This is a genomic window from Rhabdochlamydiaceae symbiont of Dictyostelium giganteum (assembly GCF_964291045.1).
Lineage (GTDB): Bacteria > Chlamydiota > Chlamydiia > Chlamydiales > Rhabdochlamydiaceae > PALSA-1444.
On the sequence record NZ_OZ197277.1, the window covers coordinates 461,373 to 576,715 of the forward strand.

A 115,343-nucleotide genomic window follows, 5' to 3' on the forward strand; every position below is an offset into this window, starting at 1 on the left:
TCGACAAGCCATTGAACAAGATGACAAATACCCTGAAGCGTTCTTTCATCTGGCTTCTATAGTAAAACCTTACAAATCTTTTTTGATTTCAGGTAAGGAATACTTAAAAAAACAACTCCTATGTGAAGCAATTAAAAGGGGATTTGTAGAGAGTAGAGTGTATGTCATGCTAGCTGATCTGTTGCAAAAAGATGAAACGGCTTCCTTGCATAAACCCATGACAAAAAAAGAACTTTATCTTGAAGCGGTACGGCGCAATCCTCACGACTCTGCTGCCTATGTTGGCATTGGCTCTTGCTTAGAGGCTGGAGAAAAGGAAGTTCTTTTAAAAAATAGTACCCAGAGTTTTTCTTCCTTTGAGCTATATAAAGAGGCTATACGGATCAATCCTAAAGAACCAAGAGCCTATGTTGCGATTGGAAAGACGTTAGGAGAAAAGGGTCAATTTGAAATCGAGAAGGAAAAATATTCAAGGGAAGAGTTATATCAATACGCCATTGATTTGGACCCCTCTTATGCAGATCCTTATCTTGAACTTGCGTTTCAGTTAGGTGAGAAAGGAAGTGTTGTCTTAGAAAACAGAGAGTTAAATAAACAAGATCTTTTATGCAAAACCTTAGAGTGTAATCCTTACCAACCTTCTGTGTATTTACAGTTAGCTCAAATGATTCCAGATTATGAAAAGGTCATCATCGGTGATAAAATGTTTTCTAAGAAGGAGCTCTATGTTAAGGCAATTAAATTAGGAAGCAGGCATAGTCAGCCTTACTTTGAGTTAGCAGAGCTCTTAGTCCCTGATGAAGCGGTTATGTTATCAGGAAATGCATTAGCGCAAAAAGATCTCTATCTTAAAGTGATTCATCTGAATCGTCATAAAAGTAGTGCTTATCTACGTTTAGCACATCTTTTAGTTGAAAATGAAACGGTCACTATAAGAGGGAATCCATGGAACCAGGATCATCTGGAGAGGGCAGCAGAAGTCGTCTATCTGATGGAAAAATATATTCAAGAAGTTGAAAGGGCTGTTAATAAAAAAGAGGCGTACCTGAATCTTGCTGATAAGATTGAACCAGGTAATCTTGTTGAGTTAATCAATGGGGAGAAAATCGATAAAAAAGGGCTCTATCTTAAATGCATTGATATAGATCCAACAGATGGCAAACTCTATATCGAGGCTACCTCTTTTCTTAAAAAAGGGGAGTCATTAATGTTAATCAATAAAAAAAGGATGTCTAAAGAAGAGCTGTATTATAAAGGAATAGAGCTTCTTCCTAAGACCGCTGCAAATTACCATTGGATAGCCTCTACCCTTTCCTCTGACGAGGAATTAACATGGACCATTGAAGGCAAAATGCCTGAAATTGTCACGATTTCACGTAAGGAGTTATACGTTAGGGCTATTAAGCTAGATCCGGTTAATGCAGACTCTTACTGCTATCTTGCTGATCATATCAAACCTGGCCAGGTCCAGGTATTTGGTAGAGAGAGATTATTTCAGCCAGAGTTATATTTGAGAGCTATTATGCTTAATCCAAAAAAGAGTCATCCTCATCTGGGATTAGCCATGCTTCTTGAGAAAAATGGAGTAAGAATGGTGGGAAGGGAAATACTTTCTAAAAGGCAACTTTGTCTGAAAGCTCTTGAGCATATACGTAATAACAATTTACAAGATCAAGAGAAAAAGTGTCACGCGTATTACCATTTGGCAAGCACATTAGATAAAAAAGAAGATCAGGTGACAATTAATGGAGAAACAATTTCTCAAGAAAAACTCTATTGTAAAGTGATTGAACTCAATAGAGAATATCACAAAGCATATGAAAAGCTTTTAGAAATGGAACCTCCACTTGCTTCTGTTACACTGATGGGTGGAGAGATTTTATCGAGAAAGGATATGGAGCAAAAGGTTAAATAATCCCAAATGGAAGAGATTCTGTAATAGGCTAAGATCTATTTTACATCTAAGAGGAGTAAAAAATCCTTTTTACTACTCTTTTTTTAGACAAGAAATGAGCCCAAGCTCAAAGCAGTTTTTAGGAAAACTTAGGATGAAACTTTTCAAAAGCCGTGTGCAAATGCTTACGGCTCACATGCGTATAACGGTCTGTTGTTGCAATATGCGCATGTCCTAAAAGCTCTTGGATAATCCGTAAATCAGCCCCATTTTCTAGAAGATGAGTGGCAAAGGAGTGACGGAGTGTATGAGGGGATATGGGTTTTAAGAGACAAGTTTTTTTCGCATAGTATTGTACGCGATCCCAGACGCCTCCCCGGCTGATACGGGCCCCTTTTTGGGTGGTAAATAAAGGGCCATCTCCTTCTGTTCGAAAATGCTTAAGGAAGTGATCAATCCACTCCATTGCAATAGGAGCTATAGGCACAATTCTCTCTTTATTCCCTTTCCCATAAACTTTAACATGATCGTCATAAAGATCGTTAATATTGAGCTGACATGTTTCAGAGACTCTAAGACCTGCTGCATACATCAGATAAAAAAGAGCTCTGTCTCTAGCACCTACAAAATCCTCAGGAGAAGAGGCGTTTAAAAAAAGTGTGACCTCTTCTGAGGTCATCACCTCAGGAATGAGTTGCCATGCTTGAACTTTTTCTAGGAAAAGAGCAGGGTTATCTTTAATTTTTCTCTCTTTTTTAAGAAAGCGAAAAAAGCTTTTTGTGGAGGCGAGATATCTTGCTAAAGAGCTTGAGGCAATGTTCTGTTTTTTGAGAGTCTCAAAATAGGTTACAAGGTCTTCAGACGTCAGCTCTATGAAACACTTCGTCCCAAAAAAAAGAGCCATTTTGTTTAAGTCTCTTTGATAAGCCTCAAGAGTGTGAGGACTCACCACTTTTTCAGAACTGAGATAGATGAGAAAATGGTGAACTAAATCTTCCATAATAGGGCTAAGTTAACAGTTAAAAAGAAAATGGCATTCCAGGAAGCATGGCAGAGCTTTGATCTTTGATTTGTTTAAGGGCATCACTGTAGGCTGCCTCAATTAAGTCTTGAAGTCCTTCAATGTCATTTGGATCTATGCAGCTAGGCTTAATGGCAATTTTTTTCATGGAGTAATCACCGCAGAGGGTAATAGAAACGAGGCCTGCGCCAGAAGTGCCTGTCACTTCTTGAAGTTTTAGCTCCTCTTGCATCTTGCTATATTGAGCTTCCATTTGTTTGGCTTGTTTTTTGATTTTAGAAAATCCGTGGCCCATACTTGTTTTAGTCCTTTTTTAGTATCCCTTCGAGCTCAACAGCTGCAAATCGAAGGATTGTATCGTATTTACTTTTATGAAAAACAGGGGAAGAGGGGGCTGTTTCAGAAGGAGCTGCGACCCTTTCTTGAGCGTCTTCTAAAGGGAGCTTTTGAGGAGAAATGACAGGAATGTCTTCTCTTACTTCTGAAACGATTTCTTCTGTTTTTACTATTGTGTGAATAGAAAGAGCTTCAGCTTCTTCTAAAAGAGTTCCTTGAGGTAAAGAAGAGAAAGAGCTTAGTTCTTGAGTTACGAAAGAAGACTCTAATGTCACTTGAAGTGTACTTTCTTGAGAATGAGGCTCTTGCTTAAATGTTTCTTGAGAAAAAGAAGTAAGAGGTGAGATCGGTTCTTGATTTAAGAATTTTTCTACAGAAGGCGCCTGAGAAGATAGATCTTTAAGAGTATCTTGCAAGAGCTCTTCTCTTATTAAAATAGACTGAGAAAAGGGGTCTGCAGTCTCTTTAGGTAAAGAGGAAGGCTTTTCCCGAGGAGGTGAAAGCTCTTCTTGAGTTAAGTGTTTTTCTACAGAAGGTGCAGGGGAAGAGATGTCTCTAAGAGTACCTTGCTCCATTTTGTCTGTATTTAAAATAGGTTGAGAAGAAAAAGCTCCGCTTTCTTTAGGTAAAGAGGGAGGCTTTTCTTGAAGAGGTGCAAGCTCTTCTTGAGTGAAGTACTTTTCTACAGAAGGTGCTGGGGAAGAGATCTCAGAGAGAGATTGCAAAGGCTCTTCTTGAGGAGAGCGTTTTTCCAATATAGCCTGAGGAGCTGGGGGCTCTTCTTGCTGTAAAGGTGTTTGAATGGTATCTGGGGTGTTAGCTAAAGAGGCTGATTCTTGATGAGAGAGCTCTTCTAAACGGCGGACAAGAGAGGGAAGAGATAGCCTAAAGTGACTTTGAATGAGGTGAAGAAAAATCATTTCTAGAGTCACCCGTTTTAAGGTGATTTTTCCCAGTTCTTTAATCCAGCCCATCAAGTAGTTCACGATGTAGAGAAGATGGTCTTGGGTATAAAAAGAGGCAAATGTTTGATAGTGAGCCTTTTCTTGGGGGTGCAAAAAGGTATCAGAGGGGAGCTTGAGAAGATTTAAAAGATGGAGCCTAAAGTGACTCAGTAACCCTTCGAGAAAATCATGCATCTCTTGTCCTGTAGAAAAGAGCTTTTGCGCCAGGAGAAAAGCAGAAGAGAGTTCATAGCTTTTAATCGCCTCATCCAGATCAAAGTAGAGCTGTCTTGAAGGGATGCCTAAAAACTCTCTAATCGTTTGATAGGAAATGGCTCCTGTTTCAAAACAGAGTAGCTGATCAAAAATAGATTCTGCATCTCTAAGCCCCCCTTCTGCTGTATGAGCAATGAGCTCAAACGCTTCTTGTTCAACAGTTAAAGAGAGATCATGGGCAATACGCTCTAATTTACCTACGATCTCTTGAGAAGAGAGCCTCTTTAAATCAAACCGTTGACATCTACTCATAATGGTAGGAAGGACTTTTTGAGGTTCGGTGGTTGCAAAGAGGAACTTAACATTAGAGGGAGGCTCTTCAAGGGTTTTGAGAAGGGCATTAAATGCCTCTTTTGTGAGCATGTGCACTTCATCGATGATATACACTTTATACTGACCGCTTAAGACTGAATAGCCAACGGTTTCATTGAGTTTTCGAATATCATCAATACCGCGGTTAGATGCCCCGTCAATCTCAATGACAGATAGAGATTTCCCTTGAGAGATCTCAAGACAACAAGAACATGTATTACACGGCTCAGTAGAAGAGAGGAGCTGTGTGCAGTTAAGGGTTTTGGCAAAAAGTCTTGCTAATGTTGTTTTTCCCGTTCCTCTAGATCCACAAAAAATATAGGCAGGCGCCACCTTTTGCAGGCGGACAGCATTTTTTAAAGTGGTCACGATAGGAGAGTGCCCAACGAGGGCTTCAAAGGTTTGGGGTCTATATTTACGCGAAAGATTTTGATGCATAAATAGTAGTATACCGGCTTACCCTAACAGATGCAAGTTGCTGATTAATTCCGTTTCAATCATGATTGTATGAGATCATGCAGTTCCGTAAGCAAAATATTGATTTGATGAGAGGTTAAAATGAGCTCTGATCCAGTCAAACAGTTTTTATCGAAATGGCAAACCGGCTTTTCCCTAGGATGGGAATGGTTTAGCCGTGTATTTTTTGTTGTGATCTTCACGTTATCTATTGCCTGTTTCTTCCATTTTCGCCAAGTGAGGATCGAGCAACTAGAACTGGGGAGCATTGCAAGTAAATACGTGTTAGCTCAAGTGGGTTTTGATTTTGCCGATGTGGAAACGACGCGGGTCTTTAAAGAAGAGTCACTCAGAGAAATTGGGCCTATTTTTTACTTTTCTGATGAAGAGATTAGTAAAGCAGAGCACTGCATCCAAACAGAGCTCATCAATGACCCTTATTGGAGAGAGTGGTTTCCCTCTGCTACTTTTGAAGAGATGATGCACACTTCAGATACTATCCGCACATTTCTTACAAAAGCGAAGTTTTCTGATCCAAGAACCATTCAAAAACTCGAGCAAACAGGGTTTAATTTAGCTAACTACCTTAACTGCGCTCTTAATGAACCTTTTGTGGATCCTCTTCTTTGTGTATGGGAAAAAATTAGTCAGCAAGTGTTTGATTCTCCGATTCCTGCTTCTGACTTTATTTTAGAAAAATATTGGAAATACTCTTGGTCTTTACAAGAAGATTTTAATTTAAGACATCTCTTAAGAGCCCGCATTAAAGAGACCATACCGCTTAAAACCGTGCATGTTGAAGCAGGAAGCCGGATCATTAATGCCGGGGAAAAAGTGACAAGACGGCATATGGATATGCTAAAAGAGATGAAAAAGGTGATTCATGATAAAGAGAATCTCTTAAAGCCTGTCACCATTTTAGGAAGTGTCGTTCTAGCTGTTGCAATGCTCTACCTCGCCTGGATCTATTTTAAAACGTTTCATCCTCTCATCACAAAGTCGTTTAAAAAGATGGCCCTCATTGCAACAGTTGCTGTGTTAACCCTCTTTTTAGCCAAGTTTGTTGATTACTATATTTTATATAAGATGGGATACCTCAGCGACTATTTCCGGCTTCCGATTTTTCTTCTCTTTCCCACACTCACCCTCTCCATTTTAATCGATAAGCATGTCGCGATGATGGTGGCGATTTTTATTGCCTCGATTTTAGAGATTAATCTAGGCATTGAGTCGTATGAGTTTTTAGTTGTGAACTTATCGATTGCGCTTATGGCCATTATTTTGACGAAAGAGGTACGTAAGCGAAAAGAAATCTTTGGTATTTGCTCTAAGATAGCGCTTCTCATCCTTCCGATGATTATCGCTATGAGGCTTTTGAATAATCAGCTAGGAGATCGGCAAATGGTCATTGATGTGATCACGGTTGTAATCTCTATTTTCCTCTCCGCCGCTCTTGTTGTGCTTATTCTTCCTCTTTTAGAGTCAAGCTTTGGAGTGGTGACAGATATGGCGCTTTTAGAAGCAGGCGATCCGAACCACCCTCTCTTACGAAGACTGAGCCTTGAATCTCCTGGAACGTATCAACACTCCTTAAGTGTTGCCTCTCTTGCAGAAGAGGCTGCCTTAGCGATTGGAGCTAACGCTTTGCAGTGTAGAGTGAGCGCTCTTTATCACGATATTGGGAAAGTGGCTCAGCCGCACTACTTCACGGAAAATCAATTTTCAGGCTTTAATATGCACCAGCTCTTAACGCCTTTTGAATCTGCGCAAGTGATTATTCAGCACGTGACTGAAGGGGTCAAGTTAGCAGAATCTTATGAGCTTCCGGTTCCTATTATTGATGCGATTCAAGAGCATCACGGCACCTCTCTTGTCTACTATTTTTATCATGCGCAGGTAGAAAGATGCCGGGCTAAATGTATTGAAGTGGAAGAGGGATTTTTCAGATATCCAGGCCCCACACCGCAATCAAGAGAATCAGCTGTAATTATGCTTGCAGACTCCATTGAAGCAGCTTACAGATGTCAAGATCAACCCGATGAAAAAGCCATCATTGATCTCATTGAAGGGATTGTCAGTGATAAAATCCGGGACCATCAGTTAGATAGCTCTCACTTAACCTTTGATGATTTAGAAGCGATCAAAAAAGCAATTTTTAGATCACTTGTAGCACTTAGTCACGGACGGATTAAATACCCTGCTAAAAATAATACCGTGAAGGTGTCTTCCGCCTCACAAGCACTCGTATAAAACCAGGGTATCATGATCTCTAGAGAAGCCTATATTTTTCATTTACAATCTCTCAAGTAGATTGAAAATTTCAAGAAGATGTAATACGAAAAAGCTGATCAATTTGAACTTGCGCTCTATATAAATCTATCCCTTCATCGATATATCTTTTGATAAAGGCATCATAATCATATACCACGTTATTATATAGAACAGGGTGATCTGGCTTATCTTGAAGGTAAGGGCAGCACTCTGTAGATGATAATACTTTATCTACGGCAGGAAGTTGTTCCCAGGTGATAACGGACATGCGTCTTTGGTACCGTTTCCAAGGATCCCAGGTAGATAAAAAGGCTTCAAATGCAGCTTCAGTCATCTCTTGTAAAACCGCTCTTCCAATAGAATCGATTTGCTCATTTGCGATAGCTACACACCTCCTAAAGAGCATATTTTTCATATGGACAGGGAGATTTAACATTTCTTGTAACCTAGTATGAAACGCCATGTAAACTTCTACTTCATCAACAAAATGAAGTGTCTTGATATATGTTTTGATCTTTTTGTTTAGCTCTTCAATGCAGAAAAAACCTTTTCCTGTCATTTTTAACTCTTCAGCTGTCACCGAGGGTTGCTCAAGCTTACGTAGCGTTTGATAAATAGCCATATCATTTAAAGTTGTCATTACACGATCATCACAGGAAGAGAGCCCCTGATGAATAATCAAAGCTGCATGATGGCACGCCTCTTGATCTTCACTCATCATTTGAATCATCTGGAGTATCTGCCTTGCAAGAGAGGGCCTAGTCGCACTGTTATAATAATCTGCAGTTCCTGTCAAACGAGTGAGGAATGTTAAAAGATTTTGATGATCTCGTACTTCAATGAGCCTATGATGGAGCCTAAGACTCAGTTCTTCAATATTGATAAAAGGCTTTTCTTCTATTTGCTCTTGCCAAAACTCAAGAGCCGGAAAAAGTGCTGTAAAATCTGTGATATATTCTTCTGAAGCTTGGTGAGAAAAGTAAAACTGTATCCCTTGAGCATTGCGAGTAGCTTCTTGTAATCTAGAAAGAATAGCAGGAGAGAGCCTAGCTCCTTCGAGGGTTACGATACGCTGGGACCGATTGGAACGGGAGCCTAACATAGCTACCCAGTTAGGTAAGGATGTGAGACTGCGGCAGTCCGTTAAGTCCAAATTACCTCCAAGTATCAGATTATTAGGTAATGCAGTTAGAGCTGTACATTTAAAGAGATTAAGATCTCCTCCTACCTGAAGTCTTTCAGGAAGAGAGGTAAGATGTGTACAATGAGAGAGATTAAGATTTCCTTCTACCTGAAGTCTTTCAGGAAGAGAGGTAAGATGTGTACAATGAGAGAGATTAAGATTTCCTTCTACCTGAAGTCCTTCAGGAAGAGAGGTAAGATTTGTACATCGAGAGAGATCAAGATTTTCTCCTACTTGAAGTCCTTCAGGAAGAGAGGTAAGATTTGTACATCGAGAGAGATCAAGATTTCCTTTTATCTGAAGTCCTTCAGGAAGACGGGTAAGATGTGTACATTCAGAGAGATTAAGATTTCTTCCTACCCGAAGCCCTTCAGGAAGCGAGGTAAGATTTGTACAATGAGAGAGATTAAGATCTCCTCCTAGCTGAAGCCCTGTAGGAAGAGAGGTAAGATTTGTACATCGAGAGAGATCAAGATTTTCTCCTACTTGAAGTCCTTCAGGAAGCGAGGTAAGATTTGTACATCGAGAGAGATGAAGATTTCCTTTTATCTGAAGTCCTTCAGGAAGACAGGTAAGATGTGTACATTCAGAGAGATTAAGATTTCTTCCTACCCGAAGCCCTTCAGGAAGCGAGGTAAGATTTGTACAATGAGAGAGATTAAGATCTCCTCCTAGCTGAAGCCCTGTAGGAAGAGAAGTAAGATTTGTACAATGAGAGAGATTAAGATTTCCTCTTAGCTGAAGCTCTGTAGGAAGAGAAGTAAGATTTGTACAGTGAGAGAGATTAAGAATTTGTCCTACTTGAAGCCCTGCAGGAAGCGAGGTAAAATTTGTACAGTGAGAGAGATTAAGATCTCCTCCTAGCTGAAGCCCTATAGGAAGAGAAGTAAGATTTGTACAACGAGAGAGATTAAGATTTCCTCTTAGCTGAAGCCCTGTAGGAAGAGAAGTAAGATTTGTACATCGAGAGAGATGAAGATTTCCTTTTATCTGAAGTCCTTCAGGAAGACGGGTAAGATGTGTACATTCAGAGAGATTAAGATCTCCTCCTACCTGAAGTCCTTCAGGAAGATAAGTAAGATGTGTGCACCTAGAGAGATTAAGATGTCCTCCTACCTGAAGTCCTTCAGGAAGACGGGTAAGATGTGTACATTCAGAGAGATCAAGATCTCCTTTTATCTGAAGTCCTTCATGAAGAGAGGTAAGACTTGTACAATGAGGGAGATCAAGGTCTCCTTCTACCTGAAGCCCTTCAGGAAGACGGGTAAGATGTGTACATTCAGAGAGATTAAGATTTCCTTTTATCTGAAGCCCTTCAGGAAGATGTGTAAGATTTGTACAATGAGAGAGAGAAAGAGGGTGCTTTACTATAAGCCCTTCGGGAAGCGAAGTAAGCGCTATGCAATGAGAAAGATTGAAATGCCTTTTTACTGTAAGATTTTTTGGTAGATTCGTAAGAGCTGCGCAATAGGAGAGATCAAGATGTCCTTCTCCCTGCAATTCTTCAGGAAGCGAGGTAAGCGCTGTGCAATGAGAGAGATTAAGATCTCTTTCTACCTGAAGCCCTTCAGGAAGAGACGTAAGGGCTGTGCAATGGGAAAGATCAAGATTTTTTCCTACCCGAAGTCCTTCAGGAAGAGATGTAAGGCCTGTGCAATAAGAGAGATTAAGATCTCTTTCTACCTGAAGCCCTTCAGGAAGAGACGTAAGGGCTGTGCAATGGGAAAGATCAAGATTTTTTCCTACCCGAAGTCCTTCAGGAAGAGATGTAAGGCCTGTGCAATAAGAGAGATTAAGATCTCCTCCTAGCTGAAGCCCTGTAGGAAGCGAGGTAAGATTTGTACAGCGAGAGAGATCAAGATCTCCTCCTAGCTGAAGCCCTGTAGGAAGAGAAGTAAGATTTCTACAATGAGAGAGATCAAGATTTCTTCCTACCCGAAGTCCTTCAGGAAGAGATGTAAGGCCTGTGCAATAAGAGAGATAAAGATTTCTTCCTACCTGAAGCCCTGTAGGAAGCGAGGTAAGATTTGTACAGCGATAGAGATCAAGATCTCCTCCTAGCTGAAGCCCTGTAGGAAGAGAATTAAGATTTCTACAATCAGAGAGATCAAGATTTCTTCCTACCCGAAGCCCTTCAGGAAGCGAGGTAAGATTTGTACAGTGAGAGAGATTAAGATCTCCTCCTAGCTGAAGCCCTGTAGGAAGAGAAGTAAGATTTCTACAACGAGAGAGATTAAGATTTTGTCCTACTTGAAGCCCTGCAGGAAGCGAGGTAAGCGCTGTACAATGAGAGAGATTAAGATCTCCTCCTAGCTGAAGCCCTGTAGGAAGAGAAGTAAGGTTTGTACAATGAGAGAGATCAAGATTACGTCCTATCCGAAGCCCTGCAGGAAGAGATGTAAGGCCTGTGCAATAAGAGAGATAAAGACGGCCTTCAACTTCTAAGTCTTGAGGAAGAGAGGTGAGATGTTTGCAACCAGAGAGGATAAGGGAGTCATACACTTTAAGCCCCCTTGGTAAAGCCGTAAGAGCTGTGCAATCAGTCAGGTCAAGAGAGAATCCTACTGTAAAATTTTCAGGTAGATGTGTCAAAGCTGTACAACCGGAGAGATCAATAGATCTTTCTACTTTAAGATCATGAGGAAGAGATGTAAGACTGATGCAGTTTCTGGCATCAAGATCTCTATTTACTTTAAGTCCTTTAGGAAGAGATATAAGGTTTGTACAGCTAGAGAGTTTTAAAGCTTCTTTTACATTAAGATCTTCAGGAAGAGAGGTAAGATTTGTGCAGTTAAAGAGTATAATACTACCTTTTACGGTCAGGACTTTGGGTAAAACAATAGGTTTTCTACAATCTGTAATAGATAGGTCTCCCTCAACCTCCAATATATCAGGTAAAGAGAAAGGGGTATTTAAGCGGCTAAAACATACGTCACCCGTAACTGTGAGTTTTTGGAGTAAAAAATAAAATATCTCTTCTTGAGCTTGCTTTTTATCTGCAAGTTTTGAACAGTTAAGCGATCCTTCTATTTTAACGTCTTTATATCTTAAAAGGGCCAAAGAGCGAATAGTAGAAGAATCAATTTCTACAGAACCTTTAATAAGAATTTGATGAGGTAATTCTTCCAAATCTGTTAAGTGAGATAACTCTTCTACTGAAATCACTTTACAAGACTCTGTATGCTGAAGATTAGAAGGTTGTGTAAGATCATAAGCTGAGTTCAGATTAACAGTTGGAATATGCATGAAAATCCTGAATAATATTTTTTTACAAATAAATTTTATTGAGAATTGAGCTTATCAGGGTTGTTTTTTTAATTCCAGTTAAAATAAACTTAATTTTTTTATTAATATATATTTTTTTAATTTCTAAGGTCTGTAATTTTGAGCTCAATTGATAGATTTTGAAATGGTCTTGGATATTTAAGAGATTTCTCATAAAGGAAGTTATAAAAAGCTATCACCTTTTCATGCAAAAATTCAAATTCTTTATTCAATCACACTTTAATCAAAAATTCCTGAGGTAAAGGTAGAGGCTTTTCTAGGTTGATTAATAATAAAAATATCTTAATGAAACTCAAGTAAGCGTTGATTGATTAACGGGTTCTCTCTTTTTCAATATGCGCAAACGGAACTAAGGGAGCCTCAGCATTGATTCCTTCGCACCTTTTGGATGCCTCTTCCCAATGAGCTAAAGATTCTAAGTTTTCATTCCACCAAGGAAATGTTTTGCACTGCTTAGGGCGGGCTGGATAAATTTGGCACCGATTATTTTTCAAAAATACACAGTCGTAGTTTCTGCGATCTTCATTAAGAGAAACCCTTCCAAAGACCGATCTTGTGTAGGTTTTAAGGAACTCTTCTTCTGAAATTTGAAGATAATTTGCCATATCTTGAATTTCTTGAGGGGAAATCCAGACGTAACCTGGCTCTTTTGAGCAGCACCCTCCGCACCCTGTGCATTCAAAACGGAGTCCTTTTTTATACCATGTCATATGTTTCTCTTAAGTTGCCTAGCCACTGGCTAGAGTTCCATGTGTAATGTTGAATGGTGATGGATGAGGGGTAAAGATCAATGAGGCTCCATCCGCTTTTTTTTGCCTGAGTGGTAGACCCTGAGTCAAGCACTAAGGGAAGGCTCTCATCCCTTAAATCCGTTAAAGAGGCGTGATGTGTATGACCATGACAGTATAGCTGAATACGGGGTTGTTCTTTAAGGATTTGTTGAAGAGTCTCTATATGCTTTAGCCCTCTTCTAGAAGGCTCTTTTTGAGTGAGAGGAAAGTGATTGATCATCATCACTTTGTCTTGAAGGGGTATCTCTTCTAAGGCGCGTTTTAAAGCAAGATTTGTTTGAGCTTTAAAACGGCCTGTCGATTGAAATAGGGGAGTAGGCTCTGTTGTATCTAAGCCAATAATCCACCATCTGGGGCACAACTTCTTCAAGCTAAGCCCATCTTGAATGAGAGAATAGGAAAGCTTTTCATCCCAACAGGCATCAAAGAATTGATAAAAGAGAGAGTTCGTATAAGCTTTTTTTGTGTAGCAGTCGTGATTGCCGGGGACTAAGTAGACAGCTATGCCTTTTTGCTTCAATTGATCACGGTACTGTTTTGCAAAGGTAAATTCTTCTTCTGCAGAAGTTGTAGAAACATCTCCTGTGATGATCACTGCATTAACCCCTAGAGATTGCAAAAGAGAGGGAAGGCCTCTTAGCCTTGAATAATCAAAGCATCTTCCTCTATTTATGAGGGCATTTAGCTTTCCCAGTAAGCTTTTACAAGAGAGGTTAGAGAAGGTAAATTTGTCTTCTATAAAATGGAGATCAGAGAGATGAGCGATTCTAAATATGGGTTTAATCTCAGATAAAATAGGAGAATGCAAGGGTGTTTTCATGATGGATGGGTGAGCAGTTTATTTTTTTAACTCTCTTACTATAGCAAGTGACTCCCTTTTTTGAAACGGCAGAATCGAAAGAGGCTCTAGATGATTTAAAGAGTTAGATAGAGGGTGAAAAAACATCTCTATCAGGGATAAAACCCCATTCTACCCTTATCAATGATTTGCTTTTTCTTAAATCGAGACGCTAAGACTGCTAATATATGCGATCATAGAGCGTGCATATTCAATATGATCGCATCAGTTTTGTTTTCTTTAGTAGGGATCAAAAGATGCATATCTTCAAAGAGTTGATAGATCTAGTGCAAGGTAATTTTTTTACTTTCCCTGATTCATTAGGAATAGATACTCCTCATTCTTCCCATTTTGCTATAATATGTTTAATGGCATTATCTCACAGGATTTTTCCCAATAGAAACTCCCACTTGTTTTTTTGCCTTTTAGGATCTTGATAACGATTTTAAGCTTAAATTCAACTCAATAAGCTCATCATTTGTTAAATGTTTTACATCCTTAAAAATTCTAAAAAATGGTCTTAATTCTCTATGTAATTATAAATTTATTTTTTATTTACACTCCATTTTAAATCAAAATTTTGATAACATGCTTTCCATATATGCGCTGTTATATGAAGTAGATCTATATACTTTTATTAAAAGCTGAATTAAAAAAATATAATTTAAGAGGTGTGCTATGACAATTAGACCTTATACTTCAATAACAGCTCCATCAGAAACTTCTCATGAGGATGAAAATACATTAGTTGCTTTAGGAGAAGATAGAGATGAAAAACTCTCTAAAAAAATTGCATTAGAGACTTCAAAAACAGAACAAGTAGCTAGTACTATTTTAGAGACAAATCTAAATACAACTGTTAATACGGAATCAAGTCTTTCCAATACTTATGAGAATATCAAGCCGCTAAGTCGTCAATCTGCTACAAAAAAAGAGCCTTGGATTCAGGCAATTCACTCCAATTCTAAAGATGGGAACGCTTACTATCATCTTGCGACTCTTTTAAAAAATGATGAAACAATCCAGCTGTTAAGTGGAAAACTTTATACAAAAAAAGAGCTCTATCTTAAAGCGATTGATATCAATCCTAGGGATGAAGCTTCTCTTTATAATCTTGGAGGCCTTTTAGAAGATGATGAGACAGTAGAATTTGGTGGGGAATCTTATACACTCAAAAAATTGTATCTTAAGCTCATTGAATTAAATCCTAAAAATGCGCACAGCTATGTTAATCTTGCGGATCTTTTAGAAGAGGGTGAAACGGTCCAACTTTTTAATACAGAAATCTGTACAGCAAAAGAGCTCTATCTTAAGGGGATTGATATCTATCCTGAAGGTGAACATTTTTATCATAATCTTGCAACCCTTTTAAAAAATGATGAAACAATCCAGCTGTTAAATGGAAAATTTCATACAAAAAAAGAGCTTTATCTTAAGCTCATTGAGTTAAATCCTAAAAATACCTTTGCGTATTACAATCTTGCAGGCCTTTTAGAAGATGATGAGACAGTAGAATATGGTAGGGAAATTTATACACCCAAAAAACTGTATCTTAAGGTTATTGAATTAAATCCTAAAAATGCGTACAGCTATTTTAATCTTGCGATTTTGTTAGAAAAAGATGAAAAAGCCCAGCTTTTAAATGGAGAAATCTGTACACAAAAAGAGCTCTATCTTAAAGCGATTGATATCTATCCTCAAAATGAAGATTTTTATAACAATCTTGCAGATCTTCTCCAAACTCATGAAACAGTCCAGCTTTTCAATGGAGAAACCTATACACAAAAAGAGCTCTATCTTAAATCTATTGATATCAATCCTGAACAGATTCATTTATACCATATTCTTGCAGACAGTCTAAACAACAATGAAAAGATTCAGTTTTTAAATGGAGAAACCTGTACAAACAAAGATCTTTATCTAAAGATCATTGCGTTAGATCCTCAAGATGCCAATTCTTATTATGAACTTGCGAATCTTTTAAAAAATGATGAAATAGTCCAGTTTTTAAATGGAGAAACCTACACGAAGAAAAAACTTTGTCTTGAAGCTATTGATATCAATTCTGAATCTAGAAAATATTATTATAAGCTTGTTTCTCTTTTAGAATATGGAGAAATCGTAGAGCTGTTCAATGGGGAAGTCTATACAAAAGAACAGCTTCTTGAGAAGGCTAAAGAGATGTAATCAACTCTATTGCTCAACCCCTACTTAAAAAAAGCTTTTTAGATATCTATACTGTATACAAAATAGTTTGTTTTTCAATTTTCTTATCATTTCCCTATACACAAGTGAGTGTATAGGGAAATGACCTAGCTCTTAAAAATCAGAGCATTGATTAAAGATGGCTTATTAGTAGTAAGAATTTTCTTGGGGAAATTCCATGATACAATATAAAATATTTTTTATTTTGCTAACCTATCGAAAAACACCTTTGAGTACAGCAAAACCCATATTCTGTACCCTCTCTGCAAGGTGAGATCAATTTTTGATGATTTTCTATTTGATGAAAAAAATAGACTCTCAAGGATTTGCATTCAACATGACTTATAGAAGATTTTTTACATCTTAGGAATTAATACGCCTAAGCAAAGTAAAGCCAAAGCTTTGCAGCAAGCAGTTTTGATGGTAATGAAAATGGATCGAAATAAACCCAGGCAATGGGGAGCCTTTTTCTTATCAGGATTACCCAGATAAGATGACAAGCAGGTGGCATGTATTTTTAAGAGAAGTTGTTAATATAATTTTATTTATCTAATAAAAAATTATAGATTGTTTGTGCTTGTTCAGAATTTTTTTCTAGAAAGTGATATCCATCAAAAAAATTGCCCCTTTATGATTAGGTTATATTTCCTCACATATGGACAACAGGTTAGGCATTCTGTTACCATGATTTGCATCATTTAGAAGAGGGGGCGAGTTAGTCTTAAATCTATTTGAAGATAAACCCATTTTATATCCCTCAAAAAATACCATTAAAAGCATGGAGTCTAAGAGTGTTTAAGCTAAAAAATTATGAAGAGTTTATCCCCCAAACATTTACAGCGCTTAAAGACTACTGCTTTGCGATCTTTAAAAAAGATCTTTTAGCGGGTATCACTGTAGGAGCTGTCGCTCTTCCTCTTGCCATGGCGTTTGCTATGGCCTCTGGTGTAGAACCTGAACGAGGGCTTTTTACCTCTATTATTGCAGGGTTTATCATCTCCTTTTTAGGGGGAAGCTTAGTCCAAATTGGAGGTCCAACAGGCGCTTTTGTGGTTGTGATCTATGCTACTCTTCAAAGACATGGATATGAAGGGCTTGTCGTTGCCACATTTTTAGCTGGGATATTCTTAGTTGTAATGGGCGCTTTAAGGCTAGGTAACCTAATCAAATTGATCCCTTACTCTTTAGTTGTCGGATTTACAACAGGTATTGCAGTCATTGTATTTTCTTCTCAAGTAAAAGATCTTTTAGGTCTTGATATGGAGACAGTACCAGCTTACTTTACCCAAAAGTGGCAGGCGTATTTTAAGGCACTTCCTACAATCGATAGATGGACATCATTTGTCGGTATTGGAGTGATTGGACTAATCTCTGCATTAAAACGGTGGGCCTCTTCTCTTCCTTGGGGCATTATCAGTATTATTGTAGCATCTCTTATATGCGCTCTTTTTAACCTTCCTGTTGATACCCTATCTTCTCGGTTTGGAGCGCTTCCGACTCATCTTCCATTACCTTCCTTTAGCTTTGACTGGTCAAGGACATTAGAGGTTTTACCAGATGCCATTACGATTGCCCTTCTAGCTGGCGTAGAATCGCTTCTTTGCGCTGTATTAGCAGATAGTGTGATTGGGGGAAGGCATAGACCTAACATAGAGCTAATTGCTCAGGGACTGGCGAATATGGGCTCTGCGATCTTTGGGGGTATTCCCGCCACAGCTGCGATTGCAAGAACAGCTACCAACATTAAAACAGGGGCTAAGACCCCAGTTGCGGGTATGATTCACGCCCTGATTGTTTTATGTTTACTCTGGACATGCGCGCCTCTTGTCGGTAAGATCCCGCTTGCTGCTCTCTCAGGTATTTTAGTGGTGATTGCTTGGCAGATGAGCGATCTAAAGAACTTCTTTCGGCTGATGCGTACGTCATGGAGTGATGTCATGATTTTACTCACCTCTTTTTTCCTCACCGTTTTACTGGATCTTACCGTAGCTGTTCAAGTGGGAATGGTGATGGCGGCTTTTTTCCTCATGAAACAGATGAGTGATATCCCTGTTATGAGTATTCAAGAAGGGGAGTTAGGAGATGATCAAGATGTGTATCACATCCAAGGGCCCTTCTTTTTTGGGGTGGCAGATCAACTTAAAACAACGCTCATGTTAAAGAAAGAATTTAATAAAAATATTGTACTCAATATGGATAGAGTTCCTTTATTAGATGCAACAGGATTACAAGCGTTAAAAGAGATGAGAGATTACTGCAAAGAAAGGGGCTCTAGACTCAGTTTACTCTATGTAAAAAAAGAGCTCATTCCCTTCATCGAAAACTATGATTTAGGCTCTTTACTTCATCAAAAAGATCAGGTAGCTACGTTAAATCAAGCTACGCAAGAGCCTCTTACCCTCTCTTCCTAGAAGAGAGCGGGTTTTACTCAATATGGACAGCGTGGTAGACATCTCTTTTAGGAATACCTTGGATATCTGCCACAATTTTAATAGAGTCTGAAAGAGAGAGTTTAAACAGCTCTTGAATGTAGCTCACATGCTCTATCAAAGAGAGCTCTTGATAGTTCCAGTTTAAGGATTCAACAGCCATCACACACTCACCTCTTGGAGTATTAGCTTCATAATATTGAATCAACTCTTCTACTGACCCTAGCCTATGCTCTTCATATAGCTTGGAGAGTTCCCTAAAGACACACACCTTCATAAAAGAGGGAAGCATTTTAAGCGTATCTACAACTCGCTGAGGGGATTCATAAAAAAGCGTTGTGCCTCTATACAAAAGGGATTGAGCGAGTTCTTTTTTTCTCTCTTCTATTTTTTTAGGCAAAAATCCTAAGAACTGCACTCTTTCTTTAGAAAACGGCGTTAAGGATAGAGCCGTTGCAAAAGCACACGCTCCTGGTAAAGAGGTAAGGGGTATGTTTTCTTGATAACACCGTTTCACAAGAGATTCTCCTGGATCGCAGATGCCGGGTGTTCCTGCGTCAGAAACAAGTCCAACTGTCATCCCTTGTTTTAAATCCTGGATGATTTTATCTTCAGATTTTTTTTCATTAAATTGATGGAAACTATAAAGAGGGACTTTAATTTGATACTCTTTAAGAAGAAAGATGGTGTGCCGTGTATCTTCACAAAGGATATAGTCGCACTTTTTAAGAGTCTCGAGAGCGCGAAGCGTGATATCTTGTAAATTTCCAATCGGAGTTGAAATGAGGTATAACATAAAGGTGGCACTCGGAATCGAACCGAGGATGGAAGCTTTGCAGGCTTCTGCCTTACCGCTTGGCGATGCCACCAGAGTGAAAGGGGGGTAGCAAGGGTTGTTTTTTCAAGCAAACCTAGCTCATCTTTCTTAAGAAAAAAGCGATTGTACTCAATTTAAGATATCTGGTCAACAAAGGATTTCATAGGAGAAGAGGTTAAATTTGAAGAAGTAGACTTTTTAGTTTTTCTGGATTTTAAGGGGTAAAGACCTCTTTTTTGAGGGGAGAGCGGAGTAAAACTTTCTTAGCTTAAGATTTTTGTAAGTGATTAATTTGCTTTTAAACAAGAAGTTATTTACGATCAAAGTCATTAATTCAAATGGAGGTTCCTATGATTAATCAAAAAATTTTAAAAAGTGGTCTCGTTGGTGGGTTAATTGTATTTGTCTGGGGAATGTTTTCCTGGATTGTCTTGCCGTTTAACCGGGCGCAATATAAACCTTTTATTAATGAAAAGGCCGTTTGTGCAAAAATTCAAGAAAATGCTCCTGAAAGCGGGCTGTATATGCTTCCTTATATGAACTGCCAAGGGGAAAAAGAGGTTCAAGCTGTACAACAACAAATGAAAGAGGGACCCGTCATTATCATGACAGTTGCAAAAGCTGGAGAGGTAACAGGGATGGTGGGGACTTTGACTGCTGGACTGATTGTGAATATCGCTGCTGCTACTCTAGTCGCTTGGGTGATTGCGTATACCAGGTTAACAATTCTACCAGAAGTGATGCCGTTTGTACTTGTATTAGCTGTTTTAATGGGATGGATGTCAGGAATGCCGCTTGTGCTCTGGTACCACTTCCCTATTTCATTTGCTTTACTTGGCATTGTTGATTCTATCATAGGATGGAGTATGGCCGGTTGGGCGATGACAAAAATGATGAAACCGTAAGGAAGTCATCTTAAAGAGCTGAAAAATTTTTTTCAGCTCTTTATTTAAGTTCTCTTTCTTGATTTAATGAATCGCTAAAGGAGATATTCTTTCTCCTACAAGTGTTTGATGACTAAAGCCTGTCACTTTGACCTGTTGTAAAGATCCAATCAAGTGTCTAGGTCCTTCAAAAATGACCTTCTTCCAACATCTTGTCCTTCCTTTTAAATGTGTCTCATCTTTTGTTACAGCCTCTACTAGTACTTCTACATGCTTTCCTAGCATCTGTTTGCTTTCTTCAAGAGAGAACTCTTGATGAAGAGAGAGGAGCCTATGAAGACGTTCATCTTTCACTTCTTCAGAAATATCATCTTTCCATCTAAAAGCAGGAGTTCCTTTACGGGCGCTATAGGCGTAGATAAAGGCAACGGAATAACCCACTTCTTTAACCCATTTATAAGTCTCTTCAAACTCCGCATCAGTTTCTGTAGGAAAGCCCACAATGATATCTGTTCCAAGAGACACGCCGGGGACAATTTGCTTAAGAAGCGCAACTTTTTCAAGGTACTCTTCAATGGTATAAATGCGGTGCATTTTCTTTAATATGCGGTTAGATCCAGCTTGCATGGGAAAATGCACAAACTCACAAACAGAGGGAAGATCCCGTATGGCTTGCATCAAATCCACTGTGATATCGACAGGATGAGATGTCATGAACCGAATACGAGAGAGTCCTGGAATTTTATCGAGATGGTAGAGAAGATCGTGAAATCTGTGGTTCCAGGTGGGTTCATCCTTACCGTAGCTATTGACATTTTGCCCAAGAAGCGTGATCTCTTTATATCCTTGAGAAACAAGGAGTTTACACTCTTCTACAATGCTCTCTAAAGGTCTTGACACCTCTTGTCCTCTCGTATAAGGGACAACACAGTAAGTGCAAAATTTATCGCATCCTCTAATGATAGAGACATACGCTTTATAAGGGTCATCTCGTTTAGCGACAAGATAATCAAGATTTTCTTCAAATTGATTATCAGTCCGGATGGTTTGACGGCCTGTTTCTAACACTTCATCTAAGACAAGATTAAGTTCTGAGATGTTATTAGTTCCTAAGATGAAATCAATATGGGGAAGCTTTCTAAAGAGCGTCTCTTTTTTAGCCATCGCCATGCAGCCTGTGACTCCAATTAACGCTTTTTTTTCTTTTGAGCTGATTTTCCCAATTTTGCCCATAACTTTTCTTTCAGCCAGATCCCGAATAGAGCAGGTATTAAAGAGAAGAAGATCTGCACTCTCTTCTTCCATCACCCGTTTAAGACCCCGTTTTTCTAAAAGACCTACCATAATTTCTGAATCAAGCTCATTCATTTGACAGCCGTATGTGCGCATAAAAAAAGTGTTAAGCGGTCTTTTCATGATGACTCCATTAAATTTTCAATAGGGCACTATCTTAGGAAAATAAGAGATCTTTTTCAACAGAGCTTTTATTTCTAAAGGGGATCTCTTTAACAGCCCTAAAGGAAGAGAGCGGGGACATCTCTAGAAAAGCCTTTAAAAAAATATTCTTAGCTTGTAACATTTTCTACATAAAATTGTAGAGAAAAGAAGGTAAGGAGGGATTTTTCTATCTTTCTACTTCTTTTAAATAACCTTTGAAATAAAATCACTCGTATTTAATTTCAGTTTTATTTAGAATTTTCTTTATTTTAAAAAAGGTGTGTTTTGATTATGAAAGTTTCCCTCTATTGTTCTTTTGTATGCCAAGGTCCTTCTGTTATTACAGTGCAAGGGAAAGAAACAGTCAAAAACCTTAAGAAAGTTGCAAGAATTTGGGAGCAGCTGAACACACAGATTGTGCGCCATACAAAAGGGTGCTTTTTAGGAGCTACACTAGCCTCTTTGACATGGATTTTGCTCAATCAGAAAAATGCCCCTTCAAAATGGGTTAATACTGCTTTTATTTGTACAGCAGCCTTTGTGTTTAGCGCAGCTTTTCTCATGTACCGTCAGGGTCAAATCAGTCAAAGCTACGCTGCGCTTCAAGATAAAATCCAAGATAGAGTATTAAATCCCAAAATACAAGAATACATTCATTCCAATAAAGATGGGTCTAATCAGAAAGTGGATTCCCATGAGAAAACCTCCAAAGAGCCCCCTTCTTCAAAAAAGGCATAAAGCCTATTTACATGCATGAAATGAGCTTCTGAGGGAAAATATTTTTCTCCAAGAGGCTCATGCTTATCTTCGCATCTTAATTTTCACCTCATCATCTTTATTAAAGGAGAGGGGAAGCATTTTTAAATAGCGTTTTCTAAGGAGAAAAAATACACCTATACGCTTCATACAAAATGCATGGATTTTTTAACTCAAAGACTCTCTTTCCTACCTTGTTTTCATTTCCTCTTCATATATTAAGGTTTTTTTAGGAACACTTTTTTGATAAAATCTAACGAGGAAATAGCTGTGTTTTTATGTTCCTCATATCAAGAAAGTGTAAGTTTTTCGATAAACAGTGTCGCATAAAAAACACAAGCGTGGTATTGTTCTCTCTAGTTCAATGAATTCCTTCTGCGCAAAGCTGAAGGAGTGGTAATAGGACTAGAACGAATAATCCAGGTTTTAGAGGGTTCTTTTTTATTCTTTTTGAAGGAAAGATTGGAAAAAAAACGGCTAAAATTGTATGCTATTTCATATTGATTTAGGACAAACTCAATGAAAAAAACAAATCAAACCAGACTCCTTACAAAGCAAGAAGCAATTGCTGATAGAAAGTGGTTCATTTTAGATGCAACAGGAAAGACTTTAGGTCGATTTGCCTCTCATGTAGCTAAAATTTTACGAGGAAGACATAAAGTTACTTTTACTCCGCATGTTGATTGTGGTGACGGTGTGGTAATCATTAATGCTGATAAGATTAAGGTGACTGGTGCTAAAGAAGCTCAAAAGATCTACCGTTATTATACAGGATCTATGAGCGGATTACGTGAAATTCCTTTCCGTATTATGAAAGCTCGTCAACCAGGATATGTTCTTCAGCACGCCATTGCAGGAATGCTTCCTAAAAGCCGCTTAGCACGTCAGCAACTGAAAAAACTTCGAGTATTTGCTGGTGACAAGCACGATATGCAAGCTCAAAACCCTATTGCTTTAGAAGAATAATTTATGAAAAAAGAATTTATTGGTACTGGTCGTCGTAAAAGCGCTGTTGCTTCAGTTAGAATGAGAGAAGGCTCAGGACTTGTGATTGTTAATGATCGCCCTTTTGAAGTTTACTTTCCTCTTGCGATTCAAAGAGACACTATCTTAAGCCCACTGAAAAAAGTGAGTGAGCCAGGAAAATACGATGTATTAGTTCGTGTTAAAGGCGGCGGTATTGAGGCTCAAGTGATTGCAATTCGTCTTGGAATGTCAAGAGCTTTGATCATTGAAGATGAAACACGCAAAGTAGAACTGAAGCCTGTTGGATATCTAACACGCGATCCTCGTCGTAAAGAACGTAAGAAATATGGACTACGTAAAGCACGTAAACGTTCACAGTTCTCAAAACGTTAATCGTTTTTTATTTCTCTACTTAATGAAAACCCTAAAAGGAAAACTTTTAGGGTTTTTTTTTGTCCTCATAAAATGATTCTAGATAAAAAAAGGGCTCTTTTTTTATACCAGGGTTATGGAAGCAAAAAAAGTGATTCACTCCGCGATCGAAGATCACACCACAACGGTTTTCCCTAACGACCTCAATAATTACGGCACACTATTTGGTGGAAAAGTGCTAGAGATAGGTGACCGTCTAGCAGCGATTGTCGCTAAAAGACATTCTGGCTCTTCTTGTGTTACGCTTGGCATTGATTCGGTAAGATTTTTAGCTCCAGCTCACCAAGGAGATGTTTTGATTTTTCAAGCTTCTGTTAATAGAGCATGGAATAGCTCCATGGAGATTGGTCTCAAAGTGTATAAAGAAGACTTAAAGACACTTAGAAGAATCCATATCGTGTCTGCTTACTTTACCTTTGTTGCGATCAATGAAGCAGGAGAGCCTACTCAAGTCCCTTTATTACTCCCTGAGACAGAAGCAGAAAAAAGAAGATATCAAGAAGCAGATATTCGTAAACATCTTCGAATGAAAAACATGCATACTAGGATTCCGCCCTTCTCTATAAGGTGAGATCAATTTTTTGATGGTAAAATAGACTGTAAGAGCTTGTATTTAACATGTATAGTTGAATTCTTTTTGTATTTCTCATGTATGTTCATAGGGATGAGAAAAGAGGATGAATAGAGAAGTAAAAATTGTAACTCTTCAGATACATTCCTATTCTTGATAAAAAGGGGCTATTCAACTTGGAAATAGGTTACAATTTTAGGTGAACTATCTACATCCTTTGCATTTTATTCCTAACAAAAGAGTCTGCCAAATCATCTAGCCCCGCATTTTGCAGCTTTGATATAGAGTTGTTTCTTTGTATAGGACTTCTTATTTAAAAGCTGGGCTATTTCACCCTCTTTTAAGCAGTTTGCTAGAGAGTAATATAAATCTCCATCATAGGGATCACAAAGTAGACCCTGGATATAGAGTTGTTTTTTTGTATAGGACTTCTTACTTAAAAGCTGGATTGTTTCACCCTCCTTTAAACAGTTCGCTAGAGAGTAATATAATAGTCCATCATCAGAATATAGCTCTTCGCAATCAGAATCCCCGCAGATGGCTTTGATATAGAGTTGTTTTTTGGTATAGGATTTTCCATTTAAAAGCTGGGCTGTTTCATCATCCTTTAGGCAGCTTGCTAAAAAGTAATATAAACTTAAATTATAAGGACTGATATTTATAATTTTAATATAAAGTTGTTTTTTTGTACAGGATTCCCCATTTAAAAGCTGAGCTGTTTCGTCATCCTTTAGACATACCGCTAAATCCCAATAGGATCTTTCATCATTAGGACTAAGATCTATAGCCTTAATATAGAGTTGTTTTCTTGTATAGGATTCACCGTTTAAAAGCTGGATTGTTTCATGATTATTTGTATACCGTCCTAGATGGTAATAGGAATCTCCATGGTTGGGATTAACACCTAGCTGATTGATATATAGCGTTTTTAGGGGATGTGTATCCGGAGGGGTATTTATCTGATCTGCCATTTTATAGAGTTGCTTCTTTGTATATGATTTTTTACCATATAAAAATGTGATTGTCTCATGGTCTTTTAGACAATCTGCTAAAGAATAATATAAATTTACATTTGAAGCGTTAAGAGAAATTGCCTTAATGTATAGTTGTTTCTTTGTATAAATGTTGCCACTTAAAAGCTGTACTATCTCATCATCTTTTAGGGATTCAGCAAGCCTGCAGCAAGAAGTGGAATCTTTAGGGTTTAGATGAATGGCTTGAATCAAAAGATTTTTTTCTATATCAGATTGATCATTTAGCGGATTGATGATTTGATTAGCGCTTAAAATGATAGAGCTAGTATCTACGTGATGAGGTTGAGTTGTTTCTAAAATAACATTTGAGATATTTTGGGATAGCTGAGTCTCTATTTTATAAGAAGATAAGGAATCTGTTCGGAGTTGTTTAAAGCATCTTTCAGTTCCCTCTTCTTTTAATACAGTTGATGCATTTTCTTCATGAGAAGGATGATTTTGAGGAGGCTGTGATTGAGCTTCCATAAAAGAATGCGATCTAATAACCATAATTTACATCCTACTCGATTTTTTTGATCTAAATTAATACTTAGATTTTTTAGTTTGTCTCATTCTAAAAAAAGACTAAGTTTATAGCAATCTAAGATATTTGATTTCCAGAAGGTAGAATAATATAAAAAATTCTTCAAAATGCTTTCGTATAGCATTAAAGAACATTCTTCTTCAAGAGAGAGGATCTGAAATAGTTGCCCTAGATCTTTTAAAAGGCGTAAATGGCTTGATATTTCTTAGTTAAGTAGCCCGTAAAAGCCGCTTCACTAAGCGGATTCTTAGAGATGTTAAAGATCAGCTCATCTGGAGAAAACTGCCTTCCATATTGATAGATATGTTTTTCTAGCCACGTGTGTAAAAGAGAAAAATTTCCTTGAGAGAGCTGCTTTGACCACTCCGGATTTGTCTCAAGAAAAGAGTTAAACATTTGAGAGGCATAGAGATTACCAAGCGCGTAGGTGGGAAAATAGCCAAAATACCCAAGAGACCAGTGGATATCTTGAAGCGCGCCTAAGGTATCACTAGGAGGAGAGATGCCTAAGAGCTCTTCCATTTTTTCTCTCCATACGCGGGGGACATCTTTCACAAGGAGAGCTCCAGAAATCAGATCTCTTTCTATTTCAAACCGGAGTATGATGTGTAGGCAGTAAGTTACCTCATCAGCTTCTACCCGGATGAAAGAAGGAGTGACATGGTTAATACCTTGATAAAATGCAGAAAGAGATAGGCCTTGAAGAGGGGGAAGAGCTTCTTGAAGAAGCGGTAGAGCGTACTCCCAAAAGGCATACGATCTTCCTATCCTAGTTTCCCATAAACGGGATTGACTCTCATCAATACTCATTGATGCTTGCTCTCCAAGAGGCGTTCCATAATGAGCTAAAGGAAGCCCTCTAGCATATAGGCCATGCCCTCCTTCATGTAAAACCGAATAGATATTTGAGATAAAATTATTCTTATCAATCCGTGTTGTCATGCGAATATCAGAGGGGTAAAAGCCGCTACAAGAGGGGTGATGCGCGTGATCTAACCGAGAGGCAGCAGGATCAAATCCGATGATAGAAAGGAGCTTTTTTCCCCAGGCAAACTGCAGATCAGGATCGCATTCTCGTTGAAGAAAAGCAGAATCAACTGAAGGGGCTGCTTGAATTTGTTTAAGAAGAGCACAGAGGTTCTCTTTAAGAGCGTTAAATAAAGGGGTGAGCTTTGCAACGGTGCAGCCTGGTTCATACTCTTCTAGTAAAGCGTCATAAGGGTGGTCTTGATAGGAGAGATGTTTGCATTTTTCTTGGCTTAAACGAACGATTTTTTCAAGGTAAGGCTCAAAGAGAGCAAAAGAGTTTTGATTTCTAGCTTCAATCCACACCGAGACCGCATTCAATGTGAGAGTGGTAAACTCACTTATAAAAGAAGAAGGTATTTTCTTCTGATGGAGGTAATCTTTTCGCCACAGGAGAAGAGCTTTTTGCTCCTCAGAAGAGAGAGAGGAGTCTAATACATCACCTGTTGTTAAATTAATCACTTGAGAAAGAAGGCGTTTAAACTGAGGGCTTATTTCACATTGATGAAGCTTAACTGCAATAAGAGCGTTTTGATAGGCTCTAAAAGTTGCTCCCTTTTCTGGCATATAAATCTCTTGGTCCCAGTGTAAAAGGTCAGCCACTGTTTTCCAAGCATGCCGCTCTTTAGAGAGCTCACATAATTTATGATAAGGTGTTTTCTGTTTCAAAGTTTATCACTCCTTCTCGCTTAAAAAGTATTTTTTCCATCCAATCCATGATTCTGACTCCAAGAGGCGTATACAGGAAAAGAGATGTAAAGAAAAGAGCTATCGAGAAACTTCCGACCGCAATATCAGAAAACCAGTGAGCTCCTACAATTAAACGAGGAAGAATACGGAATATAACATAGCCCCAAGCAGCAAGAGAGAGTTTTTTTGTAGCAAAAGCAGAGTAGAGAAGCCCAAAGATCAGTAAAAGCGTTGCGTGATCTCCTGGAAAGCTCACCGTTGTGGAATCTTTTAAAAGCTGCCAAGGAAGTATTTCTGTAATACGGATACAAGGAGTAAGGGTTAAAGAGGGGCTCTCTCTTGGAAAGATGGCATACGATCTAAAAAACAGCTTATTGATAAAGAAAATAATACACGCCCCTAAGACAATAGAGAAAATATAGTGCACAGTTTTTTGAGATCTTAAGTGAGGAGCTGTTTTTTGAATGCTCAGAATAAAAAAGAGGAGAAAAATTCCATCTTCTACAAAGTCCATGTATTTATGATTAACAAGAGCCCAAAAATATTGCAGTAGCCCGTACTTTAAAAAATAGGTGTTTAAGAATCTAAACACTTCTTGATCTAACGCATCCCATAATAGACGAGTTGTAGGCATCAGAAACGAGGCGTATAAGAAGAGGACAATAAAGAGGGAGAGCGTGAACTGTTTACTTTTCATACAACATCTCTTTTCAGGCGGTAAGTAGCCAAAAGTGTGAGGAGCATAAAGGGAAGAAAAAGTGCAATGGAAGGGGGAAGAAGCGCATGATCACTCATAATCGCTAAAGCATCAAGCAGCATATAAAAGGCAAATAACGTAAATAAAGCAAGAGAGTAAAGGGAAAATAGAGACCTATGCCTTGAAAAAATGAGGCAATAAGGAGCTACAAGAGCCACTGCTAAAGGGGAGAGCAAGGGAATCATGAGTTTAAAAGAAAAAAGGGTTTTAATTTTGATTTTTTCATAGGAAGTCACAGTCACATCTTGGATGAGGTGATACAGTTTTGATACGCTTTGATAATCTAGATCCAGTAAATCGTTATGCATCATTGCAGGGTGCCATTTTAACCCATGTAAAATGATGAGAGGGTAAGACTCTTTTTTCTCAAGGACCCCTTCTCTATTACGGACAAGATGATCTGCATAATAGGCAACAGGATTGAGAGGATCTTCATTTAAATATTTGATCTTCCACATTTCATCACTTCCTTTGATCCATAACACATCAAAAAATTGCTGCTTTTGAGGAAGGTAAGATTGATAAATCAGCTTAGATCCTCCTGGAAGAGGAACTGTATGAAGAGATTTGTGCTCAGCTGTGAGAGAAGAAGTGCGGGGTGTGTAGAGCTGAATGGCATCAATCTGTTTTAAAGCAGAAGGGAGAAAATACTCAAAATTGATCCAGAGAAAAGACGAGCAAAGAAGAGCTAAAATAAAAAACGGTTTCAGTAACGCTCTACTTGAGAGACCAGCTAGTTGTAAGACCGTCCACTCATTGCGGCTATTTAAGGATGTGAGGACATGAATCACAGAGAGTAAAAGCGAGAGGGGAACCACAAACTCAGCGCGTTTTAAAAATTGATTAATGTAATAAAGAGCGATGTCTTTAGTTCCAAAGGGACTATTTTTTAAAAAGCTATTAATACGGGTTGCATACTCAATCAAAGAGTAGAGGAGAAAAGAGCAGAGAAGAAAAAAAAGAAACGTTTTAAAGAGTTCTTTAAAAAGATACGTTTTCCACAGCTTCATGTTTCACCTTGAGAAATACGGGTTAAGCTTCTCAGAGAAAAAACAACAAGAAGTGAGAGGGGGATGACATAACAAAGCCATGTGGCAAGAGGCATATTTTTAAGATTTTTTGCAGAGGTAAATGCAGATAAATTAAAAATGACAAGCAAAATAGTCCACATGAGCCCTTTTTGAGAAGGGACTCTACCTACCTGCATGCCAAATGCTGCCCCTAGAAGAGAAAAAGCTACCGGGGTTAGAGCAAGAGCACATCTTCGCACAAGTTCAAGGGTGTAGGGGTTTGTCCAGGGATGATCCTCTTCAAGAGATATTCCAATAAGAAGGGTTTTAAGGGGGAGATATTCCGGTTTATGAGACCACTCTTGATCTTGAAATAGATGCGATAAAGCGTTAGCTTTTGTCGTCATCTTGGCCTCATTTTCAATCACAAGGTGATCAAACCCCTCTACTTTTGAGCTAGGAGCTGAAGAGATAATAGAGATACGCTCACCGATCAATTGATCTTTACTGAGCTGAAGTTTTTTGGCCGTCATCACGCTCAGCCGTTTAGAAGAGGGGTGAGTAAACACAAAGAGAACATCTTTCCCCTCTTTTCCTCCTCGCATCAATCCCACATCCATGTAGGCGTTTGAGAGCTTGGTCTCTGTCATTTTATTCAAAATAGCAAACGGATTACTCGATGTGACATGATAGGTAAGCTGTTTTGACCATAAACGAGATCTTGGTCCAATTTCTCCTACAACAATAAAACTTACAAGAGAGAGAAAAGAGGCTCCAAGTAAAATGGGAGCAAGAAGCTGACGGAGGCTAAATCCACAAGCTCTTAAAGCATGAAGCTCATGATAGTCGCTTAGCTTTTGGAAAAGAAGTGTTGCAGCAATCACAGAGGCAATAGGAATAATCAGAGGGAGAATATAGGGGAGTTGATACAGCCCAAAGAGCGTGATGGACCAAGGATCAGAACTCATCGCTGCAAACTCTGCAATATCTTTAAACCGCATGACAAAGACAGCCGCAATGAAGCTAACTAGGGAGAGGCAAAAAGCTTGGAAGTAATTTTTCAGTAAAAATCGCCATAAAATGGGCATAGAAGGTGATTTTATCGTAATGAAAGGGTATTACGCTATCTTTAAAATGGATTTTTTCCTCATTTAGAGAGGTTAAAGATCTCCGCTTTAAAAGCTGGACTTTTGAGATAGAGGCTCTCTCTTTAAAACAGCCTCTCTCAATTGTGATATCAAGACTTTAAGGAAACTCTTTTGACATAAGAGATGAAATTTTTTAAATCCATGACGCGGTGAGAGTCAAGTTCAAAGGCCCGGATAAAGAGATCTCCTCTTGAAAGAAGGGTTTTCTCATCAAAAAGAGCAATACCTTCTTTATCCCCCATTAAAAGGGCAGCTAAATGATACGCCTCAGCCTTGTATATGCCTAACTGAATAGATCTCATCAAGAGTTGTTTAGAGGATAAAATTACACCATTTAAAAGCTGAATAGTCTCTATCTTTTGATTAAAGAGCTCTTTGCCTAAAAGGAAGTAAGGTAAACTATATTCCGGGTTAATAGCGATAGCTTTTAAATAAAGGGATTCTTTTGATGGATAATTTTTTTCATGAATCATTAAGGGATCTTGAAAGCTTGTTGCAAGAGCTACATAAGCTTCTTCACAGGCAGGTAAATAGTTTAATAACTCCAGTAAAAACTGTTGTTTTTTTGCAAAGTACAGATCTTCATTGATATCCCTATCTTCTAGATCTTTGGATGTATACGGACTGTTTAAAGATTTATGATGCTCTTTAATGGAAGTAGTTATTTTTTTATTTGTAAGGTTTTTATAGCTTTCTAAACACTCTTCAAAAATCAAGAGATATTTGTAACTTAATTTTTTGAAGGTGTCTTGAGAAAGAATGCGAGCTAAGGTGATATAAGATTCCCAATGCTCTTGCCAATTCGTATAAGCATATTTTAAGGCATTAGAGATTAGCTCCTCTTGTTTTAAGTAATCATAAGGATAAAGAGATTCTGCTTGCCTTAAGAAAAAAGCACTATCTTCATGATGACTAACTTTTGCATAACAGGTTCTTTTGTCATAAAGTTGATCATTGAGTAGGACACGTTCCTCAGGATGAAGGGCATCCCCAATTTTTATTAAAAGAGACTGAAGGGGGCTTTTTTGGTAGGCATACACATAAGCCATTAATGGGGTGAATTTCACGCCATCTTGCAATGAGATAGGCTTTATCGAAGAGAGGTAGTGACCCACTTCTTGATCTCCTCTTCGTTTTAAATAAGATGAGGGAAGATAAGAAAGTGCATGGTGATAGATGTCTTTTGTAGAAAGGACCTTATGACTTTTTAATGCGATAGAAGTGCCTTCCTTTAAGAGCACCTCTCTCATCGTTAGGTCTTCAGTTGTAATTTTTGTATTAAGATTATTAAGGATAGATACTGTTTTACGGTGGAGTAAAGAACCCATAGAAAAAAAGGCAGGGGCAAATTGCGCGCTAAAAGCGCGGAATGGGTCTAAATCAATGGCCTTTCTAAAAAGAGATTCCATAAAGGTGTTTTTTGGGTTTGTTCTAAGCTCTTCTATCTTCCCTGAATAAGGTGTGTTATGTTTTATAACCGTGATTAAATCGAAATAGTTTTCTATATTTTGGGGATTCTCCTCAATTTCCTGGATGTAAATTTGTTTTAAAGATTCCTTAGCGTCTTCCACAAAGGGATGGGTTAAATCTTCACCGATTGCTTTTAAAAAGAGTTCTTTTTTTGTAAAAAACTCTCCATTTAAAAATTGGATTTTTTCAGTTTTTTTGAGAAGTTTAGCCAGTAGGCAATAAGCATCTGTATTTTCAGGGTCAAGGTCAAGTACTTTCAAATAAAAATCTCTAACTGTACATGACTTCCCATTTAAGAGCTGTAGGGTTTCATCTTCTCTCAATAGAGTTGCAAGGTAGTAGTAAGCATCTTTACATTGAGGATCGAGGTCAATGACTTTCAGATAAAGGTCAATAGCTGTGTATAGTTCATTATTTAAAAATTGTATAGATTCCTCTTGCTCAAGAAGCGTAGCAAGGTTAAAATACGCATTGCAATATTCAGGATCAAGGTTAATAACCTGAACATATAGCTCTTTACTTGTATACATTTTCCCATTTAAGAGCTCTATGCTTTCATCGTCTTCAAACAGCATTGCAAGGTAATAGTAAGCATTTTTATATTGAGAATCGAGATCAATGGCTTTTAGGCAAAGGTCTATAGCTGTGCATCGTTCATGATTTAAAAGTTGTATTCTTTCTCCTTTTTTAAGAAGAAGCGCAAGGCTATAGTAAGAATCTTTATCTTTTGGATTGAGATCAATCAACTTAATATAAAGAGTTCTCTTTGTATAAATTTCTCCATTTAAGAGCTGTATAGTTTCATTTTTCTCCATAAGAGATGCAAGATTATAGTAAGAATGTTCATCTTTCGAATTGAGGCCAATCGCCTTAATATAAAGAGCTCTCTCTGTATAAATTTCTCCATTTAAGAGCTGTATAGTTTCATTTTCCCCAATAAGATCTGTAAGACACCCGTAAAAATATCCCTGGTTAGGATCGAGATCGATTGCTTTAATATAAAGCGCTCTCTTTGTATAAGTCTCCCCATTTAAAAGCTTGATCATTTCATTATCTTTCAAGCATCTAGCAAGCTTGCTATAGGCATTAGCATCTCTAGGATCTAGATGAATAGCATGAATAGATATGATCATGCATTTTTTATATGCCTCAGATTTACTTCCTAAAAGAGCTCGGTTGGGATCCACATGATTTTGATCTACTCTTAAAATAGCCTCAGCTATTTGTTCTATTTTTAAAGATTGATCTAGCTGAGGCAGGGGCGCCTCTTTTTGATCAGAAGAAAACGCCTCTACTCGAAGCTGTTTAGAGGGCCTTTCATGACTCAGTGTTTCTAAAGAAGAGGATAAATTGTCTTCCTGGTGAGGAGTTATTAGAGCTTGTTGAGATGGAGCTTCTATAGAAGAGTAGGGTCTAATCGTCATGATTTACCGTCCATTGTATTTTCTTAAGGTGAATTAATATTTATTTTGCCGTAGTTTAGAAGTAATACCCATTTTCAGCAATATATGAGGTTCATTTTTTTAAGGTTTAGTTAACACAATGATGATACACTTGAAAGCTTCAAGGATACAATGAAGATATGCATTTAACCCTGGTTCTTTAAGAGAAGTTCATGACACGTTCACTTTCTCAGTTCATTAAAAAATTCTTAAGAGAAAACTTAAAAAGCTCTCAGCCTGTCATTGTGGCCTATTCTGGAGGGGCAGATTCTAAGGCTCTTTTATATCTTCTTAAAGCGTGTATGAAGCATTTTCCCTTAAACCTGCATGTCGTTCATGTGGATCACGGATGGAGGGAGGAGAGTCATCAAGAATTGCTTCTTATTGAAAAAGAAATAAAGGAACTTGGACTTCCCTTTTATGGCTATGTGATCCAAGATCCTCTAAAAAAAGAGCATGCGGCAAGAGAGCATAGGTACGCTTTATTTAAAGAGCTTTTTAGGACTCTTGACGCACAAGCAGTCATACTGGGGCATCATCAAGATGATCAAGTGGAAACCGTGCTTAAGAGGGTGTTAGAAGGCGCTTCTCTTTATAGATGTAGCGGGATGACAGCTATTTCTTTATGGAATGAAATGCCGTTATGGAGACCGCTTCTAACAGTGAGGAAAGATCAGCTAAGAAGCTGGCTACAAAAGCAAGATAAATCTTTTATTGAAGATCAAACAAACCTCAGCCCTCTTTATCTTAGAGGAAGGCTAAGGACAGCACTTTTACCACAGTTAGAATCGGTATTTGGGAAATCCATTAGAGATAACTTATGCCGTTTAGGGAAAAGATCTGATAAATTAAAGCAAGATCTTGCCAAGAGATCTTCTTCTCTTTTTGAAATGATTGAAGAAGAATCAACAATTCGATTATCCTCTCTAAGAGAGCTAGATGAAATTGTGCTAGAATACTTCCTTAAGACATGGACGGAAAAGCACGGTATGCAACTATCTGCAAGTCAGCTAGAGGCATTAGTCCGTATTATTCAAACGAAAAAATCCATAGCTTCTATTAAGACAGGCACAGGCTGCATTACAATTGGTAAAGGAAGGCTTGCATTAAAAAAACTAGATCGTTATCTAGATGGTAAGGGGACATAAGGCTCCTTAAATACGGGATTATTGGTTAGAGATATTCCTAAGGTTCACTTAATTTTAAGAGCGTCAGGTTAAATCACATGAATGATGATAATAAGCAAAAACCCGGTCAAAGAAAAGGCATCTCAGGGGGATTTTTCATCTTCTTGCTTGCAGCTTTTCTTGTTTTTTTTAGTTTGCAGAATTTTTCTAGCGACCAAACGACAAAAGTGGCCTTTAGCCATCAAGTAGAACATCTTGTTGACTTAGATCTCATCCAGCCTGGAGAGAGCCGCAAAATTGCACAAAATGATCATTTGGTTACATTAACAGGAAAATTTAGAGAACGTCTAACGGATGAGGCTAAAGCTAGGGTCAAATATCTTGAGCTTCTTGCTAGGTATAACACTCTCAAAGAAGAAAAAAATACCCTCCAGCACAATTTATCTCATCATCAGGCAGGCGTGCTTGAGTCTGCAGATTGGTTCTTGCATTTAAGTGGAATTCCCATTCCTCCTCACGGCTATTGGGTGATAAGCCCTGTCTATGATACCCCGGGTCAAGAAAATGGGGTTGTTGTTAAAGCGTTATCCAGTAAAGCCATCACATCTCTTCAGCACCTACAAAAAGAGTTTCCCTTAGCTGCAAAAGACCCTGTAGAATATGGTAAGCAACTGCATACAGTTGTTTTAGGATTTAGGGGACAAGCGTTAGGGATTGGAAATGAGCCCCTAAAGCAGCAGCTACGTCAGATTGAGCAACTTCTTCAAACACCTACCGTTTCTTCTCAAGAACTCCTTTCTAACTATGCAACGATTCTCTCTCAACTCCAATCGGTTGTCACAGAGCTTAATACCGAGCATGACAGTGCCCGCCTTGTGCAGCTCCGTTCTGTGAGAAATTATCTTGCGGATTTAGGACAAATTACAAAAATCAACGATGACATTGAAAAAAATCAGGTACAGTTAGATAAAGCAAGACAGGCAGTAACGAGTGTACTTTGGTTCTTTAATAACCAAGAACTTTCCACAAAAGCGTTAGAAAAACAAGATCCTGAACTGTTTTCTCAGTGGTTTACCCAAGTGAAAAAAGAGTGGGAGGCGTTTCCTTTGAATAAAGGAAATAGTTTTAAAGTTCCTGATCAACCCCGTAATTTAGTTTTAGATAAAACCTTTAAAAGTGAAGAGCCTTCTCCTAACTACATTGGTCTTTTCTTTACTCTCCTTCCGTTTCTTCTTTTAGGTGTTCTCTTTTACTTCATCTTCTCAAAACAAATGAAGGGTGTGGGAAATAACGCTATGAATTTTGGAAAATCTCCTGCCAAGCTTTTAAATAAAGACCGCAATAAGGTGATGTTTAAAGACGTAGCAGGGTGCGATGATGCTAAAGAAGAGCTTCAAGAAATTGTAGAGTTTTTAAAAGACCCCGGTAAATTCACCGCTCTAGGAGCTAGAATTCCTAAAGGTGTTCTTTGCATCGGAGCTCCAGGAACAGGAAAAACCCTCATTGCAAAAGCTGTAGCTGGTGAGGCTGATAGACCGTTTTTCTTCATCTCTGGATCTGACTTTGTCGAGATGTTTGTAGGGGTAGGAGCTAGCCGTATCCGGGATATGTTTAATGAAGCGCGTAAACACGCTCCTTGTTTAATTTTCATGGATGAAATTGATGCTGTAGGGCGTCATAGGGGAGCTGGCATTGGAGGCGGACACGATGAGAGAGAGCAAACTCTCAATCAGCTTCTAGTTGAAATGGATGGGTTTGATCCAACAGAGGGGATCATTTTAATTGCAGCTACCAATAGACCAGATGTTTTAGATAAAGCGCTTTTAAGACCTGGCCGTTTTGATAGACGTGTGGTGATTGATCTTCCCGATGTAAAGGGTCGTTTTGAGATTTTAAAAGTGCATGCCCGTAAGATTAAGCTCGATTCTGGGGTTGATCTCATGGATATCGCAAGAGCCACTCCCGGATCTTCAGGAGCCGATTTAGCCAACATTTTAAATGAAGCGGCTCTTCTTGCTGCAAGACGGAATCGAACAGCTGTCACTTCTCAAGAAGCCAGAGAAGCTGTAGATAAGGTGCGTTACGGTAAAGAAAGACGCGGTCTTGAAGTGGATGCTGCAGAGAAGAAAACAACCGCTTATCATGAATCGGGTCATGCCGTTGTTGGACTCATTGTCAAACATGCAGATCCTGTAGATAAAGTGACAATCATTCCAAGAGGACTCTCTTTGGGAGCGACGCACTTCATGCCAAGAAAAAATAGGCTAAGTTATTGGAAGAAAGAGCTCATTGATCAACTTGCTGTTCTCATGGGAGGCCGTGTTGCTGAAGAGGTATTTGTAGGAGACATCTCAAGCGGAGCTCAAATGGATATTACCCAAGCGACTAAGCTAGCAAGAAGCATGGTGTGTGAATGGGGAATGAGTCCTTTAGGAGCAGTTGCTTACGATGAGCGGAATGAAAGCGGCGCTTATCTAGGAACCAATCAAGTGTCTGACCGAAACTACTCAGAAGAGACGGCAAGACAAATTGATGCAGAGGTGAGAAAAATACTCGATCTTGCTCATGTGCAAGCTGTGGATATTATTAGGGAGCATCATGACAAAGTCGAACTTATGACACAGATGCTCATGGAATTTGAAACGCTTGACCGTGAAGATGTTCAAGAGATCATTGAAGGTAAATGGGATGTTGAGAAAAAAAGAGAGAGGCTCAAAGTGTCCGAGGAGCTCTATAAAAAGATGTCTCTTCCAACATCTAAGGAGTCTTCTCGTCCAGCATCAGATAATCCTAAACCTCAGCAAGTGTAACACTTTATCTGATCAGGCTTGATCTATTTGAGTTAAGCCTGATCTTTTTTTAATTGACCTCAAATTCTTTATCATAAAAAATATTTATATATTTAAGTTGCATGAAGCACTCTTATGATCAATCCTTCATGCTTTTAGAATTCTCCTGAGAAAACTCAGGATGTTTTATACCTTTTTAGAGCTATGGATCTTCAAGCTAGGGACTTGATCATTCTCATTGACAACATGAGATCACATTTTATTTTCTGTTTTAAGCTGTTCAATATATATTGAACAGCTTAAAACAGTGAACAGCATGAAAAACACATTTTTACTCAAATCCAACGAATCATTTGTAGAAAAAAACATCTATGCCAATAGATCCTCTATCGTTTTAGAATGGCTACTCAGGGTAGGAATTCACAAAGAGTATTTTTCTTTACGAGAAGTCGCTAGAGAAACAGAAGTGAGCTTCGGACTTGTTTGCCAAGTGTTTAACACGCTTGCACTCCAAGGCTTCTTACAAATAGAGGGGCAAAGAACATCTAAGCGATTTTTGATGAAAAAGGCTGAAGAGTTACTTAGAAGCTGGCTTGAACAATATGACATTTGCAAAAAATGTAAGATGTGGACGTATAGATCAGGATTTGGGAGCCGGGAAGAGTTATTACAGGCGCTTAAAACATCTAGTCTTCAATCCCAAACTGTTTTGGCGCTTCATTCTGCAGCAGAGGCACATGGATACAAACATACGCATTTAAATACGCTTGAGTTATATCTTAAGGACTTAAGTGTAAAAGAAGAGCTTGAAAAAGTGCTTAAATTAGTGCCTCAAGAAAGAGGCTATGAGGTTTTACTCATTCAGCCGTATTATAAGAGCCTTCTTAACATGCAATCTTCTCTAGCCCTGATCCCTTCTTCTATTTTACTCACATTCTTGGATTTATACCATTTTCCTTTAAGAGGAATTGAGCAAGCTGAATGGATGGCAGAGCGTAATCTTGAACTTAGACACATTTACCAGAAGAAATAGAAATGCATCCACATGCATTAAAAATCTATAACGATCTTTATGGCATGTAAGCTACAAGGGTGAATAGAAATCATTGATATAAGAGATGATCTAAATGACAAAGAAGTTATCAGCTTAAGTTATATGAACAGACTCTTTTAAAGTTGTTAAAAGATATGCCTCATGAGGCAAATGGTTGATAGTAAAGTCTAAGTAAGAGGCTAGAAAAGAAAAGCTAGCGCTCACTCTGATGAAGAGTTTGCGCTAGCTTCTATAGAATTAAAACAAGTTTATACGCCAGTTGCCTGAGGTGCTTGAGAAGGAGCAATCAGTACTTTACGGCTGAGTTTAATTTGCCCTCTGTCATTGACATCAAGCACTTTCACTTCAACAGTATCGCCAACTTTACACACTTCACTTAAGTGGTTAATACGTCTATGATCGTATTCAGAGATGTGAAGAAGTCCTTCTTTTTCAAAGATCTTCACAAACGCTCCAAACGCTACGATTGAAACGATTTGACCTTGATACACCTTCCCAATCTCTACTTCAGAAATAAGGTTAATGATCATCGATTTAGCTTTTGCAATCGCTTGCGGGCTTACAGCTGAAATGCTGACAACCCCTTCATCATCGATATTAATGCTAGCCCCTGACTCTTCAATGATCGCTTTGATCTGTTTTCCACCAGGGCCAATGATGATCCCAATTTTGCTGGGTTTCACTTGCATTGACTCAATACGAGGAGCGTATTGTGAGAGCTCTTGGTTAGGCTTTGCACAGACAGATAACATTTCTCCTAGAATATGTGTTCTTCCTACTTTTGCTTGCATAAGAGCTGTTTTCATAATTTCTAAGGTGATGCCCTCTACTTTGATATCTAGCTGAAACGCTGTGATCCCTTCATGATCACCAGCAACTTTAAAGTCCATATCCCCAAGAGCATCTTCATCTCCTAAGATATCAGAGAGAATAGCAAACTGATCTTTTTCTAAAATTAGGCCCATGGCAATTCCAGCGACTGGTTTTTTAATCGGTACGCCTGCATCCATTAAAGAGAGGCATCCACCGCAAACAGAGGCCATGGAAGATGATCCATTGGATTCTAAGATGTTAGACTCAAGCCTAATCACATACGGAAATTGCTCTTGAGAAGGAAGAACTGCTGAAAGGGATCTTTCTGCAAGTTTGCCGTGGCCAACTTCTCTTCGTCCTGGAGCGCCCATTCTTCCCACTTCTCCAACAGAGCAAGGAGGGAAGGAGTATTGAAGGTAAAACTTATGGCTTTTTTCGCCTTCTAGAGTTTCATAACGCTGCGCTGATTGCTCATTTCCTAAGGTACAAACAGCAAGCGCTTGCGTCTCTCCTCTTGTGAAAAGAGCGCTTCCATGTGTTCTTGGAAGAAGACCTGTTTCCACAGAAATCTGCCGGATCTGATCACACGCTCTTCCATCCACACGGATCTTACTCTCTAAGATCATTTTACGCATGATTTGAGAAGAGAGCTTTTTAAAGGCCATTTTCACAAGCACTTTAGATTCAGGCGCTGCTTCATCTTTGCATAATGTGTCAAATACACGGGATTGAATGGTGTCAAGCGCTGCAGATCTTAACTGCTTTTCTTTAATACGAAGAGCTGACTCAAGATCACTTTGGCAAAGAGCGATCATTTTTATCATCAGCTCTTGAGAGGGAGCTCTTAGTTCTGGTTGAATTTTGGCTTTACCAATAGCTACTTGCCAATCTGTTAATCCTTTACAGATTTTCTGAATTGCTGCATGCCCAAGAGATACCGCTTCAAGAATTTGCTCTTCTGTTAGAAAATCGCAATACCCTTCAATCATTAAGATCGCATCTTCTGTTCCAGCAAGAATGAGATCTAGCTGAGATTTTTGCATCTCTTCAAACGTTGGATTGATGATGAATTGATCTTGGAGCATTCCCACACGGACAGCAGCCACAGGTTTTGGAAGAGGGATATCTGAAATCACAAGAGAGGCTGATGCTGCGCAAATAGCTAGGGGATCAGGCACATGGACACCGTCATAAGAAAGAACGTAGACAAGGAGTTGGAGTTCATTGACATACCCTTCGTCAAACATTGGTCTAATGGGACGGTCAATCAATCTAGAAATTAAAACCTCACGCTCTGTGGGTTTTCCTTCTCTTTTAATAAATCCGCCAAGGGTTTTTCCTGCAGAAGAGAATTTTTCGATGTAATCCACTCTTAAAGGAAAAAAGTCGGTTTCAGCTGAAGGAACATTGCCTCTACACGCTGTTGCTAAAAGAATGGTGTCGCCACATCTGATAGTTACAGAACCGTGAGAGAGCTTTGCGAGTTTACCTGTTTCAAAGATGATATCTTTGCCGGCAATAGAAATAGTGAATGAATGGGTGTTCATGAATCCTCTAAAGATAAATGCATTAATAAAGAGAAAGAAGAGTCTTGAGAGAGGAGTTCTTTTTGACGGAAGGCTCTTTTACAAACAAAGAATCTTTCGACAAAAAGAATTTCCTGAAAAGAAATCCACTTTCCCAAAAGAACTATAACAGGAGTGTAAAATTAACGAAAATAAAAAGTTTCCCCTGCTTTCACAGGGGAGGGGATTATTTTCTCAGATTTAAGCGAGTAATCAAATTTTGATATCGCTTTGTATCAGTCGAATTGAGATAATCTAGAAGTTTTCGACGTTGCCCGACGAGCTTTAAAAGCGCTAACCGAGAACCGTGATCCTTAGGAGCTGTTTTAAGATGATCTGTGAGTTCCGTAATTCTTTCTGTCAGAATCGCGATTTGAACGTCGGCGGATCCAGTATCTTTTTCATGAAGCTGAAATTTCTTAGTGATTTCTTCTTTGGTGCCTTTATCTAATGACATCAGAAAACTCTCCTCGCGCAATTATAATATCTGCATACGATTATACGTTAAATGGCTTATTGAATCAATCCCAACTTTCTTTTATCCTCATTTGATAGGAGATATGGGCGTGAAAGAGAGTGATGAAGCGTATATGAGGCTTGCAATTCAGGAAGCAAAAAACGGTTTTGATAGGGGAGAAGTGCCTGTTGGAGCTGTACTTGTGTTTCAAAATCAAGTGGTTGCAGCTTTTTCAAATCAGGTGGAAAGTTTAATGGATGCCACAGCTCATGCAGAAATGCTGTGTTTAAAAAAGGGATTTTCTGTATTAAAAAATTGGCGTTTGATGGATTGTGTACTTTATACAACGCTTGAGCCTTGTCCGATGTGCGCAGGAGCTTTAATTTCATCCAGAATTAAAAGAGTGGTGTGGGGAGCGCCTGATCTTCGGCAAGGAGCGGGAGGAAGCTTAATTTCTCTTTTAGGACAAAAGCACCCCATTCACACAGTTGAGGTGAGCTCAAATGTTTTAGGAGAAGAGTCTTCCCATTTAATGAAGCTATTTTTTCAAAGGAGAAGAGCATGGAAAAAATCTTTAAAGATCTCATTGAACTCCAACACATAAAAGTGCGGGAATGCGCTCTTGCATTAATTCCTCACTTAACAGACGACGATCTTCTTCAGCCTAACGATTTCCCTGAGCTAGAAAACAACCCATACTTTCGGCATAATGAAGGGATTTTAGAAGGACTTCTGACAGCTAAGATGGCTTATCAGGTGTATCAAAAAGAACAAGAGGGAAATGTTTTTTGAGACTCATGAGTTCTAAAACCCTTAACTATAAGGGTCTGTGAAATGAAATTGAGAAATAGAGGATAAGAAAACCCATGATCAGTAAAGAAAAATGGGATGAGCTGAATCAAAGAATGGAAAAGCTTCAGATTAAAGAAGAAGATCTCACCGAGAAGTTTATTTTAGGGCAGGGACGCGGAGGGCAAAACCTTCAGAAAACCTCTTCTTGTGTCTATCTGAAACATAAACCCACCGGCATTGAAGTGAAATGTCAAAAAGAAAGATCGCGGGATATGAACAGGTTTTTTGCCCGTAGAGCTCTCTTGGAAAAAATTGAGACGGCTGTATTCAAAATTAAAACGGATCTACAGCAACTTGTAGAAAAGAAAAAGCGGCAAAAAAGAAGACGGTCCCGTAAGTCAAGGGCAAAAATGCTAGAAGGGAAAAAAATGCGGGGAGAAGTGAAGTCTTTAAGAGCTTCTCCCTCACTTTAAAGCGGGGTAGAAAGAGAGTAGAAGTTAAAGCTCTTAAAATAGGCTACTTTTCATCTCTTTTGATATCAGAGAGATCAATCCACTCTTTAATCTCTGGATCATCCCATATGGAAGGAGAAGTACGCTCCTCTAAGAGGATATCTTGCGTATCCTCAAGATCGTTATGCATTAAATAACTCCACGAATCGATGAAGGAAAACCCCTTTAGTTCACTTAAGCCCGGATTGACAATGATAGGTTCATTGGGGTGAATATTTGTCAGTAGCGGTTTTTGATGAGGTGTTTGAGCGGGTATGTAGAGATCGTTAAGATGAAGAGCAGATCCTGCACTTGCAATCATTTGATTCTCTTTTAAAATGATCCCTTCATCCATTCCTTTCGCTGTTTTATCTCCGGGATAGATATAAATAATATCTCCCACTTGAGACTGTTTTTCAGCCTCTTTTAAGGAATGAAAAGGAGCTGAAAAGGTTCCCTTGCTCTCCGTTCTCGCTTGGTTATTTACAAAGAGAAAATTCACAGGTGATTCGAGTAAACTATTTAAGGACACTTTTGTTCTTTTCTCTGTGTAAATAGGAATGATTTCTTGCCGGTAGATGGGAAGGGGCTTAAGTATTTTCTCACTGGAAGGCACCTGTTTTTTTCCTAAAGGAATCGATAAGCTAAGATACCCCCCTAAACGGGTGTGAAAGATAGGATCGTAGGTGATCTCTGATCCCATATGACAATAGGAGGTGAGCTCTAAATCAAAACGAGCTTTTACGCCGATACCATAGCCTGAGTAAATGGCATTGCTCTCTTCTTGAAAGAGATAGTAGGCACCTGTTGCGACATAAAGCTTTTGACTAAGCCTCTTGCCCATTTCTCCATCAATAGAAGGAAGCGAGGCGCTTAACCTTTGCTCAATGATAGCTTGATATCCATCAAATGATTCAAAAAATTTCTCTTGAAATTTCTGATTTCTTCCAAACGGTAAATAGCCATTACACCGAAGATCAAAAGATTTTCCTAGCCACTCTAATCCTCCTGAGAGTTGCTGAGCAAAAAAGATGGAATAGTTCCGAAAATCATAGAAAATATTCACGCCTATTTGAGAAGAGTCTTCAAAAAGAGAGTGTCTAAGCCCCATGCCTAAATTTCCAGCTGTATGGCCGTTATTAAAAAGATGCGCTCTTAGATTACATAATGTGGTAAGAGGCTCTTTGTCATAGGAAAAAAGGTAATCAAGTGTAGAATATCCGGTATCATAACCCACTCCTTCAGATTCTCTATGCCGCATAGAAAGAGTAGAAGACGAGGAACATTCAAGAGAAGAGAGGAGGAAAAAGCCTGTACATAGGCATAACAGTTTCATAAATTGCTTCTACCATTTTTATGACGAGAAACACAACTGATTTAAAAATATTGTATATTTTTCCTTAAAAAAAGAGATAGTATTTGCTAAAAAGAGATTATACGCATTTTTAGAGGAAAAACGAGCCAAGTTTTTTGGGCTTTAAGATCTGAAAATGATTGAAGGTGTCTAGGAGATAGTGAGGGGCGCCGGGTAATGTTTCCCCGTAAATCACAGAAGGCTTAACGTGTTTATTTTCATGAAGGGTAAATGTTGCTGCATTTTGTTTATAAATATAAATAGGTGATTGAAGAAGCTCAGACATCGCAGCATATTCAGGCTCCATTAGCTCAGCTGATGCATCTTGAGTAATTCTTTGGCACCTAGAGTAAATCGCACTTAGCTTGTTAGATAACGTATGATCTTCTGCAATTGCCCAGTGAAGAAGCTGTAAGGAGAGCTTTTTATCAGTCGTCAGGTCGTTAAAATCGGTGATCACTTCCACATAGTTAACATAAGTAGAGGCGTTTTTTTGGATGTATTCTGCGATCTGTTTCCGTTTATCTAAAATGGTACTACACCTTAGGGAGAGTTGATTTTCAAGCTCAGGAAATAGCGCTACTAGAAAGCAATTGCCGGGGAAAATCCAAGGGTCAGAAATATGAAATTCTTTTTCAATAAAAAGCCTATAATGCGATCCATCTAGATCATTTTTAATGGAAGATCGTCTAGATGAAATGAGTTCTGGAGTGACGCTTTTGGGCCGTGTTAGAGTATCTAATTGCTTGAGAAAGGCAGCGCAAAAAGGGTAATAATACTCTTTTTCTATCCACCTAGCAAAAGGGGCAAAATCAGGGCAGTCTTCCAGATCTTGCTCGGGAAACTCTTGCAAAAATTTTGCGATATGGAGCGGTTCATTTGTAATCATAGGGTCGTCTAAATAGTTTGTACTACTTAAGGGATTAGGAGTGAGTGATGATATCCATTTAAACTCGGAAAGATTAAGCGGTTCACAGTCAGCTCTAGGGGAAAAATCTAGCTGGTGATGAAAAAGATGAAGATAAGTTCCACTTACTCTAGCCGTTGAGAGAAGAGATACAATCAGCTGTTTACAAAGTTCTTTAGAAACATCAGAGTCATAGAGCGCTTCAATATCATGAGAGTGGATGAGCTTTTTAAGAATAAGAGGCTCTAAAGAGGCATAAAGGACCTTTTCAATAGAGATGAACGGCTCTTGAGTGGGAATAGGGTAACGACCAAATAGAGCAAAAGAGAGGCTGTAGAGCTCTGTTATGATCTGATAGAGATGATCATCAAGCTGCGTATCTTGATTGGAGAGGCATACATCAATGATTTGAGAAAGATCGTGATCACTGAGTTCAAGAAGAGCTCTTTTAAAAGAGAGGAAATCTCCTTGATGATGCTGATCATTTACCGCATCGTGACGAAATAGAGACTCTCCATTTTTTAACAAGATCTTTAAAGAGTTATAACATCTATCTCGGCTTCTTTCCCATGTAACATAAGGGTAACACCCTTCTGCAATGTAGCTTTGCTTAAAGAGAACAAGGGTTGTTAGAGTTCTAAGCGTTTGTTCATCAGCCTGAGGATAGTATTTTTGCACTGCCAAATAGTTTTGATAGATTAAAGAGGGAAGGTTTTTTATTTCAACCTGAGATAAAGCTTTTTTAACATTACTTATCACCAGATTTTGCTGAGAAGTTGAGGGAGGAGTGACTGAAGGAGGCTTTTGAAATAGTTTTTTTATGATAGGAAAAAGAGCTATACCAATCAAAGGGAGAGCAATCAGAGATATCTTTTGCCAGGTTGAGAGTCTTTTATGCATCTGGGAAAGCGAAGTAAAAGAGTGACTCCTTAAAGAGGAAAATATTTGGGAAATCATGGCCTAGCCTAGCTTTTTTCTTGAATCATGTTTTTATAAAGATCTAATAGCTTGATTTTAGCATTTAGTCCAGTTTATTTCTTTTAAAAAGTAATTATAAATGATCATCATCAATGAACTGTTTATTGAGAAGTTAAGCATTTGTAACCCAAATTATGGTCCTCAAGACTAAGTGAAAAAATCGGGATAATTTTGCTTTTTATTACGCATTTAAATAAGGGAAATTTGATGATAAATCTTTGAAAATCAGTGCGTTAATGGAATACATAAATCAAGAGACTACTTTTCATGACTCAGAGTAGAGATTTTCTTTTTTTCTTTACAAGATCTGTTAAATGGAGAAATATCTTACTTAAATAAAACCTCTAATCCGATGAGGTTCTAGCTTCAGTAGCGTTCAGTATAAACGACCTTTTTAAATAGAAAATTAAGGTCCACACTAAGAGGCGGTATTGTGAAAATAGTGGAGCGTAATGGATGGAGGCTACTTCTTGCCAAACTTTAATCAAAAAGCTCAATTAGAGTTTTTACTGCAAAAACAGCCAGCTCTTTATGGATGGAGAAATGCATACTCTAAATCTCTCCAAAAGACAACACTTACTCTCTTCAAAGATTATGAGTTAAGCTGCTTAATTTATCTATTTAAAGGCTCTTATAGAGAAAGTCTAAACTTGACAAGACATTCATCTTCTTTCATTCAAGATAGAGGTAAAAAGCTACTGACTTTTCAGGATCAAATTTTAAAAAACTCTCGTTTTTTCACAAGGAAAGTGAAGAAATCATCAACGCTATGGGGTGATGATAGCAATAGAGACATGAGAGATAGCTTTAAGTTCCCTATAGCATTAAACCCAAGGACCTGCATTTGTAGTTAAAACATAGAGAGATCAATCAAGATCAGGAGGATTTTATGTCACGTACAGTTGAAAGCCCAGCCTATACTCAAGCTCTTCAAACGCTTGAGGGTAAACTTCAAGCCTCATTAGAGAGCTTGGAAATGAAAAAAGTGATCAATTACCTAGCCACACTGCAATCGGCAGATTTATCTAATCCCTTTAAAGCTTTTCCAGTAGATCCTCAGCAAAATATTCACGTGAAAAATTTCATTGAGGAGATTGATCAATTAGCGAAAAATATTTTTAAGATGGCAGGTACACTTGCAGATGGAGCAGACCTTCAAGGGCAAAAGGTGTGTCAAGATTTACATAGAATATCTTATTCACTCTCTTATAGACACTACCAAATTGCATTTGATCGTTGCAAAAATCATATAGCGAATTTGAGAAATCCCTATTTAAAAAGGGATATCTTAAAAAAACTTCAAGAGTGTGAATTGACAAGCAATACTAATGAAAATGTGCGGGCATTTTCCTCTCTTTTATCCCTAACTTTACCAGAAGAAACAAGACGCTATTTACAGCAGTTTTCAGAAGATATTTCTCATTTTCTTTTCCATCCTTTCGCTAAAGAAGAAGACCATATTCTTAAAGTAAAAAAAGATATTACACAAATCATAGAAGCTGAATATCAAGAAAAAATCAGTACATGGGATGCATACAATTTATTTTTCAATCTTTTGCAAATCAAGATGTTAGGGAATGAAGCGGTTGAAAAAATCCACGCGTTGATTAATTCGGGAAATATTGACACTTTTAAAAGAGAAATAGAAGGGATACTTAAAGAAAATAGTATTGATAAAAATGAGCTAGAAAAAGAGATCAAGAAAACAAATTACCATAATATTGTCTCACTTCTCTCTCAGCTCATTAAGCAAAAACCGCTACAGAAAGAAGGGCTAGGAACTTACTGGAGTAAGCCTGCAGGATTTTTCTGCCCAAAAACATTGTATCTAACTGATCCTGAATCTTTAGAAACGCATAGCGGGACTATTTTAACCGCAAGAAAAACCCCAGCAGGAGGATGGCTTTTTGGACTGCATGATGGATCAGAGGTTCAGATTGAGGAAGATTATACAACTACCATTACTCAAAAGCATCGATACAAATTTTGGATGGCACTTATCAACCATACAATCAAAAAAGGAGATATGATCACATTAGAACAAGCTTCTGATAGACAAATGGGAGAGTGGCTATGCCCAGGGGACTATACAATTGCAAATATTCAGGAATTTCCTTCAAGTCTTGGGAAAGATCCTTATGTGGAAGTGCAACTCTTAGATACAGCAAGTCGTGAACTCATATACACCCTTCGTAGCTATTATCATGTAAAAGATCAGATGAGATATGATCACGGCATTTTGATTTATGGAACAAAAGATGGACGTTTCAGTCAATTATGGAAAAAATCCGTACCTACTGCCTATTTTAACGCAACCCATACAGCTATTCGCTCTCAAGTAAAGCACATTTTAGGTGTTAAAGAGAGCAATATTGATGATCAAATTATTATTAAAGATGAGCGGGATGAAAATAAAATTAAGCTGGCCCATTTAGAAGCTATTAAAAAGCAACAAGATGTCATCCGGGCAGAATTTCTTAAACCCGAAGGGTTGCAACTGCTGAACCTTTTACTGGATCACCTGGTCAGTCATCAGATGAAAACTATTGGAGAGAAAGGGATGCAAGATCTCGCTTCTCAAAGGCCAGATCTTAATGAGTTTTTAAATGATATGTCTAAGCAGTATAGTAAACACCTAAGTATTCAATGCTCTCCTGAAAAAATTTTAAAAAGAGTCGTTAAAGAAGCCAACTACGCACTTCTTGTTGATAAAAACCAAAGTGTAGTTGTTTCTAAGACCATGAAACTCCTGAAAGATGCGTATAAACACCTAGATAAGATCAAAGATCAAAATGTCGTTTTCTTCTTAGGAAATACAGGAGCCGGTAAGAGCGCAGCCATTAGTTACTTTCTTGGCGCAGAAATGGAAGTGTTTATTAATCATGTTGGAGATGAAGTCATTCGGATCAAAGAGAGCCAAGAGGAAGATGAACCACTCATGGATTATCCAACCATTGGGCAGTCACTAGGAGAATCAGAAACACTCTATGCCAAGGGATATCCTGCAAAAAATAGAGATTATGTCTTAGGGGATTGTCCTGGATTTAATGATACAAGGGGGGGGGACTTTGAGCTTTGCACAAACCTAAGCATTGATCAAGCCATTGATCAATCAAAATCGGTTAGATCCATTGTCATTACAGTGCCTATCCATGCATTTTTAGTGGATAGAGCCAACGCGCTCATTGAGCTTGTTGAAACGATTCGAGAAAAATTTACAGATGCTTTTGACCCCGCAAAAGCCAAGATTAATTCTAATTTTTTCTTATTGATTACAAAAAAAAATCAAGTCGGAGAGGAAGTTGTTAAAAATATCCGGAATGGCAACCGGATTAAAGAGCTTTGGAATGAGTCAGATAAAAGGCTGGATAGTTTAATGAAAGAGAGTCAAGCAGGGGGCTGTGTTGATGAATTTGAATTAAAAAGTATTCAGCGGAGAAAAGATATTTGGCATGCATTAAGGCTCATGCATGACAAGGGGCAGATTGATCTTCTCGATGTAGAAGATACGTTTGAGAGAGATCAATTACTCCATAAATATACCACAGCTCCAACTGCTCAAGTTGATAAAGGGCGGTATGTCAAGGCGATGCAAAGTCAAGATATGCAGATGAAAATGGGAAAATATATCGAAATGTCCACACATACATGGACTCATTTGATTCTTAAGCCGTATCTTAATACCCTTCCTGGAGTGATTCAAAAATTTCATGAAGAACTTTATATGAAAGAAGAGAAAGTTACCCTTTTAGAGGAGGCGAAAAAAGAAAGAGGAATCAGAATTCATCAACTGATAGAAATGGAAAAAAAACTTGCGCATTTAATTGATCAATTAGAGACAGCTAAAGAGAATGGCTCTTCTTTAGAAGATTCTATGCTACAAGAAGAGCTGGAATCAAAACTTCAGCTCATTAATGATCAAAATGCGTTACAAATTGAAGGCCAGCACGCAAAGGTTGCTCAAAACCTTATAACTAAACAAGAAGAGTTAGAGGGAATTAAAAAAGAAATTAACCATGTTGAATCTTTAATTGCTGCAAAAAAATATCAGGTAGAAGTATTACAAAAAGAGATTGTGAACTTATCACACGGGTCTATTACAAAGGCATTATGGGAAACTTCCTATGTCTGGGGCCAAACATTGAATCTAGTTTCTTATGTCAGCGAAGCTGTAAAACAAAGAGCTTTTAATGAGATACGGCATTCTTTACCAGGAGAAGTGACAGAATATCCTGTGACAAATACCACTGATTATAGAGGAAGAATGGGTGAAATTGCATTAATTGAAAAAGAGTACCGTGTAGTTCCTAAAGATGCATCTATGCAAGCTGATTTTATGAAGGCATTAGCCCCTGTTGGGAGCTCTTTAACAGCAAGTGGAGGCAAATTTACAGCGGTTGTTGAAGGAAATAAGTTTAGTATAGATTTAGGGCGAAGAGTGTCTCCCGATGGAAAAAAAATGATCTATAGCTTTAAGACAGAGTGGGATGGAATAACTCTACCGTGGATTAAAATTACGCATACTATTCCAAATGCCGATTTTCATGAAGCTGCGATTACAAATAAAGAGAGTGAGATAGGGGCCTTAACTCGAGAGATTGAGGAAAAGCAAAAAGTATTACATGGAAATAAAGCTCGAGGCATCAATTTATTTATGATAGGAGCCAGAGGGATGATTGATAAGAAAGATCATCTAATTACTCAAATTACTATTTTAGAAAAAGAAGAGCAAACCTTAAGTCAGGAGAAGGCACGTGCTAAGAATGTCATTACAAGCTCAATTGAAGAAATTCAAAGAGCTAAGCAAGAAGAACTAGAGTCAAAAATTCAAGAAAGAGAACGTGAAGAGAGTTCTAAAGCCATTGAAATAGAAATGAGTCATATTCAACATGAAATAGAAGATATTGAGAACAATATCAGGATGAAGGAAAAAGAGAAGAGAAATTTTGCAATCATTGTGAAGAGTCAAGGAGAAACTGCTAAGCTTCTCCGGGAATTTTCTAATTTAATATCTCATAAAAAGATATTATCTGAAAATAAAGAGAGCCTTGTAACTGCATGTGAGGAGTTCAAGGTACTTTATGATCAAAATATTCATCATTTAGAATCAGAGTGGAAGAAAGATCTCAATTTTTCTTCAACTTGATTTAAGTAAAATAATATAGGGGATAAAAGGAGATGATCATCTCTTTTTATCCCCATTTTTTTATGTCTTATGATAACCAAGTTTGTGATGAGCTGTGAAAAAATAGTGACTAGAGCAAGGGTATACCTTGACTAACAGATTAAATTAATGCCAAGCAGAAAAGTATTTAAACAAAGAGACATGAGCTAAGAAGGCTCATATAATTTTTTAAAGAAATTGTTGTAAAAAAATTCAATGACCTCATCTATTTAAAAATAAAAGAGGCCATTGAAAGGAACTTAAGCTATTAGCAAGAGATTAGTCTTGTCTTCTTGGCTTATCTCCAAAAGGACGGCGTGGTCTATCTCCAGAAGAGTTATCTCTTTGGTTAAATGATCTTTCAGGTCTATCTCCAAAAGAACGACGAGGACGATCACCAAAAGAGTTATCTCTTTGACCAAATGATCTTTCAGGTCTATCTCCGAAAGGACGACGAGGACGATCACCAGAAGAGTTATCTCTTTGACCAAATGATCTCTCAGGTCTGTCTCCAAAAGGACGGCGCGGTCTATCACCAAAAGAGCTATCTCTTTGCCCAAATGATCTTTCAGGTCTATCTCCGAAAGAACGACGTGGTCTATCTCCAGAAGAGCTGTCTCTTTGTCCAAATGATCTCTCAGGACGATCTCCAAAAGGACGGCGAGGACGATCTCCAGAAGAGCTATCTCTTTGACCAAATGATCTTTCAGGTCTATCTCCAAAAGGACGGCGTGGCCTGTCACCAGAAGAGCTATCTCTTTGCCCAAATGATCTCTCAGGTCTATCTCCAAAAGGACGGCGAGGACGATCATTAGAAGAGTTATCTCTTTGATCAAATGATCTCTCAGGTCTATCTCCAAAAGGACGGCGAGGACGATCTCCAGAAGAGCTATCTCTTTGTCCAAATGATCTCTCAGGACGATCTCCAAAAGGACGGCGAGGACGATCTCCAGAAGAGCTATCTCTTTGACCAAATGATCTTTCAGGTCTATCTCCAAAAGGACGGCGTGGCCTGTCACCAGAAGAGCTATCTCTTTGCCCAAATGATCTTTCAGGTCTATCCCCAAAAGGACGACTTGGTCTGTCACCAGAAGAGCTATCTCTTTGACCAAACGATCTTTCAGGTCTATCTCCAAAAGGACGGCGAGGACGATCATTAGAAGAGTTATCTCTTTGACCAAACGATCTTTCAGGTCTGTCTCCAAAAGGACGGCGAGGACGGTCATTAGAAGAGTTATCTCTTTGACCAAACGATCTTTCAGGACGATCTCCGAAAGGACGGCGTGGTCTATCATTAGAAGAGCGATCTCTTGGAGCAAATGATTTGTCACCAAAACGTCTAGCAGGACGGTTACCTGAAGGGGCAGCTTTTGAAACAGCTGGCTGATCATCATCAGATTCATCATCATCAGAATCATCGGATTCATCTGTATCAAAGTCATCATCAGAGTCATCATCTAATAGATGCGCTAAAGAGTCATCTTGTACATCAGAAGAGTGTTCTGATTGATCAGTAGATTCATGAGCTAAAGAGTCTTCTTTTGAAGTAGAAGATTGCTCTAATTGAACATCATCTGATTGCTCAGTTTGATCATTCAATGCATCTTCATGAGAAGATGATGTGTAAGAGTCAGCATCAGAAGAATGCTCTTCTGATTGTGGTGACTCTTCTTGTGTGTTTCGAGCGTAGGAGGCTGAAGTGCCGCCGGCTTCAAGTAAGTGAACAAAAATATCCATACCACCATTTACAATAGGAACAGGTTGAGTAAATCTTCCTGGGAATTTTCCCGGAAGCTTTCTAAGAGGGCTCAAGATCGCTGCATGAGCCTGTCCTTGACACGTTGTTTCTAAGAAACGTGCTAAGGCTATATAAGGATCTGTATTGGATTGCATTCTAACTCCGTAAGGAGGATTAGTTACAACCAAAGTTGGGATCACAGGGAGTCTGAGGAAACGGATATCACTATGTTGAAAATCTGCAGCAAGATTTGTGGCCCGCTGTGTAGAACGGCACACTTCAACTGTTTTAAGATCACGGTCACTTCCAAAGATAGAAAAAGGTTTTAAAGGGACTCTTTTTGCTTCAAGAGAGAGGAGATATGCATCCCAAGCTGCTTGAGAAAAGAGAGGGTGTTTAAAAAAGCCCCACGATTTACGGAAATAGCCAGCTGGCGTATGTGTGGCCATTAAGCTTGCTTCCCAAAGAATAGTTCCTGATCCGCAATAAGGATCACATAAGATGTCATCTGCTGTATAACGGCTCATCTTTAAAAGAGAGGCAGCTAGTGTCTCTTGAAGAGGAGCTTGAACAGAGGCTGCTCTATAGCCGCGTTTAAAAAGAGGGGCGCCAGAGGTATCAAAACTAATGGTAGCTTTATCTTTAAAGATAAAGAGATTAAATTGAACAGCTGGATCTTGTAAATCAACAGAGGGGCGCTCTCCTACTTTATCTCTAAAGTAGTCACAAATGGCATCTTTCACAACAAGCGCTGCAAAGTGGCTATGACGAAACCCTTCATTATCTGTCACATTCGCATCTACAGCAAAGGTGGTCTCAGGAGTTAGCCACTCGTCCCATTCAATTGAGAGCGCTTCTTCATAAAGCGTCTCACGGTCTGTGCAGGTAAAGCTTTTTAAAGGCCATAATACACGTGTTGCAAGATGGCTTTCCATATTAATACGGTAGACGTTTTCCATGGAAAGGGGAGCCGATGCGCCTCTTGGCCAAACTCTAGCTTCGATATTTAAGCTGTTAAGCTCTTCTGTAAGAAGCGCTTCAAGTCTTGGTGGACATGAAATAAATAAATGCATAGATCCAGTAAAATTTAAGGTTAATTATGATAAAAAAGAATCACATCGCCGTCTTGAACGATATACTCTTTTCCTTCAGCTCTTGCTTTTCCAGCTTCTCTTGCGTTAACGCGCCCTTGATAGGTGACCATATCAGTAAAAGAAACCACTTCAGCTCGGATAAATCCTTTTTGGATATCCGAGTGGATTTTGCCTGCAGCTTCTTGCGCTGTCATCCCTTTTAAAATCGGCCAAGCTCTTGTTTCAATTTCACCTGTTGTGATGTAGGTGATCAGTCCTAGTGTAGAAAATGCTGAACGAATCAGTCTTGTAAGCCCTGTTTCTTTAATCCCTAAAGAAAGCAGATACTCTTCTGCATCTACAGGAGATAACTGAGAGAGCTCTTCTTCAAGTTTTGCGCAAATAGGGATCACACTTGCCCCATCTTGCTCTGCATACTTTTGCACAGCACGGACAAGATCATTTTCCATCGAAGGAAGAGAGGTTTCATCCACGTTTGCCACATACACAATCTTTTTCGAGGTTAAAAAGGCATACGTGTGAATATGTTTAATCTCTTCTTCTGTCCCTTTAAAAGCTCTAAGAGGAAGGTTATTATTCAGGTGGATAAGAGCCTTTTGCAGAGTTGCATGCACATCGATGAGTTCTTTTTTGACCTTCATCTGCTTTTCAAGCTTGGGCAAAATATTATCAATCATTTGAATGTCAGATAAAATGAGCTCCATATTAATCACTTCAATATCTAAGAGGGGATTAACATTGCCTGCAACGTGAATCACATCAGGATCTTCAAAGCATCTGACCACTTGAACAATCGCATCGGTTTCCCGGATGTTGGTGAGAAATTGGTTACCCAGCCCCTCTCCAACAGATGCTCCTTTCACAAGACCTGCAATATCGACAAAGGTGACAGAAGCGGGTATGATTTTTTTACTCGAAGAAATCTTAGAGAGTTCTTGAAGACGGCAGTCGTCTACTTCGACAACTCCAATATTGGGATCGATTGTACAAAAGGGGTAGTTAGCAGCAGCTGCAGCCATTTTTTTAGTAAGCGCGTTAAAGAGGGTCGATTTCCCTACGTTAGGCAGTCCTACAATTCCACAAGAAAGACCTGTCATGAATGCATTCCTTTTAGATGGGGTTTTTGCCACCACCATCGTTGATTGTGTTGATAAGGGGTGTCATCAATAGCCATTTTTTTGCCATCAAAGACCGATAAGTTAGACCCTATGTGTAAAGTTAAGAGGGGGTCATAGGTCATTCAAAAGAACCTGGAGGATACAAAAGCTCTCCTCTCACGCTATCTATAATATGAAACTCTCCGCATCTTAACCTTCTCAGCTCAAGTAAATGAGCTCCGCATCCTAATAACTGCCCTAAATCGTGAGCAATAGATCTAATGTAGGTTCCTTTAGAACAGGTAATATGCAAAGAGAGGTGAGGGTAGTTATACTCTAGGAATACTGTTTTAACCGTGACAAAAGAGGCAGGTCTTTTAATTTCAATCCCTTGCCTAGCTAGCCGGTAGAGCCTTTTCCCTTGAACCTTTTTTGCAGAAAACATCGGCGGTGTTTGCTGAATGGTCCCTTGAAATTGTAAGAGCATTTCTTGAACTCTCTCTAATGAGGGGATGACATCTGAAAGGGAAGTGACAGCGCCATCTCTATCATAAGAGTCTGTTGAAACACCTAAGGTTAACGTCGCTTCATACTCTTTTTCTTGGGCAAGAAGCTGATCTGAAAGCGTTGTAAATTCTTTCCCAATTAAAAGGATCATCAGCCCTGTTGCAAAAGGGTCTAAGGTTCCTGTATGGCCAATCTTTTGCACACCCGTTTTTTTTCTTAAAGCAGAAACCAAGCTAAAAGAGGTTTTTCTTGTTGGTTTATCGACAAGTAAAAGCCCTTTTAGAAGAGGATTAAGCGTCAAATCGGTCAGTTTCAGGGGCTCGGTGAGTTTGTTCTTCATTAATTTTTTGTAAGAGTTCATGGACACGCATTTCATGCTCGATCGTATCATCAATATAAAATCTGAGAGAGGGGAAATTACGGATCACAATTTGTTCAGCAGCTAAAGAAGAAATAAACCCTGCAGCAGATTGCAGGGCTCTTAATGTCTGTTTTTTTTCTTCTGGCGTGCCTAAAAGACTAATATACACCCTTGCTTGGCGTAAATCTCTTGCAACATCAACCTTTTTTACAGTGACTAAACGGCTCACCTTAGGATTGCGGACATCTCTCATGATCACTTCAGCAATCACTTGTTTAAGAAGAGAATTTAGACGGTCAATACGATCAATCATGTTTAAAGATCCGGTGTAAAGTAGGTAATTTCATAAGCCTCAAGGATATCGCCTTCTTTGAAATCGTTAAAGCCTTGCAATAAGATTCCACATTCATGCCCTTTAGACATTTCTTTCACATCTTCTTTCACCTTTTTAAGAGATGCTAAAGTGCCTTGCCAGATCATCTGCTGATTACGCATCAGTTTCACTTGGCAACCCCGTTTGATAGTCCCTTCAGAAACTTGGCTACCTGCAATGTTTCCAATCTGTGAAGATTTAAAGACAGCTTTAATTACTGCTTGACCAATTGCATTTTCTTGAGCCACTTTATCTAAGAGTCCAATCATGAGCTCTTTTACATCATCGACTGCATGATAAATAATATCGTGCAGCTTCACTTGAACTCCAAGCGCCTTAATTAAAGGCTCTGCATGCGATTCAATAGGGGTGTGAAAGCCTAGTATTGTACATTTCATGGCTGAGGCGAGTTGAATATCAGATTCTGATATTTCACCGACTGCTGCAGATACAATATTTACTTCCACTTTAGAAGAGACGATTTTCATTAAAGAGTGCTTAAGCGCTTCTAAAGAACCTTGAACGTCTGCTCTTAACATGAGAGGAAGAACTTTCTTCTCTTGTTTTTGGATCTGTTGAGACAGAAGATTTTCTAATCCGCCCCGTTTTGCTTGAAGAGCTGTATGCTTTTTCTGGATCGCCCGTTTTTCTGAAACTTCTCGTGCTTCTTTTTCATTCTTAACCACAATAAAATCACTGCCAGCTTCTGGAAGTCCAGAAAGACCTGTAATTTTGACAGGGGTAGAAGGAGGAGCACTTTCAATGAGCTGATCGTGTTCATTATGCATGGTTTTGACTCTTCCCCAATGATCTGCAAAAACAATCGCATCTCCAATATGGAGCGTTCCGTTTTGAACAAGAACGGTTGTCACAGATCCCAGCCCTTTATGCATTTCAGATTCAATGACAGAGCCTCTAGCCCGTGTATTAGGGTTGGCTTTTAGCTCAAGAATCTCAGCTTGAAGAGCGAGCATTTCTAATAGAGTAATAATACCTTCACCTGTCACTGCAGAGCAGTTAATTGTAATGGTTTGACCGCCCCAAGCTTCAGGAAGGAGATTTTTTTCTGCAAGCTGCCGGTAGATTGTCTCTGGATCAAAGCTTGGCTTATCGCACTTGTTAATCGCTACAACAATGGGAACATTTGCAAGCTGTGCTTGTTCAATGGCCTCAACCGTTTGTGTTTTAATCCCTTCATCTCCTGCAATCACAAGAACGACAATGTCAGTTACTTCTGTTCCTCTAGAGCGCATTGCAGAAAACGCTTCGTGGCCTGGAGTATCTAAGATCGTGAGATCTCCTTGACTCGTATGGCACTTAAAGGCTCCAATGTGCTGAGTAATAGCTCCAGCTTCATGAGCAACAACGTTTGTTTTACGGATCGCATCAATTAAGCTTGTTTTACCGTGGTCAACGTGTCCCATAAAGGTGACAACAGGACTTCTATAGATGAGCTCTTCATCAGGGGTTTGTGCAATCTCTTGCTTAATGGTTTGATCTGTAATCTGTAGCCGTTTTTCTTCAGAAGTATCAATGGTGATATCACACTCAAAATCACTTCCGAGAAGTTGAATGGTTGTTTCATCATCTAAGTAGTCGTTTAAAGTCAAAACAACCCCTTTCATAAAGAGATTGGATAGTAGCTGTGACGCTTTTAACTTCATCTCAGAAGCGAGATCTTTAATGCTGATTGGAAGCCGGATTGAGAGGTGTTTTGGTCTAATGACTTCTTCTGCATCTAAATAACGGGATTTAAATGACCGTCCTTTACGGCGTCTCCATCCCTCATCATTCTCATCTCGAAGACCTTGCCGATCTCTAGAATCAAATCCTCTTTCAAGTTCTGGTTTTTTGTTCGCCTTATCTTTATCTTTTAATAAAGTTTTGTGCTTAGGATCGTCAATCCGAGGAGGTCTTGAAGTGGGAAGATTTTTAGGAATGGGGGTAAGTCCAAACCGAGGAGCGCCAGGTGTGTAAGGGCCTCTTCGAACAGGAGATCCAGATCCCATTCCAGGTCTTGGCGTAAATCCTGATGACGGAGCATTAGATCTTGGAGTGTAGGGTCTTTGACTCGTTCCTTGTCCAAATCTAGGCCCTGAAGCTCCTGAAGAGTATCCTCCTGTCCTTGGCGTGTAAGGAGCTCTTGGTCTATCAGAAGAGTAGCCACTTGTTCTTGGAGTATAAGGAGGTCTTGCAGCATCTGATGAGTAGCCACTTTGCCTTGGAGGGTAAGCTGGATTTGCAGATCTTGGGCTATCTGAAGAGTACCCACTTTGTCTTGGCCTATCAGAAGAATATCCGCCGGTTTTTGGGCCATCAGAAGAATAGCCCCCCGTTCTTGGAGTATAGGCAGGTCTTGGTCTATCTGAAGGAGCGTTTCCTTGTCTTTGCTGATAAGAAGAAGGGTGAGAGGGTCTTGAGCTATCAGAAGAGTGTCCGCTTTGTCTTGGAATGTAGGGTCCATTTGCAGGTCTTGATGCATCAGAAGAGCTCTGCTCAGATCTTGGCGTATAAGAAGAGGGTTGACGCGGAGTGTAAGAAGAAGATCTTACTCTATCTGAAGAGACGTTTCCTTGTCTTGGCTGATAAGAAGAAGGGTGAGTCTGTCTTCCTGAAGAAGAGCTTTGATCTTGTCTTGGAGTATAGGCAGGTTTTGAGTATCTGGGTCTTTCTTCTGAAGAGTAAGTATTTCCATCCACATCTGATGGCTCTTTTGAGAAGCCTCTTTGAGGCGTAGAAAATTTAGGTCCTAAAGGACGAGGATTTGCCTCTGTATACTTAGGTCCTAATACAGGTTGAGTGGGTACTGATTGAGCTGGCGCCTCTTTAATAGCCTCTTGACTCTCTTTTACAGGAGCTGGCTTTTTAACAATCGGAGGAAGAAGCTGGGCATGCGGTTGAGAATTTGCTAAGGGCTTGACAACTTTAGGCTCAGGTTTAGGCTGAGGGGCAGCAGGGATCACTGGATCAATAGCTGGCGCTAGCGAACCTTCTTGAGCAGGCTTTGCCCCCGTTTTTTGGGGTTCTGTAGGTTCGCTTTTGTTAAATTTTTTAAGCGCCTCAGCAAGCTGAGCGTTTTTTACTGTAATTTTCAGGTTTTTAGCCAAGTTTTAGCCCTTTTTTCTTATAAATCTCATCTAATACTTTCATTGCCATATCCAGACTGATTCCTGGAATTTGGGAAAGTTCTGCAGCTGTTGTACTTAAGATCTTACGCGGTGTATCATATCCTGCAGAAATCAAGCTTTCAATAATCAAAGAGCTCATCCCTTCGATGTGAAGTGTTTCATCAAGAGAAACATCTTCTGATAAAGCCAGTTGCTGACGTTGGATGGATCCTAGCTGCTCGTAATCGCTCACTTTTTGAATCTGGAGTTCTGCTTCAATCAGTTGTCCATTTAAATGCGCGTTCATTCCTCGTTTCCCCAGCACAGCTGGGTAGTTTTCATCATCAACAACGACGAAAAAGGTGGACTCATCTTCACTGATTTCAATTTTACGCGGTTCAATAGGAGCTAAAGCACTTAATAAAAGCTGAATACGGTCGTCTGAATAAGGAATAATATCAATTTTTTCGTTATTTAGCTCTCGAATAATATTTTTTACACGGCTTCCCCGGACTCCCACACAAGCTCCTACAGGGTCAACTTTAGAGTCAGAAGAGGAGATCACAAGTTTTGTTCTGTAACCTGCATCACGTGCCATTTTCTCAATATTGACAGTGCCATCTTTGAGTTCAGGCACTTCTTGTAAAAAGAGTTGTCTCACAAATTCGGCATGGCTTCTACTTAAGACAACCTCAGCGCCGCCATTATCTGTATCGTGCACTTCAAATAAAAGCGCTTGAACACGGTCTCCAACGTTGTATTTTTCTGTTTTAGGGTAGAAGCAATCAGGAAGAATCCCTTCTACTTTTCCAAGGTCAATAATCAGTGTTGCCCCTCGAACAATCCGTTTAACAGTTCCAGAAATAATTTTATTGATGCGATGGCGGTATTCTTCATAAATCACATCACGTTCCGCAGAACGGAGTTTTTGAGCAATAATTTGCTTAGCTGTTTGAGCGGCAATCCGTCCAAAATCTTGAGGAGTGCAGCTGATATCAATCCATTCACCAAGTTCTGCGTGTGGATAAAGAACTTTAGCCTCTTGAAGGGAAATTTCTTCTTCAGGAATCGTCACTTTTTCGACAACTTCTTTTTGCGCAGAGACTTCAATATTTCCGTTTTTAGGATTGATATGAACGGTAATGTTGATTAATCCTTTAACACTTTTACGTGCGGCTGTAAGCAGCGATTCTTCAATAGCAGCAATAATCACATCACGTTTAATGCCTTTTTCACGCTCAAGATATTCAAAAATAGCGAGTAAGTCTTTATTCATTTTATTACCTTATTAAATTATGCAATAACCTTCGCTTAAAGCGAAGGTTATTTTATAGTGTATCACACGATATTGAGAAAAATTAGCTAATGTCTTCTTCAGCTGTTTTTTCTTTTGTTTTCTTCTTAGTGGTGCGTTTTTTCTTTTCACCAACCACAATATCATCATGATTTTCTTGATTTTGTTCGATGAGATATTCTTTAATAGAAAGAGAAATCTTTTTATGCTCAGGATCAACTTTAATGACCTTTGCTGTGATTTCGTTTCCTTTAGAAATAACTTCTTCGATCTTACCAAAAGGTTGATCTGAGATCTCTGTTACGTGGATGAGTCCTTCAAGATGCTTGTCGAGCTCAACAAAAGCTCCAAAAGCTGTGATCTTAGAAACAACACCGTGAACAAGAGAACCGATAGGCATAATTTTTTCAATATTTTCCCATGGATTTTCTGTCAGTTGCTTGATTCCTAAAGTGATTTTTTTGCTTTCTTTATCAACAGATAAAATAATTGCATCCACTTTATCCCCTTTCTTAAAGATCTCTGAAGGGTGAGACACTTTTTTGATCCAGCTTAAATCAGAGATATGAATCAATCCATCAATACCAGGTTCTAGTTCTACAAAAGCGCCGTAGTTTGTTAAATTACGGATTTCAGCAGACACACTTGAATTGATGGGGTATTTATCATCAATTTCGTCCCATGGATTTTTTTCGAGTTGTTTCATTCCCAGAGAAATTTTTCCTTCCTCTTTTTGAACAGACAGCACGAGAGCTTCAACAACGTCCCCTTTTTTGACCATTTCGCTAGGTTCGTTGATGGTTTTTGTCCAAGACATTTCTGACACATGGATAAGACCCTCTACACGTTGAAGACCTGGAATCTCTGTTTCAATTTCTAAAAAAGCTCCGTAAGGAACTAAGCTAGAAATCATCCCTTTCACGTGAGTTCCAATCGGAAATTGCTTTTCGATATCTTCCCATGGATTGCTCTCTTTTTGTTTCATTCCAAGAGCCACACGTCCTTTTTCAAGGTCGACATGGAGGATTAAAACTTCAAGTTCATCACCCACTTCAATGCCCATCTCAGAAGGGTGTTTAATCCGCTTCCATGTCATATCTGTGATGTGAAGAAGACCGTCAACACCGTTGATATCTAAGAACACTCCGAAGTCTGTAATATTTTTTACAGTTCCATGACGGATTTCGCCTTCTTGGAAGTTTTCGAGCATTTCCACTTTTTTAGAAATTCTCTCTTCTTCTAGAAGTTCACGTCTGGAGATGACAATATTTTTGCGATCGGTATTAATTTTTAAGATTTTGAAGTCATAGATATGATCAATGTACTCATCAAGATTTTTAATCCGTTTATTGTCGATTTGAGAGCCTGGAAGGAATGCTTCTACTCCAATATCTACCATCAGACCGCCCTTCACCTTACGAAGAACTTTTCCTGTAACAATCGAACCTTCTGTGCAATTGTGGACAATATTTTCCCACTGGCGTAAACGGTGTGCTTTATCACGAGAGAGCACAATCTGTCCGTCTTCACCTTCAGTTTGCTCCAAAAATACCTCAACAGTGTTGTCGAGAACAATTTCTGCAGCATCTGAGAATTCGCTCATGGGAACAAGTCCTTCTGACTTAAGCCCCACATCGATAACAACAAAGTCTTTAGTGATCTCAACGATACGTCCTTTAAGAACATATCCTGAGCCTAGTGAAGCTAGGGGGTTTCCGCTATCTTTTTTAGTTTGTGTTGAGAAAAGCTTTTTAAAAGCTGCAGCGTCTTCCTCATGATAATCAACATCATCAATGATGTTACTTGAATTCCAATCGTGTTTTAGTTTGGACATGCTAATCCAGTTTCTCCCATAATAATACGATCATGTTGGCTCAAATTTTTTTTCTTTTTAACTCCTGAAAAATGAAGGAATAGAAAAGTGGAAAAGAAGACCAACAAAGTGTTAATCAAGAGAAAGATAGCAAATCATTGAAAATTGGAGCAAGAAACAAACACAGAAGAGATGAATTAAAAAAATGTTGATACCATAAAACCGGATATTCGGGGATTTTATAGGAAAATCAACGATTTTAAGGGGCAGTTTCACCTGAGTTGTTTTTTAAATAGGAATAGACAGCATGAAGTGATGGGGAAGAGGGGCTAAAGGTGCATAACGTGATATCTGCCTGAGGAAAGAGTTCTACATCTAGAGGCTCTTTTGTCACCACTAAAATGGTGTGTTTATGAAGATCTATGATTTGATCAATCACTCTTTTTTGCTCTAGGTTTTTCCAGGCCCCCACGCTAAAAATGACAAGCGTGTCAGATGCTTCTATCTCATTAATTAAAATTTCAATATTGCTATCTAAAGAGTCTTGAGAAAAAAATAGTAACTTAGCTGATTTTCCAAGGTGAGAAAACGGCTCTTTAACGAGGGATTTTTCTAAGCTTAAAGGAGCGATAAAGGCGATATTTTTTTGAGAAAGGTCTTTTAAAAGTATAGGATTATCTTTAACGATTTTTAATGCCTTAGCGCTAATTTTTCTAGCTACTTTTTGATGCTTTTGAAGATTGTTAAAATCAAGAGGGGGTTTTTCTCTAGCAGCCTCTTTTAAAAAGAGGCATTTTTTTTTGAGAGATAAGACGTTTGCTACGGCTTCATTAAGTCTATCTTCAGAGATTTGTCCTTGTTCAACAGCTTGAACTAGTTCTTCATGAATGATTTTGAGTGTTTCAAAGTGCGTAGAGCCTTGAATGGTGCCTTGAGCAAGATGCCTTCCTCCTAAGCATAAAAGATCACAGCCTGCATTGATCGCTTGAATAGAGGCCTTTATAACGTCGCCTTCACACTGTTTTAAAACCCCTTGCATCGCAAGCGAGTCTGTAATGATGGTCCCTTTAAAATGGAGCTCATCTCTTAAATACCTTAAAGCTTTCGGTGAAAGCGTTGCGCACCGCGCATCATCTAAAGCAAGATGCAAGATATGAGCTGTCATGATCGCATCTGTTTTATGTGCAAGATGTGTAAAAGGAGAAAGCTCTTCTTCTTGAAGCTCTTTAAGAGATTTGTCTGTAAAGGGAAGATCGTAATGAGAGTCAACCGTGACAGATCCATGCCCGGGATAATGTTTAAGACACGTCGCTAATCCTGCTTGATGAAACCCTTTAAGAGCTTTTTTTCCATAAGAGATCACTTCAAAAGGTGTAGATCCAAAGGAGCGAAGTCCAATGACGGGATTGGTAGGATGGGTGTTAATATCGACAACAGGCCCTAAGACAAGATTAATTCCCACTTCTTGCATCTCTCTTCCCATACAATAGGCACTTTCCCAAGCAAGAGAGGGGTTTCCTGTCATTCCTAGCGCTTTATTTCCAGGAAAAAGGGTAAAACCTTCAGAGAGCCTTGTGACAAGGCCTCCTTCTTGATCTATAGCAATGAGAAGGGGGATAGAGAGTCTTGTTGTATGAGCAATCTGTTGAAGATCTTCACTTAATTTTTTAACTTGGAAAGGGCTACTCAGTTCATTAGACCAGTTGTAGTAGATGATCGATCCTATATGCGTTTTTTGAATGAGAAGCTTAGCCTCTTCATTCACACAGCTCCCTTGAAAATGGACCATAAGAATTTGCCCCACTTTTTCTTCTAGAGTCATCTCTTCTAAAATAGAGGGCTCAAAAGAAAAAAGAGAGGGGGCGAATTGCAGAAAAAAGAGCGTGATCCATAAACGCATGTTTAACCTCTTAAATCAAGGATTATAGGGGTATCTTTTTTATTCGTATAGTTTTTGTATTCCCTAAAATGGATACGTAGGCAAGTAGAATGTAGGCTTATATCTATCAGGAAATAGAGGTAGGGGAGAGTTTTTTCATAGATATATTCTTGAAAAATAGAGATATGCATAAGGAAGAAGAGGTTTTTAGAAGGGGAGATTTTAAAAGAGAGTTTTTTGAAGAAGTTAAGAAACTCCGGATGTAAGATTCGAACTTACGACCAATGGATTAACAGTCCACTGCTCTACCGCTGAGCTAATCCGGAATAAGAAAAACATAGTAAGCTTTTTAAGGATTTAAAAGCAATCATTCGTCGCAAAAAAGAGAGTTTTTTCTTTTTAGGAGAAGATCTACTTCTCACAGGATGGCTTTTCTTCCCCAAAAGAGGGGTGAAAATCAGCCTCTCTATCAGGAGGCGTTGAAGAGGCTATCCGTTCAAACTCCTCAAGGGTTTCTGCTGTGAAGAGGTTTTTTAAAGGGCTGAGGGTCTCTTTAAGAGCTTTAGAAGGGGTTTTGAGAAGAGATTCCACGACTCCTTTAAGATTTTCTTTAATAAATATTTGCTTTACTGCTTGCCCTAAGGTGGAACTGAGCAGTTGATCACTAAGACTTGTTCCCTCTGTATTAATGGAGTTCAGAGTGATTTGAGGGATGGTTTTAAGTTTTTTTGATTTGCCCTCTTTTTGGTAGTAAAGCTCTGTTTGAATATCTTGAATCACCATCTTTTTAATCATCAGAGATCTGCTGTCTTGAGAAGTAGATGGCTCCTCTATATCTGGCTGCATGTTAGAAAAAAGAGCGCTCCAGTTCCCTTCAGTCGAGTGAAGAGAGTCAAACTCGAGGGAGAGATAAATGTGGCTTAATGTGATTTGTTCAATCACAATATGCTTTTTCAAGAGCCGTGTAAAAGGAGTTTGAAAGATAGCCTCTTTACAAGAAAAAGCTAAGGGAAGAGTGTATTTTTCTGGATTATGCAGTTTAAAATCTCTTAGAGAGAGCTGATTATAAGAAAGATGAAGAGATCCAATCTCTACCTGAACTCCTAGCTGATGAGACAAGGTTTTTGCTAAGAAAGCAGGAGCTTTAATCCAGAGAAAAGAAAGGGTTGATAGGAGGAGGATGAAGAATAGGGTAATCACTTTAAAAGGTACTCTCATGCACCTATCTATAGATGATTGAGCTGATTATTGCAATGAGAGGGCATAAAAAAAGGCACTTTTCTAGGAAAAAGTGCCTTAAAAGAATCAGAAAAGGGGCAAGTTCTTAATACTCGCCGCCACCTGCCATAGGGTTCATTGCAGGCTTGTCTTCTTCTTCTTCAGTAATCATTGCCTCTGTTGTGAGCAGCAATGAAGCGATAGAGGCAGAAAGTTCGATCCCTAAACGGACGACTTTTGTTGGATCGACAATTCCTTTCTGAACCATGTTACCAAATTCATTATGTTGAGCATCCCACCCTTCATAAGCTTGCATAGAAGCCACTTTTTGAACGATGATCGATCCTTCTTGACCGGCATTCTCAGCAATCTGGCGTAAAGGCCAAAGTATCGCTTTAGCAATGATCTCAACACCCACTTTTGTGTCTCCAGAAAGAGTCGATGCAAGAGCTTGAAGAGCTGGTAGGCAACGAATGAGCGCAACACCGCCGCCTGGAAGAATTCCTTCTTCAACAGCTGCTTTTGTTGCGTGAACAGCATCATCGACACGGTCTTTTTTCTCTTTCATTTCCACTTCAGTAGGAGCTCCAACACGGATAATTCCTACGCCACCTGCCATTTTAGCAAGTCTTTCTTGAAGTTTTTCACGGTCGTAATCCGATGTGCTCTTCTCAATTTCCGCTCTAATTTGCGCAATACGGCCTTGAATTTCAGATTTTTGACCAAACCCTTCTACAAGTGTTGTATCGTCTTTTTTAATGACAGCTTTTCTCACACGTCCTAGCATATCAAGAGTTGTGTTTTCAAGTTTAAAGCCAAGCTCTTCGTTGATGAACTTGCCTCCTGTTAAGATCGCAATATCTTCTAAAATCGCTTTACGGCGATCTCCAAAGCCTGGAGCTTTAACAGCACACACTTTAAGTCCGCCGCGCATCTTGTTTACAACAAGCGTAGCAAGAGCTTCTCCTTCAACATCTTCTGCGATGATTAAAAGTGGTTTACCTGTTTCTGCAGCAGCTTGAAGAACAGGGAGGAACTCTTTCATTCCGCTGATTTTTTTCTCATAAATCAAAATGAAAGCATCTTCTAAGATGGTTTCTGCAGATTCTGCATGCGTTGTGAAATAAGCAGAGAGATAGCCACGGTCAAAGTTCATTCCTTCTACGACATCAAGTGTTGTTTCAAACCCTTTGCCTTCTTCTACAGTGATTGTTCCATCTTTTCCTACTCTTTCCATCGCGCTTGCAATGATATCGCCAATCTCTGTGTCCCCGTTTGCAGAAATAGTTGCCACTTGAGCAATTTCAGTTTGGTTTTGAATCGGCTTGCTGAGTTTTTTGATTTCATCGGTAATGGTTTTCACCGCTTTTTCAACGCCGCGCTTCACTTCAATGGGGTTAGCGCCAGCTGTCACATTGCGAAGACCTTCGCTATAAATCGCTTCTGCAAGAATGGTCGCAGTTGTTGTTCCATCACCTGCTTTATCAGCTGTTTTACTGGCAACTTCTTTCACCATTTGAGCGCCCATATTTTCATGGCGATCTTTGAGTTCTACTTCTTTTGCAACAGTCACACCGTCTTTTGTAATGTGGGGAGCGCCATATTTTTTATCGATGATCACATTACGGCCTTTAGGACCCAGTGTCACTTTAACAGCTGCAGCAAGAGTGCGTACACCTTGTAGGATTTTTTGACGAGCTTCTTCTTTAAATTTAATGTTTTTATGTGCCATAACTCTTTTATTCCTCACTATTACTTAACAATTGCAATGATATCGTCAGCTTTAACAATGACGTAGTCTTCGTTGTCGATAGATACTTCTTGACCTGCATATTTATTCACAAGAATCACATCGCCCACAGAAAAAGGCATCGCAAGGAGTTTTCCTTCTTTCGTCATTTCTCCAGGACCTACAGCCACCACTTTAATCGATTCTTGTTTTTTCTTTGCAGAATCGGGAAGAATGATGCCCCCTCTTAGGGTCTCTTCTTGTTCAAGTCGTTGGCCCAAAACGCGGTCAGCAGTCGGGTGAATGGACAATTTTTTCTTCGTCTGATCTGTCATAAATTATCTCCTTCAAATTTTTTTCCTAAAAGTGAATTGTAGGATATGGAAGAATTTACCACAATAGGATTTAGCAATTCACATGCCGAAGTGCTAGAAATGTTGACGAAGAGAAATGAAGTATGCATGATAGAGAATAATGTGAGGAGAGTATGAAAAGAGAAGAGATTGCAAAAACAGATCAGTGGAACATCGAAGCATTTTATCCCACCCTTGAAGCTTGGTATAAAGAATTTACACTGTGTGAAGAGAGTCAAAAAAAAGGAAATTGGCAAAAGTTAAAAGAGAGGCAAGGGTCTATTCATGAAGGAGCTGAGGCTGTTCTTCACATTTTAGAGAGTTATCTCAAGATTGAACAAGATCTTGCGAGGCTCTATGTCTACGCGCACCTAAGAAAAGATGAAGATGTGGGTCACACTAAACATCAAGAAATGTTTCTTCAAATCTCTTCTCTTTGTCACCAATTTAAGCAAGATATGTCGTGGATAGAGCCAGAAATCCTTCAAATGCAAGAAGAAGAGCTAAACAAACTTCTAGAGGTGGAGGAGTTAAAACCTTATCATTTTTATTTAACAAAAATGATTCGGTTTAAGCCGCACACTCTAACACCGCAAGAAGAGAACTTACTGGCAAGTGGCTCTGATGCTCTAGGGGTTGCAGAAAGAGCGTTTGAAGCGTTTAATTGCGGGGATTTGAAATTTCCCTCTGTCGTAGATAGTGAGGGGAAGAGTCATCCGCTCACCCATGGAACCTATCTTACCTATTTACTTAGCCAAGATAGAGCTCTTCGGCAGTCTGCTTTTGAAACATTGCATTCAACTTTTAGCCTTTGGGAAAATACGCTCTGTGAACTGATTCAAGGGGAGATGAAAAAGCATCTTTTTTTAGCGAAAACACGGAAATTTAACTCTTGTCTTGAATCGGCCCTTTTTCCTCACCATATTGATCCTTCGGTGTATCACAATCTCATTCAGGTGGTTAGAGATGCTCTTCCTGCATTTCATCGTTATTTTGCTCTTCGAAAAAAAGTGATGAAGCTGGATAAGCTCCATCTTTATGATTTAAAAGTGCCTCTCATTACACCTGTTGATATGCATTTAACCTTTGATCATGCAGTTGATTTGATCATTAAATCGCTTGCCCCCTTAGGAAAGGAGTATCAAGATATCTTAGAAAAAGGGCTTAAAGTCGACAGATGGGTTGATCGGTATGAAAATGATCGGAAACGCACCGGTGCCTACTCAAGCGGCTTTTATCAACACTTTCCCTATATTCTTATGAATTATCATGGCCAGTTTAATGATATGATGACACTTACCCATGAGTCAGGCCATAGCATGCATTCCTATTTTGCCTCACTGCATCAATCCTATCATAACGCTCAGTATCCTATTTTCTTAGCAGAAGTGGCCTCGACGTTTCATGAAGAGCTTTTAAGTAACTACCTCTTAAAAGCGGTCACCTCTAAAAAGCAAAGAGCTTACCTCATTAATCAAAAAATTGAAGATATTCGAAACACCTTTTTTAGACAGGTGATGTTTGCAGAGTTTGAGCTTAAACTCCATACATCTGTAGAAAAAGGAATACCTCTTACTCCTAGCTATCTTAAAAAGAGCTATTTGGAGCTTAATCAAGACTATTTTGGGCCTGATGTGATCATAGACCCTTCCATTGAAATCGAGTGGGCAAGAGTGCCGCATTTTTACTATAACTTTTATGTTTATCAATACGCAACAGGGCTTGCAGCGTCAAGAACTCTTGTAAATCTTGTTGAAAAAGAGGGTCCTTTAGGGTATTTAGAGTTTATCTCATCAGGAGGAAGCTGTTTTCCTTTAGAGACCTTAAAGAAGGCAGGAGTAGATATGACTACAAAAGAGCCTCTTCAGACCGTGTTAGATCAATTTACAAGCTTAATGACTGAGTTAGAAGTGCTTTTAGGAGAAGAAGAGTAGGAGTTTTAAGGCTCTTTTCAAGCGGTGAATAGGGGGAGTAGTCTCTTATTCACCGCTTGATCTTCATCACTGTTTTTATCACAAATGTTCTTTTTTTCTTAAAAAGAAGAAAATAACTAGGTGCAATGAACTCTCTTATGAAATAATAGAGTCACACAAAAACGTAATTGATTTTATGGCAAAAAAAACAACAGATACATTCATTGTAATGAATGATAAAGGGCTTCACACCCGGCCTTCAACCGAACTTGTTAAATGCGCAACAGCTTTTAAAAGCAGGGTCACACTCCGTTACGGAGGTGTTAGCGTGAATGGGAAGTCTCTTTTAGGCATCTTAATGCTAGCTGCTGTTAAAGGGGCAAAGGTGACTGTTGAGGCAGAAGGGGAAGACTCTGAAGAGACTGTCCGTTCTATCTTAGAGCTTGCAAGCAATAAATTTTATATTAAATATTAAAAAATAGAGCAAGCAAGGACTCTTTAAGAGTATAGTTCTGTTTGGCCATCTTCTTTTCCCACAATGACTAAGTTCGCTTGAGAGGGGAAAAATCCTGTTTCCACCACTCCAGGAACAGAACAAATTGTTTGATGAATCTGATCAAAAGAGACGGGGTTAGAAAGTGTTAAATCGTAGAGATAGTTTTGGTTTTCTGTCACCCAAGGATGCCCATCTTTTCCTAGCCTAAGGGCTCCTTTAAACCCAAAATTTGCTAGGTGATAAAGGGTGGCTCTACATCCAAAGGGAACAATTTCAACAGGAAGAGGGCGAGTGCCTAGCTTCTTAACAACTTTTGTATCATCTACAATAGCAATCATCTGAGAGCTCATATGCGCTAAAATTTTTTCCCGTAAAAGCGCACCGCCGCCGCCTTTTACCATTCTTTTTTGTAAATCAATCTCATCAGCTCCATCGACATAAAGATCAATGGAGATCAGTTCATCACTATTTAAGAGGGGGAGATTGCCTTTTTGAGCTAAGAGGAAAGAAGACTTTGAGCTTGCGACAACTTGCACAGGCACTCCTTGATGAAAGCCATCAATGACTGCCTGGATAAAATAAGCTGCAGTGGAGCCTGTTCCAAGACCTACTACCATCCCTGGTTTAACAAATGTAAAGGCTTTATCTGCGGCAGCTTTTTTACAGATTTCAATATTCATCATTTGATGTTACCCAAGAAGAGAGTCTCTTGTAAAGGCTCCTCTTTGTTTTTATGGAGTAAAGCTGCATCGTCAAGCAAAAAGAGCTTTAAAGAGACAAGGTATAAGACATTTGAAGTGAAGAGGGGATTTTAAGGATAGTTAAGATACACTCGAATACTAGTTCTGATCAAATACCTCTCTATGACACAATAGATTAAATAAAGCGTTAAAGACACTATCTTAGAGAAACGAGACGAAGGGGTGAGGGAAAAAGATGAACGTTATTGATTGTTTAATAGAAAGAGGCTTAGTAGATGCTGTCACAAGTCCAGAGATTAAAGCAGCTTGTGATAAGCCAGTAAAAATTTATATTGGATTTGATCCAACAGCTAGTAGCTTACACTTAGGCAATTTAGTTGGCATCATGATCCTCAAGTGGTTTCAAAAATTTGGACACACTCCTGTGATTCTTTTAGGAGGCGCAACAGGCCGTATTGGAGATCCTTCAGGAAAAAGTTTAGAGCGTGTGCTTTTAGATGCAGAAACAGTGGAAAAAAACATTGAGGGGATACGGAGCCATTTTGAGCAGATTCTTGATTTTACAGGGAAGCTCTCTATGCCCATCATGGTGAACAATGAAGAGTGGTTTGCAAACTACTCATTTGTGAATTTCTTAAGAGACATCGGTAAACACTTCCGTGTGAACATCATGATGAATAAAGAAATGGTGAAAAATAGGCTCCAGTCAGAAGAGGGGATTTCTTTTACTGAGTTTAGCTACCAACTTCTTCAATCGTATGATTTTTACCATCTGTTTGAGAAGGGCGTCTCTATTCAAGGAGGAGGGAGTGATCAATGGGGAAATATTACAGCAGGGGTTGAACTCATTCGTAAATTAACAGGAAAATCAGCCCTGGGTCTTACCTTCCCTCTTTTAACAAGAAGCGATGGGAAGAAGTTTGGAAAAACAGAGCAAGGGGCGATATGGCTTGCAAAGGACCGCACCTCTCCTTATGAGTTTTACCAACACATTTACAAAATACCAGACGCTGATGTGATTAAGCTCATGAAGATGGTGACCATGATGGACATGGAAGAGATCCGTTTCTTTGAAAAGGCGCTTCAAGATCCCTCTTATATTCCTAATACAGCGCAAAAGCGGCTAGCGCAAGAGCTCACCCTTCTTGTTCACGGAGAATCTGGGCTTGCATCAGCGATGAATGCTACAGAAGCTGTTCTTCCTGGACATAAAGGAGATCTCACAGAAGAGGCATTTCATCAAATGATGAAAGATTTTCCTTGCCTGACACTCAATAAATCCGAGTGGATAGGGAAAAAACTGACAGAACTCATGGTCTACAGCAAACTTGTCAGTAGTAAAGGAGAAGCTGCCCGGCTGATTTCTCAGTCAGGAGCTTATTTGAATAATAACCGCGTAGAAGATGCTCAAGGTCTGATCACAGAAGAGAGCCTCCTCTACCAGGCATTTATCCTTCTTGCTGCTGGGAAAAAAAATAAGGTGCTCATCAGGCTCACATAGCTTAAGAAATGGCTCTCTTTTTGCATAAAAATACTTGATTGAAAATGAGTGAGATACAACAATTGGGTTTAAAGGGGGTTGTTTTCAAATAAGAAATTTTTAAAACTTAAATGAAGACACCCCAAAAGAGTGATTAGGAAGGGAGGTAACAGATGATTACGATGACAAAAAAAGAGCTCATTGCAAATATTTCTCAAAAGCAAGGGGTTGAACTCTATGAAGTTCGTGATATTCTTCAAGCGTTTTTGGAGGAGATGGCAGAGAGCCTAGGGGAAAAGAAGAGAATTGAGTTTCGTGACTTTGGCGTGTTTGAACTTGTTGAGAGAAAACAAAAAATTGGGAGAAATCCTAAACAAGCTGATGTGGCCATTGTGATCCCTGCAAGATATGCTGTTAAATTTACACCAGGCAAAAAACTCAAACAGCGAATTGAAAAGCTTCCTGTTGTGAAAAAGAAATCAGCTCATTAAGAGAGCTTCAAGATAAGGCTCTAAAGCTTCTTATTTAAGCGTTTAAATGCCTAATAAGGGTTTTGATGAGCGGGTATTTTGCAACCTAGTGTTTAAGAGAGGGTAAGGGTTAAAGAGGTTTAAAAACATTTTTAAATCTCTTTAATATGCTGTATTTTAACAAAATGTGGGCGCTTAAAAACTATTTTTTAGATACTTTTTCTCATTCTAAAAATAGAGTAGAGTCTTTCTTAAAATCTAATATCAAAAAATTTAGAGCAAAAAGACTTTAGGACAAGGATTTAAATAGGAGAGACCTCTTCATGAAAACGAAAATGAAGAGTAATGCTTTGATAGGATTTAAAGGTTTTCTACTCCAAAGCGAAATCAAACTAAAGTGCTTTGGAATCAAGAAATCATGGCAATAGATAGACCTCAATATCCCCAAGTTCATGAGACGCATTTTTCTTTATAAGATTCATCAATTAAGCTTAATTTTTAATACATATTCATCTAAGTTTTTAAAATTAAAATGTTTGATATACTTTTCAAGTAAATCTAAGTGGTTATTGGATTGTTTTTTATTCGACTCTTTGAGATGGTGTTATTTTGTAACTCTTAGGATGACTTTTCTTGATAAAAGTTAAATATATTATAAATTTATCTAAACAATTGATTTTTTCGCTAAAAACCATTTAAACAAGCATGATTTTATATTGAAAAATACCGCTTAGATATACTAGAAAGCGCTTTTTCAAGAAAAAACTGGGGTTGCCTGAATAGTTACATTATTTTTTTAATAGGAAGCTACATGTCCAGCATATCCAAAACAAGCCATGAATCTTTTCAAAGCCAAAAAAGGGCTTTAGAATCTACAGAAACAAACGTTGTAGATACCAAAATACAAAAAATCTCTGAATGTTTAGGAGGTGTATCCCACACAGCTCAATTTGATACTGCGTTGATAAGAGGGGAGGCACACTTGAATGTTTCCTCGGCAGCTTCCACAAAAAATGCTCATGCTCATCCCCCGGCTTATCTCCATCAAATTTCACAGCTCCGTACACCTTTAAAACAACTCTATGCAGTTCCTAGAGCCCATTTTTTACAATTGATTCATGACTATCCCAAAAAAGCTGGACTCTACTTTAATCTGGCAAGAACTCTGGATTCAAAAGCCCGTATTACGTTGCTTTGTAAAACAGAGCTCACAGTAATAAAGCTCTTTCAAAAAGCAGTAGACCTTCTGACTGAAGAAGGGAGTCATAGCTTAACACTAGCTCAAGCCTTTAAAGAGGCAAGATTTTACTCTTTAAGAGGGGGACATGTTGATAAAATCCGAAAGAAGTTCTATCTAAAAATGATAGCAAACAGTTCTTGCCCTGAGCAGTTTTATAGGGCATTAGCTTCTATCGAAGATAGATATGTGCGTCTTAATAAGATACATAAACTTTCTAAAGGCGTTATAATGAGTAACTTTGATCTTTTAATGAAAGGGTTAGAGTATGATCCCTTAGATGATGAAGCATATGTCACACTCGCTGTTGGCTCATACTGGCTGGACCGGGCACTCCGTATGCCTAAGGGGTCTATTGTTTGTTGGAAACAGCTCCTTTTACAAGCCATTGATATTAACCCGAACAGCTCCTCTGCTTTATTTTCTCTTGCTTGTATGATACAGCACAGTAATGTTTTAAAGATGGATGAATATTCTAAAAAAATGTTTATTCCATTAAATGAAAAAGAATTTATTGAATTAAAATCCCAGGATGATCTTTTAGAATATATAAAAGATGGAAAAACAGTATTACGAGTTAGACTTTTAAACGGAGAGGTTTTAAGTCGCACAGATCTCTTGATACGCCTTTATCAGTTAAGTGATGGTAAAGAGGCTTTTATAAAAGCTTTGGATGTGGTTTATAAAGAGCAAGGTTTTAGGATATTTGTAGAAGAACTTCTTAGTTCCTCAGTTACTTTAGAACTTAAATGGGATATGGTTTTTTCTATCATCGAATATATTATGATGCCTTGGGATAGGTATAAAGAGGGAACTTCGCATTTATTCCGTTGGGTTAAAGAGCATGCAGCTCTTGCTTTAGAAAAACAAATACTATTAGCTCAAGATGTTAATGAGGGCTCTAAACTCTATGATGCTAACGTCTCTTTTGAAACTTTAAATCAGACCTCTTTAAAAGAGCTATTAGACCTTATTCAAAAAGAGCCTAAGCGGGCAGCTCTTTATTGTAATTTAGCCAGAAAATTTCATCTATTAGGATATGACTCAGACGATAGTCTTCATGAGTTTGGTTATAAAGATAGCAGTCAATTGTTTTTTACAGCTATCAAGCTAGATCCTATGAATAGTTATTTCTATTATTATTTTGTTAAAAATAATAATAATGAGCATAGAGAAGAAAGTGTTAAAATATATTTAATGGCTATTGATCTTAACCCTAAGGAGAGCTTTTTTTATAGCGATTTGGCTAAGCATATTCCTCGGTACATTTCTCTTTTTGATGGAAAAAAGTTTTCTCAAAACAAGCTTATTTTTGAGGCGTTATCACTAAATCCCCGTAATGATGAGGCTTACACCTACCTTGGTAAAATAGCTAAGAAGGAGGCCGTTATCTTATCCACAGGGGAAATATTAACAAGGCAAGAGTGTTATCTAAAAGCCCTAGAAATTAACCCTCGGAATATAGAAGCGTATATTTACCTCTTCCTACACCTCGTAGGAGGGCAAGAAAATTTAGAGACTAGGGCTCAGGAGAGTCAAACTTTAAGGGTTGAGGTTCAGGGAAACAAGCTTGATCCTGAAGATCTTTTACTTCAAGCTTGTCAAATTCAGAGAAAAATCTTTTTCAATAGGGTTTCTACGTATGATATTTATAAAACTCCCGAGTATCTTAAATTCTTAAAGCGTCTTAAAGAAAGCGCTCTTCCCTCTACTTTGAAGCAATATGTGTATGCAAGGACATTGAATCTATTACGGAATTTACGGGATGATAACTATTTCTCTAGGAATGATTACCACTATGATCAATTAGTAAGAGAGCTCTTTAATTTTTTTAGACATGAGGAAAGGATTCCTCTAGCGATGGATCCTACCTTATACACAACAAAAAAAAAGTATCTCATGGATGTCTATCAAGGCCTTAGGTTTTCTAGCCATGCAATTCCAGCTATACTTGAACTCATCCGGCAGCTTCATAAAGAAGAATTAATTTATAAAAATAGGTGGCCTTTTGCTTTAACGAGTAAAAAAGAATTTATTATAGAGAGAATGCCTCAATTGAATCACCATCCTTTAGCCTATTGCTATTTGGCTGATTTGATGGAAAAAGACGAATCTGTCATGCTAACGTTTGTTGATGTGATAGAAATAGAAGAATCTTTCATAATGAATAAGCAAAAATTTTCTAAGAGAGAGCTTTATTTAAAAGCAATTGAGCGTATTCAAAAGACTCCTTCTCAAAATCCGATTGATTTAGATCACTATGCAATGAGTTATAGCAGTGTAGCGCACGATTTAGAGCAGGATGAGAGGATCACACTTCTTGATGGGTCTTTGGTATCAAGTGAGGAACTGTGTTTAAAAGCGTTAAAATTAGACCGCAAATGCGCTCTTGCCTATCATATCCTTGCAAGAAACTTTCACGGTTCTATTGAGTTAGAAGGAATGTCTTATCAATCAAAACGAGATCTTTATCTTCAAGCTATTCATGCGAGTCCCTACGATCCAATAGCCTATTATGAGTTAGGGCGTACTCTTCAAGAAAAGGAAACTGTTGTACTCATGAATGGGGTTACTCTTTCTAAGAAAAAGCTGTATATAAGAGCCATTCAGCTAGGAATTAAAAATCCGCATACTTATTATGAGATGGGGGTGATGATGAATGAGAAAGATCAGATTTATTTTCCTTGGAACCCATCGGTAACTTTTATAAAAGGAAATCTTTTAGCTAAAGCTTTTGAGCTAGCTCCTACTCATTCTTTTTATCTCTATAAGTTTACAGATTATCTCTTAAAAAGAAGGAAAACTGCAGAAAATTTAGCTCTTACATACAGTACAATAGATTCAAGGTACCCCTTTTTTCCTTCATTAGAGCCTGAATGTAGCGCTTCATCGTCTAAGCAATCTTCTGATCATCAAGATTGTAAAAGAGTTAAAACAGAACAAGAAGAAAATAGGCAAATGACCTCTTCTAAGACTGAATTAGTGGCTAAAACTTTTTCTAAGACAGTAGAAACCTCTGAAACAACAGGAGAGATAGATCTCCAAAATATCGATTATTACATTGCTTTTTTTAGGAAAGCCTCTTGTGAAGCTTCTTCTAGGGAAGCCTCTTGTGAAGCTTCTTCTATTGATGATTTTTGGAAGGGTGTATCTTCTTTGGCAACAGTTGAATACAAGGGAGAACATCTCAGCGAGCAGCAATTTTATATTCAATTTCTTAAAGAGTATCCTAATCATCCAAAGGCATATGAAAAGCTACGGTCTTTACTCACGGAATTTTGCTATGAGGATGATTTAGATTCTAGTGAAGAGGTGAGTTCCAGTACAGATTCTGAAGATAGTTTAAATTCTAATACATCTAACAATGAAGAAGAAGATGTATCCTCAGATACCTTAAGTAATGATGAGTTAAGCTCTGATGAGGAGGAAAATTTTCACAGTGGATACGAGCCCTTGAGTCAGTGAAAAGAGTGTCTTGTACAGGATGAACTAAAGTTAAATTGCTTAATAGGGGTTGAAGTTTTTTTATTAGATAGGAAAAATTTCTTATTAATCATTAGAAGTTACTTAAAAGCACTTTTCTAAAAGATTTTTATGGTGTTGAGCTATGGAGAGGGAAAATAGCTCTTTTCATCTTTCTTTATCCTGAAGGTGAAAAAGAGACACGCATCAAACAAGGATTGTTCAGTTTATTTTAACTATGAGATGTTCACATTCTTTTTTTAATTCTTATGAGTACAACCCATCCAAATGGTTATTATGTTGTTTTTTATTCACCTCTTTGAGATCGTGTTATTTTTTTCATAGGAAACAACATGTCAAGCATATCCAAGACAGGTCATGAATCTTTTCAAAGTCAAAAAAGGGCTTTGGAACCAACAGAAAATAACTCTACCACGGCTAAAATACAAAAAGTCTCTGGATGTTTAGAAGAAACATATCCCGCATCTTCATACTCTAGCACCTTGACAAGAGGCACAGTCAGTTTGAACACTTCTTTAGGAGTGTCTAAAAAAAACAGTTGGGATAAATCCTCAGCTTATCTTCATCAAATTTCTCAGTTTAATGCCCCCTTAAAAGAAATTTATGCGGTTCCAAGAGCGCATTTTTTACAATTGATTCATGATTATCCTGAACAAGCTGGACTCTACTTTAATCTAGCAAGAACTCTAGATGCAAAAGCCCGTATTACCTTGCTGTGTCAAAGAGAATTTACTGCCATAGAGCTCTTTCAAAAAGCAGTAGATCTTCTGACTGAAGAAGAGAGGCATAACTTAATGCTTGCTCAAGCGTTTAAAGAAGCAAGATTTCACTCTTCAATCGATGAAGATTTAGAGGAGCTCCAAGAGAAATTCTATTTAAACCTCATAGCAAACAGCTCTTGTCCTGAGCAGTTTTATAGGGCACTTGCTTCTATTAAAGACCAAGATATCAACCTTCATGAGATGCATGAACTTTCTACAGGCGCTATGATGAGTAATCTTGATCTTTTAATGAAAGGATTAGAGCATAATCCTTTAGATCATGAAGCGTATATTACACTTGCGATAGGTTCACATAACCTCGGTCAGGCGCTCTCTATGCCTGGAGGGTCTATTGCCTGCTGGAAGCAGCTCCTTTTACAAGCCATTGATATTAATCCAACTAGCTCCTCTGCTTTATTCTCTCTGATTTGTATGATGCAATGCAGTAATATTTTAAATTTAGATGACATCTTTAAAGAAGAGCTTGCCACGTTAACTGAAGAGGGATTTCTTGCGCTCAAATCCCAGGAAGATGTTTTAAAATATGCAGGAGAGGGAAAAATAGCCTCAAAGGTGAGGCTGCTAAATGGGGAAGTTGTTAGTCATACAGATCTCTTCATACGTCTTTATCAGTTAAGTGACGGGAAAGAGGCTTTCATGAAAGCTTTATATGTGATTCATGCTGAGCAAAATGATGTACAAAGTTTTAGCACGTTTGTAGAAGAGCTAATCAAGTCTTCAATAGATTTTGGACTTAAATGGGATATGGTTTTTTCTATCATTGAATATATGATGTGCTGGAATGGAGATGGAGCTGGCCTTTATGAATTATTGCTCTGGATTAAAGAAAATACTCACCTTGCTTTAGAAAAGCAAATCATTTTTCCTCAAGCTGTTAACGAAGGATCTTTACTCTATAGCGCGAAGGCCTCTTTTGAAACTTTACATCAAACGCCCTTAAGAGAGCTTTTAGAGTTAGTGCAAAAAGAGCCTAAGCAGGCAGCTCTTTATTGTCATCTAGCTAGAAAATTCCATCTATTAGGGTACCGCTCAGATGATAGCCTTCATGAGTTTGGGTATGAAAATAGTAATCAACTATTTCTTACAGCGATCAAGCTTGATCCTATGAATAGCTACCTCTATTATCATTTTATTGAAAATCATGAAAATTATAACATCGAAGAAAACATTAACTTCTATTTAATGGCTATCGATCTTAATCCCAAGGAGAGCTTTTTTTATAGCGGTTTGGCTAAGCATACTCCTCGGTTCATTTCTCTTTTTGATGGAAAAAATTTCTTGCAAAACGAGCTTATTTTTGAGGCACTATTACTTAATCCCCATAATGATGAGGCTTACACCTCTCTTGGTAAAACAGCTAAGAAAGAGACAGTTAGATTGACAACAGGAGAGGTATTAACAAGGCAAGAGTGTTATCTCAAAGCTCTAGAAATAAATCCTTGGAGTACAGAGGCCTACATGAGTCTTTTCTTACACCTCATCAGAGGGCAAGAAAACTTAGAAGAGACTCAAGCTGTTCAAATTGAGATTGGGGGTAAGAGGCTCCATCTTGAAGACCTTTTACTTCAAGCGTGTCAAATTCAGAGAAAAATCTTTTTTAAGTGGGTTTCAAGGAATAAAATTTATCAAACCCCTCCGTATCTTAAATTCCTCAAGTGCCTTAAAGAAAGCGCTCTTCCCTACTCACTTAAGAAAGATGTATATGCAAGGACGCTGCGTCTATTACGTTATGTGAGTTATGATTATTTCGAAGCAGAGGTAAGAGATGACTCTGAATTAATGCGAGAGCTCTTTAATTTTTTTAAACATGAGGAGAAAATTCCACTTGCAATAGATCCGACTTTACACAAAACGCAAAAAGAGTATCTCATGGATGTCTACTCGGATCCTATGTTTCCTGGCTATCATACAGTAGCTGTGCTTGAATTAATCCAGCAGCTTCATGAAGAAGAGCTCACTCAAGAACACAATAACCCTTCTTCCTTAAAGACTAAAAAAGAATTTATTTTAGAGAGAATGTCTTATCTTAATCATCATCCTTTAGCTTCTTGTTATCTAGCGGATTTAATGGAAAAAGAAGAAATCATCACTCTAACGGTTCAGACGATGGAAGAAGGAGAAGAATCTCCCCGCATTCATGAGCTAAAATTTTCTAAGGAAGGGCTCTATCTTCAAGCGATTGAAACTGTTGAAAAGTCCTCTTCCCAAAATCCGGTTGATTTAGAGCACGCTGCAATCGTTTATAGCAGTTTAGCTCATGAGTTAGAGCAAGATGAAAATGTTCTTCTTCTAGATGGATCTGATGTCTCAAGTGAGGGGCTTTGTTTAAAAGCGCTAAAATTAGACCCTAAGTGCGCTCTTGCCTACCATGTTCTTGCGAAAAATTTTCAAAATTCTTTTGAATTAGAAGGGAAATCTTATCTCTCAAAACAAGATATTTACCTTCAAGCAATTGCGATGAATCCACATCATCCTATAGCCTATTATGAATTAGGGCGTCTTCTTAAGCAGGAAGAAACCGCGATACTTTTAAACGGACTTACCCTTTCTAAGAAACAGCTCTATAGAAGAGCCATTCAGCTAGGGATTAAAACTCCTCATGCGCATTATGAAATGGGTATGATGATGAGTGAGAAAGATCAGATTCGTTTTCCTTGGAATCCATCGGTAACACTTGTAAAGGGAAATCTTTTAGCCAAAGCTTTTGAGTTAGCTCCAAACTCTTCTTTTTATCTACATAAGCTCACAGATTATCTCTTTAAAAAAAGCAGAAAAGTAGATCTGATCAAAGCGCAGCACATTAAAAATGAGGAGTTATCATGACAATTCGGCCACGAGGTACTATGGATACAGAAGGGGCGCCTGCTTCTTTTTCTTCAAAAGAGCTTTTTATGAGCGCCTCATCTTCTGAGCATCAAGAGTTTAAAAGATTAAAAACGGAGCAAGAAGAAACTATAGACATGACTTCTTCTAAGATAACAGCTACGTCCCAAACTTTTTTTAAGACAGAGGCTCATGAAAATACCGAGAAGCTCGATCCGCAAAATATCGATCATTACATTGATTTTTTTAAGAGCTCATCTCCTTTAGCAACAGCTCCTTTCAAGGGAAAAAATCTCAGCGCGCAGCAATTTTATATTCAATTTCTGAAAGAATATCCTCACCATCTGAAGGCATATAAAGAGCTACGGTCTTTACTCACGGAGTTTTGCTGTGAAGACCCTGTAAGTTTGGATGAGGCAAGTTCAGAAGAAGACACCTCTTCTGATACAGATGTTGAAAATAGTTTAAGTGTAGATGCCTCTAGCAGTGAAGAAGACGTCTCTTCAGATGTTTCTAGTCATGAGGTATCAGGCTCTGATGAAGAAGAGCATTCTCACAGCTTATAAGCAATTAAGTAGATGCAAAACATAGAAGCGCTCTTTTTTGGATGAAAATGGGTTGATAAGATAAGACTCTACTGGACAGTAGATGTTAAAATGATCTTACCGTTTTGAAGAAGAGGATCTTTGTTTTTTACTAAGATAAGAGCTAGGGGGATTTGATCTTAAAATCTCCCTTCCATTGAAACAAACAGGGCTTTCCTGTAGCATAGTGTTCCAATTTTACACCGAAAAAAGAGGAATGGGTAAACGGTTGCGAAGAGTTTTCATTTATACCTTAATTATTTTGATTGCAGGATGGTATTTCTTCCCTTCTCTTAAACAATTTGCCCGGCAAAAACACATTCCTTTCTTCTCTTCTTTAACATATCAAGACCCTTTACCTTCTCAGGAAGAGGCAAAAGAAGAGAGTACTTATCAAGAAGAGACTCTAGAACAACCTCTACTCTTCCCTTCAGTTAACCGGATTGGGCAATTGTTTTCTAAAGAAGAAGATCAGCTTCCAATCGTTGAAACCCTCACCTATACACCAGCTGTTTCTTGGCTCTCAGGGAGATCAGCTTGGCTAGGAGATTACGCAGCTTATTACAAAACACCTTCTCACTTCATTGCAAGAAGCTTAAATGGATCTTGTAACTATATAACCCCTAAAGTGTCACTAGGTAAAAAATTTAATGTCTTTAAAAAAGATAAGCCAATTCAATTTTCTCTTCTTTTAGATCTCTCTCAAAGAGTCATGGGATTTTATTACACCGATTTAGAGACGAAAGAGCATGTCTTTTTAAGAAGCTATCCTGTTGTGATCGGCAAGAAAGATGCGGGTGATCAAGAGAGCTTAACTCCCACTGGGAAATTTGTATTAGGGGATAAAACAGCTGTTTACCGGCCGGGTGTAAAAGGGCTCTTTCAAGGAAAACAGATTGAGATGATCTCTATCTTTGGAACGCGCTTTATCCCTCTTGAGCCCAATTTCTCACAAAAAAATTCCCTCTGTCACTTTAGCATTCATGGGCTTCCTTGGAGTTTGGATTCTGAAAGTGAGAAATGGCGTGAGATTGACCCTGTTTTAGTAGGTGATGCAAGTGAAGGATCCATCTGTATGAGAGCAGAAGATATAGAAGAGCTATTTTCCATCATTGTGACGAGGCCTACCGTCATTGAAATTGTTAAACATTTACAAGAGGCGCCCCTTTTTACAAGTGAGAGCGCCGCATTACAGAAAGAGTAGTAAAATAGTATGTTACCGCATGAAAAGCAAATTCAAGAATATGAAGACACCATTATGCAGTTTAAAAAGCAGCAAGTGTCTAACCCTTTACTCTCTGAATCTGAAATTGGCCATCTTGAGAAAAAGCTGAGTGAACTCAAAGAAAAAACGTATAGTAACCTTTCTCCTTGGGAAAGAGTGGCGATCTGTAGACACTCTGCAAGACCTAAAGCTCTAGACTACATCAAACATCTTGCAGAAGAGTTTCATGAGCTTGCAGGTGATCGTCTCTTTAGAGATGATCCAGCTGTCATTTGCGGATTTGCAAAAATTGGCGGAGTGAAGTTCATGCTCATTGCTCAAGAGAAGGGAAGTGATACAGAGTCACGTGTAAAGCACAACTTTGGAATGATGCATCCTGAAGGGTACCGTAAAGCGATGCGGTGCATGAGACTTGCAGCTAAATTTAATATCCCTGTTCTTTCCCTCATTGACACACTAGGGGCTTATCCTGGACTTGCTGCAGAAGAGAGAGGACAAGGGTGGGCAATTGCCCAAAATCTCTTTGAAATGGCAAGGCTTCCGACTCCCATCATTATTTTAGTGATTGGGGAGGGGTGCTCAGGGGGCGCTTTAGGGATTGGAGTAGGAGATGTCATCGGCATGTTAGAGCACAGCTACTACTCAGTCATTTCTCCAGAGGGGTGCGCTTCTATTTTATGGAAAGACGCTTCAAAAAATGAGATGGCTGCAAAAGCCCTTAAAATGCAGGCAGAAGAACTCATCAAATTTGGAGTGATTGATGATCTCATTAAAGAGCCTTTAGGAGGCGCTCATCATAACCCCTCTCAAGTGTATGAAGATGTAAAAAAGTATATCTTATCAAAATGGAATCATTTGAAACAGATCCCTATGGAAAAACTCATTGAAGAGAGATATGAGAAATTTAGATTGATGGGAAAGACCAAGGTAATGGAAGTCAAATAGAGAGAAGATATTTTTATATAAAATCCTTATCACTTAGCAGATCCTCTTCAATCAATTCTCTGATTTTTCAAAATTAGATCAGGCACTTCTCTATATAATAGTTGCCCGGGTGTTTACATTTTTTAATCTTTTTATTGGGTTTTTAGAATAAAACGCTGATATTTTTAAGAGGAATTTTTCATCGTTAATGATTTCAAACACATAATAAGTTCCTTCAGGTAAAAGGGAGAGTCAGGCTCTAATATGAAGGCTAGTATTAAAAGATCGAGTTTAAAAAGAATTGTTTTCCCATCACAGAGAGGAACGCCTTGTCTAGGAGATAGCCGATTTGCTAAACGGTAATAGGCGTGTGCATGATTGATCTCAAGTTGCACAGCGCGTTGATAGAGTTCTTTTTTTGAGGTCCATACTCCATTTATAAGCTGAATAGATTCTCCTTCTTTGAGCTGCTCTGCAAGAAAATAGTAGGGATGAGGAGCATTTGAACTCCGTTCAATTAAATGGAGATAGAGAGGTTTAAGAGAGGATAAAGTATAGCTAGTGATTTGAAGAGAGCGATCCACATTTCTCACTTCTTGCGTTTGTTTTTTAAAACAAAAGTAGGCGCTAATAGGCTCGCTCTCTTCTATTCCTTCATCTAGAGGAGCTTGAAGTAATCGAACTGTTTTGTCATAAAGCTCTTCATTAGAAGGAAAGCCGTTTGTTTGAAAGGAGTAAGAGGAGAGAGAGAGCCGCTCTAACCCTAGAAAAGCCTCTATTAAAGTAGGATCTAAGATAAGCGCTTCAACGTATAAATCTAATGGAGTTAAAGCTTTGAGAGAAGGCAAGAAGCTATAACGAGGATTTTTAATGATGACATAAAAACTGTTGGGATCAATAACGTCAAAATCATCTTGGTCTAATACGGGACGAAGGGATTCATTTATTTCTAATAGATCAGCAATTTTTGTATAAAGGCTAGCTTTTTTCAATGGATGATCTATGAAAAAATCGTAACGAGAATGGTAATTATTAAAGAGTTCAAGCGCCTTAATATAAATTTCTTTTTTTGTCACCATCTGCTTCACATCAAGGCACCAAGGAGCTTGAATAGATTGATTAGGGGTTAAGAGGTTTCCAAGAGCGATATATGAATAGAATATTTCACTCATCATCCTATCTTTTGGCAATCCAATATACGCTATTAAATGATCAACTGTATGATTATTTAGTGCACGCCATGGATTGTGTCTAGAGATAAAAGCATGGGTAGAATATTGCCAGCAATTATTCCTCTGTGATTTTGTTATTATTTTATTTAATTCTATATGTTTTTCAAGAGATAAAAGACTCTCAATCGGAGTACGGAATTTATATTCCATAAAATGCTTTATTTCTTCTTGATCCTCAATATTAAATTCTTGTATTTCTTCAGAAGAAAAACGTCTCCATTTAAGACATACATCAATAGGGACATTACATAGCACTTTGTATAGTTCAAGTTTTATATGGTGAGTTAGGAAACTTTTTTCAATAAGCCAAGTTAAGAGAGGAATTCTTGAAATTATGCGGGTTTCAAGATAGAGAAAGTTCTTAATCTTTTTAATATCTAAAGGGTGGGATTGATGGGGTATTGGTTGAAATAATCCAAAGAAGGCATCCAGTTCATAAAAACTGACACAAAATTGAGATTGACTGGTATTATATTGAATGTATGGAAAATTTTTACTAGAAAGTTTAAAATAAAGAGTGCTCTGAGGAAAAAAAGTAGTTATTTGTTGAATAAGTGCAGGAATATTTTTTTCGATTGATTCAAAAGAAAGAGATTGATTTAGCTGAAGGGAATGGATGATCTTTTGATAAACACTGCTTTGATCTTCCATCATCCCTTTTTGCCTTACAGCAAGATGAAGTTGATTTCCTTGCTGGATGAGATAAAAAAGCTCTCTTGCTAACTCTTTTGTAAAGAGCTGCTGCTGATTGAGAGAAACTCTCTTCAAAATTTGAGGCTCTATTTCATAATAAGAAATATTTGCAATAGAAAGAATATTATCCACATCTTGAGGATCAATATTAAATGCTGTAATACGAAGAAGCTGAGCGATACCTTGGATCACAGAGGGATGAGCATGATAGATGCTTTGAAGAGAATCTGCTAAATAACGGTAAGCATAAAAATTTAAGGGGCCATGCTCTAAAGCTCTAAAGTATAAACTGAGGATAAAATAAGGAAACAGTTCTTTTATCTTTTGTCGAAGAACATTAAGAGCGTTTTGATATGTTTGAATACTAGGATTGTTATTAACACTAGGACTGTCCAAGTGTTTATGAGCTCTAATAATATGAAGATCTTCATAGTAATCGCCATTGTAAAGGATATTATTTAGCGTCAAAAATAGATGAGGAGAGAAGCTAGATTGTTCATAAATAAGATCGTGATATTGTAGAAACACTTCAGGGTTCATCAGTTCTTGCTTATAGACAAGAAAATTTTGTGAATAATTGTCTATAAAAAATCTAGCTAGGTTACAATAAAAATGGGAGTTTGAAGGATTTTTTTGTAAAGTTTGCACCCATATCTCTAAGGGAACTACAGAAAGCTCATCTAAAGAGCTTTGAGGATGAACCATCTGAGCAAAAGGGCAGTTGGTTAGATTATCCGTAAGAGAATCCAAGTTGTTATTTTGCTGATAGTATTTAAAAAAGGGTGATAATGCTTCTATATTCTGGATTGTTAGATGGATAGAATTGTCAAAAAAAGATTGTCGATTAAGCAACCTCGATAATACGGCATACAGAAAAGATTGGTAGATATAACACCCTTTTTGAGGAGAGAAAAGAGAGAGAGACTCTTCCGTATTTAACAGTTGAATGATAGATAGAGGACTTTCTCGTCTTTGGCAAATTTTTGCGATACATTGATTCAACGTGATAAAATGGGCTTGTCCCATACTGCACACATTTAAAGAGCTAGAAGTCAAAGGCATAAACTGAATGACTTTTGTTACTAGATCCTCGTATGATAGAAGCGTGTGATCAATTAAGGTGAGGATATATTCAGTAGAAGAGGGGACATATTCTTGGGGAAGTATAGAATCAGTAAAGGTTGACTCATAAGAAAAATAAAAGTCCAAGAGTCCATAATAAGCAGCAAATTGAGAGGGATTCAGATGAATACTTATTAAATAAAATAGGGCTCTTGGATGGTTTTTATTGATCCCATTACTCCAGCCATAACGATAATCTTTTAAGCAATCTGCAAGAAGTGCATACGGTCTTGAGCTATGGGGCGCATCACAAATAGCCTCTGAAATTAAGGAAAACACCCATTTGATAATCATGTCACTCAGTCCTCTCGATTGTCCTTTAACAAAGATCACTTTAGCAAAGTAGGGGTAAAGTTCTTTATTTTTTAATAAATCTTGCTGAGATATGAGGTTTTGAAATGCCAGCTCAAGATTTTCCTGAGATAAGGGGCTTTGATGGATGTCAATAGATATTAGAAACTCTTCATAGATTTTCTCACTTTGTTTAAATGCCTCTTCTTCATTTAAATAAGAACTTGTAATAGATTTTTCTTTTTGAATCAGGGAGATTAGCTTTTGAATAGTTTGATAAGCATCATAAGTTTTACTGTAATATAGAAGACTTGTGAAAATGAGTTGATAGTTGTACAGCTTGACTTCAGAAGAGAAATCAGCAATAGAGAGTTTTTCAAGAAAAGAGGCAAAACAAGGATCTTTTAATAAAGAGGGGCTTTCATAAAGTCGTTGTAAGCCAGGAGCGCTATGACCACACTTTATTGCTTTGATAATTAAATCTTCTTTTTTTAAGTGTTTTTCAAAAAGTGTAACGGTTTCTTGATGAGTGAGCTTATTCACAAGATGGCAATATAAGACCCCTTGATCAGGATGATCGTGCAGTGCTTTAATCCACTCTTCTTTAGGAATAGCTTCAATCTCTATTAAGCTAAGATGGGGATTAAATATTTGATGATCTAAAGGCAATTTAAAGGTCTGCATAGCAGAAGATATTTTATCTATAGATACCGGATCTGAGGTTAAGGAAGGGTAGGTGTATTTTTGAGGATCTAATGGAGATGAAGAGTTATTTAATCCTTGAAGTAAAGAAATATTTCCAAGGCCTTGTTGCTGGACTTCTTGTGAGAGATGAGACGCCTCTTTTAAAGAAGATGGGCATATTTTCTTTATATGGTCTTCAGGAGAAGAAGGTAATAAAGATTCATTAGAAGGGAGGGTATTATTTTCTTCTAAAGATGTGCGAGGTCTAATTGTCATAGGTCATCTCACTAAAAAAAGTAAAAATTTTATGATGTTATTATAATCAAACGGAGTGAATATAGCTAAACAGCGTAAAAAGAGAAAGATGTTTTTTTAGTGGCAGTTTTAGATTAACCAATAGATTTTTTAGTCCGCAAAGATATCTTTAAGCGTAGGTTTTTTCTTGTTTATCTGGATATATAGCCTATATTTCAAAAAATCTTTCCTTTTAATTTTTTAAGAGAGATTTTTTACTTAAGATAAGTCACTGATATTTATTGGTATTAGACTCCAACCTAGTTTTTCTTACTTGTTGTTGATGACAGCATATCAGCTGCATTTCAAAAAAACAAAATATATCATATTTTCTTTTTTCAACCATTTTCTAAAAAATAAAATAGATAAAAATTAAAAATTTTATTTTTTTATGTAATCTGGAATTGGCATTGATAAAAACTTCTTAGAAAATTTTATTTTTTTACGCTTAGTGTAAAATTCGTTAGTAGGAAGAGCTTTTTTTCTCCTTCTAAAATCTATTTGGCTCATGGTATTAAACTCCTATTCTCAGTAAACTATATACCACTATGATTCTTCTTTTTAAAGCAGCTCTAAGGAGCCGAAAGCATCTGGCTCTTCTCATCACAAGTTTTCTCACCCTGATTGCTCTAACGATTGCAAATTTTTTGGAAATTTCAGCACTGGGCATTTTAATCAATGCAGATACGCTCTCTCAGCTAGCCTCTAATCAAAAAATTTCTCCCTCTATTTTAAACTTAGCGGGAAGTAGTGATGAAAAAAACCCTCTTCAGTGGGTTATTGGAAAGGCCCAAGCTCTCTCTGGCGAAGTCTCTAGCTTTACGGTGCTGATTTCGGTACTGTTAGGGGTCGCTCTTTTTAAAGCGCTTGCGTTATTTTGGAGTAGATATATGACTCAAATCATGGCGATTCGTATTAGCCGTGATTTAAGACTTCAATACTTTGAGCATATTCAAACGCTTCCGATGAGTTTTTATCAAAAGCATAATATTGGAAGTCTTTCTTCAAGAGTGGTAGGAGATGCTAATCAAATTGCATTATCTATTAACTCCTTTTTAACCAACTACCTTCACGCTCCTTTTACGGTTCTGATCACCCTCATCACCTGCTTTATCAGCTCATGGCAGCTCTCTTTAATTGTTTTCTTAGGGGTTCCTCTCATTGCTTTTCCGATTGTAACGCTTGCAAAGCGGGTGAGGAAAGTGTCTAAGCTTTTGCAATCTAATCAAGAAAAATTTGCCTCTGTGCTCATTGATTTTCTAGCTGGAATTCAAACGGTGAAGATCTTTGCCATGGAGTCTTTTTCGTTTAAAAAGTATGAAGAGCAAAATGACCGTATGGCGATGCTAGAGAGTAAAAATGCAAAATATGCTCTTTTAACACGGCCTATTCTCCATTTCATCACAACCATTTGTCTTGCATCAGTTGTGTTATTTGGGCTTTTAGTTCTTGGCATTTCTGTCTCCCAGCTTGTGATTTTTTGTGGCTTTTTGCAACTCTCTTATGAAACGCTTAAAAAATTTGGAGATGAGAATGCCAATATGCAAAGGGGTATTGCAGCTGCAGAGCGGATGTTTGAAGTGCTTCACTTAAGACCTGAAATTGAAGATGCCCCTCATGCCATCATGCTGACAGAATTTAAAGATAAAATTGAGTTTCATCATGTGGGATTTCGTTATGCAGAGAAGTGGATCTTAAAAGATTTAAGCTTTACGGTGAAAAAAGGGGAGACAGTTGCCATTGTGGGTCCAACAGGATCTGGTAAGTCCACCATTGTGCAGCTCATTCCTCGCCTTTATGAGGTGCAAGAAGGAAACATTACCATTGATGGAAAACCGCTTTCAGCCTATACCCAAAAATCGATCCGTGAGCAAATCGGGTTTGTTCCTCAAAAACCGTTTCTTTTCTCAGATACTATTTCAGCAAATATTTCTTTTGGAAAACCGTTTTCAGAGAAAGAGATCAAACAAGCTGCCATTAAAGCACACGCTGATGAGTTTATTACAAAGCTCTCTTCTGGGTATGAGAGCTTAGTGGCAGAGTCAGGTCAAAATCTCTCCGGCGGGCAGCAGCAGAGACTAGCGATTGCAAGAGCGCTTGTGAAAAAAGCTCCCATCTTAGTGCTTGATGAGGCCACCTCTTCTTTAGATGTGCTAAGTGAACATAAAATTAAGGCAGCCATTCAAGATTTGCATGGAGAGGTGACTCAAATTATTATTGCGCATAGATTAGGGACCATTCAACATGCTGACCGTATTATCTTTCTCGATCAAGGTGTTAAGCTGGCAGAAGGGACAAAAGAGGAACTTCTCAAAAGCTGTGAGCCTTTCCGATTGATGTGGGATATGCTCAGTCATAAAGAAGAGAGTGGCGCAGGGTAAAATACCTACTTTCTCTATATAAAAATAAAGCAAAAAGATCTCAATAATCTGAGCTTTAAAGGGTGTAATATTCAGGATACAGCGTATAATTTTTTTTAATTCGTGCTTTACTTGAACTGAAAATATTGATAAGATCCAATATCTCACAAATAGGTAAGCTAGGGGATCAAGTGATAACTTGATATCCTTTGATCACCTTTTAGCTGAAAAACATAACCCAAAAGTTATCATATGACAATTAGACCTTATGCTTTAATAGCAGATCAATCAATGTCTCTTGATTCCCCAGAAAATTTATCACATTTAGCAAGAAGTAATGATGAAAATTCCTCTAAAAAACTCAAAGTAGAAGTTTCAAAAACAGATCAGGTCGCAAAAGGTATTTTAAAAGCAAATACCAATAAAAATATTGATGATGGGTCAGATGTTTTAAATACACATCCAGCCATAGAGCCCTTGAGTGATAAATCTGGCATAGACAAAACATTTTTTATTCAGGCAATTAATTGTAATTCTCAAGAGGGGAATGCTTATCATAACCTTGCAAAGCTTCTACAAAATGATGAAACAGTTCAGCTTTTAAATGGCGAGGTCTATACAAAAAAAGAGCTTTATCTGAAAGCTATCCAGTTAAATCCTAAATATGAAAATGCTTACAATAGTCTTGCAAATTTTTTAGAAGATGATGAAACGGTTCAGCTTTTAAATGGAGACGTTTATACATCAAAAGAGCTTTATCTAAAAGCCATTGATTTAAATCCTAAAGGGGAAAATCCTTACTATAATATTGCAAATCTTTTAGAAAATGATGACAGGGTAACGCTTTTAAACGGGGAAATTTATACAACTCAAGAGCTTTATCTGAAAGCCATTGATTTAAACCCTAAAGTTGAAGATTTTTACTGTAATCTTGCAAGCTCTCTAGAAGGGGATAAAACAGTCCAGCTTTTGAACGGGGAAATCTATACAAAAAAAGAGCTTTATCTGAAGGCAATTGATTTAAACCCCAAATATGAAAATGCTTACTATAATCTTGCAAGTTCCTTAGAAGATGATGAAATAGTTCAGCTTTTAAGCGGGGAGGTCTATACCAATAAACAGCTTTATCTTAAAGCCATTGATTTAAATCCTAAAGATGAAATTATTTACAATGATCTTGCAAATCTTCTAGAAAAAGATGAAATAATTCAGCTTTTAAATGGAGAAGGTTATACAGCTAAAGAGCTTTATTTTAAAGCTATCCAATTAAATCCCGACAATGAAGCTTCTTACTATAATCTTGCGATTCTTTTAGCCAGGGGTGAAACAGTCCAACTTTTAAGTGGGGAAATCTGTACGCAAAAAGAGCTGTATCTTAAGGTAATTGATTTGAATCCTAACAACTTGAACGCTTACAATAATATTGCGACTTGCTTAGAAAAAGATGAATGTATAGAGCTTTTAAGTGGAGAAATCTATACACAAAAAGGACTTTATCTTAAGGCACTTGAGTTAAATTCTAAAGATATGAACGCTTACAATAACCTTGCGAATCTTTTAGAAAAAGATGAATGTATAGAGCTTTTAAGTGGAGAAATCTATACAAAAAAAGAGCTTTATTTTAAGGCACTTGAGTTAAATCCTAAAGATATGAACGCTTACAATAACCTTGCGAATCTTTTAGAAAATAATGAAAAGGCAAAGCTTTTAAGTGGAGAAATCTATACAAAAAAAGAGCTTTATTTTAAGGCACTTGAGTTAAATTCTAAAGATATGAACGCTTACAATAACCTTGCGTCTTGTTTAGAAAAAGATGAAAAGGTAAAGCTTTTAAGTGGAGAAATCTATACAACTAAAGAGCTTTATCTGAAGGCGATTGAGTTAAATCCTAAAGATATGAACGCTTACAGTAACCTTGCATCTTGTTTAGAAAAAGATGAAACAATTCAGCTTTTAAATGGGGGAATCTATACTCAAAAAGAGCTTTACCTTAAGGCGATTGATTCAAACTCTAAAGATGGTTATGCTTACTCTAGCCTTGCTGCTCTTTTAGCAGGAGATGAAACAATTCAGCTTTTAAATGGGGAAATCTATACAAAAAAAGAGCTTTATCTGAAGGCGATTGATTCAAACTCTAAAGATGGTTATGCTTACTCTAGCCTGACTGCTCTTTTAGCAGGAGATGAGACAATTCAGCTTTTAAATGGGGAAGTCTATACCCCAAAAGAGCTTTATCTTAAGGTGATTGATTTAAATCCTACAGATGAAGATTCCTATTTCAATCTCGCTACTCTTTTAATAAAAAATGAAGATATAGAGCTTTTAAATGGAGAAATCTATACTCAAAAAGAGCTGTATCTTAAGGTAATTGATTTAAATCCTGCAGATGAAGATTCCTATTTTAATCTTGCTACTCTTTTAGCAAAAAATGAAGAGATAGAGCTTTTAAGTGGGGAAACCTATACCCAAAAAGAGCTTTATCTTGAGGTACTTGATTTAAACTCTAAAAATCAAAATGCTTATATTAATCTTGCGGCTTGCTTGAAAAAAGATGAAATAATAACGTTTTTTAATGGAGAAACCTATACAAAGAAGGACCTTTATTGTAAGCTCATTGAGCTAAACCCTCAAGATGCAGAGGCTTGCTTTAATCTTGCAAATCTTCTTAAAGATGACGAAACGATTCAAATTTCAAATGAGGGGATCTACACAAAGAAGGAACTCTATTGCAAGGGTATAGATCAACTCTCATCTGGAAAAGTCCCCTCTCAAGCTAAGAAATATTTACAGGCCATCTATATTCAAGAAATTGAAAAAAATCCAAATAGCATAGAAAGTTATTTCAACTTAATTACAATCAGTCAAGGGCGCCCTATTCATTTAAACAATGGAATGGAAGTAGATAGTGAATTTTATTTCAAAGAGGTTGTTCATCTAGATCCCATTAATACTTTTAGTGCGCGATTCGCTTCGGGTTTTTTATCTATTGCTTCTCATCTATCTCATAAAACAAAATCTCTTCTTCAAGAATTAAATAATAAATTTACGATTGAAGATGAATTTTTAAGAGCTCGGCTACTCAAGGAAGGGGCTTCTTTAACACTCAAAAATGGAGAGGTATTTTCTGCAAAAGCCCTTTATGAACATGCACTTCCACTTCTTTCATCGCTATATTTAAAGCGTCAGGGAGATAGAGAAGTGGGAGATTATCTCTCTTCCAGAAAGCCTATTATACTACAAGATGGAGTCAAATTTACGAAATTAATGGCCTATACATATGCCTATCAACAGCATTTATTTAAGTCTATTTTCACAAAAATAGGTGATGCACTGCATCCTGAGGAGCGCATTTTATTGGATGGAAAGTTTTATGACAAAAGAGGCTGCTATGAAGAGGCTAGCGCACATAAGAAGAATCCTACAAATCTCTTAAGGCGAGCAGAATCATTTTATCCTCATGAACAGTTAAGAAAGGGCAATTTATTTCATAAAATTTTAGAAAAAGTTTATCAAATGACAAAGGATCGCTTAGGAGCTTACGCAATATTAGCGAGAATGCTTTCTGGGTATGAACTTAAAGGCCCAGAATTTAAATATCTCTGTATTTTTGGAGAATATCTTAAAGAGCATCCCTATATTCAAGATGAAGGTTTTCCCCAATCTATAAATAGCCGTTATGAAAATTTAGATCATCTGGGTATTAGTGATGAGCTTTATTTGACCAAGAAACAGGAATTTTTACTTGAATTTCTTAAGTATAGGCCCTCTTGTGAAGAGGCTTATGTGGCTCTTGCTACAAGTTTTCAAGATGCTTTCATCATTCATGATAAGAGCTATGCTTCAAAAGAGGCGCTTTATCTCAAAGCCATCGATATTAATCCAGAGTACAGCTTACCTTATTTCCTTCTAGGAAAAGAGCTTTTTCATCAAAAGATAGAGAATATTGAGCTTTTAAATGGGGTCACCCTATCTTGTAAACAGCTTCTGATGAGAGCCGTTCAATTAGGCACATATGAAGCCAGAGCTTACCACTTAGCAGCTATGATGATGGATGATAGGGACGGAATTCTTCTTTTTGATGAGAAGACCATTCTTTCAAGAGGAGATCTCTTCATCCGCGCCTTTGAACTAGATATCACACGGGTTATCGACTTGAAAAATTTTATCCATTACATAAAAAGAAATCAAAAATTGATGGGATCATGCTGAGTATGAATCCCATGTGGTTTTTAAATGAGATTGAGTTTAGCAAGAGCTTCTTTTAGATCTTTATTTTCTATCTTATCAAGAGCGCCATTTTTCTTGAGCCAATCAAGATAGTTAGGAGGCACTTCTGAAAGAGCTCTTCCTTGATATTTCCCAAACGGCATCCGGTTAATATCTTGTGTTTCATAAAGAAGGGAAAAAGCGGTTTCAATCGGGATATCATCAAACATCACAGAAAAAATACGGTAAAGCGTGATCACGTCATCTAGCGCTCTATGAGCTTGATTGGATTCAAAACCGTAAATTTCTCTTAACGCTTGAAGCGCATGGCTGGGAAGATCGGGCCGGTATTTACGGGCCCATTTGAGGGTATCAAACTGTTTCCAGGCAGGGAAAATCAGATTTGCTCTAGCAGCTTCTGCCGCAAGAAAATGTTTATCGAACCGGTCGTTGTTATGGGCAATTAAGATCACATCTTCTCCGCAAAACTCCATGAACTCTAATCCTACAACTCCAAAAGTAGGGGCATCTGCAACCATGCTATCTGTAATGGAGGTAATGGCTGTTGATTCCGCAGGGATGGGGCACTCAGGGTTAACAAGCTTAACAAAAGTTGCATCTCTGATAGGATCGTACGCTGCAATTTCAATGATACGGTCTTTTTCAGAACGGACGCCTGTTGTTTCTGTATCGTAATAGATGGGTCTTAAGGGCATACTTTTCCTTTAAAGTAGTTCATGAGCTAAATGTAAATTATCTTGACTCAGTGTTTTTGAAAGATCTTCAATGGTGGTTTTAACCGACTCTTGGGCTTGCATTTTCTTATCAATCAGTTTAACACTTGCCATCACTGTGGAGTGATCTCTTGAGAAAATTTCTCCAATTTGCGCGTAAGGAAGATGTAAAAGGTGACGGCAGAGATACATCGTCATTTGTCTTGCAAAGGTGTGGTCTTGAGATTGCGATTTACCCAGTAAATCTGTCACATGAAGATCAAAAGATCTCGCCACCACTTTTAAAATCACCTGAGGTGTGAGCGCCTTTTTTTGCTCTTCTTTAAAAAGAGGCAGTAGCCACTTTTCTAAAAGCGCTTTTGTAATGAGGGTGTCTTTTAGATGCGGTCTTAAAAGGTCAATTGCTCTATTAAGTAACGGGATGGAGTGAAAAGAAGCGAGACAAAAATGCACCGCATGCTCAGGGAGCTGGATATTTTTTGAGATGATTTTTTGTTTAAAGTAGTTGTGAAGATCTAAAGGAGAAGGAGCGCTTAAAGAAAGCACAAGGCCCCATTCAAAACGGCTAGTTAGTCTTGGTTCAATCCCTTTAAGCTGAGAGGGGAGCTCTCTTCCTGCTAATATGATTTGTTTTCCTGCTAAATGGAGCGCGTTAAAGGTGTGGAAGAGCTCTTCTTGAGAAGCGCTCCTGTCAGCTAGCGTTTCTACTTCATCGATGATTAACACATCATGCTTACGGTAGTGCTCTCTTAGAAGAGGCATGAGCCCTGACCGAATGGCTGCAACAATATGCTGCGTAAACCTATCGGCTTTAATGTAAAAAAACGACTTGTTTTGTTTTTTAAATTCTTGGCAAGCTGCCATGAGAAGATGGGTTTTTCCTGTTTCTTTAGGGCCATAGAGATAAAGAGGGTTAAACTGATTATCTTTAATGCACTCTTTAAATAAAGAAAAATGCAAATCGTTTGTTTCCCCAGGAAAGAAAGAGTCTAAAGTGGCAGTAGAGATGAGAAAATCTGCTGTAAGATCAAGAGTAGGCTTCCACTCTTTTTTTAAACTAGCCGCTCCAGATCCCATTAAAGAGAGGTGAATTTGAATCGCTCTACCATTAGCTGTTTTAAAGGAGCTTTTTGCAAGCGGGCGCAAATATTGCTCAAACCAGTGAACCTGGAAAGGGTCACTGGCTTCTAGATAGAGATTTACCGCATCAAAATCGACGATCTTAAGGCTTTTGACCCAACGGTCAATCGCATCGGATCCTAGCCGATCTTTTTGCTTTTCAAGGAAAAGATCCCACTCTTTCACACACGGATGCCTTTATGCTTTGTCCACCACTGTTGTAAAATGGCAAGGAGCATCGATGAGAGCCAATAGATGTTAAGCCCTGAGGGGAATTTATAAAATAACACCGTGAAGACAACAACCATAATATTTCCCATCATTTTCTGCTGCTTTTGCTGCTCTGAGGGCTCTTTTCCGTAAGCTGTCTGAGGTGTACTCATCCGTTGTTGGAAAAACATCACAACCCCTAAAAGAACAGGCAGAAGGTGGAAAGAATTCCCCAGCATCCAGAGCGGTGTGCCCCATGAGAAGACAACATCTGGAGAGGTGAGGTTTGGGATCCATCCGGGAATAAAAGAGACGCCTCTTAGCTCAAATGTCGATTTTAATAAATCAAACATTCCCATTAAAAAGGGCATCTGAATTAAAAGAGGAAGACATCCCCCTAATGGGTTGACGCCGTGCTCTTTATAGAGATTCATGATTTCAATTTGCGCTCTCTTCGGATCTTTTTTATGCCGCTCTTGAAGGGCTGCAAGTTTAGGAGAGAGCTTTTGCATTTTGAGTGTCGATTTAATAGACCATGCATTTAAAGGGTACATCATGAGTCTTAAAGCAATCGTTAATAAGATGATGGAAAATCCCCAAGAGTGGATCGTAGCATGAAATAGTTTCATGAGTAAGAAAAGAAACTGGGCAAAAGGCTCTGAGATAAAAGCAAACCATCCATGAAGAGACTGCATACCAGAGAAGTTTGCATGAAAGACCGCATCATTTTGCTTAAGGATTGTAGAGTCTAGAGGACCTGCAAAGACGCGGAATGTGTACTCTTTTGTATTTTTATTCAAAGGGACGTGGATGTTATAGCCTGGAAACTGATTGACAGGGTATCTGTCATGTTCTGCATCAATGCTAGATAGTCTTGAGGGGGCTTTTTCCCCTGCAATCTGCTCTGCTTGAATGGATGTTTCAATCCCTTTTTCGGGGTTTAAAAGAAGCGCAAAAAAACCGTTAGAATTAGAAACCCACTCAGGATGCCGCTCAATAGTAACAAGGCTTTTTTTAGGGAGGCTAATCAGCTGCACAATCTCTCTTTGACGAAGATTTTTATAGAGATACTTCAGAGAGGGAGAGGCGTTTCCTGAAATGATTTCGACTTCAGGGATTCCTGTTGTGATGTGAAGAGCGCTAGGGTCTTGATGAGCTTTAACTTTAAGCTCAAAACTATACGGCGTTTTTGAGGCTTCTAAGGGGAGTGTATAGGTTTTAGTGAGAGTGATGCCGCCTGTTATGCCTTCTAACTCAATGCAGTTTTTCTCAAGTTTTTTTACACGGTATTGAGTTAAAGCGGTTTCTGGATCAGAAGTAGCTGTTGAGAGCGCATAATAATAAGGAGAGAGATTTCTTCTTAAGAGCGGGTAGTAGCCGCCGACTTTTCCTTGAGGAAAACTCCCTTGGTAAGATGTGTAAGAAGAGGCAGGGAAGTGATCCAGCTGAGGGTAATCTTTTTCTAAAATGTCATCGATATTGATTTTCTTAATGACGCTTGGAGAAGAGGGGGTTTGTAAAGGGAGGTTGATTTCTGCAACCGCACCGTTAAGAGAAGAGATGACAAGCTGTTGGTAGTCATTTTCAATCACATAAAATTTTTCTTTTGATGACTCAGGTACAGTACTCACTGCTTGAATAGGCGCCATCTCTTGGATCGGTTGTTGTCTAAGCTCTCGAGGAGGGAATAAAAAATGGTTCAGTGCAAAAAAGGTTGTCGTCATTAAAACGACAAATAGGAGTGATTTTCGGTCCATGGTAATCTCTTTATGGGTTAGCAATTGATAGACAGCTTAAAAAAGATGACTCTCTTTTCATCAGCTATCGCTCTTTTTTCATCATCTCGTAGAGGTGTGACAACGTTTCAGTTAAAACGATATCAGTTTTTTTGCAAAAGAGCGAGGAATTCTTGAAAGCCAGGATAAAGGCGGACTGTTTCTAGCCACTCATCTTCTTGAAGCTCTTCAAAAGAGGGGAGCGCTTTAGCCTCAAATGCTTTGTGGAGGTAGTGTAAAGAGAGATCCAGCATTTTTTTCAGGGAATAGAGACAAGCAAGATGGTAGTAGCTTTGTTGGTTCCCCAGTTTTCCAGCCATCATCAGTTTTTTTTCAGCTTCATGAAGGGTGTATTCTTCCATGGTTTGATCGGTTGCATATTCTGAAAGACTCATTAGCGTCATGCCCCAGTCAATATAGACCATATCACACTCCGTAGAGCTTTGTTCTGCGAGGCGTAAATGTTGCAGGGCCCTATAAAAATCATTCACATTGTCGGTTTCATTACCGAGGTGAGAGTAGAGGATGCCTAATCTGTGGTGAACACCTGGGTGATTTGGATTAAACATGAGAGTGCAGATGAAAGCTTCTAAGGCTCTTTTGAGAAAAGAGACCTCTTCTTTAAGCTGCCCAATTAAGCTGAGCGCCGTTCCATAGGAAAAAAACCACTTGGGGTGTTGATATCCTAAAGAGGGGTGAGTTTGAAAGAGGTGCTCAAAGTATTCAGCTGCTTGCTCTAAAAGCTCAAGCTCATGACTCGATTCTCCTTGAATGACAAACAAAGAGGCAATTTCAAAATGCAAAGAGGGATTTGGACGTAAATGCAGCGACTTTTGATAAAAACGGACCGCTTTTGCAAGGTCGTGTCCATCATGCGTGAGATTAAAGAGCGCAGCGTAGGTTTTTCCCATCCATAGCCATCCCTCTTCAAGAGTCCTATCTAAAGAGACGCTTTCTTGAAATCTGGATAGCGCTTGGTAGTAAAACTCGATATCTTCATAGTAAGCAGCAAAAGAAAATAAGGTTTTTCCCTCTTGGATTAAAAATAAGCCGTCATCTTCACCCATAAAGCTTTCTGCTTGATCCAGCTTACGCTCTGCCTCTTTAATATATTCAATGCTCTCTTCCCACTCTCCTAAAAGAGCAAAAGCCTCTCCCCAGAGTGTAAAGAGAAAAGAGAGCTCTGAGAGCGTTTTAGGAGAAAAGAGCTCTGGCATCTCTTGATCATCCCTATATTCCTCTAAAGGAGTAGAGGCGTGCGTTAATCTTAAGACAGTCACAGGAGGGAGCACTAAAATCGTTGCTGCAGCTTTGCACTGCTCAAGAGCCACTTTCAGTTTTTGGGCATCTTTTTTCAGTCTTGCAGCTTGAATGAGAAGTGTAATTCTCTCTTTCCATAAATCAAAATCTGTAGGATTCATTTGAGAGGCAGCTGTTAAGCAGTCATACGCTTGTTGAAAATGGTCTAGGTCATGTGTCAAACTAAAGAGAGTTTTAAGTCCTAGGCCAAGTCCTATCCACGCTTGGATATTAGGAAGAGATTTTGCAAGAGAGGTTTTATAACTTTGAATCGATTTTAAAAGAGGCTTCATATCGCTTACTTGCTGAGATAAGCTTGCATAAGCTTTTCCTAGATCACTCCAAAACTCTGCAGGCATCTCTTCTAATGCAGCTTCTTCTAAATGGTGAATAGCTTTTGCAAGGTCAGACACTTCACCCGAGTGCTTAAAAATTTGATATTCAATAAGACCCGCATCCCATAGCAGTTTTACAGAAGAGGCCATGGCATCTGTTTTAAAAAGAGTGAGCGCTGTAGTGATTTTTTCTTTGGCTTTAACAAGATAGGTAAATGCGTTTGAAATACGGTGCATCGCTTGAAATACTTGAGCAGACGTATGCCACACTTCAAATAAGGTAGGATCAAGGATGAGAGCCTTTTCAAATTTTTGAGCGCTTTCTTTGAGTAAGATGACATCTTGTTGAAAAGCTCCCAAGGTTAAAAGAGTTTTTCCTTGTCTTAATAAGAGGTATAATGACTGAGGATCTAGAAGCTCTGCCTCTTGAAAAAGAGCAAGTCCTTCCTTATTTTTATTGATAAGTAGGTCTTTAGCTTGTTCTTCTAACTGTAAAACACGCTCTTCTACTAATTGCCCCAGATTTTTATCAGGTGACCAAGAAAGTGTATCATGTTCACTCATAAATTATCCTTCCATTATACAAGATTCAAGAGGCTAATTGTACCTTAAAACCCCATTTATCTCAATGAAGGGCATCACCTAGGATAAGGGATAAAGATTGAATATTAGATTTAACATCTTTGAAATCAACGGGTAACATAAAATCATTTTTTATAAAAAATAAACACGAAGACAAGGGTAAAAACCTTTTGAATGGAGTGGTTGGGGCCATTAATGCCTAATTTTAGGGCTACTTTTTATGGATCAAAAGGGGGGAAGAGTTCAAGACATATCATTTTTTAAAGACAAAAGGGGTAAATCAGGCGGAAGAGAAGATTTTAGATCAGTAGCTTCATAGCATTAGGTAAGGGTTATGATCACAAAGAGAACGGGGGGGGGTCTTACAATTAAGAGGAATACTTTTTGAGTGAGTTTTCAATTGAAAAGATATTGATAAAATATAATCTTACAATTCATAGTGGATTTTTCATAAAAAACCTATGAGGTTATAGATGGAAAATTCTTCAAAAATTTTAAGTGAAGCCGGGCTTATTAAAATTCCTACCGCTTCTTCTAAGCTTTCCAATGATAAAATTCGGCTCTATTCTTTTTCAGATCCAACACCAGAAGGGATTGCCAAAATCCAGCTACTTTTTGAGTTAGAAATTCAAGGGAAGATCTACAAGGGAATAACTAGCCAGATATTTCGAGAAATTCAAACTCAACCCTATCTTTTTAAAAAAGGTAATATTTTAAAATTAATATCAGAAGAAGAGGCTCTTCGATTAAGAACAAGGGGAATATCTAGCTGTCTAGGACATAGTTATGAAGGTTTAGAGAAGTATAGTCAAGTATTTGAATATTTTAAAAAATATTTAAATATTAATTATGAAAAGATAAATGAAGGAAGGGCTTATGGTAACTTGGGGGTGGCCTGCGATAATTTAGGAGAGTACCATAAAGCCATCAGTTATCATGAGAAGCATTTAAAGATGGCGGTAGATTTTGAAGACAAAAAAGGAGAAGAGGCAGCTTATAGCCATTTAGGAAATGCCTATCAGGGATTAGGAGAGTACCATAAAGCCATTAGTTATCATGAGAAGCATTTAAAGATGGCGGTAGATTCTAAAGATACGGAAGGGAAAGGGACAGCTTACGGTAATTTGGGAAATGCGTATGGTGGTTTAGGGGAGTACCGTAAAGCAAGCAGCTATTATGAGAAGGGTTTAAAGATAGCACTAGAGCTTAAAGATAGAATGAGAGAAGGGATGATTTACGGCAATTTAGGAAATGCTTCTATGGAGTTAGGAGAGTCTCATAAAGCCATTAGCTATCATGAAAAATGTTTAGAAATTGCATTAGAACTTAAAGACCGAGCAGAAGAAGGAAGAGCCTATAGCCGATTGGGAGCTGCTTCTATGGAATTAGGAGAGAACCATAAAGCAATTAGCTACCATGAGAAGAGTTTAAAGATTGCGGTAGATTTTAAAGATAAAGCGGGAGAAGAGGTCGCTTATGGTAATTTGGGAAATGTGTATGGGGAATTAGGAGAGTACTATAAAGCCATTAGCTATCAAGAGAAGAGTTTAAAAATTGTTCGAGAACTTAAAAATAAAGGGGGAGAAGGAAATACGTGCCATAACTTGGGAAATTGTTACCGAGAATTAGGGGAGAATCGCAAGGCAATCAGCTATTATAAGGAGGGGTTAAAGATTGCTCTAAGGCTTAAAGACAAAGTAGGAGAAGAGAATTACTTACCGGGTGTTAGGAAAGAGCCATAAAGCCATCAGCTATTATAAGAAAGGGCTAGAGATTGCTCTAGAGCTTAAAGATAAAACAAGAGAAGGGAGGGTTTACTGTAATTTAGGAAATGCCTACCGGGATTTAAGAGAGTATCTTCAAGCAGAAGAGTGTCTTTGGAAAAGCATCAAGATTAATGTTTTTCTTCAGCATAATGCAAAGAAGGCCCAGTGGCAAATCACTTTATTTGAGGAGTTAGTAAAACCTTATATAGGTCTAGAAAAAGTATCGTTATTACAGGAGAAAAAGGCTCAGGCATTAGAAATTTCTGATGCAAGAAGGTCTCGGGCCCTCTCTTTCCTCCTGTCTCAAAAACTCTCTTCTAAAGAGAATCAAGACTTTTCTTCTAACCTTCTTTCACTTGAAGAGATACAAAAGCTCGCGGAAAAGCTCTCTACAACTTTTGTGACATATTCCCTTACTCAGTTCAATGCTGAGAAGCCACCTATTCAAGTGTGGATTATTTCTTCAAAAGGTAAAATGCCTCAATCGATTTCTCTACCTATCCCAGAAGATACATTTTCAAAATTAGATCTCATTTTTAAAGCATTTCCCTATCAATTAGATGCTAAACGTCCTACAAGAGGTGAAAAAAAGCCAAACCAGCTCTTTCATGAGAAGCTCTCAGTGTGGTATGACCTCTTAATTAATCCTTTAGAAGGGTACCTACCTTCACCAAATTCTGAAGAGACGCTTACCTTTATTCCAGATGGCTTTTTAGCTCATTTACCTTTTGGAGCGTTTTATAATACTAAAACCAATCGATACTTGATTGAAAGTTATCCCATTTCCGTAGCTCCGTCTATGCAAGTTCTTTCTCTTCTAGATCAACTTCCCAAAGAACTCTCCTCCCAAACGCTTCTCATGGGTAACCCTACGACTCCTCATGAAAAAGATAACCACTTAGAACATGCAGAGCGGGAAGTAAAAGATATCATTTTACCTATGATGAAAAGTTTTGAAAATAAGTTATGTATTCAAAAAAAGGCCACAGTAGAGAGTGTGTTTCAACATGCGCCTAATGCCAGAGTCATTCATATTGCTTGTCACGGAGTTGCAGAAGAGAAGCCTCAAGATGACCCTTACTCTGTTTTTGAAGGGTTCTTTAAGCTCGCCCCAGATATGAAGCATTCACGGGGAGAGCTGCATGCAAAAGAAGTCAATTCCCTTTCCCTAAAAGCTGATCTTGTTTTTATGAGCGCTTGCCATTTAGGAAGAGGTAATTTACAAAAAGAGGGAAGTATTGGGCCTATTTGGTCTTTCTTAGGAGCAGGAGCTAAATCCACCGTTGCTAGTTACTGGCCACTTCCTGAAGGAGAGATGACAGTGAAGATGGTAGAGACCTTTTACAAGCACTATTTAGGTATAGGGACTCCAAAACTTGATAAAGCAAAAGCTCTTCAGCGAGCAATTTTGATGGCGATGAAAACAGAGCGGGATAACCCGCGTCAATGGGGATCATTTTTCTTATCAGGATTTATAGAGTGAAATTCTCCTCTTGTGATGAGAAGTTTGAAGAAAGAGTTTTTATTTAAAAAGAGAAATGATTGATTTCAAAGTGTGTAATCGAGGATTCTAGGAGGGTAATGATCATCTAACTTACCTAAGAGAATCTGTTGAAAACATTAGAGCAAAAAAGTAGAGAATCTAGTTTATTTGAAGATGGAAATATTACCTGGGATTCTCTTGTAACCCTGTGTATTGAAAGGCGTATCACGCATTTTACAGTGGATAGCAGAAATATTCAAAAGGGCTCTCTTTTTTTTGCTCTTAAAGGCGCTCATCACGATGGTCATGGTTTTTTAGAGATTGCAGAGCAAAAAGGGGCTATTGCAGCTGTTGTGGATCAGGCTTACTCTAAAAAAAAAGAAACACTACCTTTAATAGCCGTTCCTGATGTTCTTACAGCCCTGCAAAATCTTGCAAAAGAGGTGCAAAAAAAGCGCTCTCAGTTAGTGATTGCAGTGACAGGATCTGTGGGGAAAACAACCACAAAAGAGTTTATCGCAGCGCTTCTTTCCAAAAAATTCTTGGTTGCTAAAACACCTGGCAATCAAAACTCTCAAATCGGGCTTCCTCTTGTGATTTTAAACAGTTTAGGAAAAGAAGAGGTCTTTATTGCTGAGATGGGGATGAGCAGGAAGGGGGAGATCAAGAACTTAGTGAATATCCTACCTCCTGATATTGCTGTCATCACGAAGATAGGGCACTCTCACCTGGATACAGTAGGAGGAAATATTATAGATGTAGCCCTTGCTAAGTCAGAGATACTCTCTCACCCTCAAACCAAAGTGGCCTTCATTGAACAAGGAGCGTATCAATACCCCTCTATTCAAGAAAAAGGCCCATCTCAAAAGATCACCTTTTCTCTTGGAGATAAGAGCGATGTACGTTTAGTCCCCGGGTGGAGAGTTCAAGAGAGAGACGCTTTTAGCCCTCTATTTTCCCTTCCCTTTGTAGAGACGCACTTTTGTGAAAATATGGTAGGATCGATAGCTTTAGCTAGGTTCATGAACCTCTCATGGGAAGAGATCTTTCAAGGGTTAGAAGATTTAAAACTGATTCATCACCGGTTTGAAAAAATTGAAAGAGATGGAGTCCTTTTCATCAATGACAGCTATAACGCAAGCCCAGAGTCGATGAAGGCAGCGTTTGAAAATCTCCCTCCCCCCTTGCCAGGTGGAAGAGTGATTGCTGTCTTAGCTGAAATGGTTACTTTAGGCCCGTATTCTGATGAAGGGCACCTGTATGTCGGTCAAATCGCCTTAGATAAGGCAGATCATCTTTTTTGCTTAGGATCAAAGTGCTCTCCCATGATTGAAGTGTGGAAAGAGAAGGGGAGGGAGGCGATACTATATCCCTCTCTTAACGCATTAAAAGAGTTTATCTTTTCTTTTGTAAGACCTAAAGATATTGTGCTCCTCAAAGGGTCTAACTGTCACAAATTGTGGACCATTTTAGAGTAACTTTTGTTGAAGGGATTTTCTTATTTTGGACCAGTTAAGTAAAAAAGTAGGATGTTTTAATCGAGATAAAAGAGTTTTATTTAGGTAAAGCGCTCTATTTTCAAAATGCGACCTCTTTTAAGAGGAGTTAACGTAGATTTTTTTTCTTCAAGAGGGATAAAAAAAAATCAAGAGAGTGTCTCTTTTCCCTTGGGGTCAATTGATCAAATTTCTTAAACTAAATGTTCCTTTTTTTGATAAAAGAGGCCTCCTTGGTAATTAATTCTCATTCAGGTTTTATGGCACTATGCTAATGCTATTATTTAAACTTCTCATCCATTACGGCATTTCTCTTCCTTCTGCGCTCTTTGATTTTTCCACAAGGATGCTTTTAGGAGCGCTAACAGCTTGGCTCATCATGATGTTACTTGGTCCCTGGTGGATCAAAAAACTGTATGAAATTAAGACGGGGCAGACGCTTAGGGTAGAAGAAGATTGCCCGCTTCTTGTAAAGCTCTATGAGAAGAAAAAAAATACACCCTCGATGGGAGGTTTTCTCATTTTATTTTCGATGGTGATGGCGCTTTTATTGTGGATGGATCTTTCTAGTAGCTATACATGGATTTTACTCATCACAACCCTTTGGCTTGGCGGTGTGGGGGCGTATGACGACTATTTAAAGCTCAAGCATAAAAACAGTAAAGGGCTCTCATCTGCTAAAAAAATGGGACTTCAGCTCATTTTTGCAGCCTGCATTGCAGGCTATAGCCTCATTCCTGGCATTTCAAGCCTGGTTGAGGAGAAGGTGGGATTTAAAGCTCCTATTGCAAAAGACTTTTTTACAGAGTCTCAAGACTCTCCCATTGTGTATCCGCAGACAGAATTCATGACCCATTACTACATCCCTTTCTATAAATATCCCGTTTTTAAAACAGTGACAGGAATATCTTTGATTGCAGCTGTGATGACTATTGTTGTGATTACAGGAACATCTAACGCAGTGAATCTCACCGATGGATTAGATGGACTAGCAAGTGGGTGTGTGGTATTAGTGGCAGGGGTTCTAGGGATTGTGGCTTTTTTATCTAACCATGCAGAGATCGCTAAATATTTACATATTTTATATATTGAAGGATCAGGAGAGATTGCGATCTTTCTCTTTGCAACCGTTGGGGCGTGTCTTGGATTTTTATGGTACAACGGACACCCAGCTCAAGTGTTTATGGGAGATACTGGCTCTTTAGCTCTTGGAGGTGTGCTTGGAGTGAGCGCTGTTTTATTACGGTGTGAGCCTCTTTTAGCTTTGGTGGGAGGCGTGTTTGTCATTGAGACGCTCTCTGTCATTCTTCAAGTCACAAGCTATAAATGGCGTAACCAGAAAAGGGTCTTTTTATGTACCCCTTTGCACCACCATTTTGAGTATAAAGGGTGGCCTGAAACAAAGATTGTCTTAAGATTTTGGATCATAGGGCTCATTTTGGCTGTCATTGGACTCATCTCCTTAAAGGTACATTAACCGTGAATGTAAAAACCCTTAACTCTAAAACAGCGATCTTAGGGATGGGTAAAAGTGGCCAAGCTGTAGCCAAGTTTTTGCAACACATAGGGCAAGAGGTGATTTGCTTTGATGATCATAGGCAAGAGGGAGATGTCTATAGATATGTGAATGAAAAGGCTCTTGAAGATGTAGGAGAAGTGATTATTTCTCCAGGCTGCTCTTTAAAGCACGCTTTAGTGATGCATGCTAAAGAAAAAGAGATTCCTGTTATAGGGGAGATGAGCTTTGCTCTAAAAGCGATTTCTCCTTTCATCAAAAAAATTGCCGTGACAGGGACCAACGGAAAAACAACCGTTGTTCTTCTGATGCAGCATATTTTGCAAACAGCTGGAGTTACTGTAAAACTTGGGGGCAATATTGGGGTGCCTTTAATCTCTTTAGCCAGCGATTTACAAGAAGATGACATCTTAATTATTGAGCTAAGCTCTTATCAATTAGAAACCCTCTCGGGCCCGGTTTTTGATACGGGAGTGATCTTAAACATTACACCTGATCACTTAGACCGGCATGAGACATTAGATCGGTATGCAGAAATCAAGTGCCATCTTCAAGCGTGTCTTAAGAAAGAGGGAAAGCTATGGGCTTACTGTGATGTAATTAGGGAGTGGGAAGAAAAACTAAAAGTTGGTTATTTCACGTATGGGGGAGTAAAGGATGCTTTTGCATGGACATCTGAAAATAAACTGCATTTTCAACAAGGCAATAGCCTGGATCTCTCTTCTCTTACGCAACCACTCTCTACACATGATAAGGAAAATATTTTAGCTGTTTGGATGGTGTGTAAAGATTTGGGAATTGATGATGCTCTTTTTCTTAAAGGGCTTCAAACCTTTCAAAAGCCATCTCACCGCATTGAATGGGTCACCTCGGTTCAAGGTGTAGATTATTTCAATGATAGTAAAGGGACAAATCTAGACGCTACGATTAAAGCTGTTCACTCAATGCAAAAAGATGTTATCCTCATTGCTGGCGGAGTGCATAAAGGAGCCTCTTACCATCAATGGAAAGAGCCATTTGAAGGCAGGGTAAAGTGTATCATTGCCCTAGGGGAAGCATCGCGCCTTATTCAAGAAGAGCTTGCAAGTCACTTTCCTGTCTATGGGGTAGACTCTCTTGAAGAGGCTGTAGAAAGAGCGCATCTCTTAGCTGAGAGGGGGCATGCAGTCCTCTTATCCCCCGGATGTGCAAGCTTTGATATGTTTAAAGATTATGTCCACCGAGGAAATACATTTAAAAGATTAGTGTTTGAGTTGAAAAATCGAACAGAATAGACTAGTCGTTAGGAAAAATCAAGATCGATAAGAACCGTGACTCTATTCAAGAGAATCCCATTCTAAAGATCTAAAGGAGATCAATACAAGATGAGCCGAAAAGATACCATTATTATTGCCGTTTTACTTAACGCTGGGCTGCTGATTATGTTATTTGCGAGCAGTTTAAAAGTAGATACCGTACAAGAGGCGCCCTCTCCTGTCACTGTGGTAGCTTCTCACCACCCTCAAGCGGTAAAAGAGCCTGTAAAAAAAGTAGAATCAACCCCGATCTCCATTGACCCTTTAGATCAGGTGATTGAACAATACATCACTCCTAATCTTCCTCCCCATAAAGAGCCTGAAAAAGCTTTAGAAAAGAAAGGGATCATCACATCTCCTTTAGTCTCTTCACAAGAGGGGTCCTATAGAGGGACAAGAGAGGTGATTGTGAAAAAAGGGGATGTGTTAGAGAAAATTGCAAGACATCATCTTGTGACAGTAAGTGATATCATTGAGCTCAATCAACTCTCCTCCACGAATCTCAAAATTGGGCAAGTGCTAAAAATACCAGCTTCCACAAAACAAAGCGCGCCTGTTAAAGAAGAGGGGTATTATACGGTTAAAGCAGGAGATAACCCTTGGATGATTGCGGTGAAGCACCGGATGAAAGTGGAAGATCTCTTAAAGCTCAACCATCTTAATGAAGAGAGCGCAAAGCGGCTAAAAGCAGGGGATAAGATTCGTATTCAGTAGTATGAAATGGTTTAATATCTCTCTTTTTACTTCTGTGATGATTGTAATCATACTGGGTCTTTCCATGATCTTTAATACCACCTCTGCTGAGGCGATGACAAAATCTATCGGGGGAGATTTCTTATATCAAGCTGTTTTAAAGCAAGTGATTTATCTCTTACTGGGAGTTCTTTCTGGAGTAGGTATTGGGTATTTAGGGTATCAAGAGATTTTAAAACATAGCGGCTCTTTACTCATTTTTTTTACTATTCTTCTCTTACTTGTGTTTATCCCTCCTATCGGCATGCAGGTAAACGGCGCTTATAGATGGCTAAATATTTTAGGCATCTCTTTTCAGCCGTCAGAATTTGTGAAATACCTCATCCCTTTATACTTTTTAACACGGATATCTCACCATCCAGGAGATATTGGGTTTTACTTTTTTATTAAAATCCTCTTAATTCTTGCCATTCCTATTGGTCTTATTCTCATTGAGCCAGATAACGGAACTGTAGCGATTATTCTCATGGGTTTAATGGGGCTTTTTGTGTTAACAGGGATTCGTTGGAGATATTGGATGCTTCCTCTTTGTCTTTTAATGGGGGTTGGAGGAGGTATTGCGTCTCAAATGCCTCATGTTCACGACCGTATCCGTATCTACATGAATCCAGAGCTTGATTTACAAGGGAAAGGGCATCAGCCGCATCAAGCCAAAATTGCTGCTGGATCAGGAGGGCTTTGGGGTAAGGGGTTGGGAGAGAGCATGCAAAAACTTGACTACCTTCCAGAAGCTAGAAGTGATTATATCGCTGCCATCTTTGGAGAAGAGTTTGGCTTTATGGGCATGATGCTGCTTGTCATTTTGTATATGTTAATCGGGTATTTTGGATTTTCTATTGCAGCTTCTGCCAAAGAGTTAACAGCTTTTTATACAGCTGCTATCTTGACCTTTCTTGTCTGTTTTCAAGCGTTTTTAAACTTAGGAGTGGTCTCAGGGCTTCTTCCTAGTAAAGGGACGAATTTGCCGTTTTTTAGCCAAGGGGGATCTTCTCTTCTTGCTAACCTCATGGTGATTTGGATGATTTTAAGTACCACGTATGAGCAAAGACATGTGCAAAAATCGTAAGGTTGTCATCACAACAGGGGGGACAGGCGGGCATGTGTTTCCAGCTGAGGCCCTTGCTAAGCAGCTTCTTCAAGAGTCTTATGATGTGACCTTTATTGGCGGCGGCCTTCAAACAAACAGGTATTTCCATAGGCATGAATTTAAATTTCAAGAGGTGGTTGTTAGCCCTTTTTTCCAGTTAAATATCTTTAAAGCCTTCTGGAGAATTTGTAAAGGAACATGGCAGAGTCTTAAAATTTTAAAAGCCATAAATCCAGAGATGGTGATTGGGTTTGGAAGCTTTTACACCTTCCCTGTTTTACTAGCTGCATATCTAAAAAAAATACCCATTGTGTTATTTGAGTCCAATGCGATTCCTGGAAAAGTGAACCGGTTATTTTCGTGGTTAGGAGCGCTTTGTACTGTCCAATTTAAAGAGGCAGGAAAACACCTTTCAGGCCCCATCATTGAAGTGAAAATGCCTGTTTTAGAAAAAATAGAGGTGGATAAAAGCTTAGCAAGAGAGTATTTCTACTTATGCCCGCATCTTTTAACCATTTTAGTGTTTGGAGGCTCACAAGGAGCTGACACCATTAATTCTTTTTTTTCTGAGACGATTGCAGAGCTCAAAAGTGACGCGCCGTTTCAAGTGATTCATGTGACAGGAAAGACAGATAGCGCAGAAAAACTGCGGCAGTTTTATGCACAAAGAAGCATACCAGCTTGCGTTAAAGCGTTTGAAGAGAGGATGCATTTAGCTTGGCATGCAGCCTCCATTGTGATTTGTCGATCAGGAGCTGCCACCATTGCTGAGCAAATGCGGTATGCAGTCCCTGGCATTTTTATCCCTTTTGCGAGAGCCTCTGATGATCATCAAACACAAAATGCAATCTTTGTTGAGCAGGAAGTCAAAGGAGGCTTTACCTGCCCTGAATCTAAGCTTTCTGTAGAATATTTAAAATATTTACTTGAAAACATGCTCTTTTCCGGGAAGAAAGAAGAGATGAAACAAGCGATCATCTATTTTAATCAACGGCAAAATCAAGAAGAGCTTAGCGCAATCATTAAACAGTTCATGCAAGGATAAGGCGATGACACACTACCATTTTATCGGAATTGGCGGAATTGGAATGAGCGCTCTTGCGCGCATTGTTCATGAAAGAAATGTATTTGTGCAAGGCAGCGAGATTAAAAAAACAGCCTTAACACATCAGCTCAAAGAAGAGGGTATAGATGTGTTTTATCCTCCTGAAAAAAAAGAGCTAAAAGATGAGATGACAGTTATTTTTGGCTCTGCCATTTTAGAAGATCATGCAGAATATCTTGCAGCCAAGAGAAAAAATTTAACGCTTCTTCATCGGTCAGATCTCTTAAGTCAGCTCATGGAAGGGTTTACACCTCTTTTAGTGGCAGGAACACACGGCAAAACATCCACAGCTGCGCTTTTAAGTCATACACTTTGCACAAATGGATTAAATCCCTCTTACGCTCTTGGAGGCATTTCTTTAAATACCCATAAAAATGGGCATCACGGTAAAGGTTCTTTCTTTGTTGCAGAAGCAGATGAGAGTGATGGAACGTTTTGTAAATACAAAGGGTTTGGAGCTATCATCACAAATATTGAAGAAGAGCACCTCAGTTTTTGGAAAAATAAAGAGGCTCTCATTCAAGGATTTCAACAGTTTGCTGCGCAAATATCTGATCATCTTCTTTTTTGCTGTGATGACCCTATTTTAAAAGATATGCCTCTTAAAGGAATGAGCTACGGCTTTTCTGTTACAGCAGATATCTGCATTACACGGTTTATCCAAAAAGAGTGGCAAATTGAGTTTGATCTCACTATTCAAGGGAAAAGCTACCTGAATATAGAGCTTCCTCTCATTGGACGGCACCACGCTTTAAACGGGGCTGCCGTGTTTGGTCTCACGCTTTTAATGGGAATAGATGAACAAGGGATCAGGGAGAGCTTTAAACAATTTAAGGGAGTGAAAAGAAGGATGGAAAAGAAAGGGGAAAATAAAGGGGTCATGATCTTTGATGATTATGCACACCACCCAACTGAAATTCAAACAACGCTCCAAGGGTTAAAGCAAGCATCAGAGGAAAAAAGAGTGGTGGCTATTTTTGAGCCGCACAGATTTTCAAGGTTTAAACATGCGTGGGATGCTTTTTTAGAAGCGTTTACCTTAGTGGACTATTTAATTGTTACAGATGTAGAAAGTGCAGGAGAGCTTCCCATTGAAGGGGTTACAGGAGAGCTCTTTGCTCATGAGCTTAAACAAAAAGTAGCCATACCTGTAGAATTTGTAAAAAGAGAGCATCTTTTACCGTTTGTAGGCAAGTTACTGCGTCCTCATGATGTGTGCATTACACTTGGAGCTGGCTCTATTACTGCATTAAGTGATGAACTTTTACACTACCCCATTTCTCCGTTTTCTCTTTTTTTCATCCAAGGGGGAAGATCAGCTGAGCATGAAGTGGCTCTTTTATCTGCAAAAATGGTTAAAGCAAATCTTAACGAAGAGTTTTATAAGACAGCTGTCTGGACCATTTCTAAAGAGGGCAAATGGTATTTTAATGATCAGCAAAAATCGGTTAAAGAGGTGGTAGATGCTCTATCTCATGCAGATCTTGCCTTTCCTCTTTTACACGGCCCCTTTGGAGAAGATGGGATGATGCAGGGGTTTTTAGAGATGGTAGGCATTCCTTATATTGGATGTGATTTTAGATCAGGTGCTGTCTGTATGGATAAAGCGTGGTCTAAACAGATTGCTTCTTCTCAAGGGGTCTTCGTTGCTCCTTTTATTCCCTTTACAGCAGGGGAATGGAGAGGTAACAAAGACCTTGTTAAAGAGACGATTTTAAACCGTTTCACCTTCCCTTTTTATATTAAAGCGGTTCATTTGGGCTCTACATTTGGAGTCTTTAAAGTGAAAGAAGAGAAAGATATCTCTAACGCCATTGAAGAGATCATCAAGCTAGATTATAAATTCCTTGTCGAAGAAGAGGTGATTGGAAGAGAGATGGAGTTTGGGTTTATTGGAGATCAGATTGTAGCCGTATCTCAAGGAGCTGAAGTGATTTTAAAGGGAGAGGTGCATACATATGAAAATAAGTATAGTAAGACAGGGTCTCCAGCTATTTTAAAAGCCCCCCTGCCTCCTCTTCAAGCCCTAGAAGGAAGAGTTGCTGCAGAAAGAGTCTATAGAGCGCTTGGGTGTTCTGGGCTAGCCCGTATCGATTTTTTTCTCACCTCTGATGGAATATGGGTGTTTAATGAAATTAACCCCATGCCAGGGCTGACCCCTACAAGTGTCTATCCTGCGATGTGGAAAGCAGAAGGGGTCTCTATGACAGCTTTGATAGACCGTATTGTGATTGCAAGTCTTCATCGGCACCGCATGCAACATCTACATCTTCAGCCTCCAAAAAAACCGCCTATAGATTTATAAAATGGATTTATAAAAACAGTTTTATGAAAACGGATTTAAGTTTAGTTACAGCCCTCACCTGGATTGTAGGGTCCATGCTCATCATTCCAGGAGGGGTGTATAAAAGCTATCACCTCCTTAATCAGGCATCTTTTTTTATAGAGCATCCCATTTGTAGGATCATTCAAACAACTTCTCAGCAAGAAAGACTCTCTACTTCTTATCTTGCGTATCTCATGAATATCTCAGCAGATAAGCCGGCAAAAGCTAAATATTTTGATACGCGGCTCGCAAAAAAACAGCTCCTTACATCTCCTCTCATTAAAGAGGCGTATGTTCAGCTCATTAAGCCAGATACGCTTTATATCGACTATGCCGTCAGGCACCCGGTTGCTTGGATTGAAGATTATGAAAATATGGCAGTAGATGAAGAGAGAACACTTTTTCCTATTACCCCTTTTTTTTCTCCTAAAAAACTCCCCAGAATACTGCTTGATTTAAACCTATGTGAAGCAAAGTGGGGAGCAAGAATTACCTCTTACCGTTTAGAGCTTGCGTTGCAGTGCCTAAAAACATTAGAGTCTCTTTCGGTCAATGTGCATAAAATTGATGTTTCAAAAGCTGAATACGCCTCTCTTGGACAGCGTGAAATTATCGTGACCTTAGAAGAAGAGAAGAGAGAGAGAATTTTACGGCTAACCCCTAAAGATTTTGCAAAAGAGATCGGAAACTATTTAGAGCTAAGACCAAATCTTACTTTAACAGATCATGTGATTGATCTTAGGATCCCAAAGCTTGCCTTCATCGACTCTTTAGAGCCTTCCTAAAGAGTGCTAAGACATGTAACTTGAAGTCCTGGACAGGAGATATAAGAGAACAAGATAAAATCTAAGGACTCTTAGCGTGAACAAAATGACGTATTTTTTACTTTTTTAAAAAGAGTTTTTTAGATTTTTTTTGCTCCCTTTTCTCTCTTCCCTTGTTCCAAATCCTTAGAGAGTGTTAGATTGTCATCCTTTAACTTTTAAACTGATAATAGAAATATGAAAGAATTTGTAGAATATCTTATTAAAAATCTTGTGGACGCACCTGAAGAGGTTCAGGTGAATATTGTTGAAGGAGAAAAAGGAACTGTCATCGAAGTGAAAGTCGCTCCTCAAGATATTGGAAAAATTGTGGGCCGTCAAGGAAGGACTGTTAAAGCCTTAAGAGTCATTACCATGACAATTGGAACAAGAGTGGGACGTAAAGTGCGTCTTGAAGTGATTCAACCTTAAGAAGCCTTTTTTAATACAAAGCTTCTTGCCTTATAGTAATCGATATTTTTTAGCCGGTATGGAATCAAACCCCTCATTTAGCCCTCTCTCTTTAAGAGAGGGGAGCGCTCTTGCAGAAAAAAAACGGAAGATTTTAATCATATCCGGCCCCACAGCTGTGGGTAAAACAGCGCTTTCTTTAAAGCTCTCGCATCTTTTAGGAGGAGAGGTTGTCTCAGCGGATTCCATGCAGGTGTACCGAGGTATGGATATTGGAACGGCCAAGGTATCTTCTGCTGATCAACGGCTCATCCGTCACCATTTAATTGATAGTAGAGATATCAATGAGCCTTTCAATGTCGTAGATTTTTATCATGAAGCGCATCAAGCATTTGAAGAGATCTTTTCAAGAGGCCATATTCCTATTGTGGTAGGGGGGACAGGTTTTTATATTCACTCTTTAATTTACGGCCCTCCAGAAGGGCCTGCATCTATTCCTGAAGTGAGACTTCAACTCGAAGAAAAGCTTAAAAAGTTAGGTTCAGAGGCTCTTTATGAAGAGCTGAGAGATTTTGATCCTGTCTATGCAGAAACCATTACATCTTGTGATGTCCATAAAATCATCAGAGGGCTTGAAATCATTAAGCTTACCAATCAAAAGATTTCTTCTTTTAAAAAGGGGAGCGAGCCGAGCTCTAAATTTGATTTTCTCTGTTGGTTTTTGTATAAGCCTAAAGAGATTTTATACCCCATCGTTAATGAACGGTGCGATCAGATGCTTCAAGAGGGACTTTTAAAAGAAGTCCAAGAGCTGAGTAAATTGGGTCTTAGTGAAAACTCTTCAGCCTCGCAAGCAATTGGCTACCGTCAAGCCCTTCACTATTTAGCCTCTCAGCAAACACCTCAAGATCAAGAATGGATGATTGAAGAGTTTAAAAAGGCGACACGCCGGTATGTGAAACGGCAATTTACCTGGTTTCGGAAAGAGCC

At 38.5% G+C, this 115,343-nt stretch carries 75 protein-coding genes and 2 tRNA genes (2 of these 77 cut by a window edge); 39 read left to right on the forward strand and 38 right to left on the reverse strand.

The genetic code is table 11. The features are described from left to right. Positions 1–1,915: the 3' portion of a tetratricopeptide repeat protein gene (locus ACI7T6_RS01575; RefSeq protein WP_404665843.1), read on the forward strand. The gene continues 1,091 nt to the left of window position 1, outside the view; 1,915 of the gene's 3,006 nt are visible here — the last part of the coding sequence; the start codon falls outside the window, past its left edge; its stop codon occupies positions 1,913–1,915. 118 nt (positions 1,916–2,033) lie between these two features. On the opposite strand, the gene ACI7T6_RS01580 is transcribed toward ACI7T6_RS01575, so the two are convergent. From ACI7T6_RS01580 to dnaX, 3 genes are read right to left on the reverse strand one after another with little or no spacing between them, the layout of a single operon-like run. After that, positions 2,034–2,894: a tyrosine recombinase gene (locus tag ACI7T6_RS01580; protein ID WP_404665844.1), complete on the reverse strand. Its 861-nt coding sequence runs from the start codon at positions 2,892–2,894 to the stop codon at positions 2,034–2,036. A 19-nt stretch (positions 2,895–2,913) separates the two neighbouring features. Next, positions 2,914–3,210 (reverse strand): YbaB/EbfC family nucleoid-associated protein, encoded by a 297-nt coding sequence (locus tag ACI7T6_RS01585; protein WP_404665845.1) that lies wholly within the window; start codon positions 3,208–3,210, stop codon positions 2,914–2,916. 7 nt (positions 3,211–3,217) lie between these two features. Continuing rightward, positions 3,218–5,221: a DNA polymerase III subunit gamma/tau gene (dnaX, locus tag ACI7T6_RS01590; protein ID WP_404665846.1), complete on the reverse strand. Its 2,004-nt coding sequence runs from the start codon at positions 5,219–5,221 to the stop codon at positions 3,218–3,220. A gap of 120 nt (positions 5,222–5,341) precedes the next feature. Here dnaX and ACI7T6_RS01595 point away from each other — a divergent pair, with 120 nt between their 5' ends. Next, on the forward strand, positions 5,342–7,489 hold the full coding sequence (locus ACI7T6_RS01595) for an HD family phosphohydrolase (RefSeq protein WP_404665847.1): 2,148 nt from the start codon (positions 5,342–5,344) through the stop codon (positions 7,487–7,489). Between the two features lie 70 nt (positions 7,490–7,559). Here ACI7T6_RS01595 and ACI7T6_RS01600 read toward each other — a convergent pair whose 3' ends face one another. From ACI7T6_RS01600 to ACI7T6_RS01610, 3 genes are all read right to left on the reverse strand, one after another. Next, entirely contained in the window at positions 7,560–11,939 is a 4,380-nt protein-coding gene (locus ACI7T6_RS01600; RefSeq protein ID WP_404665848.1) for an NEL-type E3 ubiquitin ligase domain-containing protein, read from the reverse strand. Between the two features lie 350 nt (positions 11,940–12,289). Further along, positions 12,290–12,688 (reverse strand): YkgJ family cysteine cluster protein, encoded by a 399-nt coding sequence (locus tag ACI7T6_RS01605; protein WP_404665849.1) that lies wholly within the window; start codon positions 12,686–12,688, stop codon positions 12,290–12,292. Beyond that, positions 12,675–13,589, reverse strand: a complete 915-nt coding sequence (locus tag ACI7T6_RS01610; RefSeq protein WP_404665850.1) for a metallophosphoesterase family protein — start codon at positions 13,587–13,589, stop codon at positions 12,675–12,677. The genes ACI7T6_RS01605 and ACI7T6_RS01610 overlap by 14 nt, the downstream gene beginning before the upstream one ends. A gap of 696 nt (positions 13,590–14,285) precedes the next feature. Here ACI7T6_RS01610 and ACI7T6_RS01615 point away from each other — a divergent pair. Beyond that, positions 14,286–15,794: a tetratricopeptide repeat protein gene (locus tag ACI7T6_RS01615; RefSeq protein WP_404665851.1), complete on the forward strand. Its 1,509-nt coding sequence runs from the start codon at positions 14,286–14,288 to the stop codon at positions 15,792–15,794. 809 nt (positions 15,795–16,603) lie between these two features. Further along, positions 16,604–18,223 carry a SulP family inorganic anion transporter gene (locus ACI7T6_RS01620; RefSeq protein WP_404665852.1) on the forward strand — a complete coding sequence of 540 codons (1,620 nt, stop codon included), beginning with the start codon at positions 16,604–16,606 and terminating at the stop codon, positions 18,221–18,223. 13 nt (positions 18,224–18,236) lie between these two features. Here ACI7T6_RS01620 and rsmI read toward each other — a convergent pair whose 3' ends face one another. Both rsmI and ACI7T6_RS01630 read right to left on the reverse strand, forming a co-directional pair. Next, on the reverse strand, positions 18,237–19,037 hold the full coding sequence (gene rsmI, locus ACI7T6_RS01625; RefSeq protein ID WP_404665853.1) for a 16S rRNA (cytidine(1402)-2'-O)-methyltransferase: 801 nt from the start codon (positions 19,035–19,037) through the stop codon (positions 18,237–18,239). 2 nt (positions 19,038–19,039) lie between these two features. Further along, positions 19,040–19,110 (reverse strand) — tRNA-Cys (locus ACI7T6_RS01630). Between the two features lie 298 nt (positions 19,111–19,408). Between ACI7T6_RS01630 and ACI7T6_RS01635 the strand changes: the two genes are divergently transcribed. Further along, a complete protein-coding gene (locus ACI7T6_RS01635) occupies positions 19,409–19,963 on the forward strand; it encodes a hypothetical protein (protein ID WP_404665854.1) in 555 nt (184 codons plus the stop codon). 63 nt (positions 19,964–20,026) lie between these two features. Here the strand turns inward: ACI7T6_RS01635 and miaB are convergent, their stop codons facing one another. Next, entirely contained in the window at positions 20,027–21,358 is a 1,332-nt protein-coding gene (gene miaB, locus ACI7T6_RS01640; protein ID WP_404665855.1) for a tRNA (N6-isopentenyl adenosine(37)-C2)-methylthiotransferase MiaB, read from the reverse strand. A gap of 312 nt (positions 21,359–21,670) precedes the next feature. Here miaB and ACI7T6_RS01645 point away from each other — a divergent pair, with 312 nt between their 5' ends. The 4 genes from ACI7T6_RS01645 (at position 21,671) to ACI7T6_RS01660 (ending at position 24,104) form a co-directional block, all read left to right on the forward strand. After that, complete coding sequence (locus ACI7T6_RS01645; protein ID WP_404665856.1) at positions 21,671–22,117, forward strand: hypothetical protein; 447 nt, start codon at positions 21,671–21,673, stop codon at positions 22,115–22,117. Between the two features lie 537 nt (positions 22,118–22,654). Continuing rightward, the gene (gene rplM, locus ACI7T6_RS01650; RefSeq protein ID WP_404665857.1) at positions 22,655–23,101 is read left to right on the forward strand and encodes a 50S ribosomal protein L13; all 447 of its coding nucleotides are present in this window, start codon (positions 22,655–22,657) and stop codon (positions 23,099–23,101) included. A gap of 3 nt (positions 23,102–23,104) precedes the next feature. Next, positions 23,105–23,494: a 30S ribosomal protein S9 gene (gene rpsI / locus ACI7T6_RS01655; RefSeq protein WP_404665858.1), complete on the forward strand. Its 390-nt coding sequence runs from the start codon at positions 23,105–23,107 to the stop codon at positions 23,492–23,494. Between the two features lie 115 nt (positions 23,495–23,609). Next, the gene (locus tag ACI7T6_RS01660) at positions 23,610–24,104 is read left to right on the forward strand and encodes an acyl-CoA thioesterase (protein WP_404665859.1); all 495 of its coding nucleotides are present in this window, start codon (positions 23,610–23,612) and stop codon (positions 24,102–24,104) included. Between the two features lie 251 nt (positions 24,105–24,355). On the opposite strand, the gene ACI7T6_RS01665 is transcribed toward ACI7T6_RS01660, so the two are convergent. The 6 genes from ACI7T6_RS01665 to ACI7T6_RS01690 all read right to left on the reverse strand — a co-directional run bounded on the left by ACI7T6_RS01665 (position 24,356) and on the right by ACI7T6_RS01690 (position 33,186). Further along, positions 24,356–25,627, reverse strand: a complete 1,272-nt coding sequence (locus ACI7T6_RS01665) for a hypothetical protein (protein WP_404665860.1) — start codon at positions 25,625–25,627, stop codon at positions 24,356–24,358. A gap of 211 nt (positions 25,628–25,838) precedes the next feature. Continuing rightward, a complete protein-coding gene (locus ACI7T6_RS01670) occupies positions 25,839–27,356 on the reverse strand; it encodes a carboxypeptidase M32 (protein ID WP_404665861.1) in 1,518 nt (505 codons plus the stop codon). Next, complete coding sequence (locus tag ACI7T6_RS01675) at positions 27,331–28,074, reverse strand: hypothetical protein (RefSeq protein ID WP_404665862.1); 744 nt, start codon at positions 28,072–28,074, stop codon at positions 27,331–27,333. Before ACI7T6_RS01675 ends, ACI7T6_RS01670 begins: the two co-directional genes overlap by 26 nt. Next, on the reverse strand, positions 28,071–29,144 hold the full coding sequence (locus ACI7T6_RS01680; RefSeq protein WP_404665863.1) for an LptF/LptG family permease: 1,074 nt from the start codon (positions 29,142–29,144) through the stop codon (positions 28,071–28,073). The genes ACI7T6_RS01675 and ACI7T6_RS01680 overlap by 4 nt, the downstream gene beginning before the upstream one ends. After that, positions 29,141–30,232, reverse strand: coding sequence for an LptF/LptG family permease (locus ACI7T6_RS01685; RefSeq protein ID WP_404665864.1), 1,092 nt, complete (start codon positions 30,230–30,232; stop codon positions 29,141–29,143). Before ACI7T6_RS01685 ends, ACI7T6_RS01680 begins: the two co-directional genes overlap by 4 nt. 149 nt (positions 30,233–30,381) lie before the next feature. Then, complete coding sequence (locus ACI7T6_RS01690) at positions 30,382–33,186, reverse strand: tetratricopeptide repeat protein (protein ID WP_404665865.1); 2,805 nt, start codon at positions 33,184–33,186, stop codon at positions 30,382–30,384. A 191-nt stretch (positions 33,187–33,377) separates the two neighbouring features. On the opposite strand from ACI7T6_RS01690, the gene tilS reads away from it, so the two are divergent. The 3 genes from tilS (at position 33,378) to ACI7T6_RS01705 (ending at position 38,153) form a co-directional block, all read left to right on the forward strand. Then, positions 33,378–34,352 (forward strand): tRNA lysidine(34) synthetase TilS, encoded by a 975-nt coding sequence (gene tilS / locus ACI7T6_RS01695; protein ID WP_404665866.1) that lies wholly within the window; start codon positions 33,378–33,380, stop codon positions 34,350–34,352. 77 nt (positions 34,353–34,429) lie between these two features. Beyond that, the gene (ftsH, locus tag ACI7T6_RS01700) at positions 34,430–37,141 is read left to right on the forward strand and encodes an ATP-dependent zinc metalloprotease FtsH (RefSeq protein ID WP_404665867.1); all 2,712 of its coding nucleotides are present in this window, start codon (positions 34,430–34,432) and stop codon (positions 37,139–37,141) included. A gap of 295 nt (positions 37,142–37,436) precedes the next feature. Continuing rightward, complete coding sequence (locus ACI7T6_RS01705) at positions 37,437–38,153, forward strand: type IV toxin-antitoxin system AbiEi family antitoxin (protein ID WP_404665868.1); 717 nt, start codon at positions 37,437–37,439, stop codon at positions 38,151–38,153. A gap of 269 nt (positions 38,154–38,422) precedes the next feature. Here ACI7T6_RS01705 and pnp read toward each other — a convergent pair whose 3' ends face one another. Both pnp and rpsO read right to left on the reverse strand, forming a co-directional pair. Next, on the reverse strand, positions 38,423–40,534 hold the full coding sequence (pnp, locus tag ACI7T6_RS01710) for a polyribonucleotide nucleotidyltransferase (RefSeq protein ID WP_404665869.1): 2,112 nt from the start codon (positions 40,532–40,534) through the stop codon (positions 38,423–38,425). Positions 40,535–40,739: 205 nt separating this feature from the next. Then, the gene (gene rpsO, locus ACI7T6_RS01715; protein WP_404665870.1) at positions 40,740–41,009 is read right to left on the reverse strand and encodes a 30S ribosomal protein S15; all 270 of its coding nucleotides are present in this window, start codon (positions 41,007–41,009) and stop codon (positions 40,740–40,742) included. Positions 41,010–41,112: 103 nt separating this feature from the next. Here rpsO and tadA point away from each other — a divergent pair, with 103 nt between their 5' ends. The 3 genes from tadA to ACI7T6_RS01730 all read left to right on the forward strand — a co-directional run bounded on the left by tadA (position 41,113) and on the right by ACI7T6_RS01730 (position 42,274). Next, positions 41,113–41,613, forward strand: a complete 501-nt coding sequence (gene tadA / locus ACI7T6_RS01720) for a tRNA adenosine(34) deaminase TadA (RefSeq protein WP_404665871.1) — start codon at positions 41,113–41,115, stop codon at positions 41,611–41,613. Then, positions 41,571–41,801 carry a hypothetical protein gene (locus ACI7T6_RS01725; RefSeq protein ID WP_404665872.1) on the forward strand — a complete coding sequence of 77 codons (231 nt, stop codon included), beginning with the start codon at positions 41,571–41,573 and terminating at the stop codon, positions 41,799–41,801. Before tadA ends, ACI7T6_RS01725 begins: the two co-directional genes overlap by 43 nt. A 74-nt stretch (positions 41,802–41,875) precedes the next feature. Then, a complete protein-coding gene (locus ACI7T6_RS01730; RefSeq protein ID WP_404665873.1) occupies positions 41,876–42,274 on the forward strand; it encodes a peptide chain release factor family protein in 399 nt (132 codons plus the stop codon). 43 nt (positions 42,275–42,317) lie between these two features. Here ACI7T6_RS01730 and ACI7T6_RS01735 read toward each other — a convergent pair whose 3' ends face one another. Further along, entirely contained in the window at positions 42,318–43,628 is a 1,311-nt protein-coding gene (locus ACI7T6_RS01735) for an inverse autotransporter beta domain-containing protein (RefSeq protein ID WP_404665874.1), read from the reverse strand. Positions 43,629–43,737: 109 nt separating this feature from the next. Continuing rightward, on the reverse strand, positions 43,738–45,510 hold the full coding sequence (locus ACI7T6_RS01740; protein WP_404665875.1) for a hypothetical protein: 1,773 nt from the start codon (positions 45,508–45,510) through the stop codon (positions 43,738–43,740). Positions 45,511–46,420: 910 nt separating this feature from the next. Between ACI7T6_RS01740 and ACI7T6_RS01745 the strand changes: the two genes are divergently transcribed. Further along, positions 46,421–50,677, forward strand: coding sequence for a hypothetical protein (locus ACI7T6_RS01745; RefSeq protein WP_404665876.1), 4,257 nt, complete (start codon positions 46,421–46,423; stop codon positions 50,675–50,677). 297 nt (positions 50,678–50,974) lie between these two features. Here ACI7T6_RS01745 and ACI7T6_RS01750 read toward each other — a convergent pair whose 3' ends face one another. The 13 genes from ACI7T6_RS01750 to ACI7T6_RS01810 form a co-directional block, all read right to left on the reverse strand. Next, entirely contained in the window at positions 50,975–53,506 is a 2,532-nt protein-coding gene (locus ACI7T6_RS01750; RefSeq protein ID WP_404665877.1) for a THUMP domain-containing protein, read from the reverse strand. A 20-nt stretch (positions 53,507–53,526) separates the two neighbouring features. Beyond that, a complete protein-coding gene (ychF, locus tag ACI7T6_RS01755; protein ID WP_404665878.1) occupies positions 53,527–54,624 on the reverse strand; it encodes a redox-regulated ATPase YchF in 1,098 nt (365 codons plus the stop codon). After that, positions 54,621–54,767 carry a hypothetical protein gene (locus ACI7T6_RS01760; RefSeq protein WP_404665879.1) on the reverse strand — a complete coding sequence of 49 codons (147 nt, stop codon included), beginning with the start codon at positions 54,765–54,767 and terminating at the stop codon, positions 54,621–54,623. Before ACI7T6_RS01760 ends, ychF begins: the two co-directional genes overlap by 4 nt. Continuing rightward, positions 54,764–55,471 (reverse strand): tRNA pseudouridine(55) synthase TruB, encoded by a 708-nt coding sequence (gene truB, locus ACI7T6_RS01765; RefSeq protein ID WP_404666121.1) that lies wholly within the window; start codon positions 55,469–55,471, stop codon positions 54,764–54,766. The genes ACI7T6_RS01760 and truB overlap by 4 nt, the downstream gene beginning before the upstream one ends. Next, complete coding sequence (gene rbfA, locus ACI7T6_RS01770) at positions 55,422–55,805, reverse strand: 30S ribosome-binding factor RbfA (RefSeq protein ID WP_404665880.1); 384 nt, start codon at positions 55,803–55,805, stop codon at positions 55,422–55,424. The genes truB and rbfA overlap by 50 nt, the downstream gene beginning before the upstream one ends. A 2-nt stretch (positions 55,806–55,807) precedes the next feature. Continuing rightward, positions 55,808–58,972 (reverse strand): translation initiation factor IF-2, encoded by a 3,165-nt coding sequence (gene infB, locus ACI7T6_RS01775; protein WP_404665881.1) that lies wholly within the window; start codon positions 58,970–58,972, stop codon positions 55,808–55,810. Then, positions 58,965–60,248 carry a transcription termination factor NusA gene (gene nusA / locus ACI7T6_RS01780; RefSeq protein ID WP_404665882.1) on the reverse strand — a complete coding sequence of 428 codons (1,284 nt, stop codon included), beginning with the start codon at positions 60,246–60,248 and terminating at the stop codon, positions 58,965–58,967. The genes infB and nusA overlap by 8 nt, the downstream gene beginning before the upstream one ends. An 82-nt stretch (positions 60,249–60,330) precedes the next feature. Beyond that, positions 60,331–62,100 carry a 30S ribosomal protein S1 gene (rpsA, locus tag ACI7T6_RS01785; RefSeq protein ID WP_404665883.1) on the reverse strand — a complete coding sequence of 590 codons (1,770 nt, stop codon included), beginning with the start codon at positions 62,098–62,100 and terminating at the stop codon, positions 60,331–60,333. A 238-nt stretch (positions 62,101–62,338) separates the two neighbouring features. Continuing rightward, the gene (nagZ, locus tag ACI7T6_RS01790; RefSeq protein WP_404665884.1) at positions 62,339–63,979 is read right to left on the reverse strand and encodes a beta-N-acetylhexosaminidase; all 1,641 of its coding nucleotides are present in this window, start codon (positions 63,977–63,979) and stop codon (positions 62,339–62,341) included. 233 nt (positions 63,980–64,212) lie between these two features. After that, a tRNA-Asn gene (locus ACI7T6_RS01795) sits at positions 64,213–64,284 on the reverse strand. Positions 64,285–64,369: 85 nt separating this feature from the next. Continuing rightward, entirely contained in the window at positions 64,370–65,176 is an 807-nt protein-coding gene (locus tag ACI7T6_RS01800) for a hypothetical protein (protein ID WP_404665885.1), read from the reverse strand. Positions 65,177–65,282: 106 nt separating this feature from the next. Beyond that, positions 65,283–66,908, reverse strand: coding sequence for a chaperonin GroEL (groL, locus tag ACI7T6_RS01805; RefSeq protein WP_404665886.1), 1,626 nt, complete (start codon positions 66,906–66,908; stop codon positions 65,283–65,285). 20 nt (positions 66,909–66,928) lie between these two features. Next, positions 66,929–67,240: a co-chaperone GroES gene (locus ACI7T6_RS01810; protein WP_404665887.1), complete on the reverse strand. Its 312-nt coding sequence runs from the start codon at positions 67,238–67,240 to the stop codon at positions 66,929–66,931. 152 nt (positions 67,241–67,392) lie between these two features. Here ACI7T6_RS01810 and pepF point away from each other — a divergent pair, with 152 nt between their 5' ends. Both pepF and ACI7T6_RS01820 read left to right on the forward strand, forming a co-directional pair. After that, a complete protein-coding gene (gene pepF, locus ACI7T6_RS01815; RefSeq protein ID WP_404665888.1) occupies positions 67,393–69,192 on the forward strand; it encodes an oligoendopeptidase F in 1,800 nt (599 codons plus the stop codon). 175 nt (positions 69,193–69,367) lie between these two features. Next, on the forward strand, positions 69,368–69,646 hold the full coding sequence (locus ACI7T6_RS01820; protein WP_404665889.1) for an HPr family phosphocarrier protein: 279 nt from the start codon (positions 69,368–69,370) through the stop codon (positions 69,644–69,646). Positions 69,647–69,669: 23 nt separating this feature from the next. On the opposite strand, the gene rpiA is transcribed toward ACI7T6_RS01820, so the two are convergent. Next, positions 69,670–70,350, reverse strand: coding sequence for a ribose-5-phosphate isomerase RpiA (gene rpiA / locus ACI7T6_RS01825; protein ID WP_404665890.1), 681 nt, complete (start codon positions 70,348–70,350; stop codon positions 69,670–69,672). A gap of 253 nt (positions 70,351–70,603) precedes the next feature. On the opposite strand from rpiA, the gene tyrS reads away from it, so the two are divergent. The 7 genes from tyrS (at position 70,604) to ACI7T6_RS01860 (ending at position 83,397) form a co-directional block, all read left to right on the forward strand. Next, positions 70,604–71,869: a tyrosine--tRNA ligase gene (gene tyrS, locus ACI7T6_RS01830; RefSeq protein ID WP_404665891.1), complete on the forward strand. Its 1,266-nt coding sequence runs from the start codon at positions 70,604–70,606 to the stop codon at positions 71,867–71,869. Between the two features lie 152 nt (positions 71,870–72,021). Beyond that, positions 72,022–72,339, forward strand: coding sequence for an HU family DNA-binding protein (locus ACI7T6_RS01835; RefSeq protein WP_404665892.1), 318 nt, complete (start codon positions 72,022–72,024; stop codon positions 72,337–72,339). A gap of 790 nt (positions 72,340–73,129) precedes the next feature. Further along, a complete protein-coding gene (locus ACI7T6_RS01840) occupies positions 73,130–77,020 on the forward strand; it encodes a hypothetical protein (RefSeq protein WP_404665893.1) in 3,891 nt (1,296 codons plus the stop codon). A 350-nt stretch (positions 77,021–77,370) separates the two neighbouring features. Beyond that, the gene (locus ACI7T6_RS01845) at positions 77,371–80,643 is read left to right on the forward strand and encodes a hypothetical protein (protein ID WP_404665894.1); all 3,273 of its coding nucleotides are present in this window, start codon (positions 77,371–77,373) and stop codon (positions 80,641–80,643) included. Continuing rightward, positions 80,640–81,209: a hypothetical protein gene (locus ACI7T6_RS01850; protein ID WP_404665895.1), complete on the forward strand. Its 570-nt coding sequence runs from the start codon at positions 80,640–80,642 to the stop codon at positions 81,207–81,209. Before ACI7T6_RS01845 ends, ACI7T6_RS01850 begins: the two co-directional genes overlap by 4 nt. A 235-nt stretch (positions 81,210–81,444) precedes the next feature. After that, complete coding sequence (locus ACI7T6_RS01855; protein WP_404665896.1) at positions 81,445–82,431, forward strand: L,D-transpeptidase; 987 nt, start codon at positions 81,445–81,447, stop codon at positions 82,429–82,431. 9 nt (positions 82,432–82,440) lie between these two features. Continuing rightward, complete coding sequence (locus tag ACI7T6_RS01860) at positions 82,441–83,397, forward strand: acetyl-CoA carboxylase carboxyltransferase subunit alpha (RefSeq protein WP_404665897.1); 957 nt, start codon at positions 82,441–82,443, stop codon at positions 83,395–83,397. Between the two features lie 164 nt (positions 83,398–83,561). Here ACI7T6_RS01860 and ACI7T6_RS01865 read toward each other — a convergent pair whose 3' ends face one another. Beyond that, a complete protein-coding gene (locus ACI7T6_RS01865; protein ID WP_404665898.1) occupies positions 83,562–87,674 on the reverse strand; it encodes a hypothetical protein in 4,113 nt (1,370 codons plus the stop codon). 566 nt (positions 87,675–88,240) lie between these two features. On the opposite strand from ACI7T6_RS01865, the gene ACI7T6_RS01870 reads away from it, so the two are divergent. Together ACI7T6_RS01870 and ACI7T6_RS01875 are read left to right on the forward strand one after the other, a co-directional pair. Further along, the gene (locus tag ACI7T6_RS01870) at positions 88,241–90,073 is read left to right on the forward strand and encodes an ABC transporter ATP-binding protein (protein WP_404665899.1); all 1,833 of its coding nucleotides are present in this window, start codon (positions 88,241–88,243) and stop codon (positions 90,071–90,073) included. Positions 90,074–90,304: 231 nt separating this feature from the next. After that, positions 90,305–94,261, forward strand: coding sequence for a tetratricopeptide repeat protein (locus ACI7T6_RS01875; protein WP_404665900.1), 3,957 nt, complete (start codon positions 90,305–90,307; stop codon positions 94,259–94,261). Between the two features lie 20 nt (positions 94,262–94,281). Here ACI7T6_RS01875 and ACI7T6_RS01880 read toward each other — a convergent pair whose 3' ends face one another. The 4 genes from ACI7T6_RS01880 to ACI7T6_RS01895 form a co-directional block, all read right to left on the reverse strand. Further along, positions 94,282–94,974 (reverse strand): putative quorum-sensing-regulated virulence factor, encoded by a 693-nt coding sequence (locus tag ACI7T6_RS01880; protein ID WP_404665901.1) that lies wholly within the window; start codon positions 94,972–94,974, stop codon positions 94,282–94,284. Positions 94,975–94,983: 9 nt separating this feature from the next. Continuing rightward, positions 94,984–96,297 carry a DnaA ATPase domain-containing protein gene (locus ACI7T6_RS01885; protein ID WP_404665902.1) on the reverse strand — a complete coding sequence of 438 codons (1,314 nt, stop codon included), beginning with the start codon at positions 96,295–96,297 and terminating at the stop codon, positions 94,984–94,986. Beyond that, entirely contained in the window at positions 96,294–98,078 is a 1,785-nt protein-coding gene (gene yidC / locus ACI7T6_RS01890) for a membrane protein insertase YidC (protein ID WP_404665903.1), read from the reverse strand. The genes ACI7T6_RS01885 and yidC overlap by 4 nt, the downstream gene beginning before the upstream one ends. A gap of 122 nt (positions 98,079–98,200) precedes the next feature. Next, the gene (locus ACI7T6_RS01895; protein WP_404665904.1) at positions 98,201–100,294 is read right to left on the reverse strand and encodes a TPR end-of-group domain-containing protein; all 2,094 of its coding nucleotides are present in this window, start codon (positions 100,292–100,294) and stop codon (positions 98,201–98,203) included. A gap of 491 nt (positions 100,295–100,785) precedes the next feature. Between ACI7T6_RS01895 and ACI7T6_RS01900 the strand changes: the two genes are divergently transcribed. From ACI7T6_RS01900 to miaA, 12 genes are all read left to right on the forward strand, one after another. Next, entirely contained in the window at positions 100,786–102,054 is a 1,269-nt protein-coding gene (locus tag ACI7T6_RS01900; protein ID WP_404665905.1) for a tetratricopeptide repeat protein, read from the forward strand. Then, positions 102,035–103,561, forward strand: coding sequence for a CHAT domain-containing protein (locus tag ACI7T6_RS01905; RefSeq protein WP_404665906.1), 1,527 nt, complete (start codon positions 102,035–102,037; stop codon positions 103,559–103,561). Before ACI7T6_RS01900 ends, ACI7T6_RS01905 begins: the two co-directional genes overlap by 20 nt. Positions 103,562–103,689: 128 nt before the next feature. Continuing rightward, positions 103,690–105,039, forward strand: a complete 1,350-nt coding sequence (gene murF, locus ACI7T6_RS01910) for a UDP-N-acetylmuramoyl-tripeptide--D-alanyl-D-alanine ligase (protein WP_404665907.1) — start codon at positions 103,690–103,692, stop codon at positions 105,037–105,039. A gap of 286 nt (positions 105,040–105,325) precedes the next feature. Then, positions 105,326–106,534, forward strand: a complete 1,209-nt coding sequence (gene mraY / locus ACI7T6_RS01915; RefSeq protein ID WP_404665908.1) for a phospho-N-acetylmuramoyl-pentapeptide-transferase — start codon at positions 105,326–105,328, stop codon at positions 106,532–106,534. Positions 106,535–106,536: 2 nt separating this feature from the next. Continuing rightward, a complete protein-coding gene (gene murD, locus ACI7T6_RS01920; protein ID WP_404665909.1) occupies positions 106,537–107,847 on the forward strand; it encodes a UDP-N-acetylmuramoyl-L-alanine--D-glutamate ligase in 1,311 nt (436 codons plus the stop codon). Positions 107,848–107,937: 90 nt separating this feature from the next. Beyond that, the gene (locus ACI7T6_RS01925; protein ID WP_404665910.1) at positions 107,938–108,582 is read left to right on the forward strand and encodes a LysM peptidoglycan-binding domain-containing protein; all 645 of its coding nucleotides are present in this window, start codon (positions 107,938–107,940) and stop codon (positions 108,580–108,582) included. Between the two features lies 1 nt (position 108,583). Further along, positions 108,584–109,687, forward strand: a complete 1,104-nt coding sequence (locus ACI7T6_RS01930) for an FtsW/RodA/SpoVE family cell cycle protein (RefSeq protein ID WP_404665911.1) — start codon at positions 108,584–108,586, stop codon at positions 109,685–109,687. Then, complete coding sequence (locus tag ACI7T6_RS01935) at positions 109,671–110,753, forward strand: UDP-N-acetylglucosamine--N-acetylmuramyl-(pentapeptide) pyrophosphoryl-undecaprenol N-acetylglucosamine transferase (protein WP_404665912.1); 1,083 nt, start codon at positions 109,671–109,673, stop codon at positions 110,751–110,753. Before ACI7T6_RS01930 ends, ACI7T6_RS01935 begins: the two co-directional genes overlap by 17 nt. 4 nt (positions 110,754–110,757) lie before the next feature. After that, entirely contained in the window at positions 110,758–113,118 is a 2,361-nt protein-coding gene (murC, locus tag ACI7T6_RS01940; RefSeq protein WP_404665913.1) for a UDP-N-acetylmuramate--L-alanine ligase, read from the forward strand. A gap of 23 nt (positions 113,119–113,141) precedes the next feature. Further along, positions 113,142–113,924: a cell division protein FtsQ/DivIB gene (locus ACI7T6_RS01945; RefSeq protein WP_404665914.1), complete on the forward strand. Its 783-nt coding sequence runs from the start codon at positions 113,142–113,144 to the stop codon at positions 113,922–113,924. Between the two features lie 216 nt (positions 113,925–114,140). Beyond that, on the forward strand, positions 114,141–114,374 hold the full coding sequence (locus tag ACI7T6_RS01950) for a KH domain-containing protein (RefSeq protein WP_404665915.1): 234 nt from the start codon (positions 114,141–114,143) through the stop codon (positions 114,372–114,374). A gap of 58 nt (positions 114,375–114,432) precedes the next feature. After that, positions 114,433–115,343 carry the 5' portion of a tRNA (adenosine(37)-N6)-dimethylallyltransferase MiaA gene (gene miaA, locus ACI7T6_RS01955; protein WP_404665916.1) on the forward strand. Its footprint extends 85 nt past the window's final position, so the window shows 911 of its 996 coding nt (coding positions 1–911); its start codon is at positions 114,433–114,435; its stop codon lies beyond the right edge, outside the window.

Excerpts from the sequence above, each read along its gene's own strand:
- rpsA (WP_404665883.1), bottom strand. The coding sequence starts at position 62,100 with ATGTCCAAACTAAAACACGATTGGAATTCAAGTAACATCATTGATGAT.
- rplM (WP_404665857.1), top strand. The coding sequence starts at position 22,655 with ATGAAAAAAACAAATCAAACCAGACTCCTTACAAAGCAAGAAGCAATT.
- ACI7T6_RS01725 (WP_404665872.1), top strand. The coding sequence starts at position 41,571 with ATGGAAAAAATCTTTAAAGATCTCATTGAACTCCAACACATAAAAGTG.
- ACI7T6_RS01850 (WP_404665895.1), top strand. The coding sequence starts at position 80,640 with ATGACAATTCGGCCACGAGGTACTATGGATACAGAAGGGGCGCCTGCT.
- miaB (WP_404665855.1), bottom strand. The coding sequence starts at position 21,358 with ATGAAAAGACCGCTTAACACTTTTTTTATGCGCACATACGGCTGTCAA.
- rpsI (WP_404665858.1), top strand. The coding sequence starts at position 23,105 with ATGAAAAAAGAATTTATTGGTACTGGTCGTCGTAAAAGCGCTGTTGCT.
- ACI7T6_RS01580 (WP_404665844.1), bottom strand. The coding sequence starts at position 2,894 with ATGGAAGATTTAGTTCACCATTTTCTCATCTATCTCAGTTCTGAAAAA.
- ACI7T6_RS01680 (WP_404665863.1), bottom strand. The coding sequence starts at position 29,144 with ATGAAGCTGTGGAAAACGTATCTTTTTAAAGAACTCTTTAAAACGTTT.
- ACI7T6_RS01835 (WP_404665892.1), top strand. The coding sequence starts at position 72,022 with ATGATTACGATGACAAAAAAAGAGCTCATTGCAAATATTTCTCAAAAG.
- ACI7T6_RS01945 (WP_404665914.1), top strand. The coding sequence starts at position 113,142 with ATGAAAACGGATTTAAGTTTAGTTACAGCCCTCACCTGGATTGTAGGG.
- ACI7T6_RS01705 (WP_404665868.1), top strand. The coding sequence starts at position 37,437 with ATGAAAAACACATTTTTACTCAAATCCAACGAATCATTTGTAGAAAAA.
- ACI7T6_RS01745 (WP_404665876.1), top strand. The coding sequence starts at position 46,421 with ATGTCACGTACAGTTGAAAGCCCAGCCTATACTCAAGCTCTTCAAACG.
- ACI7T6_RS01870 (WP_404665899.1), top strand. The coding sequence starts at position 88,241 with ATGATTCTTCTTTTTAAAGCAGCTCTAAGGAGCCGAAAGCATCTGGCT.
- ACI7T6_RS01800 (WP_404665885.1), bottom strand. The coding sequence starts at position 65,176 with ATGAGAGTACCTTTTAAAGTGATTACCCTATTCTTCATCCTCCTCCTA.
- ACI7T6_RS01925 (WP_404665910.1), top strand. The coding sequence starts at position 107,938 with ATGAGCCGAAAAGATACCATTATTATTGCCGTTTTACTTAACGCTGGG.
- nagZ (WP_404665884.1), bottom strand. The coding sequence starts at position 63,979 with ATGCGTTTATGGATCACGCTCTTTTTTCTGCAATTCGCCCCCTCTCTT.
- dnaX (WP_404665846.1), bottom strand. The coding sequence starts at position 5,221 with ATGCATCAAAATCTTTCGCGTAAATATAGACCCCAAACCTTTGAAGCC.
- ACI7T6_RS01645 (WP_404665856.1), top strand. The coding sequence starts at position 21,671 with ATGAAAGTTTCCCTCTATTGTTCTTTTGTATGCCAAGGTCCTTCTGTT.
- ACI7T6_RS01820 (WP_404665889.1), top strand. The coding sequence starts at position 69,368 with ATGGCAAAAAAAACAACAGATACATTCATTGTAATGAATGATAAAGGG.
- rpiA (WP_404665890.1), bottom strand. The coding sequence starts at position 70,350 with ATGATGAATATTGAAATCTGTAAAAAAGCTGCCGCAGATAAAGCCTTT.
- rbfA (WP_404665880.1), bottom strand. The coding sequence starts at position 55,805 with ATGATTGATCGTATTGACCGTCTAAATTCTCTTCTTAAACAAGTGATT.
- groL (WP_404665886.1), bottom strand. The coding sequence starts at position 66,908 with ATGGCACATAAAAACATTAAATTTAAAGAAGAAGCTCGTCAAAAAATC.
- ACI7T6_RS01950 (WP_404665915.1), top strand. The coding sequence starts at position 114,141 with ATGAAAGAATTTGTAGAATATCTTATTAAAAATCTTGTGGACGCACCT.
- ACI7T6_RS01930 (WP_404665911.1), top strand. The coding sequence starts at position 108,584 with ATGAAATGGTTTAATATCTCTCTTTTTACTTCTGTGATGATTGTAATC.
- tyrS (WP_404665891.1), top strand. The coding sequence starts at position 70,604 with ATGAACGTTATTGATTGTTTAATAGAAAGAGGCTTAGTAGATGCTGTC.
- ACI7T6_RS01665 (WP_404665860.1), bottom strand. The coding sequence starts at position 25,627 with ATGGTTATTAGATCGCATTCTTTTATGGAAGCTCAATCACAGCCTCCT.
- ychF (WP_404665878.1), bottom strand. The coding sequence starts at position 54,624 with ATGACAGGTCTTTCTTGTGGAATTGTAGGACTGCCTAACGTAGGGAAA.
- ACI7T6_RS01605 (WP_404665849.1), bottom strand. The coding sequence starts at position 12,688 with ATGACATGGTATAAAAAAGGACTCCGTTTTGAATGCACAGGGTGCGGA.
- ACI7T6_RS01875 (WP_404665900.1), top strand. The coding sequence starts at position 90,305 with ATGACAATTAGACCTTATGCTTTAATAGCAGATCAATCAATGTCTCTT.
- ACI7T6_RS01900 (WP_404665905.1), top strand. The coding sequence starts at position 100,786 with ATGGAAAATTCTTCAAAAATTTTAAGTGAAGCCGGGCTTATTAAAATT.
- ACI7T6_RS01615 (WP_404665851.1), top strand. The coding sequence starts at position 14,286 with ATGACAATTAGACCTTATACTTCAATAACAGCTCCATCAGAAACTTCT.
- tadA (WP_404665871.1), top strand. The coding sequence starts at position 41,113 with ATGGGCGTGAAAGAGAGTGATGAAGCGTATATGAGGCTTGCAATTCAG.
- ACI7T6_RS01660 (WP_404665859.1), top strand. The coding sequence starts at position 23,610 with ATGGAAGCAAAAAAAGTGATTCACTCCGCGATCGAAGATCACACCACA.
- ACI7T6_RS01865 (WP_404665898.1), bottom strand. The coding sequence starts at position 87,674 with ATGACAATTAGACCTCGCACATCTTTAGAAGAAAATAATACCCTCCCT.
- ACI7T6_RS01595 (WP_404665847.1), top strand. The coding sequence starts at position 5,342 with ATGAGCTCTGATCCAGTCAAACAGTTTTTATCGAAATGGCAAACCGGC.
- ACI7T6_RS01730 (WP_404665873.1), top strand. The coding sequence starts at position 41,876 with ATGATCAGTAAAGAAAAATGGGATGAGCTGAATCAAAGAATGGAAAAG.
- ACI7T6_RS01935 (WP_404665912.1), top strand. The coding sequence starts at position 109,671 with ATGTGCAAAAATCGTAAGGTTGTCATCACAACAGGGGGGACAGGCGGG.
- ACI7T6_RS01895 (WP_404665904.1), bottom strand. The coding sequence starts at position 100,294 with ATGAGTGAACATGATACACTTTCTTGGTCACCTGATAAAAATCTGGGG.
- tilS (WP_404665866.1), top strand. The coding sequence starts at position 33,378 with ATGACACGTTCACTTTCTCAGTTCATTAAAAAATTCTTAAGAGAAAAC.
- truB (WP_404666121.1), bottom strand. The coding sequence starts at position 55,471 with ATGAAGAACAAACTCACCGAGCCCCTGAAACTGACCGATTTGACGCTT.
- ACI7T6_RS01600 (WP_404665848.1), bottom strand. The coding sequence starts at position 11,939 with ATGCATATTCCAACTGTTAATCTGAACTCAGCTTATGATCTTACACAA.
- pnp (WP_404665869.1), bottom strand. The coding sequence starts at position 40,534 with ATGAACACCCATTCATTCACTATTTCTATTGCCGGCAAAGATATCATC.
- ACI7T6_RS01750 (WP_404665877.1), bottom strand. The coding sequence starts at position 53,506 with ATGCATTTATTTATTTCATGTCCACCAAGACTTGAAGCGCTTCTTACA.
- nusA (WP_404665882.1), bottom strand. The coding sequence starts at position 60,248 with ATGAATAAAGACTTACTCGCTATTTTTGAATATCTTGAGCGTGAAAAA.
- yidC (WP_404665903.1), bottom strand. The coding sequence starts at position 98,078 with ATGGACCGAAAATCACTCCTATTTGTCGTTTTAATGACGACAACCTTT.
- ftsH (WP_404665867.1), top strand. The coding sequence starts at position 34,430 with ATGAATGATGATAATAAGCAAAAACCCGGTCAAAGAAAAGGCATCTCA.
- ACI7T6_RS01840 (WP_404665893.1), top strand. The coding sequence starts at position 73,130 with ATGTCCAGCATATCCAAAACAAGCCATGAATCTTTTCAAAGCCAAAAA.
- ACI7T6_RS01845 (WP_404665894.1), top strand. The coding sequence starts at position 77,371 with ATGTCAAGCATATCCAAGACAGGTCATGAATCTTTTCAAAGTCAAAAA.
- pepF (WP_404665888.1), top strand. The coding sequence starts at position 67,393 with ATGAAAAGAGAAGAGATTGCAAAAACAGATCAGTGGAACATCGAAGCA.
- ACI7T6_RS01635 (WP_404665854.1), top strand. The coding sequence starts at position 19,409 with ATGATTAATCAAAAAATTTTAAAAAGTGGTCTCGTTGGTGGGTTAATT.
- mraY (WP_404665908.1), top strand. The coding sequence starts at position 105,326 with ATGCTAATGCTATTATTTAAACTTCTCATCCATTACGGCATTTCTCTT.
- ACI7T6_RS01860 (WP_404665897.1), top strand. The coding sequence starts at position 82,441 with ATGTTACCGCATGAAAAGCAAATTCAAGAATATGAAGACACCATTATG.
- ACI7T6_RS01685 (WP_404665864.1), bottom strand. The coding sequence starts at position 30,232 with ATGCCCATTTTATGGCGATTTTTACTGAAAAATTACTTCCAAGCTTTT.
- ACI7T6_RS01610 (WP_404665850.1), bottom strand. The coding sequence starts at position 13,589 with ATGAAAACACCCTTGCATTCTCCTATTTTATCTGAGATTAAACCCATA.
- ACI7T6_RS01855 (WP_404665896.1), top strand. The coding sequence starts at position 81,445 with ATGGGTAAACGGTTGCGAAGAGTTTTCATTTATACCTTAATTATTTTG.
- ACI7T6_RS01585 (WP_404665845.1), bottom strand. The coding sequence starts at position 3,210 with ATGGGCCACGGATTTTCTAAAATCAAAAAACAAGCCAAACAAATGGAA.
- ACI7T6_RS01810 (WP_404665887.1), bottom strand. The coding sequence starts at position 67,240 with ATGACAGATCAGACGAAGAAAAAATTGTCCATTCACCCGACTGCTGAC.
- ACI7T6_RS01880 (WP_404665901.1), bottom strand. The coding sequence starts at position 94,974 with ATGCCCTTAAGACCCATCTATTACGATACAGAAACAACAGGCGTCCGT.
- ACI7T6_RS01740 (WP_404665875.1), bottom strand. The coding sequence starts at position 45,510 with ATGATTTCCCAAATATTTTCCTCTTTAAGGAGTCACTCTTTTACTTCG.
- rsmI (WP_404665853.1), bottom strand. The coding sequence starts at position 19,037 with ATGTTATACCTCATTTCAACTCCGATTGGAAATTTACAAGATATCACG.
- rpsO (WP_404665870.1), bottom strand. The coding sequence starts at position 41,009 with ATGTCATTAGATAAAGGCACCAAAGAAGAAATCACTAAGAAATTTCAG.
- murC (WP_404665913.1), top strand. The coding sequence starts at position 110,758 with ATGACACACTACCATTTTATCGGAATTGGCGGAATTGGAATGAGCGCT.
- ACI7T6_RS01675 (WP_404665862.1), bottom strand. The coding sequence starts at position 28,074 with ATGAAAAGTAAACAGTTCACGCTCTCCCTCTTTATTGTCCTCTTCTTA.
- ACI7T6_RS01760 (WP_404665879.1), bottom strand. The coding sequence starts at position 54,767 with ATGACCTATGACCCCCTCTTAACTTTACACATAGGGTCTAACTTATCG.
- ACI7T6_RS01735 (WP_404665874.1), bottom strand. The coding sequence starts at position 43,628 with ATGAAACTGTTATGCCTATGTACAGGCTTTTTCCTCCTCTCTTCTCTT.
- ACI7T6_RS01690 (WP_404665865.1), bottom strand. The coding sequence starts at position 33,186 with ATGACGATTAGACCCTACTCTTCTATAGAAGCTCCATCTCAACAAGCT.